The following is a 110,884-nucleotide window of genomic DNA, read 5'->3' on the forward strand; positions in this document are numbered from 1 at the left end:
AAGCGTACCGGCAAACGGTGCCTGGCCGTTGGAACCGATTGCTCTGCCGGTAAGATGTATACGGCGATGTCGATGGATGCCGAAATGCGCAAGCGCGGTATGAAATCCACGTTCCGTGCTACAGGTCAGACGGGCATTCTGGTCACGGGGCAGGGTGTACCGCTGGATGCCGTTATCGCGGATTTCATGGCAGGATCGGTCGAGTATCTGACACCGGACAATGATCCGGATCACTGGGATCACATCGAAGGGCAGGGTTCCCTGTTCCACGTGTCTTATTCGGGTGTGACCATGGCGCTGATCCATGGCGGGCAGCCCGATGCGCTGATCCTGTGCCACGAACCTACCCGGACCCATATGCGCGGACTGCCTGAGTATTCACTGCCGACGCTGGAGCAGTTGCGTGACACAGCACTGCCGCTGGCGCGCGTGGCAAACCCAGAGTGTCAGGTTGCAGGCGTGTCGATCAACACCCAGCACCTGAGCGAAGAAGATGCGCTTGCCTATATCACTAAGGTTGAGACCGAGATGGGCATCCCGGCGACCGATCCCTACCGCTTTGGAGCCGGTAAACTAGTGGATGCGCTGGCCACACTGTGATCTAAGCACTCTCGCTGGAGGCGGAGCAGTCCGTCGCCGGCGGGCGTATTTGTCAAAAAATAGAGGAGCAGGCGCGTGCAAATTGAAGTTTCTCGCGATGTGTTTCGATTGGCGCAGGTATTCACCATCTCGCGCGGCTCACGTACCGAGGCAAAAGTTTTGACGGTCCGTATCTCGGACGGTGTGCACCATGGTTGGGGCGAATGTGTGCCTTATGCCCGATATGACGAAACACTGGAGTCGGTCGAGGCCGAGATAGCCGGGCTACCCGATGTGTTTTCGCGCTATTCCCTGATGGACCTGTTGCCTGCTGGCGCGGCGCGGAATGCGGTGGATTGTGCACTTTGGGATCTGGAAGCGAAACGCACGGGCAAACGGGCATGGGAGCTTGCTGAAATCGCTGCGCCGGGGCCTGAAATAACAGCCTATACGCTGTCATTGGACACGCCCGAAGCGATGCGTGCTCAAGCGGCCGAGAACGCTTTCCGCCCCTTACTTAAGATTAAGCTGGGAACACCCGATGATATGCCGAGACTCGAGGCTGTCCGGGCTGGGGCGCCAAAGTCGAAGATCATTATTGACGCTAATGAAGGCTGGTCTGCCGAAGTCTATGCAGATCTTGCCCCGCATCTCGTGCGCCTGGGCGTGGCTCTGGTCGAACAGCCCTTACCAGCTGGTGAGGATGATGCCCTGATCGGGATGGATCGCCCAGTGCCGGTTTGTGCTGACGAATCCTGTCACGATCGGGCAAGCCTACCTGCACTCAAGGGCAAATATGATGTGGTGAACATCAAACTGGACAAGACCGGCGGTCTTTCCGAGGCGCTAGAATTGCGCAAGGCTGCATTGGCTGAGGGCTATGATGTTATGGTTGGCTGCATGGTCGGAAGCTCGCTTGCGATGGCCCCGGCAACACTGGTGGCGCAGGGGGCGATGGTTACAGACCTTGACGGGCCGCTTCTGTTGGCCGAAGACCGCGAAACACCGCTGATTTTTGACGATGCCGGAGTACACCCGCCCGAAGCGGCGCTCTGGGGGTAAGGAACGGGCGAAGCCCGGAAACAAAAGGAAATGACATGACCCGTACCGTCTATGTGAATGGCGAATACCTGCCTGAATCCGAAGCAAGTATTTCGATCTTTGACCGGGGTTTCCTGTTTGCGGATGCCGTGTACGAGGTGACTAGCGTGCTGGACGGCAAGCTGATCGACTTTGAAGGCCACGCCGTACGTCTGAAGCGCTCATTGGATGAACTCGATATCGTTCAGCCTTGCAGCATGGACGAATTGTTGGAAATCCACCGCAAACTGGTTGAATTGAACGGAATCGATGAGGGGTTGGTTTATCTGCAGGTCACTCGTGGCTCGGACGGGGATCGGGATTTTGTTTTCCCAGCCGCTGATACAAAGCCAAGCCTTGTTCTCTTTACCCAGAATAAACCGGGTCTTGCCGACAGTCCGGCAGCGCAGAAGGGTGCCAAGATCATCTCGATTGATGATATCCGCTGGGGCCGTCGTGACATCAAGACCGTGCAGCTGCTTTACCCTTCCATGGGCAAGATGATGGCCAAAAAGGCAGGTTGCGATGATGCGTGGCTGGTTGAAGATGGCTATGTGACCGAAGGCACCAGCAACAACGCCTATTTCGTCAAGAACGGTAAAATCGTCACCCGTCCGCTGTCGAACGACATTCTGCACGGCATCACCCGCAAGGCGGTTTTGCGCATGGCGGCCGAGGCACAGATGGAGATCGAAGAGCGCCTTTTCACCATCGACGAAGCAAAAGAAGCCGATGAGGCCTTCACCACTTCGGCCAGCGCATTCGTTATGCCGGTGGTTGAGATCGATGGCGTTGCGCTGGGCGATGGCACACCGGGTCCGATCGCCAAACGTCTGCGCGAGATCTATCTGGACGAAAGCCGCAAGGCGGCGATCTAGAAGAGGTAGTTATATCTAGTCTCGTTGTCAGCAATGGTATGAACTCAAATGCGACGCGCGGCGCAATTTGCCGTTATTCCTGCACCCTCGCAAAATATTGCGAGGGTGTTGTGGTTTCACGGGATGTTGGTGCCGTGAACAAACCGTCATGTTGGGTTTTTACGGATCACTGAGGTGTCACTGATTATGAACCCGTATTCGAATGATCAGCAAAATCCCCGGTGGAAGGTTTACACAGAGAAGGCGGTTTCTTCCGGCGTCGAGCGTCAGCTCTTCTTCGTCACATTCTCTTCAAACGCAACCTTGAATGCGGCCTGTTTTTCGGCGCTGGCATCGGTCTGATAGTTGGCCTTCCATTCATCCATGGACATGCCATAGAAAATCTCGCGCGCTTCGTCCTTACCCATTTCAATGCCTTTTGCATTAGCGGCTTCCTGATACCAGCGCGACAGGCAATTGCGGCAAAACCCGGTCAGATTCATCATGTCGATGTTCTGGACGTCTGTGCGGTCTTTCATCAGGTGCTGCTGTAAACGACGGAACGCAGCGGCCTGAAGTTCGATTTCGGTTTGCTTGTCCATATTCTGGCTCCGAGTAGGTGTTTTTACATTCTGAGGCTGAACTAGCAATCCGCAGGCTTCGATACAATGAATACAAAGGCCTTTGAATTGGCCGATCCGGTATTTAGGAGAGTTTCAGTGCCAACCATGGCACCAGGCAAAAAACCAGGGTCAGGATCTTGTAGTTCGCAAGATACCGGAAGTAAGCGCGTTTTATGTCAGCACGTTCCATCTGGAACATTCTACCATGCACATCTGCAATCCAGTTTTGCAAAGCCAAGACCATCATGGTGCTGAAGAGCAAAACACCGATGTTCAGAACCGTCATCCAACCGAAGACAGTCGTCAGGAATTCCTGCGTCATATTCGTCTCCTTTCGCCTAAAATATGGGTATTGGCCAAAGCGCTCCCAACATTATGGGGAACAAAAAACAATCTGCTACGTCACTGTGTCACAGCCTGCTTTCGACGAGCGCGTCTTGTAGTGCAACGGCCAGACGGTTGGCCCAATGGTGCTGCCCCTCGTGATCCGCAATCAGATCGTTGCGCAGCTCAATCAATGCATTGGGTCGACCGAATGCTGTGCAATGTTTGTCGATCGCATCACCGGGTAGAACGCCGGTATAGGGTTCATTTACACCGACGCACAGATCACTCTCGGCATTCAGTCGGTTGATTAACGGGCGTGAGAACCGCTCATCCGGAGTGTGCAGGACGCCGATATGCCAGGGTCGGGGATCGCGACCGCGTAGCTGGCGCGTAAAGGAGTGCATTGAGACGATAACCGCATGAGGCAGGCCTGCAAGCTGTGCCAGCGCATCGTGATAAGGACGATAGCACATATTCAGGCGCCGCTCCTTCTCAACTGGATCGGCGTGGCGATTGCCGGGGATGATCGAACCATCATAAAGCTTCATCAGAAGCGTCGGATCATCCTCACCGCGATTGGGGTCGATCACCAAGCGCGAAAAATTGGCTGCGATAACTGGGGCGTTCAGAATCTCGCCCAGATGCTTCGACACCTCGTAGGCGCCCACATCGTAAGCGATGTGCCGTTCCATGTCTTCGCGCGGCAGTCCCAGGTCCCCGTCATTGATATCGGGTGGGACCATGTTGGTTGCATGGTCGCAAGTTATTAGCCAACGCGACGGCCGATCCGCGCCGTGAACAAAAAACGGAGAATAAGTCATGAGCCTGTCATCTTGTTTGTCGCAGGTGTAGGACAGTTGCGTTGGAAAGGGAATTGCGCAATAAGCGGCCCAAGCAATGTTTGCGGTAACATTCGTGCGTTTAAGGAGAGCCTGATCAATGCGACGCCTGAGAAATGTGAAAATCGTGGCGACGCTGGGACCGGCGTCTAACGACTATGACACCATCCGCGCTCTGCACGAGGCAGGGGCCGATGTGTTTCGCCTGAACATGAGCCATGGCAGCCATGATGAAATCCGCGAACGGCATCGGATCATCCGGCAGATCGAAAAGGATCTGGACAGCCCGATTGCAATTTTGGCCGATCTTCAAGGGCCGAAGCTGCGCGTTGGTGTGTTTGCCAATGACGCAGAAGGGCTGGAAGAGGGCGCAGCGTTTCGTCTGGACCTTGATCCGGCAGCGGGGGATATCAACCGGGTCTGTCTACCGCACCCCGAGATTTTTGCTGCTTTGGAGCCGGGTGCGCGCCTGCTGGTCAATGATGGCAAGATTCGTCTGATCGTGCAGGATTGCGGTCAGGATTTTGCCCACTGCACAGTCGAAGTAGGTGGCACGATCTCAAACCGAAAAGGTGTGAACGTTCCGGACGTGGTTCTGCCGCTGGCGGCGCTGTCTGACAAGGATCGCGACGATCTGGAATTTGTCTGCCAGTTGGGCGTGGACTGGCTGGCGCTCAGTTTCGTGCAACGTGCCAAGGACGTTTTCGAAGCACGTGCGCTGGCAGATGGTCGCGCATCGATCCTGTCCAAGATCGAAAAGCCTGCCGCAGTGGAAGCCTTTGATGACATCCTTGATGCCTCGGACGGGATCATGGTTGCACGTGGTGATCTGGGCGTAGAATTGCCCGTTTCTGCTGTGCCGCCGATTCAGAAGCGTCTGGTGCGCAAATGTCGTACTGCAGCGAAGCCCGTGATTGTTGCAACACAGATGTTGGAAAGCATGATCGAAAGCCCGATGCCAACGCGGGCCGAGGTTTCGGACGTGGCAACCGCCATCTATGAAGGCACCGATGCAATCATGCTTAGCGCTGAATCCGCGGCTGGATCCTATCCGATCGAAGCGGTCCAGACCATGAATAAGGTCGCCATCGAGGTTGAAGCGGATCCAACCTACCACCAGATCATTGCGGCCTCACGAACTGCCAAGGGCACGACCATCGCGGACGGAATCGTGGCAGCCGCGCGCGAAATCGCGGAGAAGACGGACATCAAGGCCATCTGCTGTTTCACTCAAAGTGGTACAACCGCGTTGCTTACTGCACGCGAGCGTCCCGGTGTGCCGATAATTGCGATGACTCCGGCCACTGGCACCGCACGCAGGCTTTGCTTGAGCTGGGGCTGCCATTGTGTTCTGACCCCCGAGCAGGAACGGTTCAAGGGCGCGGTGGTCAGTGCGGCTCGCGCGGCTCGTTCGGGTGGCTTTGCGGCCGAGACTGATCAGATCGTGGTCACCGCTGGCGTGCCGTTTAATGTCCCTGGAACGACCAATATTTTGCGTATCGCTCCGTGTGATGAACGGCTGATTTACAACACCGATCCGGGTTAAGTTGCGACCCAATATCAACAATTTATTTTGATACCTTACGATCTGCCTAAAATTTAGGCTGAAATAAATTAGCAATTTCAACTAGATGATCGATTGTTGGTTGCATTTCAAAATTACTTCTCTGTTTTTCCGTGTTTTTGGGGATACTTGCCTCTAGGGCAGTCTACTCAAACAAGTTCCAGGTTCCGGCTGCTCTGCCGGGGGCACGGGCCCCGGTCAAACAAACCACAACGGAGGAACGACATGACAACGAAAATTGTCATTGGACTGGACGGGACAGAAACCGGAGAACGCGCGATCGCCTTCGCCAAAGACTTGGCCGGACGTATCGGAGAATGCGAGCTGCTGGTTGTTTATGTCATCGAATGGTCGCCTTTCACATTCCAGACACCGGAAGAAAATGCTATGCGCCACAAGAGGCGCGAGGAAGAGGTAGAGCTGGCTACATCGCGGATCATCGCGCCAGCGGTCGAGGCGCTAAAGGCAGCAGGATTCGAAGCCCAAGGTATCGTGCGTCACGGAGATGTCGCCGAAACACTGAACACGATCACGGTCGAAAACGGTGGATCACAGATCGTTGTTGGTCGGGCTTCGGCTGACGGGTTCAAGAAGCGCCTGTTTGGCAGCTCCACGCAGAACCTTGTCATGCATGCCGACGTTCCCGTCACGGTCGTGAATTGAGGGGAGAGTAGATGATGAGTATTCAAAACAAACTTGGTTTGGCTGCGCTTGCCGCTCTGGCTGCGAGTCCTGCCGCCGCTCAGGAAGCGGTTGGGCTGGACGACAAGATCAATCAGGCATTTGCAGACTTCACCGGGCCATTTGTAAGTTTTATTTTTGCACCTTTCCCCGGGACAGGTTTCCCCTGGATCGTGGGATGGCTGGTTGTAGCGGCGACTGTGTTCACACTGTATTTTGCCTTCGTGCAGTTGCGCTTTTTCAGCCATGCGATCAGCCTGGTGAAAGGCGACTACTCTGACCCGAACGATGCGGGTGAGGTCAGCCACTTTCAAGCGCTCGCTACAGCCTTGTCCGGTACGGTTGGGCTTGGCAACATCGCCGGTGTTGCGGTTGCCGTCGGCATCGGCGGGCCGGGTGCGACTTTCTGGATGATCGTCGCGGGTCTGTTGGGTATGGCGTCGAAATTCACCGAATGTACGCTGGGCGTGAAGTATCGCAACGAATACGAGGATGGCACCGTTTCCGGTGGTCCGATGTATTACATGTCCAAAGGGTTCAACGAACTGGGCCTGCCGGGTGGTAAGATCCTTGCGGTTCTTTTCTCGATCTTCTGTATCCTCGGTGCCTTGGGCGGGGGCAACATGTTCCAGGCCAACCAGGCGCACCAGCAGATCGCAGGCATCGTTGGAGACTATCCCGGTTGGATCACCGGTCTGGTGTTCGCGGGCATCGTGTTTGCAGTGATCGTGGGTGGCCTGAAATCTATCGCACGCGTGACCGAGAAAGTCGTGCCCTTTATGGGCGTGATGTATGTGGCTGCGGCGCTGGTAATCATCCTGATGAACGCGGATCAGATCGGGTGGGCCTTTGGCCAGATCTTCGCGGGTGCCTTCACTGGTCTCGGCGTGGCTGGCGGTATGGTCGGTGCGCTGATCCAGGGCTTCCGTCGTGCGGCGTTTTCGAACGAGGCAGGCGTCGGGTCTGCAGCGATTGCACACTCTGCTGTTCGGACCAAAGAGCCGATTACCGAGGGCTTTGTATCTCTGCTTGAGCCGTTCATCGATACGGTCGTGATCTGTACCATGACCGCGCTGGTGATCATCATCACCCAGCAATTGATCGTTGATCCGGAAACCGGCAATTACATGCTGAACGAAGCGGGTAACGCGATTGCAACTGTTGATGGTAACACCGGTGTCAGCCTGACCTCGGCAGCCTTCGGCAGCGCGTTCAGCTGGTTCCCGTTCATTCTGGCTATTGCCGTGGTGCTGTTTGCTTTCTCCACCATGATCAGCTGGTCCTACTATGGCCTCAAGGCCTGGACCTACCTGTTCGGTGAGGGCCACACGAAGGAACTGGTGTTCAAGGTCATCTTCTGCATCTTCGTTGTCATTGGCGCTGCGGCCAACCTTGGTCCGGTCATCGACTTCTCGGATGCGGCGATCTTTGCGATGGCGGTTGTGAACGTCTTCGCGCTCTACTTCCTGATGAAAGTGGTGCGCCAGGAGCTGGCGTCCTACGCAGAACGGTTGAAGAGCGGCGAAATCCGCAAATTCGAACATTAAACCATACCACCGGGGCGGCGCGCGTCGCCCCGGTACTCAGTCTGCCCGTGAAAATCGCAGATTCTGACCCAAACCCCCTTGCCAGTATGACCGAACTTGCGTAAACGGCGCTTCTGATCGCGTGACCGGCCGAGATGGCATGCCGAGTCGCGTCTGAAACCGAACCCGGAAAAGGAGACGGAAATGCCTAAGATGAAGACCAAGTCGAGCGCCAAGAAGCGCTTTAAGGTGACTGCGACCGGTAAGGTCCTTGCTGGCCAGGCCGGCAAACGTCACGGCATGATCAAGCGGACCAAGAAATTCATCCGCGATGCCCGTGGCAACACCACCCTGTCCGCCCCCGACGCCAAGATCGTCAAGGGCTACATGCCCTACGACCGCTAAGAGGAGATTTGAGAGATGTCCCGCGTTAAAGGTGGAACCGTAACCCACGCCCGTCACAAGAAGATCATCAAAGCCGCAAAAGGCTATTATGGTCGTCGCAAGAGCACATTCAAAGTTGCGTCTCAGGCCGTTGACAAGGCCAACCAGTATGCAACCCGCGACCGCAAGAATCGCAAGCGCAACTTCCGCGCGCTGTGGATCCAGCGTATCAATGCTGCTGTGCGTTCGCATGACGAAGCACTGACATATTCCCGCTTCATCAATGGCCTGAACCTGGCCGGTATCGAAGTGGACCGCAAAGTTCTGGCTGACCTGGCCGTGCACGAACCGGAAGCGTTCGGCGCGATCGTCGCCAAAGCTCAGGCAGCCCTGGCCGCCTGATCCTCGTCTCAGAGACAGTGAAATCAAAGCCGCTCCTGCAGGGAGCGGCTTTTTTGGTTTAACAAACCGGGTCGTAAGCCCAACCGCCTCACAAATTTTTATCGGAGAATGGGTCCGATGGCGTGTTTAGCCGAAGATGTCGCATGAATGCGCGGGCGATTCTAGGAACCGGCCTTTGATCCGAAATGACGAAGTGGCCACGATATCGCATGGGCGCTTCAAACGGGACAAAAGTCAGGTCCGGTGATCGATACATGTACACCGGAAAGGGATTGATCACAGCCAACCCAAGGCCCTCCCGAGCCATATCGGCTGCTGCGAATGAGGTCGAAACCTCGGCGACAATTCTGGGTTCCGCTCGTACCTGATGCAGTAATCGATCAAGCTGCCCGCGTCTGCCGTGGCGATATGTCAATGCAATCAGATCTTGTTCATGCAGATCTGCGGGGGCGAGCGCACTGCGTTGGGCAAGTGGATGTTCGGGTCGCATTACGCAAACTGCTGGCGATTCCCTGAACGGTATCAGTTTGATCCCCGCGCGGCTTTGCTCAATCCCGGTTACCGCCAAATCGAAGCGGTTTTCCAATACGCCCAATGTCACCATGTCTGAGGTCGTCACCTCCAGGTTCACAAAAAAACCCGGATTTCCACGTATGAAACTGGCGATGAGCGTGACGATATAGCGGTGGGCATAACTTGGAGGAGCGACAAGGCGTAACGTTTCCTGGACGGTTTCACCCGGTCCATCGATCCGGTCGAGAGCTTCGAACAAGGGATCGAGACGCATGTTCAATCGCACGGCCTCTTGCGTCGGGCGTAGTCTGCCCGCATCCCTTTCAAACAGTATTTTCCCAAGCCGGGATTCAAGACTGCCAACAGATCGGCTGACGGCTGATTGAGACAGGCCCAGTTGTCGTGCAGCGGCGGCAGTGGTTCCTGCCTGCATGAGGGCCCGCAAGGCTTGATACTCCGGTAGTGAGTGCCAGTTGCGTGTTTTCTTCATCGACTTGCGCCCTCATGAATCCGACTAGCTCTATGAGTAAAACTCATTGAATTTTTTTACAATCATGACGATAACGTCTGTTAGCGTGTATCGGATTGATACTTAATTCGGGTGATACGGCTTTGAACACCTTCCCACTCATTTTCGATGGGCACAATGATGTGTTGTCCAAGTTGGCTTCGACCGGTGGTGTTTCAGAAGCGGGCCAATTTCTGAGCGGCCTGGAAGGCGCAATCGATCTGGTCAAATCCAAAGAGGGTGGGTTTGGCGGCGGGTTCTTTGCCGTGTGGGTGCCGTCGCCAATGGATGTCGACGCCAAGATGGAAGAGATGGTCCAGCCCAGATATGACCTGCCGCTTCCCGATCAGATAGATGCTGAAGACGCCTTCCCGGCAGCACTGAGCCAGATTGCCATATTGTTGGAACTGGAAAGGCTGGGCGCGTTGAGTGTTGCACGCTCAGTCGCAGATATCCGGGATTGTCTGGCGCAGGGTCGGATGGCAGCGATATTTCATATCGAAGGTGCCGAAGCGATTGATGCCGATCTGCATTCGCTCGACGTTTTTCATGCTGCGGGGCTGCGCTCGCTTGGTCCGGTCTGGAGCAGGCCAAACATTTTCGGGCACGGTGTGCCGTTCAGATATCCATCAGGGCCAGACACCGGTCCGGGGTTGACCGATTATGGTCTGCGACTTGTCCAACGCTGCAACGCGCTTGGGATCATGCTGGACTTGTCTCATCTCAATGAGAAAGGTTTTTGGGACGTTGCGCGATATTCAGATGCGCCCCTGGTAGCAACGCATTCGAATGCGCACGCCATTTGCCCGCACGCTCGAAATCTGACAGACGATCAGCTTCGCACAATCGCAGAAAGCGACGGGATGGTCGGACTGAATTTTGCCGCCGCGTTTCTGCGCGAGGATGGGCGAATGCTTTCTGACGTGCCGCTGACACAGGTTCTGAAGCACCTAGATCACCTGATCGGGATCTTGGGTGAGGACCGGGTCGGGCTTGGGTCGGACTATGACGGGGCCGTGGTTCCAGACGATGTGACCGACGTAGCGATGCTGCCCCGATTGAGAGATGCCATGGAAACCCATGGATACGGCGAAGAGCTCATTAAGAAGCTCTGCCATGAAAACTGGTTGCGTGTACTTGAGAAGACTTGGGGATCGTAACCGTTAGTGAATAACTTGATGACAGAGAGGACAAAATGAACGCATTTAATAGATTGCTTACCGGTGCGGCGCTGGGATTGGCGCTGGCTGTGACCTCGACTTCGGCAATCGCGGAAACGCCGCCAAACATGTTGGTGATCGCGAACCGTATTGACGACATCACAACACTGGACCCCGCTGAAAGCTTTGAATTTGCCGGATCGGACGTCAGTCGGAATGTCTACCAAAAGCTCGTCAACTTCGACCCGCTTGATCTGGATGCTGGCTATCAGCCCGACGTCGCAGAAAGCTGGGATGTATCTAAGGATGGCAAGTCCATCACATTTAAGATCAGGGAAGGGCTGACCTTCCATTCCGGCAACCCGGTGACTGCTGAGGATGTACAGTTTTCGCTGCGCCGTGCGATCATTCTGAACAAAACTCCGGCCTTTATCCTTACCCAGTTTGGGTTCACGCCGGAAAACGTCGAGCAAACGATTGTTGCGGATGGCAACACTCTGACGATCACAACCGACAAGCCCTACGCGACATCCTTCGTTCTGAACTGTCTGACCGCGACCATCGGTGGCATCGTCGATAAGAAGACTGTGATGGAACACAACAAGGACGGAGATCTGGGCAACGAGTGGCTTAAGACCAACACGGCGGGCTCCGGTGCCTACAGCTTGGTGAGCTGGAAGCCCAATGAAAGCGTGACCCTACAGTCCAACCCTGATTTCTATCTGGGTGCCCCGGCGATGGAGCGCGTCGTTGTCCGTCACGTTCAAGAAAGCGCTAGCCAGCGCTTGCTGCTCGAGCGTGGTGATATCGACGTTGCCCGCAACCTGAACCCCGAAGACGTTGCAGGAGTATCATCAGTTGCTGGCGTCAAGATTTCAGACGAGTTGAAGGGCCGTCTGATGTATGTCTCACTAAACCAGAAGCACCCAGAGCTCAGCAAACCTCAGGTCCGTCAGGCCTTCAAATACCTGATCGACTATGAAGGGATGCGCGACAGTTTCCTGAAGGGTCAGTACACAATCCATCAGAACTTCCTGCCGCAAACCTATCTTGGTGCCTCCGATGAGAATCCCTTCAGCTTCAACGTCGAAAAAGCCAAAGCGTTGCTGGATGAAGCTGGTGTAAGTGGGCTTGAGATCGAAGTTGGCGTGCGCGAAGCGCAAGAGCGGATTGAGATCGCTCAGTCGCTGCAAAATGCGCTGGGTCAGGTTGGTATCACGATGAATATTACTGTCGGTACTGCCAAACAAATTCTGGCGCGGTATCGCGCACGGGAACTGGACGTCTATCTTGGCGCATGGGGTCCGGACTATCCTGATCCGCAAACCAACGCGGGGACGTTTGCCTATAATCCTGACAACTCGGATGCGGCCAATGCAACTGGTCTGTTGGCGTGGCGGAATTCGTGGGATACCGGCGGGCTGACAGAGAAAACAGATGCGGCTGTGGTTGAGAATGACACCGTGAAACGTGCCGGTATGTACAAGGAAATCCAGGCTGAATTCCGTGAGACATCACCATTTGTCGTGATGTTCCAGCAAATTGAGCAATCGGCATTGCGTGAAAACGTAACGGATTTCTCGACCGGTCAGGCGATCACATCGGCGTCGTATTGGCAGGTGACCAAGTAAATGGCTCTGGCCGAAAGACCATCTGAGGGGCGCCGCTCGGCGCCTCTTATCCATTGGATCAAGAGTATCCTGAAAACTCTTGGTACCATTGCAATCACGATGTTGGGTCTGCTGTTCGTGACCTTCATCATCGGCCGCGTCATGCCGATTGATCCGGTGCTGGCGATCGTAGGTGAGCGCGCCTCGCAATCGACTTATGATGCAGTCTACCAACAGCTTGGCCTCGATAAACCGCTGCTGGTGCAGTTTGGGTATTATCTTTGGGACGTCCTGCACGGAGACTTTGGCAACTCGCTGCTGAATGCGCGTCCGGTTTCCGAAGACATCGCACGTGTCTTCCCTGCCACGCTGGAATTGGCGACTTTGGGTGTGATGATTGGCATCTTTCTAGGTGTTCCACTGGGTGTGATTGCCGCCGTGAAGCGGGGGTCCTGGATCGATCAGATCGCCCGTGTGGTCGCGCTTGTTGGCTACTCAATGCCAATCTTCTGGCTGGGGCTTATGGGGCTTCTGGTCTTCTACGGAATTCTTGGCTGGGTTGGGGGACCGGGTCGGTTGGATATCTTCTACGAAGATATTGTGCCCGCGCGTACCGGTTTGATCTTGGTGGATAGTGCCATCGCCCAGGATTGGGACGTCTTCCGCAACGCGCTGTCTCACATCATCCTGCCCGCTGCTTTGCTGGGGTATTACTCACTGGCTTACATCAGCCGGATGACGCGATCCTTCATGTTGGAACAGTTGTCAGCTGAATATGTCATTACCGCCCGCGTCAAAGGCCTGTCAGAACGGCAGGTGATTTGGCGTCACGCCTTCAAGAATATTCGCGTACAACTCATTACGGTCATCGCACTGAGCTACGCCAATTTGCTTGAAGGCTCGGTTCTGACCGAGATCATCTTTAGCTGGCCGGGGATCGGCAGCTACATCACGACCGCTTTGCTGAGTGCCGACATGAATGCCGTCCTCGGAGGAACAGTCGTGGTCGGGCTGATCTTTATCTGCCTGAACATATTCTCCGACCTTCTCTACCGTTTCTTTGATCCGAGGTCGAAATGAGCGACATGACTTTGCGTCAGTGGCTGCTGACCGACGAACCCACATCCCGACGCCACGCCAGACTGGCCAGCCTGTACAAAGGCTGGCTGACACTGCGATCAAACTCGATGGCAATGGTTGGGTTGGCGATCCTAGTTATCCTCGTGCTGACTGCGGTTTTTGCTCCTATCATCGCACCGCAAGATCCTTTTGTTCAGGATTTGTCCAGCCGACTGCTCCCTATCGGCGCCGAAGGACATTTGCTGGGGACCGACAGCCTAGGGCGAGATATTCTTTCACGCTTGATTTATGGCGCGCGGATAACGCTGTACATTGTGGCGTTGGTGGCGCTTATCGCTCCGGTCGCGGGCCTTTTGGTCGGAACCGTCGCGGGATATGCTGGCGGATGGGCAGATGTGATCCTCATGCGCATCACCGATATCTTCCTCGCCTTTCCGCGACTTGTTCTGGCATTGGCTTTTGTAGCCGCGCTCGGGGCAGGGATCGAGAACGCGGTTTTGGCGATCTCGCTGACTGCATGGCCGCCATACGCGCGCATGGCGCGGGCAGAAACGCTTACGATCCGGTCGACCGACTATATCAATGCGATCCGGCTTCAAGGGGCTGGGCCACTGCGGATCATCACCCGGCACATCTGGCCACTTTGCATTTCATCGTTGATCGTAAGGGTCACACTCGACATGGCCGGGATCATTCTGGCCGCAGCCGGCCTTGGGTTTCTGGGACTAGGGGCGCAACCTCCAAGCCCGGAATGGGGCGCCATGATTTCCGAAGGGCGTAGGTTCATCCTTGATCACTGGTGGGTTGCCACGGTGCCAGGGCTTGCAATCTTCACAGTTTCGCTGGCCTTTAACCTGTTGGGGGACGGGCTAAGGGACGCGCTTGATCCAAAGGACGGTGGGCAATGAACTTACTCGACATCGAAGACCTGTGGGTTCGCTTCCCTACCCGTCAGGGCGTGTTTGATGCGGTCCGCGGAGTGTCATTCTCGTTGGGGCGTGAACGGCTGGGGATCGTTGGCGAAAGCGGGTCCGGTAAGTCGATGACAGGGAGGGCCATCCTGCGCCTGATCCGAAAGCCCGGTATCGTCGAAGCCAACCACATCGGTCTTGAGGGACGTGACCTGTTGCAGCTCACCGAGCGCGAGATGCGCAGCGTGCGCGGCAAGCAGATTTCCATGGTGATGCAGGACCCCAAGTTCTCTCTAAACCCGGTGGTCACGGTAGGCGAACAGTTGATGGAGGCGTATCTTCAGCACAATTCCGGCTCTAAATCGCGCGCCAAAAAAATGGCGATCGAAATGTTGGAGAATGTTTCGATCCGCAATCCCGAACGGGTAATGCGGGCATACCCGCATGAAGTGTCAGGAGGTATGGGGCAACGCATCATGATCGCGATGATGCTGATTCCGAACCCTAAGATCCTGATTGCGGATGAGCCGACCTCGGCGTTGGATGTCAGTGTTCAGCGGCAGGTGCTAAACATCATGGACGGATTGGTCAAAGAACGGGGCATGGGCCTGATCTTCATCAGTCATGACCTCAACCTGGTGTCCGAGTTTTGCGACCGTGTCCTCATCATGTACGCGGGACGGATTGTCGAAGTCTGCGAAGCAGATAAGCTGCACCAGGCGCAACACCCATACACTCAGGGGCTGCTGAATTCGCTCCCGCGTCTTGATGAGAAATGTGCGCATCTGAGTGTTCTGACCCGCGATCCCGCCTGGTCAGACGCGCCCAGCGTGAGGGGTTGAAATGACCGCATTAGAAATCAACGATCTGAACGTCTGGTTTGGTCACGCGCATGACCGCGTAGATGCGGTTAAGGGTGCTTGTCTTAGTGTTAACCAGGGTGAGAGCTTTGGTCTTGTGGGTGAAAGCGGCTCGGGCAAATCTACCATCCTCCGCGCGATAACCGGTCTGGCGCCTCAATGGTCTGGTACTATCCGAGTCGAAGGTGAAGCGTTGTCCGGGGCCAAGCGAGATCGCAGGTTTTTTAGAACCGTGCAGATGGTTTTTCAGGATCCATACGCCTCGCTTCACCCGCGGCACACCGTCGATCAGGTGCTCAGTGAAACTCTGCATCTGCACGGACTAGATAATATCGATCAAAGGGTCAAAGGTCTGCTGAACGATGTTGGGCTCGGGCAGCGCTTCCGGTTTCGGTATCCACATCAGTTATCCGGAGGGCAGCGTCAGAGGGTCGCTATCGCCAGAGCGTTGGCAGGCGAGCCGGACATCCTGCTGCTGGATGAACCCACATCAGCTCTGGATGTCAGCGTTCAGGCAGAAGTATTGAACTTGTTGACGGATTTGCGAAGACAACGCGGGCTGACATATTTGATGGTATCCCATGATCTTCCAGTTATCGCGCATATGTGCGATCAACTGGCAGTTATGCGAAATGGTGAGATCGTTGAGGTCATGTCCTCTGAAACGCTGCGTGTAGGCACACCTGAACACCCGTACTCGCAAGAATTGCTGCAGGCCTCGGTCGCCGTTTGACGAGATACGAACGCTGGTTGGCGTACATCTATCTGGCGAAGTGCTTTGAGCGTATTTGCGGCTGATTTCACACGACTTCTCGGAAACCTAAAGGGTCTTGATTGTCGTGTAGATTATGGCGGAGACGAAGGGATTCGAACCCTCGAGACCCTTCCGGGCCTACTCCCTTAGCAGGGGAGCGCCTTCGACCACTCGGCCACGTCTCCGCCGACGGGTATATCCTTGCAAGCGCCGGGAATACAAGGCGAAATTTCCATTTTGTGCCTTACTCCGACAAAATTGGTGAACCCGTTGAAATCACGGTAAAACACACCGACTTACGTGGATTATGGGCAAGAATTGGATTTGTTTTCTGAAGCAATTCCCAGCGACACACCACTCGACCACCAGGTTCGAAACTCCACAACGCATCGAATCCCCGTTCGGCATCGCCGTGTCTGACGTCAGCGCCCATGGGACAGATTAGGTTGATTTGATAAGAGAGGGTTTTTTGCCGACAGCGATATCGTCTCGGTCCATATGCGCCTGAAACCGGACGCGCAAGGTTTCATAACCGCAGCGGATTTTGCGCAGATGCACCCGGGCGTGCTGTTCGTTAACACGTCGCGGGCCGGGTTGATCACTCCAGGTGCCTTGCTTGGAGCGCTCAACGCCGGTCGCCCTGGCAGAGCCGCATTTGATGTGTTCGATACCGAACCACTAACCGACCCGAACGATCCGTTGTAGGCACATCCCAGGCTGATCGCGACGCCGCATATCGATTTTGTGACCGAAGATGAGTTCGACCTGCAGTTTGCTGACATCTTCGATCAGCTAAACGCTTATACAGAAGGCGCGCCGATCCATATGATCAACCCCGAGGTTTGAACCAACGCAGAATGAGATTTGCGGCGATGGGCGCACCGATGATCACCAACACGATCCTTGTCAGATGGTGAGTGATCACAAAGCCCAGATCCGCGCCTGAGACGATGGCCAGAACCGTCATTTCGGCCTGCCCGCCGGGTGCGAAGGCCAAAAACGCCTCGACCGGTTTGCCAAACCCCAACGTGGTGACAACAGCTGTGAAGGCCGCTGCCAGCACGGCCAGCACAACCACGTAAGCGCAGCCCGCGGCCACGACCTTGCGCAACTCTACCCAGGTAACACCGACAAACTTCACGCCAATTCCGCAACCAATGAAGAATTGTGCGGCCAAGATGGCCTCGCGCGGTGGTCGTGTATGGATGAAGTCCCCGAGAGACAAAGCAGCCGTCAGGATCATCGGCCCCAGGATCGATGCGCCGAACAGGCCAATACGCTCGCCACCCTTCCAGCCGATAAAGGCGGCCAGCACCATCAGGGCCAGTTCGTGCAGCGGCAGGTCGCGTGCGGGTTCTCCGATCGGGTTTGTCAGTTCGGCGCCATAAAACACGGTCAGAAACAGCGGGGCCAGCGTCACAATGATCAGCACGCGCGTGCCATGGATCAGCGACAAAGTGCGCGGGTTGGCTCCAGCTTCGGTCCCAAAGATGATCATGTCCTGCAAGCCGCCGGGCATGGCGGCATAGAATGCGGTTGTCCTATCGAAACCCCAGACCCGGCGGAAGAATGGTACGCCGATCAGCGCGATCAACAGGATGAAAAATGGGACCAGTGCAATCGACGCGGCCATTTTAGGCAATTCTGCAAATAGGGCAGGTGTAATTGATGCGCCCACCGCCACACCCAGAATGGTGCGCGCTGCCACTGACACCTGCCCGAACCCTTCCATCGGCGCATGCGCGAGGGCCGCAATCAGACAGGCGCTCATCGGGCCAAACAGAAAGGGCAGCGGCAGATTCAACGTCCAGAAAACTCCGGTGCCAATAAGTGCAAGGCCGAATGTTACAGCCCGCTTTGTCAGAAGAGGCAGTGTGTTGGTCTGCGTGGGCACGGAACGTTTTCCAGCGTTATTGACTCGTTGTGTATTCAACTGTATACAGCAGGATGCAATAAGACAAGTGAGCCTAATGTGACACTACAGGACGACCCCTTACAGCCCGGCCCGCAAGGCTATTCCGCGTACCAACGTCTTTTGGACGATATTCGCGAAGGCAATCTTCTGCCGGGTGAACGCCTGCGAGAAATAGAGTTGTCTGAACGATTGGGAGTTAGCCGCACCCCGGTGCGAGAGGCGATCCGTCAATTGGAGGCTGACGGATTGGTGACCCATGTTCCACGGCAGGGCGCAACAGTGCGCAGTCTGGATTATGCGGAGGTGATGGAGCTCTATGAAATGCGCGCGGTGCTTGAGGGGACAGCTGCCCGTTTGGCCGCCCGCGCTGCGTCAGGTGTCGAACTGGATGAGCTTGAGGTTCTGAATGATCGACTGGCGGAGGCAGGCACGGGCCCAGACGCTGTGCGGATCAACCGGATTTTTCATGCGACGCTGCTGGATGCAGCCAAGAACCGGTTTCTGGCAAAATCAATGTTATCCTTGCAAAAGGCTCTGCTGGTCCTCGGGCCGTCTCAACTGTTAGATGGTGACAGGGCCGAGGCTGCGGTGGCCGAGCATCGGCGCATTATGGCGGCTTTGAACGCTCGCGACGGTGCGGCTGCTGAGACGGAGATGCGTGCGCATATTCAGGCCGCACAACGGATGCGCATCCGTGCATTGCAGGAACGCGACCGCAGGAGAGACGAAACCCAGTAGGTAATCTCGATATGGCCGCTCAAAACGAAGCTTGCGGCATCGCTTTGGTTGAGAGTGTGAACGCAGCTCTCTGCGATGCGATGACAGTCGCCGAGGCAGGGGCCGGGCTTTTGATCCTCGAGACAGCACCGAAACGCTATCGTGGTGGCAATACGCGCTACACATTCTAATTTCTCGACGCGCACTCTGGACCGCTGGGGCCTCTGACCGAGGAATACAACGAGCACGAATTTCTGTTTGATCTGTTGAAGGCCACTGACGGGAAAACTAACGAGCATCTGGCCCGCCTGGCGATCTGCGTGTCCGAGGAATGCCTGTCGTGGGTTGAGGAGCGGGTTGTCCGGCTCCAACCTTCGCTGTCTGGAACCTTATCATTGTCCCGGAGCAATACGTTCTTCATGGGGGGCGTTAAGTCTCTGGAGAATGCAGATTACCGGACCGCGGTTGGTCTGGCGGTAGAAATTCTGTGTAAAGCCACTGTCCCGCAGTTGGAGCTGGCTGACGATAAAATCCAATGGGTGGATTACACCTAAGTTGGGGAATCCCACCGGATTTCGCCAAAGGCCGTGATCGCTCTTTGGGCGGTTCTCAGGCGGATACCAACTGGTTGATCCGCGTATGGGGCGAGCCTGCAAAGAACTTCCTGATCAAGGGAACGGCTCAATGCTGCGGCGTGGTATTGCCGACCTTCTGGGTCAGGGCGTGGAAAGTGTAGGAGACTCGGCCCAATGACACGCCGTTGCCATCGACAGGCGCGCGCCAATGTTCGCCGGAGGCATCGTCACCGCCTGGACAGCATGCCGATTTCCATCGTCGTAAACAAGCACGCCCAGCGGTTCTATGACCAGGTCGAGAATGTCTGGCCCAAGCATTGTGCGATCTGGGGATGTCTTGCCGCTGCACAGACGTGACACCGTACATTTTGCGGCTGAAAAGTTTCTCTGAGAACCGTTGATCAAATCCAATGATGTGGCTGTACCGAGCCTTGGATAAGAGATTTCAAAACGCGGGAAACGCAGGCAAATACCCCGATGCTTGCCAAATGCACCGGTTTGAGCGCATATTTGTCTAGATTTAATGGGTTGAATAACTAATCAGATTTAGCTCTCTGAGGCGACAGATATCGGGCGAGGGGTGATTTAACATCCCAGTGGGTACCTTTTGGGGGAGGGGGACTTGGGTTTGGCCTGGTTAAGATTGTTTTTTGTTTTCATGGTTCTGGCTGCATTACCGGCATCGGTTACTGCCTCTATCGGAAAGGTATTGAGTGCCAAGCAGGGTGCCGATGTAGTTCGCGCTGGCAAAAAGATACGTCTGCGTGAAGGGATGGAAGTTGTTTCCGGAGATACCATTTCTACCGACCGATCCGGCGTCGTACAGTTGTTGTTCGTAGATGATACCAAGATCGCAATCGGCCCGAATGCGCAAATGGTGCTGGATGTCTCAATGTTGCGCGGGAAAAAGAAAGCAAAATCTTTCGCGGTTCAGGCCTTGGGTGGCAGTTTTCGATTCATTTCGGGTAAAAGTAAGAAAAGAGCCTATTCCATACAAACCCCCACAGCGACCATGGCCGTTCGTGGCACAACCTTCGACATGTGGGTTGTCCCGGGTAAGCAAAGTGCCATGCTGGTATTGGAAGGTAAGGTCCGCATGTGCAGTCGATCGGGTAGGTGCCGCTCGACCGGGCGCCAGTGCAGCCTGTTCGCGACTTCACAGGGTGGAAATGTTGGTCGCCCCGTCGACCAGGAACAATATGAGTTGGCACTTAAGAATGGCTTTCCATTCGTTCAGTCGCAAAGGGATCTGCTGAGTCCGCTTCAGGTCGATTTTGGCGGATGCGCTAGGGAATCTGTTCCTCTTGCGATTCGGCAATCAGACATTCCGGTTCAACGAAGCGCGGCACCTCAAAGGGTCATCCAGACCCAAGTGGCGAGGGTGTCCAGAGCTGAAACTTCTGAACCGGAACCTGAACCTCCGGCACCGGAACCCCCAGCGCCAGAGCCTGAACCAGACGTCAGCTCAAATCGTTCTGGCCAAGGGGACGGTTCAAATCCTGCTGGTCGAACCGGACCTTCAGGCGGAACAGGGAACCCTGGCAAAGGCAAAGGTCCCGGGCATGGCAAGGGGAATAGTGGTAGCCCGGGTGATAGAGGCAACGCGTCCGCAGCCGCAAACAGGTAGGTGAAGACATCGCAAGCCTATTTTTCCCCCAGCGCCAAGGAGGCGAATGTGGCGGGTAAGATCAAAGCCAGAATTGGTCGACGACTGGGTTTTCGCCTGGCTGGTTTGGCGCTGATCGTGTTGGGTTGCTTTATAAGAATTCTGGACCCCTACCCCGTACGTATGTCTCGCCTGATCTACTTCGATGTGCTTCAGCGCATCTCGCCAAGGGAATACAACCCCGAATTACCGGTTAAGGTTCTGGATATAGACGAGCAGTCATTGGCTAACTGGGGTCAATGGCCCTGGCCGCGCACATTGTTGGCGCAGATGGTTCAAAATCTAGGTGAAAACGGCGCGGCGGCCATAGCATTTGATATGCTGTTTGCCGAGCCTGACAGGTATTCCCCCGCGCGATTGCTCAATGACCCGGCGCTTGCAGGGGTTCTGACCGTTGAGCGTCATGCGCAAAAAGCCGACTACGATGTCATGTTTGGGCTAGAGGTTGCTCGTTGGCCAGTCGTACTGGGCACCGCCGCCCGAACATCCCAGGAAGGTAGTCAGATCAGTTCCAAGGCCGGCATCGTCGAGATTGGAGAAAACCCGACGGCGGGTTTGGTCTCGGTGCCATACTGGACACCAATTGCACCACCTCTTGACCGCAGCGCCGCGGGAATTGGCGGTGTTAATGTTTCACCGATTGGGGGGATGGGCGTCGTGCGACGTGTCCCAGCCTTGTGGGGTGGGCCAGACGGGGCGCTGCCGGGGTTGGGCATCGAAGCTTTGAGAGTTGCTTTGGATGCCCCTTACATTCTGGTCGAGGGCTCTTCAGAGGAAGAAGGGATCGTACTTGCGGTCGAAATCGGAGATTTTCGACTGCCAACAACTGAAGATGGCGAGGTTTGGGTCAGGTATCGAAAAGATCAGCCAGATTTATATCTGTCGGCAGATGCAATCATGCAAAACCCTGATGATCCGGCGCTTCGATCAGAAATCGAGGGTCATATCATACTGGTGGGCACGTCTGCGGCCGGTTTGTTCGATATGCACCAGACAGCGTTGGGTGAGTCCGTACCAGGCGTTTCGATTCACGCGCAGATTATCGAACAGATTTTAGTTGGTGATTTGCTCAGCAGATCTGATGTGACCGCCGCGCTGGAACTGGTGGCATTTGTGATTCTTGGCATTGTTGTCACCGTGGTGATGTCCAACTTTGGAGCGGTTGCATCATTTGTCACAGGCGGCGTAGCGGCAATGGTGGTGATCCTTATCAGCTGGCTTTCATTTCAGAATCAATCGGTTTTGTTTGATGCGACCTTCCCTTTGGCCGGAGGAATGGCAAATTTCGGGTTGTTGGCAGGCTACCTGTTTATCTCAACTGAACGGGAAAAGCGGGTGATCCGTCAAACCTTTTCGCATTACGTAGCGCCCGAGATCCTCGATGAGATGGAGGCCAATGGGCATCAACTGCAATTGGGTGGAGAAACTCAGGAGATCACAGTGATGTTCTCGGATATTCGAGGATTTACCCCCTTGTCCGAATCGGTATCCGCCACAGATTTGGTGGCTTTGCTAAACGCGCTTTTTTCTGAAATCGGGGACCAGATTCTTGTCGAACGCGGAACCATCGATAAGTTTATCGGCGATGCGGTCATGGCCTTCTGGAATGCGCCACTGCCGGTCGATGATCATCCGTGTCGCGCTGCATTGGCCGCATTGAAAATGCGGGTGGCGTTAGAGAATTTTAACTCTTCCTCCATTATGCGCGATCGTCCTCCGATTGCCCTCGCCACCGGGTGCGCGACCGGAGCCGCCTGTGTCGGCAATATCGGTTCGCGGCGTCGTTTCAACTATACGGTTATCGGGGATGTGGTGAATGTGGCGGCGCGGATCGAGCAGAATTGCCGACATGTTGATTACGACATACTTGTCTCGCACTCGATACAGCAGGCCACAAACTCTGATCTGGCACTGCTTGAGGCGGGGTTTGTTGACCTGAAAGGCAAAAGTGAACCAGAACCAGTTTACGTACTGGTCGGTGATAGGCAACTGGCGGGCAGCGCAGAGTTTAAAGCGTTGGAAGCTGCACATTTTAGGCTATTGGAAGCCGTTCGATCGCGGGCGTCACAGTTTGACGTTGCGAACCTAAGCAAAGAATGTGCGGCGCTCGCTGCGACAATCGAGCCGGGTCTGACATCATTCTATGGCACATTACCCGGGCGTACTGCGGATTTTCGATCGGAGATGGTGCATGCGCAACCGGTATTCAGTCATCATAATGGCCTGCGCGAAAGCGCCACATAGAATCATCACCCGATTACTTTGGAGAAAGAACGAGGCGCAGCTGATTTTCAACTGCGCCCCGCCAGAAAGATCAATCTCGCCCCCTCGAATACTATCTAAAACAAAAACGGGCTAAAACTTTCGATATATTCGAGACCGACCTTCCATCCTCATTGGAATAAACTCATATTTAGACAATCCAACAGAAGATACAGTGAAGAAGTTCACATTACCTTGAAGTTGTATATATTTTTCCCTTATCGCCAATCGAAGAAACCTGGACCAGCTTGTTTCAGAAGAGATGCTGCCATGGACTGGCCCAGTTCGATCCCGTCATCGACCGATGCGGTTACCTCATCGTTGATGGCCTCGGACCCATCCGGGCGCAGAACTTCGCCGCGCAGATGCAACCGGCCATCTCGGATTTCAGCCAATCCAGCTATCGGAGTTTCACATGAACCGTCCAGCCCGGCCAGCAAGCTGCGCTCTGCGGCGAGCCGCTGGCTGGTTTCAACGTGATGAATTGCGGCCAGCATTTCTGCAGCGCGCGTGTCATCGCTGCGTCTTTCAATGCCGATCGTGCCCTGAGCAATAGCAGGTAGCATGTCGACCGTGGAAATGGCGGTCGCTGGGACGTCCTTCATGTCCAATCGGCGCAAACCGGCCATAGCCAGAAAGGTGCAATCGGCCACGCCATCGGCCAGTTTCTTCAACCGGGTTTGAACATTGCCGCGAAACTCAACCACGTTCAGATCGGGCCGACGGTTCAGCAATTGCGCCCGGCGGCGCAGCGAAGACGTCCCGACAACAGCGCCTTCGGGCAGTTCGTGAATCGAGCTCAATGACGGCGAGATAAACGCATCGCGCACATCCTCGCGTGGCAGGAATGTATCCAGCGCCAGCCCGTCAGGCTGTTCCACCGGCATGTCCTTGGTCGAATGCACGGCGATGTCGATCTCGCCTTTTAGCATCGCCTCTTCGATTTCCTTGGTGAACAGACCCTTGTTGCCAATCTCTTTCAGCGGTCGGTCCGCGTCGATCATGGCGCGGTTGTCACCGGTCGTCTTAATCACCACGATCTCGAACGCGTCCTCAGGCAGGTCGAAAGCGGCACCAAGCCTCTGACGGGTTTCATAGGCCTGCGCCAGTGCCAGCGGGGATCCACGGGTACCGATTTTCAGAGGCGATGCGGGGGTAGGCAATATCAGACTCATGTGCACAGCTTTAGTCGCGTCACATTGCCCTGACAATGGGGGCAGAGCTTGACAAATTGCCACTGAGGGCCGACCCGTTGCACCAAACCGGAATACTGGGGGCACGAATGGCCGAGACAAAGAAAGTACTGCGGGCGCTGGCGGGTGAGGTTCAGGAAGTGCCGCCGATCTGGATGATGCGGCAGGCCGGGCGGTATCTGCCCGAATATCGCGCCACGCGTGCACAGGCCGGTGATTTCCTGTCCTTGTGCTATAATCCCGAGCTGGCCGCCGAGGTTACCCTTCAACCCATCCGCCGTTACGGATTTGATGCTGCGATCCTGTTTGCCGATATCTTGCTGGTGCCACAGGCGCTGGGCGCGGATTTATGGTTTGTCACTGGTGAGGGGCCGCGTCTGTCCACGATCACGCAGCAATCGGAATTCGATGCGCTGAAGCCGATTGATGCGATCCATGAAACTCTGTCTCCGGTTTATGAGACCGTGCGTATTCTTTCGCGTGAGCTTCCTTCTGAAACCGCATTGATCGGATTTGCAGGCGCGCCCTGGACAGTGGCGACCTATATGATCGCCGGACGGGGCACCCCGGATCAGGGGCCAGCCCATACGCTGCGTGAAGAAAACACTGCGCTGTTCGAGTCGCTTTTGGATCGGATCACTGCTGCGACGATTGAATACCTGTCAGCTCAGATCGAGGCCGGGGCCGAGGTTGTCAAAATCTTTGATAGTTGGGCAGGATCATTGAAAGGCGAAGCGTTTCAGAAATACGCTGTTGAACCCTGCCGCGTGATTACCGCAGCCATAAAGGCCCGTCACCCGGGCATACCCGTCATCGGGTTCCCGCGCGAAGCGGATCAGGGCTACATCGGGTTCGCCAAAGCCACCGGAGTGGATTGCGTCGCACTGGACAATTCTGTGTCGCCCGAATGGGCTGCTGCGAATGTACAAGTCGATGGGTGTGTGCAGGGCAATCTAGCCTCATTGCATATGGTCACGGGTGGTCAGGCGCTGGTTGATGAGACACGTCGAATTGTTAAGGCCTTTTCGAAAGGGCCACACATCTTCAATCTGGGTCATGGTATTACACCGGATGCCGATCCCGAGAACGTTCAATTGATGATCGATACGGTGCGCGGGCGGTAAGTTGGGCTAAGGGGCCAGCCCCCTCTTGGCCTTCGGCCAATTCACCCCCGAGATATTTTTAGCCAGATGAAGCGGGCGGGAGATCGTTCAGAATTTCATCTGTGTGCTCTCCGCGTTTTGGGCTAGATCGAGGGTGCCAATCGTAGGTTGAGAATCTTGGTGCCGCTGCGGCTTGACGTGTTTCGTCGTGGTCGATCCATGTTTGGCGGGCCGTGTTCATGGGGTGATCTAGCGCTTCTTGCGGGCTTAGGACCGGGGCAACGCAGGCGTCTGTATCTTGGAACAGCGCCGCCCATTCATCGCGAGGTTTCTGGGCAAATATTTTGCTCAGGCGTTCCGTCAGGCCCGGCCACGCAGCTTGGTCATATTGCCGAGCGAATTCTGCATCATCGCCAAGCCCGAGGATATCCAGAAAGCAGCCGTAAAACTTTGGCTCCAGACATTGAACTGAGATGAAGCCACCGTCTGCGCACGTGTAAGTGCGGCTCCAATGTGGGCCGTCCAGCAGGCTTTCACCCCGAGTGTAGGACAGGTTGCCAGTCTGGCGCAGGCTCATCAGAAGATTCATCATATGGGCTGAACCATCGTAGATGGCAGCGTCCACCACCGTGCCTTTTCCTGTGCTTTGGGCATTCAGAAGCCCGGCTAGCAGACCTGCGATCAGATACAGTGCGCCACCGCCGATATCTCCGACGAGCGTTGCAGGTGTTAAGGGTGGTTGGCCAGGTGGGGAAGCGTAAGACAACGCCCCCGAAAGCGCGATATAGTTAAGATCATGGCCTGCAGTGTTGGACAAAGGGCTTTGCTGTCCCCAACCAGTCATTCGGCCATAGACCAGTTTCGGGTTGATCTGATGACAATCCTCAGGGCCCAGCCCAAGCTTTTCCATCACGCTAGGGCGAAAGCCTTCGATCAGCGCATCAGCGGTTGCGATCAGACGTTTCGCTGTCCCTAATTCCTGTGGGTCCTTGAGATCCAGCGCAATGGATCGCTTGCCTCGGTCCAGAAGGGAACGCTCAGGCATTCCCGGTGTGATCGCAGATCCTTTACGGTGAATAGTGATGACGTCCGCACCCATATCCGCCAGCAGCATGGCTGCGAAAGGGCCCGGGCCAAGCCCTTCGACTTCGATGATACGAATTCCGTTCAGCATGGTCCCTCCTGCGACGCAGGGTTTCTGCGTGGCGCAGCGAATGCAAGCGAAGAGTTTGTTTTGCCCCTGCAATTGGGTTGCTTGCATCGACAATTCAGGGCTAGGTCTATGTCGGTCTGCCGTAGGTATGAAAGAGGTTCTCAGATGCAGCTAAGCGATACACGCGAAATTCAGGCGTCACCCGCCGAAGTTTATTCTGCCCTGCTGGATCCTGAAGTGCTGAAAGCCTGCATCAGTGGTGCACAAGGGATTACTGGCGATCCGACTGAAGGATACCATGCGACCGTGGTGCAAAAGGTCGGCCCCGTGAAGGCGACCTTCAAAGGGACCGTTACCATGTCTGATATGGTTGAACCGGAACGTCTGACCATCGCGGGTGAGGGCAAGGGTGGGGCCGCAGGCTTTGCCAAGGGCAGTGCAAATGTAAGTTTTGGGCCAAGCGAGTCTGGCGGCACGCTTCTGATCTACGACGTTGATGCCAAAGTGGGGGGCAAGCTAGCGCAGTTGGGAAGCCGCCTGATTGATGGATTTGCCAAGAAGATGGCGGATCAGTTTTTTGCCAATCTGCAAGAGCACTTTGAAGGGCCACCGCCGGAAGACGATGACGCCGAGGAAGAAACTAAAAAGGGTTGGCTAGGCCGTTTGACAGGGCGAGATTAAGCCCCTGCATACATGCGCATGAGCATGCGCGGAATTGGACTGTTCCAAGATGGTCCCCCGCGATAGGTTGCAGGGCCAGAACGAGGGAACGCATGACCACCATTTTGTCCATCCGCAATTTGCGGAAATCCTATGCCGATGGTTTTGAGGCGTTGAAAGGCGTGTCTCTGGACATTGAAGAAGGTGAGATTCTTGCGCTGTTGGGTCCGAATGGTGCTGGTAAAACAACGCTGATTTCCACTGTTTGCGGCATTACTACTCCGACATCAGGATCGGTTACCGTGGGGGGGCATGACATCCAGACCGAGTTTCGCGCGGCGCGAAAGATGATAGGACTGGTGCCGCAGGAGATCGCGCTGGAGCCGTTCGAGAAGGTTTGGAATACTGTTCGCTTCTCACGAGGGCTGTTCGGCCACGGGTCTGACAATGCCCGGATCGAAGAGATTTTGCGCAAGCTGTCCCTTTGGGACAAGCGCCGCAATTCAATCAAGGAGTTATCTGGCGGCATGAAGCGCCGCGTATTGATTGCCAAGGCTCTGGCGCATGAGCCACGGGTGCTGTTTCTGGATGAACCCACCGCTGGCGTCGATGTCGAATTGCGCAAGGACATGTGGGAGATCGTGGCCGAGCTGAAACAGGCTGGTGTCACCATCATCCTCACCACTCATTACATCGAAGAGGCCGAGGCGATTGCGGACCGTATCGGCGTCATCGATAAAGGTGAGCTTTTGCTGGTCCAGGATAAGGACACATTGATGGCGCAGATGGGTAAGAAACAGATCGAGGTCATGCTTACCGAACCTGTATCGGCCATTCCTGATAGCTTGTCCGAGCATAACCTGACTTTGAATGGGGCAGGGGATGCGTTGATCTATACCTACGATACCCATGCTGAGCGTACCGGGATCACCACTCTTCTTAATGATGTGGCGCAGGCTGGTCTGGTGTTGCGCGACGTTCAGACCCGTCAGTCGAGCCTTGAAGAGATATTTGTGAACCTCGTATCCGGAGAGCCCGCATGAATTGGTCTGCAATTGCCGCCATCTACCGGTTCGAAATGGCCCGGTTCTTCCGTACGCTCGCTCAAAGCTTTTTGTCGCCAGTGCTGTCGACCTCGCTTTACTTCGTGGTGTTTGGCACCGCGATCGGCAGTCGCATTCAAGAGATTGAGGGCGTTTCTTACGGCGCTTTCATTGTGCCGGGTCTCATCATGTTGTCTGTGGTGATGCTGTCGATCTCGAACGCATCTTTCGGCATATATTTCCCGAAGTTTCTGGGCACGATTTATGAGCTATTGTCGGCGCCGATCAATTTCATTGAGATTGTGATCGGATATGTGGGGGCAGCCGCAACCAAGGCGTTGTTCGTCGGCCTTGTCATTCTGGCCACCGCGACCTTCTTCGTCGATATACGCATAGAACACCCCTTTGCCATGGCGGCTTTCCTGATCCTGTCCTGTCTCAGCTTTTCGTTGCTGGGCTTTATCGTGGGTATCTGGGCCGGGAATTTTGAGCAGATGTCGTTGGTCCCTCAACTTGTCGTGACGCCCCTGATCTTTCTGGGCGGAACGTTCTACTCGATCTCGATGCTGCCGCCTCTCTGGCAAACGATCACGCTGTTTAACCCTGTGGTCTATCTGATTTCAGGCTTTCGCTGGTCGTTCTATGGAATCGCCGATGTACCCATTTTCTGGAGCCTTCTGGCCATACTTGCCTTCACCGGAATCTGCCTTGCAATCATCGGCTGGATCTTCAAAACCGGCTGGCGCATCCGCAGCTAGGGCGTTGCATTTTTGCCCATCAGGTGTGTGAAATTGGTTCACGTCGCGTTTATGGCGCTTCGGGTCTCTTGTTTACAGCCTCGGCGCCCTCTACATCGGCTTCCATGAAACTCAGCCTGCCCTTCCTGAAAAAGCAGCCCATGGTGGCCGTTGTTCGTCTGTCCGGTGCCGTCGGAATGGCAGGGCGCGGGTCGATGAATGCCACCGCCTTGGCGCCGGTACTGGAAAAAGCTTTTCGCAAAGGTAAGCCTGCTGCCGTAGCACTTGAGGTCAATTCACCGGGTGGATCGCCTGTTCAAAGCTCGTTGATTGGCGCGCGTATCCGGCGGCTGGCGGAAGAGCTTGATATTCCGGTCTATGCCTTCGTCGAAGATGTGGCCGCTTCAGGCGGATATTGGCTGGCAGCGTCGGCAGATGAGATTTGGGCTGATGACAGTTCGGTTTTGGGATCAATAGGCGTAATCTCATCTGGGTTCGGCGCGCATGTATTTCTGGCACGCCAGGGTTTTGAAAGACGTGTGCACACAGCGGGTCAGTCGAAATCGATGCTCGATCCGTTTGCCCCCGAAAAGAAAGACGACGTTGCACGGCTCAAAGTGCTGCTGGGCGATATCCACGAGAATTTCATTGATCACGTAAAGTCTCGCCGAGACGGCAAGCTGGATACCAGTGCTGATCTGTTCAATGGCGAGGTTTGGCTGGCGCGGCGTGCGCAAGAGTTGGGATTGATCGACGGGATTGCGCATCTGAAGCCCAAAATGCAGGAGAAGTTTGGCGATAAGGTCAAATTCCGCCGTTACGGGCTGCGCAAACCGATCTGGTCCCGTTTTGGGGCGACGATTGCGCAGGATGCCTTTGCCGGGCTTGAGGAGCGTGCTGCCTATGCGCGTTTCGGGTTGTGACGTGATCATCAAAATAGTCACACTGTTTCTGGTTGCCATGGGTGTTCTGGCGATGTTCGGAAAGCTCCGCTTTCCGGGTCAGAAACGGTTGGGTTCTGCAAAATGTTCACGTTGTGGGCGGTTTCAGATCGGTAAAGGCCCCTGTCCTTGTGAAACAGGAGGCCGTGGATGAGCGCGTGGCTGTTCTCTGGCCTTGGATTGCTGATCTTGCTGTTGGCAGGTGATGCGCTGGTCCGCGGGGCCGTGAACCTCAGCCTGCGATTGGGTGTGCCTGCGCTGATTGTCAGCCTTACGATCGTTGCCTTTGGCACCTCGGCACCTGAATTGTTGATCGCGATCAGTGCGATCAAAGAAAATGCTCCGGGGATAGCGCTGGGCAATGTTGTGGGGTCGAACACGGCGAATATTCTGTTGGTCCTAGGGCTTCCGGCGCTTTTGGCGACGTTGCACACAAGCGAATGTGACAGCAGAAAAAACTATATCTTCATGCTGCTCGCTTCGGTTCTGTTTATCGGGCTGGCATTTTGCGGGGTCTTTAATCTGCTCAGTGGGGCGATCTTGCTGGCAGCTTTGGCTCTGGTTCTCGCCAATGCCTTTCGCGAGGCGCATGCCCACCGCAAGGCCTGTGGTGAAGCCTGTGCTGATGACGACGAGTTGGACGGTCTGGAGGAAGCAGACCCCGACATGCCTTATTGGAAGGTAGCGGTTTATTTGGTCTTGGGCCTGATCGGTCTGCCAATGGGTGCCCATTTGTTGGTCGACAATGCAACCATCATCGCCCAGAGCTATGGCGTGAGCGAAACTGTGATCGGCTTGACCTTGATCGCGGTTGGCACATCCTTGCCGGAACTGGCGACTACGGTCATGGCGGCATTGCGTCGGCAGGCAGATGTGGCATTGGGCAATGTCATCGGATCGAACATGTTCAATCTGCTGGCCATTGTCGGTATCGCAACCCTGTTTGGGCGTATCCCGGTTGATCCTGAGTTTCTGCGCTTTGATCTCTGGGTGATGCTGGGTGCGTCGCTTTTGCTGGTCCCGTTTGTTTTCTTCAAAAAGGACATCACCCGGGTCTGGGGTTTGGTCCTGACGCTACTTTATGTGATCTATGTGGTTAGCCTTCTGGCCTGATCAGACCTGGGGAGAGAGCCCATGACCCAAGCACTGGTGACCGGAGCGGGAAAACGTCTTGGCCGCGCCATGGCACTATACCTGGCGCGGCGCGGGATGGATGTGGCTGTGCATTACGCAAGCTCGGAACGGGAAGCGCTGGACACAGTGAATGAAGTGCAAGCGCTGGGGCGAAAGTCAGTCGCTCTGCAGGCAGATCTGCTTGACGAAGCTCAGGTCAGTTCGTTGCTGCCCCGCTCGGTCGACGCGCTTTGCGGGCCGATAACTTGCCTCGTCAACAATGCCTCGATCTTTGAATATGACAATATTCATTCCGCTACGCGCAACAGTTGGGATCGCCACCTCGACAGCAATCTGCGCGCGCCATTTGTTCTGACGCAGGCCATGGCCGCACAGGGATTGCAGCCGACATTGGATGAACAGGGTGAGCCCCAGGCAGTGGGTCTGATTGTGAACATGGTGGACATGCGCGTTCGTAAACTGACGCCCGAGTTCATGTCGTATACGATCGCCAAGATGGGTTTATGGACCCTAACCCAAACCGCAGCTCAGGCATTGACACCTGCGATCCGCGTAAACGCAATCGGCCCGGGACCGACGATGCAGGGTCATCGACAAAGCGAAAAGCACTTTAACGCTCAACGCCGGAACACGATTCTTAAACGCGGCGCGAATCCTTCAGAAATCACTGCCGCGCTTGGCTATTTTCTGGATGCGCATTCGGTCACCGGTCAGCTTTTGTGCGTGGATGGCGGGCAGCATCTGGGCTGGCAGACGCCGGATGTACTGGGCGTAGAATAGGTAAAACTGCGGTAAGTTTTGCACCGCTCTCATTTACGTTACATGCACGTTACAAAAATGTCTTAATTTTCATACACTTGTCTCACATCAGAAAAAGTATCGTTTGAAAACAAATAGTTAAAATACTGCCTATTTTTTGTGCAGATTAACGAATAGGCAATGATTCAAGGGAAAATCACGATGCCCCAAAAGTTATCTGCATACTTATCCACAGAAGTCGTGGATTTGTTTTCTCTTGATCTAAGGGGCTCAAGATTGCAGCCATGGTCAGAGAATCATATCTCAGAGCCATGACAGCCAGCACCGACCCCGATTCATCAACACAAGCCACCGGCTATGCCTGCATTCAGCGCTATGTGAAAACGCTGGACAGCTCGCCGGGTGTTTACCGGATGCTGGATGCGGACAGTCGTGTCCTGTATGTCGGCAAGGCGCGGAATCTGAAGGCGCGGGTGTCGAACTATACGCGCCCGGGTCATTCGGGTCGGATCGAGAAGATGATTGCAGCGACTGCCTCGATGATGTTCCTGACCACGCGGACAGAGACCGAGGCACTGCTGCTGGAACAAAACCTGATCAAGCAGCTCAAGCCAAAATACAATGTGCTGCTGCGGGACGACAAAAGCTTTCCCAATATTTTGGTCGCCAAGGATCATGCCTTTCCGCAGATCAAGAAGCATCGCGGGGCCAAGAAGGAAAAAGGCGCCTATTTCGGGCCATTCGCCAGTGCTGGAGCCGTAAACCGGACGCTGAACCAGTTGCAGAAAGCATTCCTGCTGCGGAATTGTTCTGACTCAATGTTTGATAGCCGCACGCGGCCTTGCTTGCTCTACCAGATCAAGCGTTGTTCTGGGCCATGTGTTGGGCTGATTTCCGATGCGGACTATCGTGAAAGCGTAAAGGACGCCGAACGGTTTCTATCTGGCAGATCCACCAAGGTGCAGGAAGATTTGGCCGATCAGATGATGGCCGCGTCCGAGGCGATGGAATTCGAGCGCGCCGCTGGTCTGCGCGACCGAATCCGGGCGTTGACGCAGGTGCAGACCAGCCAGGGCATCAACCCGCGCGGTGTGGCTGAGGCGGATGTGATCGGCCTGTATATGGACGGCGGGCAGGCCTGCGTACAGGTGTTCTTTATCCGCGCCAATCAAAACTGGGGGAATAAGGACTTCTATCCGCGCGTTGGTGCGGACGTGTCTCCGGCAGAGGTGATGGAGGCGTTCCTGGGGCAATTCTACGACAATAAGGAACCGCCGCGTCAGTTGATCCTGTCTGATGCAATCGAAAACGCCGATCTGATGCAACAGGCGCTAACCGAAAAAGCCGGCCGTAAGGTTGAAATCAATGTGCCCCAGCGTGGCGAGAAACAGGAATTGGTGGCTGGTGCCTTACGCAATGCGCGTGAATCACTGGCCCGACGGATGTCAGAAAGTGCCACGCAGGCCAAATTGCTGCGGGGTGTGGCCGAGGCATTTGATCTGGACGCACCGCCGAACCGGATCGAGGTTTACGATAACTCTCACATACAAGGAACTAACGCAGTAGGGGGCATGATCGTCGCAGGTCCTGAAGGGTTCATGAAGAACGCTTACCGCAAGTTCAACATTCGTGGCGACGATCTGACCCCGGGTGATGATTTCGGCATGATGAAAGAGGTCCTGACCCGCCGTTTCACTCGCTTGCAAAAAGAAGACCCGGATCGCGATAAGGGGCTATGGCCTGACCTGCTGTTGATAGATGGCGGAGCCGGACAGGTGAGTGCTGTGCACGAGATCATGCAGGCGCATGGGGTCGAAGATATTCCAATGATCGGTGTCGCCAAAGGCGTGGATCGCGACCATGGCAAAGAAGAGTTCCATCGCATCGGCCAACGCCCCTTTGCCTTGAAACGCAATGATCCCGTATTGTACTTCATCCAGCGCCTAAGGGACGAGGCCCACCGCTTTGCCATCGGGACGCACCGTGCGAAACGGGCCAAAGCGGTTGGTGCTACGCCCTTGGATGAAATTCCCGGCGTCGGAGCTGCACGCAAACGTGCTCTGTTGGCTCATTTTGGCAGCGCCAAAGCTGTAAGCCGAGCCAATTTGGCAGACCTAAAAGCTGTCGAAGGTATCTCAGCCGGGCTGGCGCAGAAAGTCTATGATTTCTTCCACGACAAAGGTTAGGCTTTTCGCCCGCGCCAGAGAATATAAAGGCCGGAGGCCACGATCAGGGCGCTGCCAATCCACATTGTTTGATCCAATTGCTCTTTGAATAAGAACACACCCAGACCGATCCCGAACAGAAGCCGAGAATACCTAAAGGGTGTTACAGCTGAAACTTCGCCCGTCCGCATTGCTTTCATGAGTGACGCATAGGCGATCGTCCCAATCACTACTGCGGTCGCAATGTAGGCACCAGTACTGCCCGTCAAGGCTACCATCGGCGCGCCCTCGTAGAATCGATAGGCGATACCAGCAACCACGACCGAGAGGAACCCGTAGAACCCCAGCACGTCTGCACCCAGTGTCGCGGGCGCGGCGCGGCTCGCCAGATCGCGACCCGCAAATCCCAACATCCCGAACACCGCCAGAAGTGACAGCATCGTAAAACTATCGCCTGTTGGTCGGATGATGATGACGACACCGACCAGACCAATTGCAATCGCGCTCCAGCGTCGCCAGCCGACGGTTTCCCCAAAGAAAAGCGCCGCACTAGCAACCACGACCAGCGGCGTGGCCTGCAAAATCACTGTCGCAGATGAGAGTGGCGTCAGAGCGATTGCCAGCAAATAGAACATCCGTCCGAGGATCTCGAAAAAGACGCGAATTTTCATGGGCCGAGACAAGACATCGGGATGGAATAACCGCCCGCCGCGTAAGGTTGTGACGAATGCAAAAATCATTGATCCGCCCGTCCCAAACAGAAGCAAAACCTGCCAGATCGGCAAGTCAGCCGATGCGCCTTTTAGCAGCGCGTCTTCGATCGCGAACAAAGCCATGGCGGCGATCATCCAGGCGCTACCGATCAGGTTCGACCGGGGGTCGGTTTGGATCTGCGGTGTCATGTGGGGTTCAGGTACTTTCAGGTCGGACCATCCGCCAATCTGACTTCAATGTCTTGCGATGCCAAGATGAATCTGAAGACTTCTCTACTGTTGCGACTCTGTGACGTGCCACGTGCCAAACGCTTGTGTGCTGTGAGTTTTTCGCGACCTCATCTTTTATGTCTCGGGTCGGCGATGTAGGGTCCAAGCCATGAAATGGAACCTGCCGAATATTCTGACCGTCCTGCGCCTCGTGGCTGCGCCGGGTCTTGCCGTGATGTTTCTGTATTTCACGCGCCCCTATGCGGATTGGTTTGCGCTGATCCTGTTCCTGACTGCGGCCATCACTGATTGGTTCGACGGCTATCTTGCGCGGGCTTGGAAACAGGAAACCAAAATCGGGGCCATGCTGGACCCAATCGCCGATAAGGCGATGGTTGTGATCGCGTTGATGATCCTGGTGGGCTACTCGACCGAGCACTGGACGCCATGGCTGGTGCTGCCCGCAACGGTGATCCTCTTTCGCGAAGTCTTTGTTTCAGGTCTGCGGGAATATCTGGGTGATGTGGCCGGGACGCTAAAGGTCACAAAACTAGCCAAGTGGAAAACCACGGCGCAGATGGTGGCAATCGCGATCCTGTTTTCGCAGGGCATATTCGAACACCACTTCGTGATGGCCACGTTCGGCATGGACGCCACGACCATCGATCAGGTGTTGACCGGGCAGGTAGAGGATCTGGGCCACATGCGCTGGCATCTTGAAGGCATGTTCTGGTCTGGCCGTATTGGTCTGTGGCTGCTGTGGATCGCTGCGACGCTGACATTGATCACCGGCTATGACTACCTACGTAAAGCCATGCCCCACCTGAAGGAGAGCTAAGCAATGGACGTGCTGTATTTTGCCTGGGTGCGTGAACGCATCGGTCTGCCGAAAGAAAAGGTTGAGACGCAGGCCGCAACGGTGTCTGATCTGGTCGCCGAGCTTAGCGCGCGAGAGGACCGCTATGCGGCGGCCTTTGCCGATCTGTCTGCGCTGCGGGTGGCTCTGGATCAGGAATTGTCAGATTTTGACGCGTCACTGGCGGGAGTGCGCGAGGTCGCGTTTTTCCCACCCATGACCGGTGGTTAAATTGCGCATCTCGGTTCAGGAAGAAGAGTTCGATCTGGGTGCCGAGGCCAGTGCTTTTGCCGCCGGAGATGACGCCAATGGGGCCATCGTGACCTTCACAGGCGTCGTCCGTGATCTTGCTTCGGGCGATCTGGACGTGATGGAGATCGAGCACTACCCCGGAATGACCCAGCGCGCCTTGACCAAGATCGCCGAAGAGGCGCAGAAACGCTGGTCTTTGGGGGATGTGCTGGTGATCCACCGCCATGGGCGGCTTGCGCCGGGCGACCGGATCATGATGGTGGCCACCGCTGCACGGCACCGCAAGGATGCGTTCGAGGCGGCGGAATACCTGATGGACTACCTGAAATCCCGCGCTCCATTCTGGAAAAAGGAAATCACCTCGGACGGGGCCGAATGGGTCGCGGCCAAGGATGAGGACGAGGACGCGCTGACTCGGTGGTAAAGACTGGGTCCGGCACCCGTTGCCGGATGCCGAGATTGGGTTGATCGACTTAACTGCTTTGTTCCGTGTTGCAGGTCCGAGCAGCTTCGATCGCTTTCAGAGTGCCATCAAGGCTTACGGTGAATCCGGTTTCTTTTTCCGGGAAAACCGTCATCTCATATTTCTTCATGACGTCTTCGACAAATTGCGGATTGTTGGCCAGAATGTAGCCCCCTGTGTATCCTTCAGCGAGGTGCTTTGTCTTCTTGCGCGCTTCGGCCGAGTAAACGTTGCCGTCCAGCGATAGGATGATTTCCTCCTTTTTGCCTTTCAAGCCGATGTCGTTTTGTGTGAAGACGCCGAGATAACCCATCTCCTGATCTTTTGTCAGTCCCATCTGAACGACGTTGCTGTTACCGTCGACACGCTCGATCAGGCAGGACCCACGGGTTTCATCCACATAGATGGTCCAACCGGACTCTTCACCCCATTTTGTAAAGGTGTCATTCTCTGACGGGATCACATCGCTTGAGGCGACTGCAGCGGTCGTCACAAACATCCCAAGGATTGCGGCGGTCTTAAAAGTTGGTTTGAAAAACATAGTACACTCCAGTTTCTTGGATCGTGAACAGTTCAGTGCGCAGGCAAAAACACACCAATTCATATTATTGAATAAGTTGTGGAAATGAAGACAGTGCTCGCCTATCGGCCAAAATACGCCGATCTAAGCGTAGAAACAGGATTAGCTTTCTAGGTTGCCAAGATCAGTCTGCGTTGTTGATCCTACCACGCAGCTCTTCAGCCTCTTGCCGCGCGGCACGCAATCCCTCCATCGCTGCACTCAGTTCGGCTTCGGTCTGCGTTAGCTGGTTGGTCAGCTCCGCTTCGCGTTGCTGCAGATAGGTGATTGCTTGATCGCGCGTTTCCTCGGCCTCGTGCAACTCCTGGCTCATGCGATCCAGATCAGCCACGTCGCTTTGACGGACGCGCGACAGTCGATGTGCCAGCCAGTTCGCAAACCAGCCCATGCAGAAGGCAGCAAACAGGATGATAGCGGTGGCGATAACGAATTCGATTCTGTTCACTTTATTGGTCCTCTGAGCCTGCATCCTGGGCTTCGGCGTCCGGTGATTCTGCTTCTACGGCTTCAAGCCCGGTCTCAGTATCTGGCACAGGTTCAGGCCGGATCAGATGAAACTTGATGCGGCGGTTTATTTCACGGCCTTCTTCGGTGTCATTGTCCGCAATTGGCTGCGTCTCGCCATATCCGACCGCTGAAAAGCTTGAGGTGGGGACACGCCGACCACGTAGTTCGTTCAGGATAGATTGCGCACGCGCCTGGCTGAGTTGCTGGTTCATTTCCTCGCGACCCTGACTGTCGGTATGGCCCTGTATTTCCAATCGTATCGGGCCGCATTCGCGCAGGATGTCCGCGATCTGATTCAACGCATCGCGCGAGTCGGAGGCGACTGTCGCCGACCCTGGTTCGAAGGCGATTTTACTATTGCTTTGAACTTCGGCGATCTGTTCTTCGCAAACCTCCGGATCTGGCAGCGCATCTTGAGGCGCTGGCGGTTCAACATAGGTGATCGACAGGTTGAAATCCTGAGCGTCGCCCAGCTTGTCCGATAGCAATCCAGCGATCCGCGCCTTTGCATCGGGATCGTGGCTGACCCCTGTCAGCGAAACGTCGTCTGGCGTTACAGTCAATGCTCCGTTGTGTAGATGAGATAAGGCATCGAGCCCGGCCAGAACCCGAACGGGCCAATCGGTTGGCAGGTCCTGAACCACACGGGTGGCGGTGTAAACCTGCGTTGATCCAAAGGCGGCGCGGGCGAAACTGTCGGTCATGTCGCGTAAGGTCTCGTCACTGACACGGCCACGCAACTGCACCAGACCTTCAGGGCTGAGGGTGGCGTTGAATTCAATCGGTCCAGCGGGATCGTCGGGCTCGGGTTCAGGCAGTACTGCATGAAGGGCGAATACGTCGGGAAGCGCGTTTTCCAATTCCCCCACAACACGATCAAACAAGATGGGGCTGGTATCTTGGGCCGCTACCAACGTGATGTCGGCATCCGACATGGTGACCGACCCCTGTCCAATCTCGGCCAGTGCCAAGATGCTTAGCTGTGCAGCATTAGACCAGCGAGGCGAAGGAACCCCCAGCCCGATTGTACAGGAATATTGCCCGGTCAAACCAGCCTCGCGCGCGGTGGCGACGATCAGCTCCCGCGCGTCTTCACTCTGAGCAGAGCAGGCATCAAACTGTCCGCCGTTTTCATCTATCAGATAGCGGAGCGTAAACGGCGTGATAACGGGGCGGGGCGCCGAGATGGAAAGGCCGATTCGCAGTCCGGGCGGTGCGGCACGGCTCAGGTCTTGTTCCAGCCTGTCTTTCTCCTGCTGGCTATCGGCGATGGCGGTGATACGTACCAATCCAGGGCTGGCGGAAATCTTGGCACGGGGCAGGCCAGAAAGTGCCACGATCGCATAATCTATGGCTTGATCCCATCCCTTGGGTTCGGCGTAGTCCGCGCTTTCCATCAGATCAGAAACGGATGAGTTCTGATCAAGTCGCTGCAACCTGTCGATCAGGTCGTCGCGATCCAAGCTCGCGGGCACGAGGCCGATGATTGTTATGCCGCTGTCATTGCGCAATATCTCGGCCGAAAAACGGGGCGGGGTCAGGTCGGCGGTGGGCGCGACCTCCATCTCATCGATTACACGCGAGGTATCAACTTCGGTTCCGGCGGCGGTCAGTGCGTTGAACCGGGTAGCTTCATCCGGGGCAGTACCAGTCAATACAACACGCAACCCATCGGATTGGACCTCGGCCCAGTCATGGCCCTTGAGATTCAAAGCCCGACGTACTGCAAACTCCGATGCATCTTCTATCTTTGTCACTGCATAGCTCGCCGCCACCAGAGACAGCACGGCGGTCACCGCAAAGATCAACGCAACGGCAAGAGCGTAAGGCATGCGCATAGGTGGGATCGAAACTCCTCGGGCGGTTGGTTCCGGACTCATACAGAGCCCATCACGGAGGTGCAATCAGAGCAAAAGGGCGACGCAGAGGAAGATCAGCGGAATCAAGCCGGTGTCGCGATTGGCCCGAAACAGTTGCAGCAATTTGGCGTTGTCTTCCGTGTCTAACCCCCTCAATTGCCAGGCAAGGTGCCATCCCATCGCCCAAGGCCCGCTTAGCGCTACGACCAATGCAAGGACCGACGCCTCCGGCAATGCCGCATCGATAATCGCAAGTCCCATCAGACTGACCGTTCCTATCAGAAAATATTTGAGCCAACGCGCGGTATCGGTTCCGAACAGTCGGGCAGTGGATTTGATTCCGATCAGTTCGTCGTCCTCTGCATCCTGATGGGCATAGATCGTGTCATAAAACAGGGTCCAGGCAATGCCTGACAGATAGAGCATGATGGCGGGCCGGCCGACCGTTCCGGTATGTGCTGCCCATGCCAGCAATGCGCCCCAGTTAAAGGCCAGCCCCAGAAAAATCTGTGGCCACCAAGTAAACCGTTTCGCAAATGGATAGATCGTGACGGGAAGCAACGATAAAACACCCATTGCAATGGCGGCCTGGTTGAAAGTCAGAAGAATCGCCAGTGCCAACAAGCATTGCAACACCATCCAGAACACTGCCTGACGCACACTGACCTGACCCGATGGTATTGGGCGCGAGCGGGTGCGCTCGACCTTCCCGTCGAACTCCCGATCGGTGATGTCATTCCACGTACAGCCCGCGCCGCGCATCAGGAAGGCTCCGATGGCGCAACCGATGGCGATCCAAAGATCCTCCCATCGGGGTTGCCCGTCGCTGAGGATGGCCAGTGCCAGACCCCACCAGCAGGGAATCAGCAACAACCATGTGCCAATAGGCCGATCAGCCCGGCTGAGCCGCAGGTAAGGGCGCGCAAAGGTGGGTGCGTACGTGTCGACCCAGTTGCCGGTCGCGGCATCGGCGACCTGACCGTCTGGTGTTGGGGCATTGCCTTGCATATGTAGGGTCTCATGACTGCGAAGATCAGATTGTATGTAGAGCACCCTTTAGGTCCGGGGCAATCGGTTCCTTTGACGCGCGAACAGGCCCATTACCTGTTCGGTGTCATGCGCTTGTCGGTTGGCAGGCAGGTTGCCCTGTTCAACGGGCAGGATGGAGAGTGGCTGTCCGATGTCGCCGAGGCGAGCAAACGTGGCGGCCTACTGTCCTGTGCAGAGCAAACGAAGCCGCTGCAACTGCCGCCCGATCTGTGGCTGCTCTTCGCGCCGATTAAAAAGGCGCGGACCGATTTCATCGTTGAAAAAGCAGCTGAAATGGGCGCTGCGCGGATTATGCCGGTACAGACAGGGTTCACCAATTCCGAGCGTATTCGGCAGGATCGGCTGCAAGCGCATGCGGTGGAAGCAGCGGAACAATGTGGCGGGACCTTCGTGCCAGAGGTCACTGAATTGCAGCGACTGGACCGCGTGCTTGATGCATGGCCTGAAGATCGTCAGTTGATGTTCTGTGACGAGGCCGAGGTTGGCTCGGCCCTGCGATTGGCCGAAAACGAACCAGGTCAGCCATGGGCCATCCTCATTGGCCCAGAGGGTGGTTTTTCCGACCACGAACGCAAGCGACTGAAGGCGTTGCCCTATGCTCATGTGGTCAGCCTCGGCCCCCGTATCCTGCGTGCCGATACGGCCGCTGTTGCTGCGATGACCATGTGGCAGCAGGCACTGGGGGATTGGTCTTGATGTGGCGGCCGGCACAGGAAACGGACCTGCCGGATATTGACGCATTTCTATCCCAGCACATCCAGACATCCATGTTTCCGTTGGCTAATCTGCGAGATTTCGGTCTGCGTAAATTGCATCCCCGGTCGTTGAAAGCCTGGGTGCTTGGCGATCCGTTTCGCGCTGTCTTTGCCATCACCAACGAAGGTATGATCCTGTCACAATGTCCGAACTGTTCGGATGATGAGCTTGCTGAGGCCATAAGCCTGATCCGAGGGCACGCTCTGTTTGGCATTGCCTCGGAAGCCACGCAGGCGCGGTGCCTCATGCAGCTTGGTGGCTGGGAAGACCGGCCCGCGACGCTTAACAGTGATGAGCCGGGGTTTTCGCTGGAGCTGGATCAGCTTCGCATTCCAGACGTTTCAGGCGCCCGTCTGGTTCCTCTGGATGAAGTCGACAGGGCAATCACCGAGAACTGGCGGCACGACTATCTGATCGAGGCCATGGATTTTGCTCCCGACAGGGCAAAAACACAGGCAGGCGAAGATTTCGAAGCTTATTGCACGCGCGATTCCCACCGGGTTCTTCTGGTCAACGATCGGCCCGTCGCCATGACAGGCTTCAATGCGCGCCTGCCCGAGATCGTACAGATCGGAGGGGTCTACACGCCACCCGAATTGCGTGGCCGTGGTTATGCGCGTCTCGCTGTTGCCTTGCATCTGTCCGAGGCGCGGGACGCTGGAGTTTCACGTTCAGTTCTGTTTGCCGCTTCCGATTCCGCCGCGCGTGCTTATATGGCTATTGGGTTCCAACCAGCGGGCTATTTCTCGCTGATCTTGTTCACAAACCCGGAGGACACAGCATGAGTTTCATCCGACCAGAAGCCAAACTGGCCATGTGGCGCTGGCGCGAAGTGCTGGTTGCTGGATTTGTCCTGCTGCTGGGCCTGAGCTGGATCAACGGACCCGGTGGATTGCTGGGCTGGTTGGGTTGGATTTTGGTGGTCGTTTCGATTGCACTGGCCGTAATCGGATTACAGCGTGCGCGCTTTCGCACCGGTGCAGGTGGTCCGGGTGTTGTGACCATCGATGAAGGCCAGATCACCTATCTTGGCCCTTTAGATGGCGGGATCGTTGCTGCGCGCGAAATCGAACGACTTGCGCTGGACCCAACCGCGCGCCCAGCTCTTTGGGTTCTGGACCAGCCGGGGCAACCGACTCTTCACATTCCGGTGAACGCCGAAGGGGCTGAGGCTCTGTTTGATGTGTTTTCGAACCTGCCAGGGTTGAAAACTGAACAAATGCTGTCGGAACTCAACGGTGGATCAGCGCATCCTGTTGTGATTTGGGAACGGACGCCCTCGCGCCCGGCTCATCTCAGGCTGCATTGACACTGGCGCGGTTTGCGCTCAGGACTGACCTTCAAGACAGACATATCAGGATCGGAGCACGGGTAACATGTCCATCCCCCAGTCCGGCGGCGGACCGATCGAACGCCATGAGCAACTGGCCGAATATCTGGAATCGGGCTGCAAGCCCAAGGATGATTGGCGCATTGGCACCGAGCATGAGAAGTTCGGATATTGTAAAGACACGCTGAAACCGCTGCCGTTTGAAGGCAAACGGTCCATCGTGGCTGTGCTGGAAGGGTTGCGTGATCGTCATGGTTGGGCCGAGGTGCGCGAAGCCGGGCATCTGATCGGGCTTGAGAAGGATGGTGCGAACGTCAGCTTGGAGCCGGGTGGCGCGTTGGAGCTGTCGGGTGCTCCGCTTGAGACGATCCACGAGACCTGCGATGAGGTGAATATCCACCTGCGTGAGGTGAAGGATATAGCTGATGAGATCGGCGTAGGATTTATCGGTCTGGGTGCGGCTCCTATCTGGACCCATGACGAGATGCCGCTGATGCCCAAAGGCCGTTACCGGCTGATGAACGACTATATGGAGAAAGTCGGCACCATGGGCCGCGCCATGATGCGGCGCACCTGCACGGTTCAGGTCAATATCGACTTTGGGTCCGAGGCGGACATGGTGCAGAAACTGCGCGTCGCACTGGCCCTGCAGCCGGTGGCGACGGCGCTGTTTGCGAATTCTCCGTTCTTCGAGGGCAAGGTGAACGGCCAGAAAAGCTGGCGCAGTTATATCTGGCGCCATCTGGATGATGCGCGAACCGGTATGCTGCCCTTTGTGTTCGAAGAGGGTTTCGGGTTCGAACGCTATGTACAATATGCGCTCGATGTACCGATGTATTTCGTCTATCGCGACGGGCAATATATCAACGCGCTGGGCATGTCATTCCGCGACTTCCTGCAGGGCAAACTGCCTGCACTGCCCGGTGAGACGCCGACTCTGTCCGATTGGGCAGATCACCTGACCACGGCCTTCCCCGAGGCGCGGATTAAGAAATTCATGGAGATGCGCGGTGCCGATGGTGGCCCATGGCGCAGGCTTTGTGCGCTGCCGGCCTTCTGGGTCGGTCTGACCTATGACCAAACCGCGCTGGATGCCGCTTGGGATCTGGCCAAAGGCTGGGATGCCGAAACGCGCGAAGCGCTGCGGGTTGAGGCTGCCAAGGATGGTCTGCAAGCGCAGGTTGGCAACATCAACATGCATGATCTGGCGCGCGAAGTGGTCTCGATTGCCGAGGCCGGTCTGGCGTCGCGCGCGCGCCCCGGCGCAGGTGGTCTGGTGCAGGACGAGACGCATTTCCTGAACGCGCTAAAGGACAGCATCGATACGGGCAAGGTTCCCGCTGATGAGTTGCTGGATCACTACAATGGCGACTGGAATGGCGATCTGACCCGGATTTATCCCGAATACAGCTATTGATCCCCACCGTCCCGCTTGCATTCGCGGGGCGGGGCCGATAGCAGGTTGGCGACCAAATTCAGAGGGCGTCATGGACGATCTTAAGGCAAAATATCTGGGCCAAATCGCCGAAGCTGGCGATGAAAACGCGCTTGAGGCGATCCGCGTCGCTGCCGTGGGCAAAAAAGGCGAGGTCGCGCTGAAGATGCGCGAGCTGGGCAAGATGACGCCCGAGGAACGCCAGGTTGCTGGCCCAGCGCTGAACGCCCTGAAGGATGAGATCAACTCGGCCCTGTCGGCCAAGAAAGCAGCGCTTGCTGATGCGGCGCTGGATGAGCGTCTGCGCACCGAATGGCTGGACGTCACCCTGCCGACCCGCGCGCGCCGTCAGGGTTCGATCCACCCGGTCAGCCAGGCGACCGAGGAATTGACCGCGATCTTTGCCGAACTGGGCTTCTCGGTGGCCGAAGGGCCGCGGATCGAGACCGACTGGCACAACTTTGATGCCCTGAACATCCCCGGCCACCACCCCGCGCGGGCTGAGATGGACACGTTCTACATGCACCGCGCCGAGGGTGATAACCGTCCGCCGCACGTGCTGCGCACCCATACCTCTCCGGTTCAGATTCGCTCGATGGAGCTGCAGGGCGCGCCGATCCGCGTGATCTGCCCGGGCGGCGTCTACCGCGCCGATTATGACCAGACCCACACGCCGATGTTCCATCAGGTCGAGGGGCTGGCCATCGACAAGGACATCTCGATGGCCAACCTAAAATGGGTTCTGGAAGAGTTCGTGAAAGCGTTCTTCGAGGTCGACGATGTCGAACTGCGCTTCCGCGCCTCGCACTTCCCCTTTACCGAGCCGTCGGCCGAGGTCGATATCCGCTGTTCCTGGGATAACGGTCAGCTGAAGATCGGCGAGGGCGACGACTGGATGGAGATTCTGGGCTCGGGCATGGTCCACCCCAAGGTAATCGCCGCCGGTGGCATCGACCCCGAGGTCTATCAGGGCTTTGCCTTTGGTATCGGCATCGACCGTCTGGCGATGCTGAAGTACGGCATTCCGGATTTGCGGGCGTTTTTTGATTCAGATTTGCGGTGGTTGCGGCACTACGGATTTGCAGCGCTGGATATGCCGAACCTGCATGGTGGTTTGTCGCGGTAGGTAGATCATTGGACGACTGGCTGACGTTATATCGTGATTGGTGGAAGCTTAGGGTTTCCAAACAGCCGCTTCATTGGTTCATATGTTTGTTCTTCGCGGTGTTTATTCCACCAACACTTGTATCTTGGGTGTGGGAAAGTTCATCGACAGCAGTCTTGATTGCTTTTGTAGTCTCAGCAATTTTGTTTCTGCCGGGACTACTCGTTGCTGGGCTCGAATTTTTGCTGCCCGGTGCTTTTCAAGTGCGAGATCGACTGCAAAGAGACAAAACCTTAGACCTAATCCAAAAACGGAATTCTAGTTTTTGGAATTGGTGGTAAGACTTGTACCTGTTCAGCATTTATCTCGCTAAGTATTATGACTGGTCCTATTCGTTTTCCAGCCGTCACCGTCGGTGGGTTGGACTTGCGATACTCTTCGCGTGGTATTGGGTATTTGTTGGAATTGTTAGTTTACTTCCAGGTTGGGTTGCTGGCTTAGCTTTACTCATATCCGCGCCATTCTCGGGCCTGTTCATGATTGCGCATCATCGCGTTTGGGAAAAAAGAGATGAAAGCACGCGTGATCAACAATCTCAGTTTTGGAAAACCAAGAAACTCATTGATCGATTCGAGAGGTAAGTGCGGAGCAAAGGCCGATAGGCCGCCGCGCTATCGCCAGACCGCCCGCACGGGCTGGCGATTTGTCTCCGTTAACGCTCCGTTTGAGCGTTTCGCGGATTTGGCTGGCATAAAGTGCTCGGCACAGCCCGAGGATCGCCACCCCCGCGGTCTGGCGATAGCGCGGCTTTGTAGCTTGATCCGGTGTAGGGTGGGGTTTCACCCCACAGTGGGGCGGTTGGTGGGGTGAAACCCCACCCTACACCAATATGTTATGTGACAGCGCGGCAGACGTCGCTAGGCTCCGGCCTATGATCTATCGACTGCTTTTTCTTCTGCTGACCGCGACTCCGGCCTTTGCGATGGGGCCATGGAAATCTGACTGCCATGGCGATACCGCTTGTGAGGTCGGCGACCGTTCGTACCATGTGCTGGAACCTGAAGACTGGGATGGCGAAGCGCCTTTGCCGGTGCTGATGCATTTCCATGGCTGGGCGCGGCAGGGCGATGTGGTGGTGAACCATGAACGCATCGCCGGCGCGACGAAGCTACGGAATGTGTTGCTCGTGGCCCCGAACGGGCTGGGCAAAAGCTGGAACTTTTGGACCTCCGACACCCAGGATGTGCCATTCGCCGATCAGGTGCTTGAGGATGTGGCCAAACGCTATCCCATTGATCCCGCGCACATATATGTCTCGGGCTATTCCTTTGGCGGCGCGATGGCGTGGCGTTATGTGTGCCAGTCGGGCAATGATATCGCCGCCCTGCTGGCTGTTGCGGGCTCGATCCGCCAGACCGAGGACTGCCCTGAGGCTCCGCGTGAGGTGCGCCACGTGCATGGGCTGGACGATACGGTGATGGATTTCCCTTTCGGGCCGGACGGGGACACGACTTATCCGGTGGCGCTGTGGAAGGCCAAGTTCGACTGTAACGGCGCGACTCCGCGCGGGGATTGGAGCGTAAAGCCGTTTCTGACGCTCAGCCGTATGGAATGGACCGATTGCGCGCAGGGGCAGGTCACGTTGGACACCCATCCCGGTGGGCATTTTATCCCCCATGGCTGGATCGGTTGGCAGCTGGATGAGCTTTTGGGCCGAAAGCCAACCTATCCGTAATCGTTGACATTGCAACGGCGGCGCGATCACTTGCCAGAGCACAATCATAGGAGACGACCCGTGAAACCGCTTCTGCTGGGCGCAATGATCCTTGCCGCCACTTTCGTTCAGGCAAAGGACACATACCCGCCGGTTGAATTGCTGTTGCAGACCGATACCTCGATCATCGGCGAGCCACTGGAATATCCGACAGGGCAGGCTGAAATCACTATGGCGATCGTCACCATGCGACCGGGACAGCAGACAGGCGACCATCGACATGATGCGCCGTTGGCGGCCTATGTCCTTGAGGGCGAGATCACCGTTGACTATGGCGATGACGGTACGCGTGTCTACAGAACCGGGGATGCCTTTGTCGAAGCCTTCCGCTCGACCCATACCGGGGTGAATACGGGTAGCGGGATCGCGCGTATTCTGGCTGTATTTGCCGGGTCGGACGCTGTTTCGAACACGGTTGCCGAAGACTAGGCCAACGGCCTCTTTCCCCTGTGTACAATATCCGCTACATGCGGTCTGACCCGAGATTTACTGGCGGATGACGACCGATGAAATTCACTCTTTCCTGGCTGAAAGACCACCTCGATACTGACGCTTCGGTGGTTGAGATTGCCGAGGCGCTGACCGACCTCGGACTTGAGGTCGAAGATATCGTCAATCCGGCGGACCGGCTGGCGGGCTTTACGCTGGGCCATGTGAAACATGCCGAGAAACACCCCGACGCCGACAAGCTTCGAGTTTGTACGGTTGAGACCGACGAGGGCGACCTGCAGATCATCTGTGGCGCACCCAACGCGCGCGAAGGCATCACTGTCGTCGTGTGTAAGCCGGGCATGTATATCCCCGGTCTGGATATCACCATCAGCGTTGGCAAGATTCGAGGTGTCGAAAGCTTTGGCATGATGGCGTCCGAACGCGAGCTGGAGCTGTCGGACGAGCATGACGGAATTATCGAGCTGCCTTCGGGCGAGATCGGTGACAAGTTTATCGACTGGCTGGCCGAGAACGAGCCGTCGAAGGTTGACCCGATGATCGAGATTGCGATCACGCCAAACCGCCCGGATGCGCTGGGTGTTGAGGGGATTGCGCGCGATCTGGCTGCTCGTGGTTTGGGCACGCTGAAGGTGCGCGACTATGTGCCGGTGCCAGGTGATTTCGAAAGCCCGATCAAGTTGTCGATCGACGAGGATACGCTGGACGGCGCACCGCATTTCACCGGTCGGCTTATCAAGGGTGTTAAGAACGGTCCTAGCCCGCAATGGCTGCAGGATCAGCTAAAGGCGATTGGTCTGCGTCCGATCTCGGCTCTGGTGGATATCACCAACTATATGACCTTCGATCACAACCGCCCGCTGCACGTATTCGATGCCGACAAGGTGCAGGGTAACCTACGCGTTCACCGTGCCAAAGGCGGCGAGAAGTTGGTTGCTCTGGATGAGAAGGAATACACACTACAGCCCGGCATGATGGTGATTTCGGACGACAAAGGCCCGGAATCAATCGCCGGTATCATGGGCGGTGAGGAAACCGGCTGCACCGAGGAGACGGTGAACGTCTTCCTTGAAAGCGCGTTCTGGGATCATGTGCAGATCGCCCTGACGGGCCGTGCGCTGAAAATCAATTCGGATGCGCGCTATCGCTTCGAACGTGGGGTCGACCCGGAATACACCCGCGAAGGGTTGGAGCACGCGACGCAGATGATCCTGGATATCTGCGGCGGTGAAGCCTCGAACGTGGTTGAGGCGGGCAATGCGCCGAACCACGCGCGGGCCTACAAGCTGGATGCGGCGCGAGTGCAGTCTCTGGTCGGGATGGAAATCCCGGAAAGCGAGCAGCGGCAAACCCTGACCCGTTTGGGCTTCCGTCTGGATGGAGAGATGGCGCACGTGCCCAGCTGGCGACCAGACATCATGGGGGAAGCTGATCTGGTGGAAGAGGTCGCGCGGATTGCTTCACTGACCAAGCTGCAGGGTATTCCTCTGCCACGCACCACGGCGGGTATCCCCAAACCGGTCATGACGCCGACGCAGCGCCGCCAGTCGATGGCGCGACGGACTTGTGCCGCACTGGGGTATAATGAATGTGTATCCTACACCTTCATAGATCAGGCCTCGGCTGCGCTGTTTGGCGGTGGCGACGCTGCAACCATGCTGGAAAACCCAATCTCGTCCGAGATGAGCCATATGCGCCCTGATCTGTTGCCTGGTCTGCTGCAGGCGGCGGCGCGTAATCAGGCGCGGGGTTACGCAGATCTGGCTCTGTTCGAGGTCGGTCCGGTGTTCCACGATGGCGAGCCGGGGGATCAGCAGACGCAAATCACCGGCCTGTTGGTTGGGCGCAGCGGCCCCAGGGATGTGCACGGTGCGTCCCGCCCGGTTGACCTGTTTGATGCGAAGGCCGACGCCGAGGCGGTGCTGGCCGCAATTGGCGCGCCAGCTAAGGTACAAATTCTGCGTGGTGGCGATGCCTGGTGGCACCCGGGTCGTCACGGCAAGATTTGCCTTGGCCCGAAAAAGGTTCTGGGTGTTTTTGGTGAGTTGCACCCTCGCGTCTTGCAGGCCATGGACATCAAGGGTCCGGCAATGGCGTTCACCATTTGGCCAGATCAGGTTCCGATGCCGCGTAAATCCGGAGCAACCCGTTCCGCCTTGGAACTGCGTGACCTGCAGGCGGTTGAGCGTGACTTTGCGTTTGTCGTTGATGCCAATATCGAGGCGTTAACGCTGGTGAATGCAGCTGCAGGGGCCGACAAGGCACTGATTGAAGACGTTCGGGTGTTTGACGAGTTCATCGGGGGTAGCCTTGGTGAAGGGAAGAAATCCCTGGCCATTACCGTTCGGCTGCAGCCATCTGACTCGACCCTCAAGGAAAAGGACATCGAAGAGGTCAGTGCAAAGATCGTCGAGAAAGTGGCGAAAGCGACTGGTGGCGTGCTGCGCGGCTGAGGATGTTTCCACCCAGGGTGGGACATATATGATATCACGAAGGGGCGGGCGCGCCCCTTTTTTGCGGGAGGAATAGGTCATGTTAAAAGTTTATCTTTCGGGTGAGATTCACACGGATTGGCGGGAACAGATTATCGCAGGTGCCGGGGGGCTGGACATAGAGTTTAGCAGCCCAGTGACAGATCATGATGCGTCGGATGATTGTGGCGTCGCGATTTTGGGGGCAGAGCCAAACAAGTATTGGCATGACCACAAGGGTGCGATGGTGAACGCGATCCGAACCCGCAAGGGGATTTCAGACGCTGATGTGGTCGTTGTACGCTTCGGGGACAAATACAAGCAATGGAATGCAGCCTTTGATGCCGGCTACGCGGCGGCCTTGGGCAAATCGATCATCGTGTTACATGGAGCCGATCATCAACACGCTTTGAAAGAGGTGGACGCGGCCGCGCTTGCGGTGGCGGAAGAGCCCGCGCAGGTTGTCGAGATTCTGCGTTACGTCGAGACAGGCCGATTGCCAGGCTGAACGGCCCAAGGGCGTGCGGCTCTTTGGCGCCGCCGCCCTGTGATTCAAGTTAATCTCGAGGCGGGATGGTCAGGCCCTTCTGAACTGCAGGCCTTTCCAGAAAACGGTCGAGATAGGCCGCTACATTGCTGTAGTTGTCCCAACCGAGGACCTCTTTGACGCCATAATAGTCGAGACCACGCAGCCAGGGTGCGATGGCTATGTCAGCGATCGAATAATCTCCGGCGATCCAATCCTGGCCGTTCAGCTGTGTTTCGAGGACGTTCAGCAAGCGTTTGCCCTCGGTCACATAGCGTTCGCGGGGGCGGGGGTCTTCGATCTCGCTGCCAGCGAATTTGTGGAAATACCCCAGCTGACCGAACATCGGCCCAACGCCGCCCATCTGGAACATCAGCCATTGGGTGACTAAATGTTTGTCCGCCTTGCTCTGCCCCAGCAGCATGCCGCTTTTCTCGGCCAGATACAGCAGGATCGCTCCGCTTTCGAAAAGCCCCATCGGGACCCCATCGGGCCCGTTCGGATCAATGAGAGCCGGGATCTTGTTATTGGGATTTAGCGACAGAAATTCGGGACTTTTGACATCCGCATCTGCCAGCGTAACTAGATGTGCCTCGTAGGGAAGTCCGGTTTCCTCCAGCATGATCGACGCTTTGACCCCGTTGGGCGTTGCATAGGAATAAAGTTGGATGCGATCAGGAAATTGCGGTGGCCATTTGGCCATGATCGGGAATGAGGTGGTGTCCAGCATGATATGCTCCTGCAACAGGGTTATAGGTCTCAATGTGGTGGCATGAGCGCAGATTGTCAGGTGTTTGAGTGTGCAGGACCGGACAGTGACTGTTTGCTGGGGAACAGCAGGGGGAAAACTCGGAAATCCCGCACCTAGACCTGAGCGCAAAATTAGCCCAGACTTTTTAGCAATCCCGCGCCAAAGGCGCGGGTTTGCTGTTGGCGCAAAGGAGAAACGTGTGGAAGATGTCGTAACACAGGTGGGCGCATTTGGTCCGCTGATCATGAGCGCGATCAAAGCGTTGATCGTTCTGGTATTGGGTTGGATCGTCGCCGGAGCCATAAGTGGTCTGGTGCGGCGGCGGATCAACGCGACACCGCATATCGACCCGACTTTGGGGAATTTTGTTGCGAGCCTGGTGAAATGGGTGCTGTTGGCGATAGTCTTTGTCGCCGTACTGGGCATTTTCGGTATCGAGGCGACCAGCATTGTGGCCATTCTGGGTGCCGCATCTTTGGCCATCGGTTTGGCGCTGCAGGGAACACTCAGTGATTTAGCCGCAGGCGTGATGCTGGTCGTGTTCCGGCCTTATAAGTTGGGCCAGTATGTCGATATTGGTGGCACTGCAGGTACGGTGAAAGACCTGAACCTGTTCACGACCGAGCTTGTGACGCCGGATAACGTACAGATCATCGTGCCAAACGGTCAGGCTTGGGGTTCGGTGATCACAAACTACTCCGCCCATGACACGCGCCGGGTCGATCTGGTGTTCGGCATCGACTATGGCGACAGCGCGGATGAGGCGATGAACATCATTCAGGATGTGGCCAAGGCCGACAGTCGTATCATGGCTGATCCTGAGCCTTGGGTGCGGGTGACAAACCTTGGAGATAGCTCGGTTGATCTGACCGCTCGCCTGTGGTGTGCGGCGGCTGACTATTGGGATGTGAAGTTTGAACTTACCAAAGCGATCAAAGAAGCGTTTGACGCCAAGGGCGTATCCATCCCGTATCCGCATTCAGTGGAGATACACAAAGAGGCGTAAGCCTCCCGCCCGTCGCTCGGGCATTGAATTGCCCTCCTCCGGTTGGGCCGCGCACCGCGCCAAAGCGCGGTGTACTTTTTTTGTGTGACCGTTGGTTCAAAAACAATAGCGCCGCGCTTTTGGCGCGGTGCCAGGCCCAAGTCTGTAAAGCGTCCTTTGGAAAAGGACGCTTTCAGAGGCGGGAGTACTCTTAGTTCAGCAGAGTTGCCGGATCGACAGAGTCGATGTTGAGGGCAGTACCTACCGCTTCGTAAGTCAGCTTGCCGGCGTGGACGTTCAGGCCTGCCAGCAGGTGTGCGTCGTCCTTGCAGGCCTGCTTCCAGCCCTTGCTTGCCAGCGACAGCATGAACGGCATTGTTGCGTTGCCCAGTGCTATGGTCGAGGTCCGGGCAACCGCACCGGGCATGTTGGCGACGCAGTAGTGCATGATGCCGTCAACTTCGTAAACCGGATCGGCGTGGGTGGTGGCTTTCGAGGTTTCGAAGCAGCCGCCCTGATCGATCGCAACGTCTACCAGAGCCGCGCCGGGCTTCATGGTCGACAGTTGTGCGCGCGAGATCAGCTTCGGAGCTGCCGCACCCGGGATCAGAACCGCACCGATGACCAGATCGGCATCCTGGATCAGTTCAGCGGTGGCACCAGCTGTCGAATATTGGTTCTTGAACGTTCCGCCGAACACATCGTCCAGATAGCGCAGACGCGGCAACGAGCGGTCCAGCACGGTTACATCTGCGCCCATGCCCGCTGCGATCTTGGCAGCGTGGGTACCAACCACACCGCCACCAATGACGATCACCTTGGCAGGACCAACACCCGGAACGCCGCCCATCAGAACGCCACGGCCACCGTTGGCCTTCTGCAAAGTCCAGGACCCGACTTGCGGTGCCAAACGACCGGCAACTTCCGACATTGGGGCCAGCAGAGGCAGGCCGCCGTTCGCGTCGGTGACAGTCTCATAGGCGATCGCAGTACAGCCGGATTCCAGCAGGTCGTGGGTCTGGTCTGGGTCGGGTGCAAGGTGCAGATAGGTGAACAGCAACTGACCTTCGCGCAGCATTTTACGCTCGACCGCCTGAGGTTCCTTGACCTTGACGATCATGTCGACGGTGGCGAACACCTCTTCTGCAGTGTCGACGATGCGAGCTCCTGCCGCGACGTAGGCATCATTGTCAAAGCCCGAGCCCATCCCGGCACCCGTTTCGATGATGACTTCGTGACCACGGGCCACAGCCTCGCCAGCCGCGTTCGGGGTCATCCCGACGCGGAACTCCTGGGGTTTGATTTCCTTGGGGCAGCCGATTTTCATGTGAGACTCCATTCATAAACTGCCTAAATTATGGGCATTATGCTGTGCAATTTTTGTGAAACCCTGCTTGCCAAATGGTAGAATTGTAGGAAATTATCCGAAGATAGTTAAATACTACGCAATGGATGTGCGCCGATGATGATAGATGCGACCGATCGAAAGATTCTGGCAGCCCTTCAGCGCAAAGGCCGGATGTCTAATTCAGAGCTATCCGAACAGGCCAACCTGTCACCCTCGGCGTGCCACCGCCGTGTTCAACGGCTTGAGGCAGAAGGTTATATCAAAGATTACGTTGCATTGCTGGATGCACGTAAAATGAATGTGCCAACAACTGTGTTTGTCGAGATTACTTTGCAGGGACAAGCGGAAGAGGTGCTTGAATCCTTCGAAAAGGCAGTCGCCCGAATTCCCGATGTACTAGAATGTCATCTGATGGCCGGAACAGCGGATTATATTTTGAAGGTGGTTGCTGAAAATACCGAAGATTTCGCGCGGATACATCGGCAGTACCTTTCTCGCTTGCCCGGCGTGGCGCAGATGCAAAGCTCTTTTGCTTTGCGCACGGTTTTCAAAACGACGGCCCTGCCAGTTTGAACTCTTCCGCACCCGATGGCGGCGTTTCGTCCTGACCGCTTGTATCTGCCTTCAGACCGGTTCAAAATCTATAGTTCTGACCATAAGTGAAACATTGGCAATGCGCGCTGACATCCGATGGTTACACTGGCCCTGTATGGTCCGAACCCGAAGACGATAAGGAGCAGACCTTGGTTTACGAACATGACAGCACCCCTAAAGATTGGCTGGAAGCCGAACTGGAAGATTCGCTGGATGAAGATTTCGAGATCGAATTCAGCGAACCAATGCTTTCGGTCGAGGTGCGTAAGATCTACAAGGATCAGCATCCCGATATGCTGGATCGCAAGGTCTATTTTCGTAACCTTTTGCGTCTGCAGGCCGAACTTATCAGGGTACAGGATTGGGTGGTTCACACCGGGGCCAAGGTTTGCATCCTGTTCGAAGGCCGCGACAGTGCTGGCAAGGGTGGGGTGATCAAACGCATAACACAGCGCTTGAACCCGCGGGTCGCTCGCGTGGTCGCCTTGCCTGCGCCTAGCAGACGGGAACAAAGCCAGTGGTATTTTCAGCGCTATGTGCCCCATTTGCCTGCGGCGGGTGAGATCGTGTTCTTCGATCGGTCCTGGTACAACCGAGCGGGTGTGGAACGCGTGATGGGGTTTGCCAACGAAGATCAGGTTGAACAGTTTTTTCAGGACGTTCCCGAATTCGAGCGGATGCTGGTGCGGTCGGGGATTATTCTGCTTAAGTACTGGTTCTCGATTACAGACGAAGAACAGCAACTGCGATTCCTGATGCGCATTCACGACCCAATGAAGCAGTGGAAGCTGTCGCCCATGGATCTGGAATCCCGCATCCGGTGGGAGGCATACACCAAGGCCAAAGAGGATATGTTCTTTCGCACCAACATTTCCGAGGCGCCGTGGTATATCGTTGAAGGCAATGACAAAAAGCGCGAACGGCTTAATTGTATCGAGCACCTGCTAACCAAGATCCCTTATGAGGATGTGCCGCAAGAAAAGGTCAATTTGCCGGATCGGCGCTATAATCCCGAATACGAACGGCGCATTTTGCCGGATGAGCTACACGTGCCAAAGATTTATTGAATTGGCAGTCATGTGGTGCGGGAGAGCGATCCCCCGCACCTGAACGGTTTGATTAGCCCCAATCAAATCCGCAGTTCATTTCGAAAACGAACATGCCACACATGTCGTCATTCATGTCTTCGACTGTGGTTTCAACAGTTTCAATCATGTCGTCAGCGACGTCGGTGTCGAACACAAGATCGAAATCATCCATTTCCGGAGTCGTATCGGCCTGTTGCACCGGAGACCATTCGAACTGGTCAAAATGGGCCTGCAGTGCGTTAACAAACGCTTCGATCCCGGCAAGGAAAGCCTGAACGTCAAAGCAGTCCGCGCCTGGTTCACCATTGTCAACGACAACTTCAGGTGTTTCAGGCTCTGGTTCTTCGACCTCGGTGACATCGGTATCCGGCACTTCAGGTTCCGGGTCTTCAACTTCAGTCACATCGGTATCAGGCGTTTCCGGCTCTTCGGTTTCGGTGACGTCAGTTTCCGGAGTCTCCTCGACTTGGTCGTCGGTCTCAGTGACGTCAGTGTCCGGAGTTTCGTCCGTTGGTTCTTCGGTTTCGGTGACGTCCTCGTCCGGGGTCTCCTCAGCCGGTTCATCGGTTTCAGGAACTTCCGCCACCGGAGTTTCGTCAACTGGTTCCTCAGTCTCTGTGACGTCGGTATCCGGCACTTCAGGTTCGGTCGGAGTGGTAACTTCCTCTTCCGGTTCCGCAACCTCTTCAACCGGAGGGTTCACTGGCGGGGTGGTGCCGCCGTTATCAAGATCGACCTCGCCTTGTGTCGCAGCAAAGTTCTGCGTCACCATGACTGCATCGAACCCCTGCATGTCGCCTTCTTCGATCCCGATGCCGATATACTTAAAATCGGGGTTCAGAATGTTGGCTCGGTGGCCGGGGCTGTTCATCAGGTTCTGGTGCAATTGCGCGACATCATCGCTGATGCCCGGTGCGCCGCGCTCGGATTGCCAAGCGATGTTTTCTCCGGTGCGCCAGCTGCCGGACAGGTCAAACCCTGCGGCTTGCATCCGTTGGGTTGCAGATGAGCCTCCCTGCCCGGTGTGGCTGAACCGGTCGGTGTCAAGCATCCAGGTGCTGTGGTCCTCGGATGATTCATTCAGGTTGCGTTCAAGTTCTAGGGGATCAAGACCGCGGGATGTGCGCTCTTGGTTGATCAGCGCCAGCATTTCGCGCTCAACCGTACTTGCTGTCGACATCAGTGCCTCCGTTTTTGGTTATGTCTGAGTGGACGGCCTCACTTACAGACGATCAAAGAACGCTGAACAGGGTAGGTACGGGGTTGGGTGATTTTCGGCGGCAGAATGCAACCGAGCGGCGATTCGCTGCGCTGTAAAATGCCGACATAGGCGATTGCATCAAAATCGGCAGGTTGCCGCGAGGGTAAAGCCGGGAATGGGCGAGAATATCCGCCCTAAAAAACGACAAACCCCCGGGCGGGGCCTCGGGGGTCGTCAAATAGTGTCATCCAAAGCTGGACGAGTCGCGGTAGGCTCTTAGAGCAAACCTTCGCGCTGTGCTTTCTTACGTGCCAGTTTACGGGCACGGCGGATCGCTTCAGCTTTCTCGCGCGCTTTTTTCTCGGACGGTTTCTCGAAATGTTGCTTCAGCTTCATTTCACGGAACACGCCTTCGCGCTGCAGCTTTTTCTTCAGGGCACGAAGCGCCTGATCGACGTTATTGTCGCGAACACTAACCTGCATGTGGTTGTCACCACCTTTCTAGATAGAGTTGCAAGGAAATTGCAGGAAGTGGCCGTATAGCAAAGCGCGCCTAACTTGTCTAGTACTGGACCCGCAGCCTCGGAGAGCCGAAATGACCGCTACCTATGAAGATACCAAAGAACAACTTCTGAACGCGATTCTCGACCATGTGCCTTTTGACGGTTGGTCGGAAACAAGCTTTCGCGCAGCGATTTCCGATTGCGGTCTGGATGCCGGACTGGCCCGCGCCATCTGCCCGCGCGGCGCTGTCGATCTGGCACTGGCCTTCCATGCGCGCGGTGATGCGGCAATGCTGGATCGTATCAATACTGAGGATCTAAGCGGGCTGAAGTTTCGTGACAAGGTCGCCGCCGCTGTCCGCTTTCGTTTACAGGCAGTCGAAGACAAAGAGGCCGTGCGCCGGGGTGTGACTCTATTCGCGCTGCCGATCTATGCCGCAGATGGGGCCAAGGCGGTCTGGGGCACCTGTGACCAGATCTGGACAGCGCTTGGCGATACTTCGGATGACGTGAACTGGTACACCAAACGTGCCACTCTGTCGGGCGTCTATTCTTCAACACTGTTGTATTGGCTGGGCGATGACAGTCCGGATTATCAGGCGACATGGGAATTCCTCGATCGCCGGATCGAGGGCGTGATGCAGTTCGAAAAGCTCAAGGCGCAGGTGAATGACAATCCGCTGCTGAAGCCGTTTCTGGCTGTGCCCAACTGGCTTGCGGGTCAGGTGAAGGCTCCGGTGAAGATGCCAGACAACTTGCCCGGTTCGCTGTCATCGGGGAAATAGTCGCAACGTTTCCACTTGTTGCTGGGCCTCTGCGCTACTGACTGCTAGGCAAGAGGCAAAGGAGATATGACCATGACCCAGACGATGCGCGCTGTTGAGATTACCGAAGCGGGTGGCCCGGACGTTCTGCAATTGACCGAACGCCCGATGCCGGAACCGGCGGAGGGTCAGGTGGTTCTGAAAGTAGCCTATGCCGGGGTGAACCGTCCTGATGCACTGCAACGGGCGGGGGCCTATGATCCGCCTCCGGGTGCGAGCGATCTGCCGGGTTTGGAAGCCTCAGGAGAGGTTGTCGCGATTGGCACGGGTGTTGAGGGGCTGGCGACTGGCGATCAGGTCTGCGCCCTGCTGCCAGGCGGCGGTTATGCCGAATATGTAGCCACTCCCGCCGCGCATTGCTTGCCTGTTCCTACGAGCATGGGTTTGAAAGAAGCTGCCTGCTTGCCAGAGACCTTCTTTACCGTCTGGTCCAATGTATTTACGCGGGGTGGCCTGAAAGCGGGGGAACGTTTTCTGGTCCATGGTGGTTCAAGCGGGATTGGCACGACCGCGATCCAGTTGGCCAATGCATTTGGCGCTCGGGTTTTTGCCACGGCCGGATCGGCTGAGAAATGTGCGGCTTGTGTCGAATTGGGGGCTGAGAAGGCGATCAATTATCGCGATGAAGACTTCGTGGCTGCGATGCGTGCGGAGGGTGGCGCAAACCTAATCCTCGATATGGTGGGCGGCGATTACATCCCGCGCAACGTCAAAGCGCTGGCCGAAGATGGTCGTTTGGTTCAAATCGCATTCCTGCAAGGTCCGGTGGTCGAACTGAACTTTGCGCTGATGATGGTCAAGCGTCTAACCCTGACCGGCAGTACTCTGCGTCCGCAAAGCGATCTGGCGAAGGCACGCATTGCGCAAGACTTGCGTGAAGCCGTCTGGCCCTTGCTTGAGGCCGGGAAGGTTGCGCCTGTGATGGATTCCGAATTCGATTTGGCTGAAGCCGCCGCTGCGCACGCGCGGATGGAAGGATCGGGCCATATCGGCAAGATCGTTCTTAAAGTCTCCGGCTAAGCTGACGCCGCGCGGTCAGGCGACCGCCCGGCGATACAGATGCCAAGTGGCGTGACCCAGAATGGGCATCACTACGATCAAGCCCAGCAGAATCGGTATGGCGCCCAATATCAGAAGCGTCGCCACGATCGCACCCCAAGTCAGGATCACGCCCGGGTTTTGACGCAAGACCCGAACCGAGGTCACCACGGCCACTGGAACGCCCACTTTGCGATCAAGCAGTAATGGAAAGCTGACCACGCTCAGCGCCAACGCGACCAGTGCGAACAGGAAGCCGATGGCGGTGCCGATGATGATCATGCTCCAGCCAGCTCCGGTGGTGAATACCTCGGTGATAAAGGCTGTTGCCGAGGCTGGGGGCTCTGGCCCAAGTGTCTGCGCGTAGATTCCTTGCGCTACCATCAGCCAGATCAACAACAGCATGACCAGATAAAAGCCCAGTGCCAATATCGCGCCGAAGGAAGGCGAGCGGAACACGCCAAACGCATCCAGCCAATGGACGTCTCCGCCCTGTTCCCGCTTGCGACTGATCTCATAAAGCCCAACCGCGGCGACAGGTCCGATCAGGGCAAAGCCCATGACCAGCGGGGCCAGCAAAGGCACCATGTCTTTGTTGAGCCCAATACCGAACATCAGCAGGCCTGCGATCGGATAGATCAGAACGATAAAGATCGCATCGGCTCGAGTTTCGAGAAAATCGTTATATCCGGCTTTCAGGCATTCGCGCAGATCCTGCAGGGTCAGCGTGTGCACTGTTGGCAGGGTGCGGACATCCGCGCTGCCGATTTCGGATACTGATTCCGACACATGATCGCTGGTCGCCCGCAGATTACGGGCGACCCAGGTAATTGGGTTACCGATTGTCTTGTCCATGTTCATCCCCTTCTCTGGCGTGGGTGCGCCGCGGGATGCATCCGGTAAGGCAAATTCGTGTGACCGGATCAGCCGGCAACGTCTGCCCATTTACAACGTCCACCCGCATTATAGCACATATTGCAAAATCTTGCCCGAACATGCTTGAGGGATAACAAAGATTGCCCTGTCGAACAGGCATGTTAGCTTTGTTTCAACAGGCAACGGAGGGTATCATGCAGCAAACAGCGCGCACTGTCGTCATTCACGAACACGGCGGGCCAGAGGCCCTGCGGATTGAGGATCGTCCGCTTGGGGATCCGGGGCCGGGAGAAGTACGCATTCGCCACCATGCCTGCGGATTGAATTTCATTGATGTGTATCAGCGCACCGGTCTCTATCCGCTTGAATTGCCTCACGCATTGGGGATGGAGGCAGCCGGCGTGATTGAGGCTGTGGGCGAAGGTGTCACGCACCTTTCCACTGGCCAACGCGCGGCCTACGCTGCAGGCCCGTCCGGGGCCTATTCCGAAGCGCGTGTGATGCCTGCCGCACAGGTATGTCCGCTGCCCGAAAGTATCTCGTTCCGTACCGCTGCGGCCATGATGCTGAAAGGCATGACGGTCGAGTACCTGTTTCACCGCACAACGCCTTTGCGTCGGGGGGACACCGTTTTGTTTCACGCCGCCGCTGGAGGCGTCGGCCTGATTGCCTGCCAATGGGCGAAATCCGAAGGCATCAAGCTGATTGGCACCGCGGGAACGGACGAAAAATGTAGCCTGGCGCAGTTCAACGGCGCGTCGCATTGCATCAACTACCGAACAGAGAACTTTGTCGAGCGAGTCGCCGAGATCACTGGAGGCAAAGGGGTTGATGTAGTGATGGATTCCATCGGCGCAGACACGTTCGAAGGGTCGCTGGATTGCCTTAAACCCTTGGGTATGATGATTTCATTTGGCAATGCATCGGGACCAGTACCACCGGTTGACTTAGGCATGCTTGCGCAACGAGGATCTTTGAAGATCACCCGCCCAACCCTGTTCACCCATATCTCGGATCACGCTACTTGTCAGGCAATGGCGCGGCGTCTGTTTGGCAAAGTGGATGGGCGCGAGGTTAAGATCCACGTCGATCAGGAGTTTCCGCTGGATCAAGTTGCCGATGCACATCGCGCATTGGAAGCGCGTCAGACCACCGGCAGTACAATCCTGGTGCCCTAACAGGAGAGGCCCGGCAATGACTGCCGTACCCGTACATTTGTTTAGAACCGGTACGCGACACGCAACTGGAGCGTCGTGGCATCAACATCGACGCCCGATGAATTGAAATCATCAAACTCATGATACAAAAGTTCGCCGCCTACGCTGATGTTGGGGGCGACGATCTGTTCATAGCCAGCACCAATAAACCAGCCATTGTCGCTGCCCAGAGTGTTTGTGTCCGCGTCGGCATAACCAGCGGTTCCGTATAGCAGACCCTGTGGGTTCACCTTGTAGCCAGCGCGTGCTTTGATGCGCCAGACCTTCTCGACTGTGGCGGCGCTACCCAGGTCGATGTCGCTCCAGTCATAGTCAAAGCCACCGCCAAAAACCCAGTCGCCCAGATCATAGTCATATCCAAGGATGATACCGCCAATCGCACCATCCCCGTCTACGCCTGAGATGTTGGTGTCGATATCCGCATAGCCGATCTGTGCACCGCCGTAAAAGCCGGTCCAGCTGCCCGAGGATTGTGCCATCGCTGAACCCGCCGCTAGCGTCACGACAGAGGTGAAAAGTGCAAGTTTACCCGTCATCTTCTGTTTCCTTTCGCTCGAGATCTGCTGACCGGTCATCGGTTGGCAGCCTTATGCCTGGCACTACGAACCAGCCCAAAAGCCGGATCAGTGATGCTTTATCTATTCCGAACCATCCTGGTGGCTAGCCGGTGTCCCCGGCGCGGGCCCAATTGATCTGGGCGCTTGTCTTTGATTCTAAATAGGCCGCGGCACGGCGCCTTCAAACGAAGATCGGCGGCAGATACGATCTGCCGCCGATATACAAAGGTCTTGTCAGCGAATTATTGCTGCAGTTCAGCCGGGTCTTTGTCGGCGATGTCTTCCCAGTTTGCGCTGGCTTGCTCAACAAAGCCCGGAATGTCGCCTTCCCAACGCTCCTGAATGTCCTGAGACAGGTTCAGGTACAGCTTGTTGTCGACGATTTTCCAGTAGTTAGGGTCACCATCGAACTTGAAGCCCATTGCGGTGCCAAATGCGCAGTAGCCACCGTAAGCGGGCAGGTATGCCTCAGGGTTGGCTTCAAAGGCGGCTTTGTTCTCTTCCGATGCGAAACGGTACAGCGCGTCGTTGTGCAGGGTGGAAATGCGGTAGTCGCCCTTGGTGGCTTCACCAACGGTGAAATAGGCAACTGGGTCATAGCCCTGCATTGCCAAGCCGGTTGAGCTTGCATTGATTTCAACACCTGCCGCCATGGCCGAGCTTGCAATGGCAACAGACAGCGCGACTCCGCTGATTATGGATTTGAACTTGTTCATGACTTCACCTTTCGTGAATAGGCTCGCTTAAGAGCACGGTAATTTTGCCCGGGCGATCCGGATTTGATTGTCGCGACGCCGGTAATTGGCCGTCACAAAATCCCAGTTGGGGAATGGTCTGTTCACGTTCAAAGCAATCAATTGTGATTGTGCGGTCACAAAGACCTGTTGTTCATTCCTGCACGTCAGGCACGAGCGCCAGAACAAAGGCAACCACTTTCTCAGCGGGCATCTCACAGGGGCGCAGCAGCGCACCGCTCTTGCGGGTGAGATAAAGGTTTAAGCTGATATAGTCCGGTCCGCCCAGTTGATAGGCCACGAGCTTGTGTGATTTCCCACCTGCCATGATCTGATGCGAAACCAAATATCTACGCGGGCCAGCGGCCCCCGTGAATGTGCCGATGGGCAGATCATCGATCGCCTTCAGGAAAGCGATGGACGCCGTCACGATTTTCCGATTTTTGGCTCGGTGCCCGCCTTAATCCGCGCGAGGTTGGCGCTGTGCCGCCAGTAGACCAGTAATGTCAGAGCAATCCCGAGGAAAAACGTACTGCCATCAGTCAGGACCATAATCCATGTTGTGGACAGAGCGGCGGCGGCCAGCGCCCCAACAGAAGAAATGCGCCAGATCAGCGCCGCAACCAGCCATGTCAAACAACAGGCGACACCCACGCGCCAGTCAAGCGCGAGCCAAAGGCCCAGAAAGGTTGCTACGCCTTTGCCGCCTTTGAAGCCCAGCCAGACCGGGAAGCAATGACCAAGAAATGCGGCAAGCGCTGCGATTTGCGCAGCATCTTCACCGGCCAATACGCGCGCCAGCAAAACGGCAGCGGCGCCTTTGGCCGCATCAAACAGCAATGTCAGCGCCGCCGCTCCCTTGTTCCCGGTGCGCAGGACGTTGGTTGCCCCGATATTGCCCGACCCGATTTGCCGCAGGTTTCCCAGACCCATCACGCGCGCGACGATCATGCCAAATGGTATGGACCCAAGCAGGTATCCTAACGCGGCCCACAGGATGAGCTGAGTCATTGTGCTATCGATCAAGGGCATCAGGCTCTCCGGTACACTTCTTGTCCAGCGACATAGGTTGCGGTGACCTTACCCTGCATCCGCTGGCCGTCAAACGGTGTGTTCTGCGATTTCGATTTCAGCGTAAAGCGGTCCAGAACAAAGGGAACATCCGGGTCGAACAGGACCAGATCAGCGGGCGCGCCTTGGGATAGGCGACCACTCTCCAAGCTCAGCCGTTTGGCCGGGTTCAGGGCCATGGCGCGGAACAGGGTCGGCAAGTCCAGCTGTTCGGAATGGTATAGGCGCAGCGCCGCAGGCAGCAGCGTTTCCAGCGCCACCGCGCCCGAGGCCGCCTCTTCAAACGGCAGGCGCTTGCTTTCCTCATCCTGCGGGGTGTGCATGGAGCTGATCGTGTCTATCAGACCGGTTCGCACTGCTTCGATCACGGCTTGCCGGTCATCTTCGGATCGCAGTGGGGGCTTGATTTTGAAGAAGGTGCGATAATCGGACACGTCCAATTCGTTCAGTGTCAAATGGTGGATCGACGTGCCTGCCGTGATGTCCAGCCCGTTGCGCTTGGCGCGTTTCAGTGCGGGCAGGGCGCGGGCCGTGGTGATCTGATCGGCGTGATAGGCGGCTCCGGTCATTTCAAGCAAGGCGATGTCACGATCCAGTCCCATCCGCTCAGCCATAGGCGATACGGCGGGCAAGCCTCGCAGAGCGGCGAACTTGCCGCTGGTGGCTGCAGTCCCAGCGCTGAGCCCCGGCTCCTGCGGATGCGCAAGGACCAGTGCGCCGCAGGACTTAGTGTAAGTCAGAGCACGAGAAAACACCTTGGTGTTGGTCACGACATGATCGCAATCGGTAAACGCCACGGCGCCTGCGTCCTGCAGGAACCCGATCTCGGTCATCTCACGCCCTTTGCGTCCTTTGGTCAGGGCGGCCATCGGCAGGACGTTGACCGGAGCGTCCGCTTGCGCGCGGCGGGTGGCAAACTCCAGCGTCTCGGGTGTGTCGACGGCAGGTAGGGTATCAGGGCGCGTGACGATGGTTGTCACACCCCCTGCGGCTGCTGCAAGACCTGCAGATTTATAGCTTTCCTTGTGCCGTTCACCGGGCTCGCACACCTTGACGCCAATGTCGACAATGCCGGGTGCAAGGCATTGCCCACCGCAATCGACCACCTGAGTGTCAGCGTCTGGGGCCGCGCCTTCACCAAGCGCCGCGATCCGACCGTCGGCAACCTTCAGCCAGCCGATGCTATCTGTGTCCGCTTCGGGGTTGATCAGGCGGGCATTGGTGAAAATCAGATTGCTCATGCCATGGCCCTTTCGATCGCGGCTTTGGTGGCGGCGGGGTCCGCCTGGTATTTGATAAGGTGTTTGTCGCCGCCTTTGGTGACGATCTGGACAAAGCTGCCAATCGTGTTGACCGCCTGAATCTGGTTCAGCGCCACCTTGCGCGAACCGGGACCGGTCAGAGTGGCGTCTGTCATTTCCCACGTGGCGACCAGTTCTTCCGAGGCCAAATACCACGCGCGGATCCCGATGGCAGCCAACCCGGCAGGCGCGCCGGTCCAGACGTAGGGATTGCCGATCAACCATAGCACGACCATCGCGACCGCCATTGCAAAGGCGGCGAGCCATGCATTGGTGCGGACATAAGCGCCCTTGTCCGAGGAGAATGTCACAGGATCAGCCACAAGGCACCTCCGATGGCGATCAGAATCAGCAAGGCAATGACCGCTGATCCGATGCGGCTTGGTTTGGTATCCGCTGGCGGGCTTTGCGGGGCCGAGTATGGCTTTGCGCTTTCCGTCTCGATCACGTCGCCGGTCCAGTTCGTGGCCTCTTCTGTGAACAGGCCAATCAGATGCAGGCGTGGATCGGGTGAAAGGGTTACTGATCGATCGCCGAAAGCCGCGCTGCGCAGGACCATCACCCAGCCTTCGATGGCCTCCAATTTCGTGCGGTCTAACTGGTCTACCGAGACACCGCAGCCTTCGCTGAGATAGCCATAAAGCCCAAGGTCTTCGAGGTCGGATACCGGAAAAATGTCGATCTGTGCGCGGTCCAGCCCTTCGACACCAAGTACCTGATCAACAGCCCCCGGTTCGCGCAGGAATTTCGCTTCTTCCGGGCGCATATCCAGCGAGAACAGGCGGATCACGCCGCGCTCATGGGGGGTGATGATCAGATCGTTCATGCGGCTTCTCGCACGTTGCGCGCCAGCAGGTCCATGGCGGCCATGCGGACGGCAACGCCCATCTCGACCTGTTCCTGAATGACGGACCGGTTGATGTCATCGGCCAGAGTGCCATCGATCTCGACCCCTCGGTTCATGGGGCCGGGGTGCATGACGATGGCGTCGGACTTTGCAAGCGCGAGTTTCGCGGCATCCAGCCCATAGCGGTGGTAGTATTCGCGCTCTGAGGGGATGAAACCGCCGTCCATGCGTTCTTTCTGAAGGCGCAGCATCATGACTACGTCGACGTCTTTCAGGCCTTCGTTCATGTCGTCATAGATTTCGGCCCCGAATTCGGCGAACTGAGACGGTACCAGCGTCGGCGGGCCGATCAGGCGGATACGGTTTTCCATCTTGCCCAGCAGGATCAGGTTCGACCGTGCGACGCGCGAATGCGCCACGTCTCCGCAGATCGCAATGTTCAGCCGGTGCAGACGGCCCTTGGCCCGGCGGATGGTCAGCGCGTCCAGAAGGGCCTGTGTCGGGTGCTCATGCCGCCCGTCGCCCGCGTTCAACACGGCGCAGTTTACCTTCTGCGCCAGCAGGTCCACCGCGCCGGAATGAGGATGCCGTACTACAAGCAGATCGGGATGCATCGCGTTCAACGTCATCGCCGTATCGATCAGTGTCTCACCCTTTTTGATCGAACTGGCCTGCATAGCCATGTTCATCACGTCAGCCCCCAACCGCTTGCCCGCCAGTTCAAAACTGGCCTGCGTGCGGGTTGAGTTCTCGAAGAACATGTTGATCTGGGTCAGGCCTGACAGCACATCGGAATGCTTCGTCGATTGCCGGTTCAGATCGACATAGGTTTCGGCCAGATCGAGGATAGCGGTGATATCGGATTGCGACAGATGCTCGATGCCAAGAAGGTGACGATGGGCGAAACGCATTGGGCGGGCTCCTGTCTGACAATCGGACCGCTTATAGGAAGCCATGCAGGCCAAGGCAACCTAAGGTTCCGACCCTTCAAGCAGTTTCTCGCATCCGCCTTCGGGCAGGCATTGTTCGCCGGGTTTGCACCACTTGCCATAGCCGCAATCGATAGCCTTGATCGGCACGCAGCCCTGATGAGCCGAGCATTTAAAGCCGGGTCGGCATTGCGAACCGGTTTCTTCACACAGAAACCAGCCGGGGCGTGAGCATCCGCCGCCCGGCAAGCAGGATGAGCCGGCTCCGCAGGTCCGGCCATCCGAGCAGGTTGTGGATGGAGTTGGGATCAAATCCGGTCTGCTGCGCTCGCATTCCCCGCGCCCGTTGCAGAAGCTGCCACCTGGGCAATCCAGACGCGAGGTGCACTTGTTCGCCCCCGCCGGGGCGCAACGGGTTCCTCCTGCCACGCAGCGCTCGAACGGGCCGCAGGTGCGTCCGCCTCCACAATAGGTGTGCCCGGGCGGGATACAGCGGCCATCAAAGCTGCAGCGCTGGCCTGCGGGGCAGCAACTGCGTCCGCATTGCAGCTGTCCGGGGCGGCATTGAGTATTCCGGTCAAACAGCTGTGCGCTCGCCGAACCGCCAGAGGTTGCCAGCAAAAGAGCAATCAGAAGGAATCGCAGAAATGACAGCATGACCCTGCCATGGTCGGTGCGACCCTGTGCCATGGCAAGGTCTATTCGCTTTCCCTCGGTCAAAAGCTGGTTAGATTGAGGGTTATGGAATCGGGCTTGGACCATCATACCGCGCGGGCGCTGCTGGAATGGCAGATCGAGCTGGGCGCAACCGAAGCGATCGGCGATGCGCCGGTGGATCGTTATGCGTTGCCGGACAAGGTGTCCAAGGCGAAGAAACCCGCTGCGGCTGAACCTGCGAAAAAGCCTGAACCCGTCGATGCCGCAGCTGTTGCGAAACAGGCGGCAAAGACCGCCGGATCGCTCGTCGATTTGCGTGCGGCGATGGAGGCGTTTGATCTTTGCGACCTCAAACGCGGCGCGCGACAATTAGTGTTTGCCGACGGCACACCGGGCGCACGGGTAATGATCATCGGCGAGGCGCCCGGCCGTGATGAGGATCGCGAAGGCAAGCCCTTTGTCGGGCGCGCTGGGCAATTGCTGGACCGGATGCTGGCCGCGATTGATCTGGATCGGCGCGAGAATGTCTACATTACCAACGTGCTGCCGTGGCGCCCTCCGCAAAACCGCGATCCCAAGCCGGAAGAAATAGGCATGATGAAGCCGTTTCTGGAACAGCATGTGGCCTTGGCCAAACCCGAGGTTCTGGTGGTGATGGGCAATATCAGCTGTCAGGCCGTGCTGGGCAAACGAGGTATCACACGGCTGCGCGGGAAATGGGATCAGGCGCTGAACCTGCCGGTCATCCCGATGTTCCACCCGGCCTACCTGCTGCGTCAACCGCAGATGAAGCGACAGGCCTGGGCCGATCTGCTGGACCTGCAAGCGCGGCTGAGGGGCGGGTCATGAGGGTGCTGGCGTTCTCTGACCTGCACATGGCGCGCAACCGCGCCTCCGACTTGGTGGCCGCCAGTGCCGAGGCTGACCTGGTCATTGGGGCCGGCGACTTTTGCAACGCGCGGCGGGGATTAGATGAAGCGATGCAGATGCTTTCGGGCATTGCGGCTCCGCTGGTTCTGGTGCCGGGCAATGCGGAAAGCGCCGAGGAACTGACAGAAACCGCGCCTGATGGTGCGCATGTTCTGCACGGGACAGGCATGACACTTGACGGTCTGCGCCTGTTTGGGCTGGGCTATGGCGTGCCGGTCACACCTTTTGGCGATTGGTCTTGCGACCTGACCGAGCCTGAGGCCGCAGAACTGCTGGATCGGTGCGAGGCCGCAGATATCCTGATCGTGCATTCTCCACCCAAAGGGCATGGCGATACTACCTCGCAAGGCCAATCGGTTGGCTCAGTCGCCGTTCGAGACGCAGTCGAACGGCTTCAACCCAAATTAGTCTTTTGCGGGCATATCCATGACAGCTGGGGTTACCGAGGCACCATCGGCCGTACACAGATAGCCAATCTGGGGCCCAAAGTGCATTGGTTCGAGGTGAGTTTATGATCGACACGGTAACGCTGCTGGCTTTTATCCCGGCAGCGCTGGCGCTGAATTTCACACCCGGCGCGGATATGATGTTCTGTTTTGGTCAAGGCCTGCGCGCAGGTCCGCGCCCTGCGATTGCCGCAAGTGCCGGGGTCTCTGCAGGCGGTATGGTGCACGTTCTGATTGCCGGTCTCGGCCTTGGCGCGGCGGTCGCAACTTTGCCGTGGCTGTTCGATGTGATCCGCTGGGCCGGAGTGGGTTATCTGCTTTTTCTCGCATGGGGTGCGATCAAGAATGGTGCAGTCGCCGCCGACGCACCGAACAGACCCACCCGTTACGCGTTTCGGGACGGGATGCTAGTCAACCTGACCAATCCCAAAGTCATTCTGTTCGTGCTCGCCTTCATCCCGCAATTTATCGATCCAGGGAAGGGTTCGGTATTGGCGCAGTTCCTGATCTATGGCGCAATTCTTGGTGTCGGCGGGTTTGTAGTGAATGGGCTGGTCGGCATTTTTGCTGGCGGCGCAGGTCGGATGCTAATCGGCAATCCGCGTGCCTCGCGTATTCTAGGTTGGGTGTCAGGGGGGATCTTCACCGCTTTGGCCCTCCGGCTTGCTATTATGGAAAGGGCCTGACACCGCATGTCACGCATTGACGAAAGCAAGAAGTTCATTCCCGTCCGGATCGCTGTCCTGACTGTTTCTGACACGCGGTCTCTGGACGAGGATCGCTCGGGCCAGACGTTGGTGGATCGGATCGAAAAAGCGGGCCACTCAGTGGCGGATCGCAGGATTATACAAGATGAGCGCGCTGAGATAGCAAAACAATTGCGTGCTTGGATCGCTGATCCCGAGATCGACGTTGTGATCTCGACCGGCGGCACAGGTCTGACGGGTCGCGATGTGACAGTCGAGGCACATCGGGATGTTTATGAAAAAGAGATTGAGGCGTTTGGCACCGTGTTCACCATCGTGTCTATGGAAAAGATAGGTACTTCTGCCGTGCAGTCCCGCGCCACAGGCGGTGTGGCGGGCGGAACCTATCTGTTTGCGCTGCCGGGCAGCCCGGGCGCGTGTAAAGACGCGTGGGATGCGATTTTGGAGAAACAGTTCGATTATCGCCACCGCCCCTGCAATTTCGTGGAAATAATGCCCAGATTGGACGAACATCTGCGACGGAAGTAGACTGGTCCTGCGTTTAACGCATCATAACCGCTTTGTGGCTTGGCATTTTTTGCGACCCGGCTACCTTTGCGGAAGGCAGCATGTGCGACCATAGGTGAGTGACCGATGCGATTTCTGCGGCAAAGCCTTGTAGGTGTGTTCCTGGCGTTTCTGACGCTGGGCCTGTTGATCGTGGCTGTACAGATGATCTCGGGCGCGGTGCAGGATGTGCTGACGCGGGACAATCAGACCCCCGAGGCGCGGGAACGCATATTCGCCGTCAGTGTCCGCGCCGCCGAACCAGAAACCGTTACGCCCTATCTGGAGGCATTTGGTCAGATCCAAAGTCGCCGTCGGCTGGAGCTGCGCGCAGCCTTGGGTGGACGCGTTGTGTCGCTGGCGGATGATTTCGAAGATGGTGGCACCGTGACGGCTGGTGAGTTGCTGGTTGAGTTGGATCCAGCTGATATGCAGTCAGCCTTAGACCGCGCCAAATCCGATCTTCTGGATGCCCAGTTTGAAGAACGAGATGCAGAACGCTCGCTTCTGCTGGCGCAGGATGAATTGAAATCAGCCGAAGCGCAGGCCGAGCTACGCGACCGGGCTCTTCAGCGTCAACAAGACCTACAGACACGAGGCGTTGGCGCGGCAGCCAGTGTTGAAGAGGCGGAACTGGCTGCAACATCTGCTCATCAGGCAGTTCTGGCGCGCAGGATTGCGTTGGCGCAGGCTGAGTCTCGGGTCGATCAGGCCACCACACTGTTTGCCCGCGCCCGCATCGCGCTGGAAGGAGCCGAGCGTGATCTGGAAGACATGACGATCCACGCCGGATTTGACGGGACGTTGACTGAGGTCACTTTGGTTGAAGGCCGGTTGGTCGCGGCCAATGAAAAGCTGGCTGAACTTGTGGACCCTAACGCGCTTGAGGTCGCGTTCCGGGTCTCGACCGCGCAATATGTGCGATTGTTGGACGCTCAAGGCGGCTTGATTTCCGCACCAGTCACCGTATCGCTAGAGGTCACTGGGACCGATCTGATCGCCAAGGGCCAAATCAGCCGCGACAGCGGGGCTGCGGGTGAAGGGCAGACCGGGCGTCTGATCTATGCCCGCCTTGATGACGCGCCAGGTTTCAAACCAGGGGATTTCGTCACCGTTTCGGTTGAGGAACAACCGCTGGAGAATGTTGTGCGTCTGCCGTCCTCTGTTCTGGATGCAGCGGGCAACGTGCTGGTGCTTGGTCCGGACGATCGGTTAGAGCCTTTGGCCGTACAACTGATCCGTCGTCAAGGAGATGAAGTATTGCTGCGCGGTGAAGGTCTGGAGGGTCGAGAAGTAGTGATCGGACGGACGCCTCTGTTGGGTTCGGGCGTTCGCGTCCGGCCTCTGCGGGTTGAAGCCAGCACCGAAGTTGATCCCGGCATGGTCGAACTCTCCGACGAAAAGCGGGCTCAACTTGTCGCACAGGTCGAGGCCAGCGATGGGATGTCACAGGCGGATAAGGCCCAGGTATTGGGTCAACTGAGCGAGGCAAAGGTACCTGCCGCTCTTGTACGCCGTCTTGATGACAATCGGGCCGGGGGTTAGGCGCCATGATCCGCGAAATTCCCAGCGCGGCAGGCGGTATCCTGAGTTATTTTACCAGGCATCGGACAGCGGCCAATCTGTTGCTGCTGGTCATGTTGGTGTTGGGCATCGCGGCGATCCCCAACATGCGGGCGCAGTTCTTTCCTGATGTGATTCTTGAACGCGTCGATGTGAATGTCGAATGGGAGGGCGCCGGCCCCGAGGATGTCGACAATGGCATAATCCAACTGCTCGAACCTGCGCTATTGGCTGTCGAGGGTGTGGCCAGTACCGAATCAACCTCGCGCGAAGGATCGGCACAGGTCCGGCTGGAATTTGAACCAAACTGGGATATGTCCCGCGCAGTCGAAGAGGTTCGGACGGCCGTCGACAGTGTCACCAACCTGCCCGAAGACGCCGAGGAGCCGACAATTCGGCGCGGGGCCTGGCGTGATCGTGTCACAGATGTGGTCATCACTGGCCCCATCGAGGCCGAGCAATTGGCTAAGTTCACCGATGAACTGATCAGCCGCCTCTTTGCCGCCGGGGTCACGCGCACTACGATCCGCGGCTTGGCCGCACCGCGCGTGGTGGTCGAGGTGCCCACAGTACAGCTGATCGCCAATGACATTTCACTCTCGGATATCGCGGCGGCCATCGCTGCCGAGGTCACGGCTAACCCTGCAGGCGATGTCTCGGGCGCCAACGCGCGCATCCGAACGGGGGTAGAAAAACGCACCCCGGAAGAAATTGAGGGCATCGCCCTACGCAATTTCGCAGACGGCTCAAAGCTTGTTGTAGGGGATGTGGCTGAAATCAGGGTCGAGGGCGTTACGCGCAATCGCAGCTATTTCGTGGGTGAAAATCCTGCAATGTCGATCCGCGTAGATCGTTCCAATCTTGGCGACGCCATTGGCATCCAGCGCGATGTTGAGGATGTAGTGGCCCAGATGCAGGCGAGCCTGCCCGAAGGCATCACGATTGAGCTGATCCGCACACGGGCGCAAGCCATCACCGACCGTCTGGATATTCTGGTGGACAACGGTCTGTTGGGCCTGGGACTGGTGGTGTGCCTGCTCTTCCTGTTCCTCAACGCGAGGATCGCTTTTTGGGTGGCCGCCGGCATTCCGGTTGCGATGTCAGCGGCTATTGCTCTGATGTATCTGGGCGGGCTGTCACTGAACATGGTGTCTCTGTTTGGTCTCATCATCACGCTGGGCATCGTGGTCGATGACGCCATTGTGGTGGGCGAACATGCCGATTTTCGTGCTCGCCGGCTGGGCGAAGCGCCGATGGTCGCTGCCGAACGCGCAGCCCGGCGCATGGCGATGCCGGTGTTTGCCGCAACCGTCACAACCGTCATCGCATTCTTTGGACTAACCGCGATCGGTGGCCGGTTCGGAGAGTTGATCCGCGACATTCCGTTCACCGTCATTGCGGTCCTGATTGCCTCATTGATCGAGTGTTTTCTGATTCTGCCGAACCACATGGCCCATGCCATCGCACATTCGGCCAAGGAACATTGGTATGACTGGCCAAACCGGGTCGTAAACAGGGGATTCCGCTGGGTGCGGGATCATTTGTTCCGCCCGCTGGTCGCGTGGGTGATCTGGGCGCGCTACGTGGTGGTTGCGTTGATGGTTGTCGTTCTGGCCAGCCAGATCGCTCTGTTTATCCGGGGGGATGTGAACTGGCGTTTCTTCAATGCGCCAGAACGCGGCTCGGTCACCGGCAATTTCATCATGGTTGAAGGTGCCACACGTGCCGAGACGCTTGAAATGATGCACATGGTCCAGCGGGCCACCGAAGAACTGGGCCAGATCTACGAAGAGCGTCATGGCCGCAATCCCATCGATTATGTTCTGGCAGAAGTAGGTGGATCGGCCGGATGGGGGTTGCGTGCGGCGGATGGGAAGGACAGCGATCTGCTGGGCGGTATCTCGATCGAGTTGATTGATGCCGACCTGCGCCCCTATTCCAGTTTTGAGTTTGTGGGTGAGCTACAGGACTTTGTCCCCCGCCATCCGAAGGTCGAATTGCTCAGTTTCCGCGGCTGGCGCTCAGGCCCCGGTGGCGATGCAATTGACGTGCAATTCTACGGCGCCGATGTGAACACGTTGAAATCCGCGTCCGAAGATTTGCAGGCGGCGCTGTCGAAATACACTGAAGTTTCGGCGCTTGAGGATAATCTGGCGTATGACAAGGAAGAGTTCATTCTGGATCTGACGGCACAGGGCCAGGCGCTGGGTTTCCGCATCGAAACACTTGGCCGCGTATTGCGAAACCGACTGAACGGGATCGAGGCCGCTACTTTCCCGGATGGACCGCGCAGCACCGAGATTCGGATCGAACTGCCTGAGGGCGAACTGACAGCTGATTTTTTGGAACGCACGCTGATGCGGACGCCCGATGGTGTCTACGTTCCGCTGGCCGATATTGTCTCGGTCGAGCGAAAGTCGGGGTTCTCGACGGTCCGGCGCGAAAATGGCCTGCGCGTGATCTCGGTGAACGGCGACATTTCCGAGGATGATCCGGCGCAAGCTGCCGAGATTGCTCGGGCGATGCAGGAGGAAATCCTGCCCAACATTGCCTCCGAACGTCAGGTTGAATGGCGCATGGCAGGTCTGAGCGAACAGGAGGATGAGTTCCTTTCGGAGGCGCGCACCGGGCTAATCCTGTGTCTGACCGGGATTTATCTGGTTCTGGCATGGGTCTTTGCCAGCTGGACGCGGCCATTGGTGGTCATGGCGATCATACCCTTCGGCCTCGTGGGCGCGATTTGGGGGCATTACCTTTGGGATGTGCCGCTGAGCATGTTCACCGTTGTCGGTCTGCTGGGTATGACCGGGATCATCATCAACGACTCGATTGTGTTGGTGACCACGATCGATGGGTATCAACAGGAACGTGGGTTGGTACCGTCGATTGTCGAAGGCACCGCAGATCGGCTGCGACCGGTGATGCTGACCACCTTGACCACTGTGCTGGGCCTGACGCCTTTGATGTACGAAAGCTCACAACAGGCACAGTTCTTGAAGCCTACCGTGATCACTCTGGTCTACGGGCTGGGCTTCGGGATGGTGCTGATCCTGTTGCTGGTACCCGCTCTGCTGGCGATCCTGAACGATGTCTCACGTCCGATGACTGCAATGCGGCGTGCCTTACGAGCGCCGGATCGAGTGGTGCGCACAGCCGTTCGCGCAACAGGCGCAGCGCTGGCGGTTTGGTTAGGGGTATCAATGATCTGGCCTGCCGTTACGGGTGAACCGATGGTGCTGCTTTCAGACTTCTACCCAACCCCGGATGGGCCAATTGTGTTGCAATTGGGCTTTGGCGTCTTTGCCGCCGGAGCGACGGTGATCCTGTTGTTGGGAGTGCTGCTGTCGAGCTTGTTATACGCACGATTGTCAGGTCGCGCCGAGGCTTGATCGCAAGACCGCAAGCTGCAGCAAGTCGGGTACGCGGCTACTCATGGGAAGGTCACGGGCTTTGATCTGATCGACGGGGAACCACTGCGCGTCCCGCGCGTCATCTGCAGCAACAGGCGTACCCGAAGTGTAGCGACACGCGACACCAACCAACAGATAATGCGCCCGGATCAGCCCTTCGCCGTCGCGCAGAAGCAAATCCAGATTATCGAGATACTCTATCGGTTCGGCAATCACGCTCGTCTCTTCCCGCAGCTCACGGGCGGCGGCGGCCAAAACAGTTTCACCCCATTCCACATGGCCACCGGGAAAACCCCACAACCCTGCGTCGGGTTGCTTGTTGCGCTGAACCAACAGCACCTGATTTTCATGAACAACTACGGCCAACGCGCCAATCTTAGGAGTTTGACTCATCCGATCAGCCTGCGCTGCATCCCTGTATGTCTACAGCGTGGTTCGCCCCGAGCACAGTGATTCGCACTTCAGACCGATCCAGCGCAAACGGCCCACCCGAGGCGCTGATGACCTCGGAACTGGTGATTAAGGTTTTGCCCTGGCGATGTGTTTCGGGTTGCGAAGCCCAGAGCATCGGGTTTCCCGGTTCGATTATGGCGAATTCGGACCCGCCTGCAGAGGGCATGGTGATATGCGCTTCGATCCGCATTCCATCCGAAGTGGGTGTCAGGTGGCAGGTTGCGTTCACCACGCCAGCCTCACGCTCGGAAAACGGGCGCTGGGCAAGGGCTGCTGCTATAGCCGGATGGCGACCGGCCTTTGCATCCAGTGTGTGGTCAAAATCCAGCTTACCCGGTACACAGACATCTTTGCAGACACCCAAATCCATCTCACCGCGCAAACGAACGGGTTTTGCAGGGTTCTTAGGTGTGATCTCAACGGGAAGTACCAGTTGATCCTCATACCCGACCGAGCGCAGCCCATTTTGATCGAACACATGCGGTGCGGGCCACGTGATCGCGATATCCGCTATGTTGCCAGAGCCTGTCCAATTGAACTGCGGCGGAATGCCCGCATCACCCGGCGCACGCCAATAGGTTTTCCAGCCTTCCTTCAGCGTCAGATGCAAAGCGCCTTGATAGGTGCCCTTGGCGGTCCGGCCACCGTCCAGAACCTCAAGCTGCACCAGGCTACCAACCCCTTGAGCCATCGCAGGCAAGCCAAAGCAAAGAGTGGCCGTCAGACCGGCTGCGGCGGATTTCGAAAGCAGTTTCATGTGCAGAACATGCGCATTCTGAGCTTAAATGCCAAGTCACGTTCCGGTCACTTAGGTGAAATGCCCAGAAATCCCAGCTGGTCCCTTGCCATTCCCCGGCATGCGGGTTCATTCTGGTGTCATCCTATGGCGCAAGAGAAGTTTGCTGATGGACCTTACGGGAAAACTGTTGATTGCTATGCCCGGCATGGGCGACCCACGATTCGAACATTCGGTCGTCTATATCTGCAGCCATGGCGAAGATGGCGCGATGGGTTTGATTGTCAACAAGCCTTCAGATTTGCGGATCAAGACCTTGCTGGAACAGCTCAACATCCCGTGCCGCATTCCGGTTATCGGGGAGCGTCTGGTTCAATTCGGCGGCCCGGTCGAGATGTCGCGTGGCTTTGTGCTGCACAGCGCGGACTACGATGCGAATCTGCATTCGATGCAAATTGCGGAAGATTTCAGCATGACCGCAACGCTCGATGTGCTTGAAGATCTGGCATCAGGCAAGGGGCCGCTGAATTCGATGCTGACTCTGGGCTATTCTGGTTGGGGGCCGGATCAGCTTGAGGATGAGATCGCCATGAATGGCTGGTTGACGACCGAAGCGTCCTCGAAACTTGTTTTCGATGTTCCGGATGACGAGAAATGGGAGGCCGCTTTGGCCACGCTGGGAGTTGACCCTCTGACGCTCTCTGCCAGCGCAGGCCGCGCCTAATCGCGGGGGGCCGCCGCGCGGCGAAGGCGGTCGTTGATGGCTGCACCCAACCCATGATCTGGGATCGGTGAAACAGCAATCGGTCGGCCTGTTGCATTCAGCTTGTGTAGCGCCGCGAACAGGTTGGCGGCGGCTTCGGCAAGATCGCTGCTATCTGAAAGGTTCAGATCACAGGTGACATCTCCGAATCCCAGCAAAACTTCGGCGCCTTGTGTGGCTTGTGCGTTCAGGCGAACGGGCGCATCCGGCGCGTAGTGGGATTGCAATTGCCCCGGCGCAGTCAGCAGATCACCCAGCTGGTGATGATGCAATTCCGTTTGCAAAATCTCTTCGATTCGTTCCAGCGCCACACCACCTGGCCGCAGCAGAGCAGGGGCTCCGGCCAGACCGACAATGGTGGATTCAAGCCCAACCCCGCAGGGCCCATCGTCCAGAATGGCAGCGATGCGCCCCTCCAACCCAGTTCGGACATGGGCCGCTGTGGTCGGGCTGATCTGCCCAGACGGGTTAGCCGAGGGGGCCGCCACTGGGCCATCAAATGAGGCCAGCAAGGCGCGTGCGGTGCGATGGGCGGGCACCCGAACGGCCAAAGTATCCAGCCCCGCCGTGACGAGTGATGAAATCCCGTGATCATCCTGCAAGGGGAGAACCATTGTGAGTGGACCGGGCCAGAAGGCTTGCGCCAATTGCTCGGCCTGATCGGTCCATTCAACAAACCTTTTTGCAATTTCGGTTGAGGCTACATGGGCGATCAAGGGGTTGAAGCTGGGCCGTCCCTTGGCCTCATAGATTGCGGCCACGGCTTCGCCGTTCCGCGCATCGCCGCCTAGACCATAGACAGTCTCGGTCGGGAAGGCGACCAACAGCCCCTGCCGCAACAGGTCGGCGGCCTTGGCGATGCCGTCGGCTTCTGCTGATAAGTCTTGAGTGCCGAGAAGGGTCATAGGTCGTGACGCCGCGTTTTGGTTGCTTGCAGTTCAGGTCACGGTAGGTAATCGTGCCAGCCCAGATGAATACCGGCGTGGGGCCGGGATTCCAACCCCACGCTGACAAACTGCCAGACTCAGAGGGAAACCATGCCCTATCGTGCCCCGATCTCAGACTATGAATTCCTGTTTCGCAACGTGATCGGTTTTGACCAGATCGCCGCGACCGAGAAATTCTCGGAGGCCAGCGATGACGTTGTCAGCGCCATTCTGACCGAGGCCGGGAGAATGTGCGAAGAGATCATGGCCCCGCTGCAGCGACCAGGTGATCTGGAACCCGCCCGGTTGGAGAACGGAGTATTGCGAACGTCTCCGGGCTATGCAGAAGGCTGGAATGCAATTGCCGAAGGCGGTTGGATCGGGATGAGCGGCGACCCCGAATATGGCGGCATGGGCCTGCCGATGACCATGACCACGGCTGTGAACGAGATGATGAGCGCGGCCTGCCTGTCGTTGCAACTAGCACCCCTGATGACTCAGGGCCAGATCGAGGCGCTGGAGCACCACGCGAGCGACGAGTTGAAGGCGCTCTATCTGCCCAAGATGATGGCGGGCGAATGGTCGGGCACCATGAACCTTACCGAACCACAGGCCGGATCGGATGTGGGCGCGCTGACTTCGAAGGCCGAGGATAATGGCGATGGCACATATTCGGTGACCGGCCAGAAGATCTATATCTCTTGGGGCGACAACGACTTTGCCAAGAATGTTTGCCATCTGGTTCTGGCCCGTCTGCCGGACGGTGTGCCGGGGACGAAGGGGATTTCGCTGTTTCTGGTGCCGAAATACATCCTCGATGAAAATGGCAATCCTGGCGTTGCCAACGATTTGAAAGTCGTCTCGCTGGAACACAAGATGGGCCTGCACGGGTCCCCCACCTGCGTGATGCAGTATGACGGTGCCAGAGGCTGGCTGGTCGGCAAAGAACATGGCGGGATGGCCGCGATGTTCACCATGATGAACAACGCACGTCTGGGCGTTGGTGGTGAGGGCGTCGGTGTGGCCGAAGGGGCCTATCAGCACGCGCTTGCCTATGCGTTGGAACGCAAGCAAGGCAAGACGCCCTCGGGTACGATCATCGATCACGCGGATGTACGGCGGATGCTGATGTCAATGCGCGCGGATGTATTTGCCGCGCGAGCAATCATGCTGGCCAATGCAGCTGCGATCGACATGGCGCAGGCCACGGGTGAGGCCGATTGGGCTGCAAGGGCCGCTTTGCTGACGCCAATCTGCAAGGCCTTCGGGACGGAAACCGGGATGCGCGTGTCCGAGACCGGCGTTCAAGTCCATGGTGGCATGGGCTTCATCGAAGAAACCGGCGCGGCGCAATACTACCGCGATGTCCGCGTGACCGCGATCTATGAGGGCACCAATGGCATTCAAGCCATGGACCTTGTGGCACGCAAGATGATGGATGGGGGTGAGGCGGCTTCGAACCTGCTGGATGAGATTGAGGATCAGGCCGAGAAAGCCCGCGCCACGATGCCCGAGCTTGCCGGTCCTGTGTGGGAGGCATCTGAGTCACTGCGTGAAGCCACCGAGTGGATCGTCGCGCAATCAGACATGAATAACCGCTTTGCCGGGGCGTCAGCCTATCTCAAGGCCTTTGCGCGGGTGCTGGGCGGGCATTACCACCTGTCGGCGGCTTTGGCCGACCCCGACGGACCGCGCGCAAAACTGGCGCGCTACTACATCAACGCGCTGTTGCCCGAGCATTCAGGCTTGCTGGCACAGGCGCAGAACGGGGCTGATGACCTTTATGCGCTCAGCGCAGAGGAGTTGGCGGTTTGATGGATGGCGAGGGGCCTCAGGTGATGCGTTATCCGTGGGCTGAACCGCCTGCACCCGGCGAATGGGTCGAGGTTGCAGAAGGTGTTCTGTGGATCAGGCTGCCTTTGCCCATGGCGCTGGATCATGTGAATGTATATGCGCTGGATGATGGCGACGGCTGGACAATCGTCGACACCGGGCTTTCTTCGAAGAAAACACGTGCCATCTGGCAGACCCTGATCGAAGGGCCTCTGGCCGGAAAGCCCGTCCACCGGGTTGTGGTCACGCATCATCATCCTGACCACGTCGGCAATGCGGGCTGGTTCCAGTCCGAACATGGCGCCGAGCTTGTGACCAGCCGCACCGCTTGGTTGTTCGCCCGCATGCTGACGCTGGATGTGCAGGAGAACTGGCCGAAGGAAACGCTCGATTACTACCGCAGCGCCGGGATGGATGCGGATGTGCTGGCGGGCCGGATGGCTGAACGTCCCTTCAACTTTGCCGACACCGTCTACCCCATGCCGCTGGGCTTTACCCGTGTTAAACAAGGCGACGTGATCCGCATGGGCGGGCGCGACTGGGATGTTCATATGGGCAACGGCCACGCGCCCGAACACTGTACCTTTTGGAGCCGCGACGACAATCTGGTGTTGACCGGAGATCAGATTCTCAGCTCGATTAGCTCGAATTTGGGTGTCTATGCGACCGAGCCGATGGCAGACCCGGTTGCTGATTGGCTGGAAGCCTGCGAACGCCTGCAACCTTTGGCCCGTCCCGATCATCTGGTTCTGGGCGGGCACAAGCTACCCTTCACCGGGTTGCCGATCCGGATGCGTCAGCTTATCGACAACCATCACGGCGCGCTCGAACGTTTGCTAAGCGATCTAGACCAGCCCAAGACCGCAGCCGAGTGCTTTGCCCCGTTGTTCAAACGTCAGATCAAAGGCGACGAATACGGCCTCGCGCTGGTCGAGGCGGTTGCACATACGAACCATCTCTACCACATTGGAGCCGTCACCCGGACGCGCCGCGCGGACGGGGCGTGGGAATATCAGCGCAAAGGGTAAAGCAATGGACAAGATCGAAACATCGGCCGAAGCGGCGGAATCCGCAGCATTACCCCGTTGCTATGAGGTGCATGCCAACCCGGAAGAGGCATCGGGTAACAAAGATTTGCCCAAGCCGTTGCAAAAGCCGGTCGAAACCAAGAGCCCTGCTCAATGGGCCTATGAGCGGCTGATCATGTATATCCAGAATTTCGAAAAGACGTTGGATGGCGATCACGAGGTTGCCATGGGCTTTACCGGGGGCGACGCGGGTGTCATGCGGATCGAGGGCATGGGCTACTTTGATCCCGATATCATCACCTTTTATGGCTCGGACGGCGGCGGTGCCAAAACCCAGCTGGTTCAGCATGTCAGCCAGTTGAATGTGATGCTGCGCGCATTGCCCAAGACGGTCGAAGACAAACCGGCCAATCGCATCGGATTCCGGCTGGCGGCTGATCTGGAAGACAGCTAACGCGCACCCTTGCAATTCACGCTTTCGCAGCCTTGAATGAGTTCACCATTCAGGAGGGCGCCGCGTGACCAATTTCTCAGCCGTAACAACCGCCTATCGCGGCGCTTGGGCCCAGCGGCGTGTCTTTGTGCCTGTCTATGTTGCCGTGCGGTTGTTGCTGGTTGCATTGATCGCCCCCGGCGTTGCCATTGCCGTCAATCTGGCCGTTTCACTGTCGGATCAATCCGCATTGACAGACCAGGACATTGCTATGTTCTTGCTGTCGCCTGCAGGGTTCATCGCGGCGGTTGCGGTGCTCAGCCTGTTCCTGCTTGCTGAAGTCTTTGTTTTCTCTGTCATGGCAGGATCGCTGCGAATGGGTGAGAACGACCCGTGGCGCGCGGGCAGCGCTTCGATCCGCCTGATCTTGACGCGCGTACCTGCGCTTTTCGGATTTGCTGCGCGGTTTATTCTGAGGGTGCTCTTATTGGCTTTGCCGTTTGTAGTTGTGGCCGGTGTGATCGCGTGGTGGACGCTCACGGAATACGACATCAACTATTACCTCACCTTCCATCCGCCTTCGTTCTGGGTGGCGGTGGTTCTGATCGGCTTTGTGGTGCTCTGCCTGGCCTGGGTTCTGATCCGCAGGCTTTCGGCCTGGGCGCTGGCTCTGCATCTTGTGTTGTTTGAAGATTGCGAACCTGCCGAAGCCTTCGCGATTAGTACTGATCGGATGGAGGGTAAACGCGGCCGCCTTAAGATTGAACTGGCCCTGTGGCTTGCGATCCGTCTGTTCATTGCGGCGCTCATCGCGGGTGCCGCCGGGGTGCTGTTTGATCTGGTGCCGTTGCAAGAAAGCGCGAACCTGCGTTTTGCGCTGATTTTCAGTTTTATTGTCGCGGGCTTGTGGTCATTGGCAGGGCTTGTGCTCGCTGCAATAGCACTGGGTGCACTGGCGGTATTGTTGGATGGGTTCTTCGAAACGCAAGCCAACGAGGTTCCCCACCCGGAGCCGGGCAACCTACGCGCGCCGCTCTATGCGGTTGTGGGTGGCGCAACTATTGCTTTGCTGATCGGCCTATGGTCCGGGCAGGAATTGCTCGAGCGTATTCAAGCGCCCGACCATGCCGATGTCATTGGCCATCGGGGCGCGGCGGCGATACGGCCGGAAAACACCATGGCTGCGGTGTTGAAGGCGATCGAAGATGGCGCCGACTGGGTCGAGATCGATGTTCAGGAAACAGCAGACGGTGTGGTTATCATCGCGCATGACAGTGATTTCATGAAATTGGCCGGTGTGCCGCTCAAGGTCTGGGATGCGACGATGGAGGATGTGGCCGAGATCGATATCGGCAGTTGGTTCGGCCCGGAATACGCCTCGGAACGGACGCCGACGCTGTATGATGTACTTGAGGCTGCCAAAGGTAAGTCCAAAGTCATTATCGAGCTGAAATACTACGGCCATGACGTCGATCTGGAAAACCGCGTCGCTGCGATTGTCGAAGAACTTGAGATGCAGGACGATATCGCCACCATGTCCCTGAAGTATCCTGCGGTGCAGAAAATGAAAGCGCTGCGCCCGGGTTGGCGCGCAGGAGTATTGGCCGCCACCGCGATTGGCAATTTGTCGGGGCTTGAGGGCGATTTTGTAGCTGTGAACGCAGCAACGGTGTCTCCGGGTCTGATCCGATCGGTCCACGATGCGGGCAAGGATATCTATGTCTGGACGGTGAACGACCCATTGCAAATGTCGGCCATGGCCTCGATGGGGATCGACGGGCTGATTACCGACCGTCCCGCGATGGCCCGCGAAGTGTTGCGCGTCCGCGCTGAAATGGGGCCGGGGGAGCGGTTGATGTTGTGGCTGGCAACGACCTTTGGCCTGTCGATCGAAACCTCTGAGATGCGCGATGCAAACCCATAGACTCGCCGCCCTTTTGGCCTGCTGCGTGCTTCCCGCCAATGCGCAGGACTTGATGCGCAGCGTTGAAATGCCCGCGCACAGGGCGTTGGTCGAGTCAATGGAAGGCGCTGAGTTGACCCCGTTTGAAACCGATGGCTGCTCGGGTGGATTATCGTCAAGTTGGCGACTAGTCGCTGAGACCTTCCCCAAGTTCAGCTTGCTGTACGAAGAGCATCCTCCATGGGAGTATTGCTGCGTCATACATGATCGCGCCTATCATAACGCGGGTGGTGCGTCACAGGCCGAAGCCAGTTTTGATGCGCGTCTTGCTGCTGATGAAGGACTGCGCCTTTGCGTCGAAGCCCACGGTGATACCCATGCCGAGGACTATGCTGCGCGCTATGATATGACGCCGGATCAGATTCGCTCGGTCCATTCGATTACATCCGAGGCAATGTTCCTTGCGGTACGCTTTGGTGGTGGTCCGTGCAGCGGTCTGCCCTGGCGCTGGGGGTTTGGTTATCCCGGCTGCACGATCTTTGGTCCAACTGCGCGCGAATGACGTCGTGACAGGCCCTGATTTTTACATTATTCAGCATTCCAAACACGCGAATTGGGATTCTTTGAAACATGGCTGAACATAAGCACGGCGAGATGGACATCACCGTTCAAACCAAAACCTTCGACGGGTTCATCAAATTCACCACCTGGTTTGTGGTGGCATGTATCTTCCTTTGTATTTTCCTGGCGGTATTTGCGGCCTGATCATTTTCTGCGGCGTACCACCCATGTTCAGGATTTTGATAGCCTGTCTGCTTGCGGTGACAGTTGCTGGGTGCGCTGGTTCACAGCGCCCGCAGGCAGAGTCCTTTGAAATCGTATCCCGGTCTTATCGTGATCCGGGGCCATCGACACTGACGCTCTATACAATGATCAGCACGCGCACCGGGTCGGGGGCGCATACGTCGCTGATGATCAGTGGTAGCGAGAGGGTGATTTTTGATCCTGCGGGATCCTTCCGTGCCGACGTAGTACCGATTAAGAATGATGTGCTTTACGGCATTACGCCAAATGTCGAGCGTGCCTATCGCAGCAGTCACGCGCGCGAGACGCATTATGCCCGTATCCAAACTATCCAAGTGACGCCACAACAGGCGGAAATCGCGCTTCAACTGGCCAAACAGATGGGCCCAGTTGCCGGGGCATTCTGCGCGAATTCAACGGCACAGCTTTTGCAGCAGGTTCCAGGGTTCGAGCAGATAAGCACCACATTCTACCCGGTGAAACTGTCCGACCAGTTTGGCCAGATACCGGGTGTTGTCACGACGGAGTATCGCGAAAATGACTCGGCCGATCTGCAGCAGGGTCTAGCCGAAAATAACGCGCGCCTGAACCAGATTGAAGCAGCCTCAAGCAACTAGGTAGAGCAAACCATAAAGCGTGGCGGCGCCCGTAAAAATCGCCGCCAGAACGTTCTTTGTGACGTACCCGACTGTTAACGCAACAGCAGCAGCTGACATGCGCGGCAAATCAGGCTGGCCGTCGGTGGCGGATGGCCAGACCACAAGTGGCGCGATCAGGGCAGGAATAATCGCGACTGCCGTATAGCGCAGGTGGCGCAGCAGCCAGGGCGGCATCGGGCGATCCCCAACCAGACCGATAAATGTGAATCTTAGAAGGTAGCTGCCAATCGCAAGGCCGATGATTATGATCCAGATGGTGGTGCTATCGATCTGCGTCATGACTTATTCCGTTCCAGCATCAGTTCGATCTGTGCACCGGCGACCATTCCTGCGGCACCTGCGATTAGAAGGCCTAGATTGAATGGCACAGCAACCGTCAGCAAGGCCACCACGATCGCAACCAATGCCGCAACCACATGGGCCAACGTGCGCATCATTGGCCCGATCATGGCCAGAAAGGTGATTGGCAAAGCGAAATCCAAGGCCCAACTTTCTGGTATCTGCGTTCCCAGAACCGCGCCCAGATACGTGCCCAAGACCCAAAGCGGCGTAATCGGTGTGACCGAGCCAAAGAAATAGATCATGCGCTGTGGCACGGTCATATCGGGTTCTTTTTCAAACCGGATCATCGAGCAAGCATAGGATTGATCGACGATCAGATAGGCCGCGCAGGCGCGCTGCCACAGTGGCGCTGCGCCCAGATAGGGAGTTAGCGAGGCCGAATACATTGCAACCCTCAAATTCACCGCCAGCGCAGAAATCAGGACGATCACGGTGGGCGTATTGTCCTGCAGCAATTGCAATGCGGTGAATTGCGCAGCACCCGCAAACACGGTGGCGGAAAAGGCCATGGTCTGAATGATGTTCAACCCCGCCTCGGTTGCAAAGACTCCGAACAGCAGGCCGAACGGCATGGCGACGAAGACGAATGGTGCCCCGTCGCGAAAACCTTTCCAGAAGTATGACTTGGGTGTGGCAGAGGCCATGGCTAAATCCTATGGTGTTGCGTGCAGCAGTAGCCGTCTTGGGAAGGGGTTGCAATTGGCCAAGGAATTCGACCTGTCAGACTACCTTATTGCCCCTGATCCGGGCGCGGCGCGACTGACCCGTGCGGTGGAAGGCGTAGATCAGAATGGAGAGGTCAGCCAGATCTCGGTAGTCGAGGAGCGCCCGTTGACGATCTTTCTAAATTCGCAGGAAATCGTGACCGCGATGACCATCGGAGACTACCCCGAATATCTCGCACTGGGGTTTTTGCGTAATCAGGGCATGCTGCTGGCCGATGATCAGATCACGCGGGTCGATTACGACGATGATCTGGAAACCGTTGTCGTGCGCACCGCGCGTGAGACTTCGTATGAGGACAAGCTGAAGAAGAAGACGCGGACAAGTGGCTGCGCAGTGGGTACCGTTTTTGGCGACATGATGGAGGGGTTGGAGGACGTGCTTTTGCCGCAGGTCTCGGTGCGCACCTCGTGGCTCTATGATCTGGCAGCCAAGATCAATCGCACGCCGTCGCTGTATCTTGAGGCCGGGGCGATCCATGGCACCGTGCTGTGCTGTGAGAGCCGCCCTCTGGTCTATATGGAGGATGTGGGCCGCCACAACGCCGTCGACAAGATCGCGGGTTGGATGTTGTCCGAGGGAGAGGGCGCCGAAGACAAGATCCTCTATACAACCGGTCGCCTGACCTCGGAGATGGTGATCAAAACGGCAATGATGGGGATCCCGGTTCTCGCTTCGCGGTCGGGCTTCACCGCCTGGGGCGTTGAAATTGCGCGAGAGGTCGGCCTTACGCTGATCGGTCGCATGCGCGGGCAGCGGTTTGTATGTTTGTCTGGCGAAGATCGTTTGGTACGTGACGTTGATCCGACATCCGTGGCTGCCGAAGACACGAAGCATCGCAGGAAAAGTGCCAATGGCTGAACGGACACCAAAACTGTTCGGCGTTATTTTGGCAGGTGGCCTGGCGACCCGAATGGGGGGAGGCGACAAGGGGTTGTTGCAGATCGGTGGGGTTAGCCTGCTGGATCGTGTGATCAATAGGTTCTCGCCTCAGGTCGAGGCTCTGGCTCTGAATGCCAACGGGGACGCCTTGCGATTTAATGAACTGGGGTTGCCCGTGATTGCGGATTCGATCGATGGCTTTGCGGGACCACTTGCCGGTGTTCTCGCTGGACTTGATTGGGCTGCAGAACAGGGTGCCCAGTCCATTGTGACAGTCGCCGCTGATACACCGTTCTTTCCGCGAGATCTGGTGGCGCAACTGGTGCGGGCTTCCGAAGGGCAAAAGCACCCTCTTGTTCTGGCAACCACTCCGCGAACTGGCGAAGAGGCCTTGAAATCGGGCGGGTCCAGGCGAGTGAACAGGCACCCGACATTTGGTCTCTGGCCTGTTGCGTTGCGCGATGATCTGCGGGCGGCACTTGAGGGTGGTTTGCGCAAGGTTGTCCTTTGGACTGACCAGCATGACGGGCGAGAAGCGCTGTTTTCGGCCCAGCCGTTTGATCCCTTCTTCAACGTCAACACACCCGATGATCTGGTACGCGCTGAAACCCTGTTGGAGCTGGCATGAGACTCTACGGCGTCATCGGTTGGAAAAACGCGGGCAAAACCGGGCTGGTAGAGCGGCTGGTGGACGAAATCACTGGACGTGGGTTTACCGTCTCTACCATTAAACATGCCCACCACAGTGTCGATGTCGACCAGCCGGGAACAGACAGTTACCGGCATCGCTTGGCTGGGGCGTCCGAAGTGCTTTTGGCATCGGGTCAGCGTGTTGCTCTGATGCAGGAATTGCGCGGAGCACCAGAGCCAAAACTGGATATCTTGTTGGCACGCTTGTCTCCGGTTGATCTGGTGCTGATTGAAGGGTTCAAGCGTGAACACCACCCCAAAGTGGAGGCATTTCGTACAGCGCCTGGAAACCCGCTGATCGCGACGGAAGATGACTCGATCCGTGCGGTTGCCAGTGATACGCCATTGAAGCTGGATCGCCCTGTTTTTGATTTGAACGATACGGCGGCAATTGCTGATTTCATTCTTGGGGAGGTCGGACTATGAGCAAGCCGGACATATCGCCTCCACCCCTGCGCAATGATTGCTTTGCCTTGCCCGCCGGGGTGAACTGGACGCCGGTCGACGACGCACTGGCATTGCTCCGGGACAGATTGACCGTGGTAACAGGGGTCGAAAGCGCGCCGCTGATGCAGGCCGCCGGTCGCATTCTGGCAGAAGATGTGCAGGCCAAACGGTCAAACCCACCACAGCCCAACACCGCTGTTGATGGATACGGATTTGCCGGACCAGTGGCGGATGGCCCTTGTGTCTTGCCCTTGGTTGAAGGTCGCGCAGCGGCCGGTGTTCCGTTTGGCGGTAAGGTTCCCTCGGGCCATGCCGTACGCGTGTTGACCGGGGCTGCGCTTCCGGAGGGTGTTGATACGGTTATTCTGGAAGAGGATGTGACCCTCGATCAGGGTCACATTGCGTTCCGAGGTCCATTGAAAAAAGGTGCAAACGCACGAAAGGCTGGCGAAGACGTGGTCGAAGGTGCGCTGGCCTTGCCTGCAGGGCGACGGCTGACACCCGCTGATTTGGCACTTTTGTCGGCAATTGGGTTGGCCGAAGTGTCGGTGTACAAAGTGCTGCGCGTCGGGGTGCTGTCGACCGGGGACGAATTGGTCGAGCCCGGTGACATTGCCGCACCAGGGCAAATCTACGACGCCAACCGTCCGATGCTGTTATCGCTGGTCGAACGAATGGGGTTTGAACCGGTTGATCTTGGCAGCGCCGAGGACAGCCGGGAGGCGTTGGAGCATCGTCTGAATCATGCCGCTCGGCAGGTGGATGTGATCCTGACCAGCGGTGGGGCCTCTGCCGGGGATGAAGATCACGTCTCAGCCCTGTTGCAAGAGGCTGGGGCGATGCAGGAATGGCGCATCGCACTGAAACCCGGTCGGCCTTTGGCGTTGGGCATGTGGGATCAAACGCCGGTGTTCGGCCTGCCCGGCAATCCGGTGGCCGCAATGGTCTGCACGTTGGTATTCGCCCGCCCCGCGCTGACCTTAATGGCCGGAGCTGGTTGGCAGGAACCGCAAGGTTTCGACGTGCCTGCTGCATTTGAAAAGCGCAAGAAACCGGGCCGCCGCGAATATCTGCGCGCCCGCATCCGTGAAGGACGGGCCGAGGTGTTTCATTCAGAAGGGTCCGGCCGGATAAGCGGGCTGAGCTGGGCCGAAGGGCTGGTTGAAATCGAGGACGGTGCCCGCGATATCCAGCCGGGTGATCCAGTACGATTTATCCCCTACGGAAGCTTTGGGCTCTAATCAGTCGAACGTCCCTGCAACCCGTCCCAGCAGCATAAAAGCGCGCGCGGTACGCGTCTCACCCAATGCGTTCAGTTCGGCGTCGCTGGCGTCGGGTTCGAACTCAACGATCATGTGATCGAAGCGCCGTAGGAAATGGTGTGCCGCATCGCGAAAGATCGGATCCTGTTTCATGCGCGCCGCCGTCAGCGCCAGCGAAGACCGGTCCCGGATACCGCCCAACGCAGCCACCGAACGCCCGCGGGCGCCTTGCGCAAACTGCCGCCAGATCTCGGGCCGGGCCATATCGGGGCGCAGGTCATCCATATAGATGCCTTCCTGACTAAGCAGGGTCAGAACATCCTGTGAGGCCTGAACAAGTTGCGATGCCTTGCGATCCTTCAACGCAAGACGCAGCGCGTCGAATCCCGCCTCATCGCTCTGCGTTTCGGGGAAGTTCAGGGCACGGATGAAGATATTGGTTGGCAACGGGGCCGCTATCTCATCCGCAGGCGTGCCAAGTTCCAAGGTGGTTTGATTTGCAGGTTCGGATGCAGGCTTGCTGGCGCGCGCAGGTTCGCTGCGATTGGTTGAGAATGTCGCTAATGCGCTCTCGGTCTTTTTGGCACTTTCGGCGATTTCATCCAGTTTCTTGCCGACCGTCGGTTCATAGGTGCTGGTCGCGCGCTGTTGTTGCACCACATAGCTGTTGCGGATTGCGTCGATAGCGGTTTGCAGACGCGCGCTTTCTTCGCGCATAACGCGACTGGCGCGCATCGTCAACGCTGCAACCCAGATCATCGCCACTGGCATAAACACCGCCAGAAATGTGACGATAAATCCGCCTTCCTGTGCCCCGGGTAGCACCAGAAATACTACTGACACCACCAGCCAGATCAGGCTGAGCACAACAGCCGCGATCTCGATCTCGGTAATCGAGGGATGCGCGGGCCGATCGTAGATTCCCAGCGAGGTCGGTTTCTCGGGTTCTTGCTCGGGCTCAGACCCTGACATGATAAATGCTCCGGTCAGGCGTATTCGATACTCAGAACTTCGTAAGAGCGTACACCGCCGGGGGTGCGAACCTCGACACTGTCGCCTTCATCTTTGCCGATCAGGGCGCGGGCGATCGGGGATTTGATGTTCAGGAGGCCATTTTCAATATTGGCTTCATACTCACCGACGATCTGCCAGGTCTTTTCTTCGTCGGTATCTTCATCAACCAATGTCACCTTGGCGCCAAACTTGATCGCACCCGACAGCTTGGCGGGATCGATGACGTCGGCAAGCGACAGGATGCCCTCAAGCTCTTTGATGCGGCCCTCGATAAAGCCCTGCTTTTCGCGAGCGGAATGGTATTCCGCGTTCTCTTTCAGGTCACCGAGTTCGCGGGCTGAGGCAATCGCCTCGATGATCGCCGGGCGCTCGACGGATTTCAGGTTTTTTAGCTCTGCCTCGAGCGCGGCATTGCCCGAAGGCGTCATGGGGATCTTTTCCATAGTCTTGTCGTCCACGCATAAATGTTACGCCCCGCCGCACAAAAGCGTCGGGGCGAAGGATGGGTTGGCAATTACCTGACCCAAATGGAGCGTGAATTGCAAGAGGGGAGGCGCGGGTTGTCAGTAAACTCGCAACTTAGCGCCGCCGTTTAGGAGGTTGATTGCGCCGGTGGCGCTGCCCCAACAGCTCTCCGCGTCGCCAACGGCTGGCATCGTGCCCAAGCCACAACATCTCAATCATACTGAACCACCTCGAATTCGATGCCGTTGTCGTCGCGGAAATAGAAGCGCCGCCCGGGCTCATAATCAGCGTGGTTGTGAGGTTTGAACCCTGCTTTGCGGACCTTTTCTTCGGTGGCGTCGATATCTTCGACCAGCACGCCCACATGGTTCAATCCGCCCACGATATCATAGCTGCTTTCACTTAATGGCTTCGGATCATCGGGGGCGTAGAGTGCCAGATAGGTGTGAGCGCTGCCCACATGCACTGTGTAGCCACCGGCAATGGCCGGGCCTTCCCAGCGTGTTTTCCAGTCAAAGACTTTCTGCATCCACGCCGCAGATGCCTTTGGGTCGCGGACCGTGAAGTTGGTATGTTCCAGAGTCGCCATCATAGGATCTCCTTCCTGATTTAAGGCTTGTCCCGACTCACCGTAATTTCTAAACCTAACTTTAGGTCAAGGGATATTTTTGGAGAATGTTATGGCTGTTTCCGAAGGATTGGCGATTGGTGCTTTGGCTCGACGGACAGGGTTAGCTGTGTCGGCGATCCGGTACTATGAGGCGCAGGGTTTGATATCTCCGTGGCGAAACGCGGGTGGGCAGCGGCGGTATCAGCGCGCAGATATCCGGCGGCTAAGCTTTGTGATGATCGCCCAGCAGTTCGGCCTGACCCTGCCGGAAATACGGGAAGTGCTTTTGGAACTGCCCGGTAATCGAACACCGACGCCGCAGGACTGGAAAAACATCAGCGAAGGATTGCGCACTCGGCTGGATCAGCGAATCGATACGCTGATGCGGTTGCGCGACAATCTGGACGGCTGTATCGGCTGCGGCTGTCTCAGCTTGCCTAAATGTAAGCTTTACAACCCCGATGACAGGGCAAAATCCCATGGTAGCGGTCCCAGATACCTGATGGGCGATGCGCCAGAGGCTTGATGTGTCGAATAGCGTCATTGTTACGCCGTGTTTCGATTGACCAAAGTCTTTCCGACCATGTAATCAGCCGTGAAACAATATTGCGCCGACCAAGCGGTGAAAGCGCCAATTCGGAAAGTTAGCTAAGGAGCCCGCGATGGCCGAGATTGAACGCGAAGCGATGGAATACGACGTGGTGATCGTGGGTGCAGGCCCCGCGGGCCTGTCGGCGGCCATCCGTCTGAAACAGCTGGATGCCGACCTGAATGTCGTGGTTCTGGAGAAAGGTTCGGAAGTGGGTGCACATATCCTTTCGGGTGCTGTGCTGGATCCTTGTGGTCTGGACGCGATGATCCCGGACTGGAAAGAAAAAGGCGCGCCGTTGAACGTGCCTGTGCACGAAGACAACTTCTACATGCTGGGTGAGGCGGGTCAGATCCGTATCCCCAACTTCCCGATGCCGCCGCTGATGAACAACCACGGCAACTACATCGTCTCGATGGGCAATGTCTGCCGCTGGATGGCCGAACAGGCCGAGGAACTGGGCGTCGAAATATTCCCCGGCATGGCCTGTTCCGAGCTGGTCTACGGTGAAAACGGTGAAGTCAAAGGCGTCGTGGCCGGTGTTTTTGGCCTAGAGGCCGACGGTTCTTACGGTCCTAACACTGAGCCGGGTATGGAGTTGCACGGTAAATACGTCTTCCTGTCGGAAGGCGTGCGCGGTTCACTGTCCAAGGAAGTCATCGCCAAATACGACCTGTCTGCCGGTAAAGAGCCGCAGAAATACGGCGTCGGCATGAAAGAGATCTGGGAGATCGACCCGGCCAAGCACAAAGAAGGCAGCGTCACGCACACCATGGGCTGGCCACTGGGCAGCAACGCGGGTGGCGGGTCGTTCATCTATCACCTTGAAAACAATCAGGTCTATGTCGGTTTTGTGGTTCACCTGAACTACAAGAACCCACACCTGTACCCCTACATGGAATTCCAGCGCTTCAAGCATCACCCGATGGTGGCCGAGCTGCTGAAAGGCGGCAAGCGCGTTGCTTACGGCGCGCGCGCGATCACCGAAGGCGGCTATCAGTCGATGCCGAAACTGGTGGCTCCGGGTGTGGCGCTGCTGGGCTGTTCGGCGGGCATGGTCAACGTGCCTCGCATCAAGGGCAACCACAACGCCATGCTGTCGGGTAAAGCAGCGGCTGAGGCCGCTTATGACGCCATCAAGGCCGAGCGTTCGGGCGATGAGTTGACCGCCTATGAGGCTGACGTTCGTGAAGGCGCAATTGGCGCCGACCTGAAGAAGGTGCGGAACGTCAAGCCGTTGTGGTCGAAATACGGCCTAACCGCCAGCCTGGTGCTGGGTGGCATGGACATGTGGACCAACACGCTGGGCTTTTCGCTGCTGGGCACGCTGGGCCACGGTAAGAACGACGCGGAATCGACGGAAGATGCCAGCAAGCATCAACCGATCGACTATCCGAAACCAGACGGTACACTTTCCTTTGATCGCCTGACGAACGTATCGTTTGCGGCCACCAATCACGAGGAAAGCCAGCCTTGCCATCTGAAACTGGCCGACCCGGAAATACCGGTGAAGGTCAACCTGCCTAAATTCGATGAACCGGCGCAGCGTTATTGCCCCGCAGGCGTCTATGAAATGGTCGAGGATGAAAACGGTCCGCGATTCGTCATCAACTTCCAGAACTGTGTTCACTGTAAGACCTGCGACATCAAGGATCCCAGCCAGAACATCACTTGGACAACGCCGCAAGGCGGCGACGGACCGAACTACCCCAATATGTAGGCAAGAACATGGGCGTTGGCAGGGTCGTGAAGGCTCTGCCATTGCCCTTCGCCCACCAAAGCCCTAGCTTGTCCTTCAGTCAACGACAGTAAGGCAGGCAATCGGTGGTTTCCCTGGTAAAACGTACGGCATTGGCCGTCATTCTCAGCTCAGCAATAACGCTCCCGGCGGTAGCCGATACCGGGTCGGGGTCGTATCTGGCGGGGCGGCAGGCGATTTATCAAAGCGACTATCCAGCCGCCGAGCGGTATTATTCGCAGGCGCTTCAAGCAGATCCTAAAAACGCAAAACTGTTAGAAAACGTTGTTGTAGCGCGGTTGGCTCTGGGTGAAATCGAGCGTGCCTTGCCGGTTGCGAATGCCATCGAAGAACAGGATTTACCCAGTCAGGCTGCCCGGATGGTGATCGCGGCGAATTTGCTTGCAAGCGGAGAGCTGGATGAATTTCTGGCCCGAGACCCTGAGACACAGGGGGTTGGTCCTTTGGTCGATGGTCTGTTGATCGCATGGACACACATGGCGCAGGGTGCCATGTCCAAGGCGATGGAAGAATTTGATGCGGTTTCTACGCAGGAAGGGCTTAAAGAATTTGCGCTCTACCATAAGGCTATGGCCTTGGCATCGGTCGGGGATTTCGAAGGGTCCGAAGCGATTTTTGAGGCCGACAACGGTGCTGTTGCCCGCTTCTCGCGCCGCGCGGCGTTGTCGCGAACCGAAGTTTTGTCGCAACTCGACCGCAACGAAGATGCGCTTCAATTCCTTGATGATGTGTTCGCTGCAGGAAGTGACCCGACCATTGAAGGGTATGTAAGTCGCCTGACTAACGGCGAAACGTTGCCGTTTACACATGTGCGATCTGCACAGGACGGCATGGCCGAAGTGTTCTATTCAGTGGGTGCGGCACTGAGCGCCGAGGCCGCGCCCGACTATGTACTCCTCTATATTAGGGCCGCGACGTTCCTGCGCTCAGACCACATCGACGCGATCCTGCTGAGCGCAGAGCTGCTGGACGGGCTGGAGCAATATGATCTCGCTGTTGATGTCTATCGGCAGGTACCACCGACAAGCAGCGACTATCACGCTGCCGAGTTGGGGCGCGCCGAAGTGCTCAGCCGTTCCGATCGCAAAGATGCAGCCGCCGAAGTGTTGCAAAACCTCGCAGCGCAGAGCCCCGATTTGCCGGGCGTACATGTGGCTTTGGCAGATCTCCGGCGACAGCAGGAAAATTATACAGCAGCAGTCACGTCATATGACAAGGCCATTGCTCTGACCGAAGAAGGCGCGGGCAGCAACTGGTTCCTGCACTATGCACGCGGGATATCCCATGAACGTCTCAAGAACTGGGAGATGGCCGAGGCCGATTTCCGACGCGCGCTTGAGTTAAACCCGGATCAACCGCAGGTGCTGAACTATCTGGGGTATTCTTTAGTTGAACGAAAAGAGAAGCTGGATGAAGCGCTTGAGATGATTGAACGCGCCGTCGCTGCGCGACCGGACAGCGGCTATATTGTCGACAGTTTAGGGTGGGTGTTGTTCCGCCTGGGCCGGTATGATGAGGCGGTTGATCACATGGAGCGAGCCGTTGAGCTGATGCCTGTCGATCCGGTGGTGAATGATCATCTGGGCGATGTCTATTGGGCTGTAGGTCGTGCTCGCGAGGCGGAGTTTCAGTGGAAACGTGCCCTGTCCTTCATCGACCCCGAAGACACCGATGGAGAGGCCGATCCTGAGCGTATTCGTCGTAAGATTGAGGTAGGGCTGGATACTGTCTTGCACGAAGAGGGCGCTGAGCCATTGAAAGTTGCCAATGAAGGCTGAGGCATTCGCCCCCGCCAAAATCAACCTGACCCTACATGTAACCGGCCAGCGAGACGATGGCTATCATATGCTGGATTCATTGGTTGCCTTCGCAGATGTCGGGGATCGACTTACCTTTTCTTCGGGACCCAACCTGGCATTGTCGGTAGCGGGCGAGTTCTCGAGCGGTGTGCCAATCGACCATAGCAATCTGGTCTGGCAGGCTGCGGAGGCGGCTGGCTGGACCGGCAGCATTCTTCTAGACAAGCAACTGCCCCATGGCGGCGGTATCGGAGGCGGGTCTTCAGACGCAGCCGCGGTCCTGCGCACGGCGACGGCTCAGGGGTCCATAAACGCCAATGATATTGCGTTGTCGCTGGGGGCAGATGTCCCGGCATGCCTATACGCTGCTGCGGCGCGAATGCGAGGTATCGGTGAGCAGATCGAACCGATTAACTTGCCGCCATTGCCAGCTCTTCTTGTTAATCCGGGGATCGCAGTTCCAACCGGGCCTGTGTTTTCTGCGCTTCAATGTCGAGAGAACGCGCCGATGCCAGCGAGAATTCCTACGTTCAAAACGCCAGTAGATTGTGCGGCGTGGCTACGGAATCAGCGCAATGACCTTGAAGCGCCAGCGATGACGGTAGCCCCGGGAATTGCAGCTGTCCTTGATGCACTGAGCGATACACGCGACGTGTTACTGACCCGCATGTCAGGTTCAGGCTCTACCTGTATGGCGCTTTATCCGACCCTGAAAGCGGCCCATTTCGCCGCCTACGAGATCGGAGTCGCCCAACCCAACTGGTGGTGCCGCGCGACGATGCTTAGTTGAGGCGCGAAACAACGTAGTCCGCCAGATCGCCTAGCAATGTGCGGATTTCGTGGTCAGGAACGGCTTCCAATGACGCCTTCGCCTTGGCTGCCCAGCCGAACGCATCTGCGCGGGTAGCTTCCAGCGTGCGGTATTTGGCCATCAGCGATAGGGCGTAGTCCAGATCGCCTTCTTCCTGACGTCCGCGCCCTATCGTGCGTACCCAGAAAGCATGTTCATCAGCGGTGGCTTGCGCCACAGCTTTAATGACGGGCAGTGTTAGCTTTCGCTCGCGGAAGTCATCACCGACATTCTTGCCGGTGACCGCGCTATCACCTTGATAATCCAAAAGATCATCAGCGATCTGGAAGGCAACCCCAAGCGCATCACCATAATCGTAAAGCGCTTTGACTTGAGCATCGTTTGCGCCGGCAATGACACCACCAACCTCGGTTGCAGCCGAGAAAAGCGCGGCAGTCTTCCCACGCACGACTTGCAGATAGACACCCTCATCCGTGCCCAGATCGGTGGCTGCTGTCATCTGCAGCACTTCACCTTCCGCGATTGTGGCCGACGCGTTAGCCAGAATATCCAGAACCCGTAGCGAGCCCGTTTCAACCATCAGCTGGAAACTGCGGGAAAACAGATAGTCGCCAACCAGAACGCTGGATTTATTGTCCCATAGCAAGTTTGCGGTGGGCCGCCCACGCCGCTGCCCGCTTTCGTCCACGACGTCGTCATGCAAAAGGGTCGCGGTGTGGATGAATTCGACAGTCGCGGCCAGCTTAACGTGATGGTCGCCGGAATAGCCAAATAACTGTGCAGCAGCCAGCGTCAGCATTGGGCGCAGGCGTTTGCCACCTGCCTCAACCAGATGTGCAGTCACTTCGGGGATACGTGGGGCATGTTCCGACGCCATTCGGGTCCGAATCAGCGTGTTCACCGCTGCCATTTCACCCGCCAACATCTCAGACAGACGCTCATGCGGTTTCGAGATCGTGCTGACGCTCATCACACTCCTGATACAAGGCTCGACATCCCAGTCACCTTGCCCTTACATCCATCCCCATGAAAGAACTATTGCGCAGCACCGATCCGACAGTCCTGGCTTTTGCAACGGCTCTCCTTGAGGGCGAGGATATAGACTGCTTTCAGATGGACGTAAATATGAGCATCCTCGAAGGGGGCATAGGAATCTTCCCTCGTCGCTTGATGGTGCGCGCTGATGATCTGACCCGCGCCGAGCGCGTTATGCTTGATAACGAGATACCGCTGGGGCGATGAGCTTGTTTTCCGACAATGAGCTGACGCTGAATGAATTTCTGGGTGGTCGTGTGCGATTATGGCAACCAAAGACTGGGTATCGCGCGGGTGTTGATCCTGTCTTGCTGGCCGCTTCGGTTCCTGCCCTCAAGGGTCAGTCGGTGTTAGAGCTCGGATGCGGCGCGGGAGCCGCTATTTTGTGTTTGTTGGCACGTGTTCCGCAATTGCAGGCGACAGGGGTCGAACTGCAACCCGCTTATGCGGAACTGGCGCGTCGAAATGCCACTCAGAACGCAATGGACCTGTCGGTGGTCGAGGCTGATCTGAGCGCGCTACCCAGAGACCTGAAACAAGCACAGTTTGATCATGTCATCGCTAATCCGCCTTATTACAAGCCGGGTGCACATAGCCCATCGACCGATCCGGGACGGCAAATTGCTTTAGGTGAAAACACCCCACTAACAGAGTGGATAGATGTCGCGGCCCGGCGGTTAGCACCACGAGGATACTTGCACATGATCCAGAAAGCGGATCGCTTGCCAGACATACTGGCTGCATGCAGTGGCCGTTTGGGGTCGGCCGAAGTGTTGCCTCTTTCTGCACGCGTGGGCCGCCTGGCCGAGTTGGTGATTCTACGAGCTCGTAAGGGAGGTCGCGCCAGCTTTCGGTTACAATCTCCGCTGATTATGCATCAGGGGGATCGGCACCTTAAAGATGGTGAAAGTTATACCCCCGAGGTTTCGGCGGTGCTGCGCGATGGCGCCGCACTGGCCGGATTCGCTTCAGATCGGCAATGACCAGCCGAATTTGTCGGATTTATTACAGATTCTGTGCGTCTGCAGCGTGACAGTCTGGAAATGATGTGATCAACTTCTTACGTCATACTTACCAAACCAGAGAAGGAGGACCGCCATGAGCGTGAGCGCGCATCTGACGGAGTTGAAGAAAAAACACGAAATTCTCGGTCTTGAAGTAGAAGAAGCTCAACGCTCACCTGGTATTGACGATCTCCATATTGCACAGCTCAAGAAGCAGAAACTGAAGCTGAAAGAAGAGATCGAGCGCCTGTCGGCCTAAGCCTTCAGGCTGGCGCGGGCAGCGATTGCAGCGCCACCGGTGACAAGCAAGGCCGCGATCGCCAATCCCCACGACAGGGCGGCGATCCCGGCCAGAACCAATACAAGCGTCGATAGCAATGGTGCCGCGTATGAGGCGGTGCCGAGGATTTGAATGTCCCCGCGTTTAACTCCGATATCCCAAACATAGAACGCCAGCCCGACCGGGCCCAAACCCAAGGCGAGGGTTGAGGCCCAGCCTATTGCGCCCTTCGGCCAGACTGTTTCTTCAATTGCAAAATGCAGCGCCCAAGAGGCTATTGCTGTGATGATGCAGAACACCGCAACCGAACTTGTCGGTACATCGCCCAACCTTCGCGACAGAACCGAATAGCCTGACCAGGTCAGCGCACACAAAAGGGCCAGCCCATAACCGGGCAGATGTTGCGCCTGAAACCCTGCACTGCTGCCACCAGTAATGATCACTGCAGCCCCGGCAAAGCCTAGGCTAGCGCCGATCAGGTGGCCAGGTTTCAGGTGTTCGCCGGGGAGCAGGCCGGACAGCAAAACAATGAGCAAAGGCCAGAGATAAGCAATCAGCCCCGCCTCAGCGGCGGGTGCCATGCGCAGGGCTGAGAAATACAGAACGTGATATCCGAAAAGCCCAATTGCACCGAACAGATACGTGGTCCATGCGATCTGGCCCAACTGCTTCAGACCGCCATTTGCTATAGTCCAGATCAAGCCCAAAGTTCCACCGATCGTAAAACAAATTGCGTTCAGCAACAGAGGTGGAGTGGGGGCCGAGCCCACGGTAAACAAGGCCAGCAGGGACCACAGCAAGACGGCGACAAAGCCGATTGCGGTCGCACGGGAACGAGTCATGGGCGTCCAAGTTCCTTTTCTGGGATGATCTCAAAGTCGTCCCACATATGCGCGGTTTTTTCGATCTCTGCAAAGAACCATTCTCGGAAAGCAGCGATTTGTGGGCGGTCTTTGGCTTCGGGCAGGCAAATGAATCGGAACCGCGCTTCGGTCTGCACCGCCACTTTGAACGGGGCGACAAGTCGGCCTTCGCTCACATCCTTGATGATTAAAGGCCGCCGCCCCAGTGCAACCCCCAACCCGGCGCAGGCTGCATCTATCGCGTGATCAGGTTGAGAAAAATGGGTGCCAGTTGCAGGTGAATACGACATACCAACGGCGCGGAACCAGGACGGCCAATCGCAACCAGGGGCGACCTTGAAGAGGGAATCATCAAATATCAGCGGTGCGTCACGCAGCGATTCCGGTGTCTGGAACCTCTCATGCAGTTCAGGTGTCATGATCGGCGTCACCCAATCTGGTCTGGCGGCGTAAGAAGCCAAGTCTGCGTCGTCAGATATTCCAAATCGGATCGCCGCGTCCACATCATCGCGCCGCAAGTCGATAACCTTTAGTGATGCGGATAGCCGCAGTTCGATGTCCGGATGTAGTCGTGCAAACTCGAACAAGCGGGGGGCCAACCACTTCGCGGTCAAGGCTGGTCCGGCAGTGAGAGTCAGCGTCCCGATGCGCTGAAACCTTCGTGTTGCAGCCCATGCTGTCTGTAGTGTCGTAAATCCCTCTGCTGCGCCGGGTGCTAAAATGCGCCCTGCCTCGGTTAGTTCAACGGCGCGGTTCAGGCGGCGAAACAGCGGTTGCCCGAGGTGCTCCTCAAGCGATTTGATCTGAAAGGACAGTGCAGCGGGGGTGACGTGTAGCTCTTCCGCGGCCTTGGCAAAAGACATGTGCCGCGCGGCGGCATCAAAGGCACGCAATGCGGTCAATGGTGGCAGGCGGTCGCTCATTCAGTTAAAATTTCCTTAACTGATTATACGAAAAAGCTCGTTTGTAGACCAGAGAAATATGCCTCATCATCGGAGTAAGTCAAATGAAACTGATCTGAGAAAGAGGCAAACATGATTGAGATGACAACCCATCCTTCGGTTCAGCGCGCCTTTCAAAAGGCGCATTGCGAGCGCGGCAAAGCGGTCAGGAGCATCTGGCGAATGATTTTTGGTTCCCGCTGACTGCAGCGCGCGCGGACTTACGGGATAAAAGAAGGGCCGGTCCTTGATGGACCGGCCCGTTTTCGTTCCAATGCCGTTGGTTCAGACGAAGAACTGTGCACCGTTGGCCGAAATGGTCGAGCCATTGATGAACTGCGAATCGTCCGAGGCAAGAAAGGCGACGCAACGCGCAATCTCTTCCGGCTCACCCAGGCGACCTGCGGGGATCTGGCCAATGATCGATTCGCGCACTTTTTCCGGCACTGCCATGACCATCTCGGTCGCGATATAGCCGGGGCAGATTGCATTGGCGGTGATACCGGCCCGCGCGCCTTCCTGTGCCAGCGATTTTACAATACCCAGATCGCCTGCTTTTGTTGCGGCATAGTTCACCTGGGCGAACTGACCTTTCTGGCCGTTGATTGAGCTGATCACGATGATCCGGCCAAATTTACGCTCGCGCATGCCCGGCCAAACAGGGTGAACAGTGTTGAAGACACCCGTCAGGTTCGTGTCGATCACCTGATGCCATTGCTCAGGCGTCATCTTGTGGAACGGCGCATCGCGGGTGATACCTGCGTTGGCGACCACAATGTCGATCGGGCCGACCTCGGCCTCGACTTTTTCGATGCCCGCTTTGGATTCGTCGTAATCCGCAACATTCCATTTATAGGTGTTGATACCGGTTTCTTTGGTGAACTTTGCGGCGGCTTCGTCATTGCCTGCATAAGTGGCGGCAACATTATATCCTTCGGCCTTCAACGCCTTGGAAATTGCTGCGCCGATGCCGCGGGAACCGCCGGTTACGAGTGCTGTACGTGCCATTTAGGACTCCTCCAAATTTAGTCGTCTTGGTAATTCTGTTACTCTGAGAGTTAAGGTTGCGCAATATCGTTTCGCGATCGAATTAATCTTTCTGTCCGGCGATATTGTCGCAGTTTAGGGATATGATCCGATTGTAACAAAAAAGGGCGCCCTGTGGACGCCCTTTTGTAATTAGTTTTCAGCGCAATTAGTCGCGCTCCACGCACAATGCGACGCCCATACCGCCACCAATGCAAAGGGTCGCAAGACCCTTCTTCGCGTCGCGGCGTTTCATTTCGAACAGCAGGGTGTTCAGAACCCGACAGCCCGAGGCACCGATTGGATGACCGATGGCAATTGCACCGCCGTTCACATTTACGATCGACGGATCCCAACCCATGTCTTTGTTCACGGCGCAGGCCTGTGCAGCAAATGCTTCGTTGGCCTCGACCAGATCCAGATCGTCAACCGACCAGCCCGCTTTTTCCAGCGCTTTGCGCGAAGCGTAGATCGGGCCGACACCCATGATTGACGGGTCCAGCCCGGCGGTCGCGTATGAGGCGATACGGGCCAGAGGCTCAATTCCGCGCTTTTCGGCGTTCTCGGCCGACATCAGCAGGGTGGCTGCGGCACCATCGTTCAGGCCCGAAGCATTTGCCGCCGTGACCGAGCCATCCTTGGTGAAAGCTGGGCGCAGTTTGGCCATCGCCTCCATGGTCGCGCCATGGCGGATGTATTCGTCCTTGTCCATCACGATGTCGCCCTTGCGGGTCTTGATGGTGAAGGGCACGATCTCGTCGGCGAATTTTCCAGCGTTTTGGGCTGCTTCGGCCTTGTTCTGCGAAGCAACAGCGAATTCATCCTGCATGTCGCGGCTGATCTGCCATTTCTCGGCCACGTTTTCGGCGGTCTGACCCATGTGATAGCCGTTGAAGGCATCCCACAAACCATCGCGGATCATAGTGTCGATGTATTTCATGTCACCCATCTTGTGACCGGCGCGTAGGGCGGCGGCGTGAGGTGATAGGGTCATGTTCTCTTGTCCACCTGCAGCCACGATCTCGGCGTCGCCCAACTGGATGTGCTGAGCGCCCAGAGCGACAGCGCGCAGACCCGAACCGCAAACCTGATTGATGCCCCATGCCGCGCTTTCCTGCGGCAGACCTGCATTGATATGCGCCTGACGGGCGGGGTTCTGCCCTTGTGCGGCGGTCAGGACCTGACCCATGATGGTTTCGCTTACCTCACCCTTGTCGACCCCGGCGCGCTCGACAACGGCCTCCAGGACGGCAGCGCCCAAATCATGTGCGGGGGTGTTCGCAAACGAACCGCTAAAGCTACCGACGCCCGTACGTGCGGCGGATGCGATTACTACGTTGGTCATACAGTCAATCCTTTACCGTCATGGTCTTGTGGGAAATCTGACGGCGCAGGTCGTGGAGAGGCTTTCTCCGGATACAAGAGCGCCTCGGGTTCCCCGCTCCAGCACCTTCTGCAATACCGCAATGCTGCATCTGCAGCAACGGGCAGCTTGTCTCAGAGTTGACTGCCGTGTATCTTTGCGTGGCTTCTTTCTATCAACTGCCTGTTTTCGAGGATTTTTCTTTGATCCAAGGTGGGGAGACCGAAGGTGCGCCGTACAAGAAGCCCTGCAGGCAATCGACCCCATTTTCGATCAGAAAAGCAGCATCTTCAGCGATCTCGACCGATTCGGCGGTGACGAGAATTTCAAATTCACGTGCTACGGCGATCAGCGCGCGCACCAGCGCTTGATTGTCAGAGTTGTTACTGACGCCACGTATGAACTGCCCGTCGATCTTGGCGGCGTCGAAAAGAAACTCGCGAAAATGGCGAAAGCTGAAGTTGCTGGCTCCGAAGTCATCCAGCGCGAAGGCGATCCCGCGGGCTTGTTGCTGATCCATGAAGTCAACCACCAGCTCGGGCACCTGCATGGCTGACGCTTCAGAGATTTCTAGAATCAACCTCTCGCCCAGGCTTGCGTCTTTTTTCAGGAACCTATCCAGTACACGCGACCAGTTGGAATAACCGATGGATCGGGCGGACATGTTGATGGACAAGCGAATGCCGGGATTTCTGATCAGGGTGCGCAATCCCATCTCGAGCGCTATGCAATCCAGATCACGACCGATGGGCGTGTTTTCGACCTGTGGCATGAACTCGCGCGCGGGTATGACGCGACCGGTTTCATCCAATACGCGGATGAACCCTTCGTAAAAAGCGATCCCTTGCGGGGGGTGGGCCTGAATAACGGGTTGAAACGCCAGCCTGCATTGCTTGTGCTTTACCGCTTCAGTGGCCATCTGAACGACGGATTGGTCCCGAGAGGTGACGGCGGCGCTCAACGGGTTGTTTGACCCTTCAGGCAGGTCCGCGCGCTTCCTGTTTCCCATACTCTACCATTCCTCTGATCCCGACGTTTACGGTCCGGACAACAGTTTCAGGCAAGACAGGTAAAACCGGAGTTAACGAGCGTGTATTTATCTGCAGGTGCTGGGCAGGTGATCAGTGTGTGGACTGCCAGGCATGCCGCAGCGAAGCCGCCGCGCCAACCAGTGCTCCGAACAGTCCAAGCGCGGCCATAACAAATCCGAGTCCCAAAATAGTCGGGACAGCTCCGTTGAGCGCGGCGGCCATGGTGGTGACAAGACCCAGCAAACCAGCAACGGTAGAAATTCTCAGCAATTTTGACATGCGGGTCTCCGGAGAATGCTTACTTAAATCACCTTTCGGATATGGAGCAGCTGTGCCAAAAATCAAGCAGAGAAAAGGTCTTTTTGAGACTTAGGCCCGCTTTGGCGCGGTGGCGGACGCCTGCGGGTCGAATTGCTCAAACCCCGGTGTTCCGCAATCTTCCGGATGGCGGACAAGATGTTTGGCCTTGATCTGCTCGGAATTGTCTCGGCTACCATCATGGCTGTAGCCCGGAGGCGCAAAACAATAAGCTAATCGCTGGCGCAATGTCAGCCCAGGCTGTGTGGAATCCCTCCAAATTCCGACCCATTCATGAAACGCCACGCGCAGTGGATTGAAGGTGCCGATATTGTGTACGAGGCCATAGTCGACCTTGTCACCCTCTTGCTCGGGAACGAACGTGCCGAACAGCTTATCCCAGATGATGAACACACCGGCATAATTGCAATCTAGATAGCGTGCATTGCGTCCGTGATGGGCGCGGTGGTGGCTGGGGGTGTTCATCACGGCCTCGAACCGGCGGGGCAATTTGCCAATCGCTTCGGTGTGAATCCAGAATTGATAGATGAGGTTCAGGCCGCCGACAAACAGCACCATTGCGGGATGAAAGCCCAGCAGGATCAGCGGCGCACGCACCACCATCATGAAGGTGAGAGTATAGGTCCAGGTCTGACGCAACGCAGTGGTCAAATTATAGTGCTGCGAGCTGTGGTGGTTCACGTGGCTGGCCCAGACCCAGCGGATACGGTGCCCGAACCGGTGCACCCAATAATAGCGCAGATCATCCAGCACAAAGCAGAGGATGATGACCGGGATCGAAGTGCCCAGGTTCAGCGGCGTGATTTGCCACAGCCACATGAAAAACGCATACGCGATGAAGCCCAGCAAAAAGCCTGAGGCAATGTTGCCCGCCCCCATGATCAACGAAGTCACGGCATCGCGCGTCTCATACCGCCCGCCCTGACCTTTGACGGCGATCCATAGAAATTCCGCCAGAATGGCGGCGATGAAAAACGGTACGGCCCATTGCACCGCGTCGGGAAAGCTTACGTGATCAGTCATGCGGGTTCCATCAGATGTTGCCAGTGGCGGCACTCGGTTTCGTCGAGATGGATGAGTACGCGCGGAGTGCTGAAATCGTGAAATTGAACCTCAAACCCATCGGGATGGTCGATCCTGTCGAAATCCAGCAGATGCCGGGCTACGGTGTCAGCCCCGAAGGACCACAGCAACCCGGCGCCTGTCTCGGTTCGTACAAGGGCGGCATGACCGTCATGGGCGACCGTGACATCAATGACTGTGTCATCAGGGAAGTGTCGAAGCCATTGGATTTGTGCGGTTTCAGGCGTCAGTAGGCGCAAACGAGATCTGCCCGTCAGATGCAACAATAGCGTGATCCCGGCAATGCCGCCGACGACAAGTCCCAACAGAATTTCCAGCGGCATTCGATCCTCCTGCGGACAAACTGCAAGAGGTCGAATTGCCTGTCAAAGGTGGCGTGGCGTCAGCCGTGCTTCAGGCCGTCCAGAACTTCGTGTTGCACCACCCGTTCGACAAAGGGCACCAAACCCTCGGGGCCCGATGTGCGATCTTTTAGATGGATGCAGATATCGGGACGGCGCGCGGCAATGATGCCGACCATTTCACCGCGTATATTGTCGTCCAGACCGGCACCCATGATGGCGCAGGCGATGCGGGGTTCGGTGTCCAGTTGTCGCCGGACCTCATTCTGATCATGTGCGCCCAGCCATTGGATAGGTAAATGATCCAACTGCTGTGCAACGTCACCGATTACATTCGGCAAACGGCCGATCAGTAATACTACTGGCTTCATATGGCCTCCATTTTGCTGATCACAAACGAAAACCGGCCCAACGGGGCCGGTTTCAGTCTAACACAAAATGAAGCGGGCGGCTTTAGCTATTGGCCTCTACCAGAGCCGAAATGATTGACTTCGCGCTTTCCGAGTTCCATTCCGCATCGCCGATCAGGCGCGCAATTTCCTGCCCTTCGGGGTTCAGAATGACGGTAATCGGCAGGGCGATGACACCGAATTCGCGTGCGGCGGCAGAGTTAGGGTCCTGATGGCGTGGCAGGTTGTCGATGCCGTTCTCGTCAAAGAACTTCTTGATCCCTGCAGGCGTGTTACGGCCAGTGGCCAATGTCAGCACTTGGAACTTGTCGCCGCCAAATTCTTCCTGAAGCTCAGCAATCTGCGGCATTTCCTTGCGGCAGGGGGCACACCATGTGGCCCAGAAGTTCACCAACACGTATTTGCCGGCATAATCTTCCAGCGTGCCGACACCGCCATCATCTTCCAACTGGAACTCGATCGTTTTGGCCTCTTTCGGTTCCTTGTGCAAGATCAACCGCTTCAGGGTTCCGTCACGCAGCGGACCAAGCGTCTCGGCATCCGTTGCCAAAGCGGCGTTTGCACCCAGCGCAAGGGCCATATAAAGGGGGATCAGACGAAATAGGCGCATATCAACTCCGGGTTTTCTTACATGACCGATCAATCTTCGAACCAGATGTGGGGCGGCCGCTTTGCCGCCGGTCCAGACGCGATCATGGAGGCAATCAATGCCTCGATCGGGTTCGATCAGCGGATGGCAGCCCAGGACATTGCAGGCTCGCGCGCCCATGCCGCCATGCTGGCTGCCACAGGCGTTATAACTGATAGTGATGCGCAGGCTATTCGGGAAGGGCTGCTCACCGTTTTGTCAGAAATCAAGAACGGTACGTTTCAGTTTTCGACCGCGCTGGAAGACATTCATATGAATGTCGAGGCGCGGTTGAAAGAGGTGATCGGAGAGCCAGCAGGCCGATTACACACGGGTCGCAGCCGGAATGATCAGGTCGCGACCGATTTCAAACTCTGGGTCCGCGATCAGCTGGACGCGGCAGAAACCGGTCTTCTGGCCTTGATCCGCGCGCTTTTGGCGCAGGCCGAGGCTGGTGCCGATTGGGTCATGCCAGGCTTTACCCATCTGCAAACCGCGCAGCCAGTGACTTGGGGCCACCATATGATGGCCTATGTCGAGATGTTTGGCCGCGACCTGTCCCGCGTCCGCGATGCGCGTGCGCGGATGAACGAATCCCCCTTGGGCGCTGCTGCGCTAGCGGGGACCTCTTTCCCAATCGATCGACATATGACCGCTGAAGCACTGGGCTTTGATCGCCCCGCAGCCAACTCGCTGGATGCTGTCAGCGACCGCGATTTCGCGCTGGAGTTCCTGTCGACCGCTTCGATCTGTGCGGTCCACCTGTCGCGCTTCGCCGAGGAACTGGTAATCTGGTCTTCGGCCCAATTCCGTTTTGTCACTTTGTCCGACCGGTTCTCGACCGGCTCGTCAATCATGCCGCAGAAAAAGAACCCCGATGCCGCGGAATTGATCCGCGCGAAAGTGGGTCGCATTTACGGCGCCAATACAGCGTTGATGATGGTGATGAAGGGCTTGCCGCTGGCCTATTCCAAGGACATGCAGGAAGACAAGGAACAGGTCTTTGATGCCGCCGACAACTGGATGCTGGCGCTTGCCGCAATGGAAGGGATGGTCAAGGACATGACCGCCAACCGCGACAGCCTTGCAGCTGCTGCAGGGTCCGGTTTCTCAACTGCAACCGATCTGGCCGACTGGCTTGTCCGTGTGCTAGGCCTGCCGTTCCGCGATGCGCACCACGTAACCGGTTCGCTGGTTGCCATGGCCGAGAGCAAAGACTGCGAACTGCCTGACTTGACGCTTGAGGACATGCAGTCGGTTCATGCTGACATCATTGATGATGTCTATTCTGTTCTTACGGTCGAAAATTCGGTAAACTCGCGCCAGTCCTATGGAGGCACCGCACCGGATCAGGTGCGAGCCCAGATCAAGCGATGGAAGGCGCTAGTGTAATGCATATACGACGCGTGGTGCTGTTGATTGCGGTTGCAGCGGCTCTGGCTGGCTGCGGCGCTGACGGCGAACCCATCCAACCCACCATGAGCGCAAGTGTTGGCGTTGGCAGCAGCGGCACTTATGGCGGTGTCGGGGTTGGCGTGCGTCGCGGTGGTCTGGGCGTATTTCTGGGGCTCTGAGGCATTGCCATTTGTATTTGTCATCCCCATGTGAGCAGAACAACCAGCTGCACGCTGCTCCTCTGGACGTAAGGTGGCGACATGAAATTCTTTGGCCTGATCTTGGCACTTGTCGTTCTTGCAGCTTGCGACCCGGCATACAAACCACAACCCAAACCTGAGCCCGAAGCCCGCTCGACAGGAATTTCGGTATCTGGATATGCGCGGATCGGTGCATCGAAGACCTTCTAGATAGCGATGGGATTTCTGCAGATGGCTGGAATCATTTGATCCACATGCCTCTTTTGGTCTAAGCGCGCGGTATGGATCATTTTCTCTACCGCGACGGCGCGCTTTTCGCCGAGGATGTGCCAATCTCCGAAATCGCTGCAGCGGTCGGGACCCCGTTTTATGTTTATTCGACGGCTACTTTGCTGCGGCATTTCAAGCTGTTCGATGACGCGCTTGAGGGCACCGACCACCTTGTCTGCTACGCGATGAAAGCGGCCAGCAATCAGGCAATCCTGAAGACGCTGGCTCAGGCAGGTGCGGGGATGGATGTGGTTTCTGGCGGAGAATACCGGCGTGCCAAGGCTGCAGGCGTGCCCGGCGAAAAGATCGTCTTCTCGGGCGTTGGCAAAACTGCAGATGAGATTCGCACGGCACTGATTGGTGGGATTCGGCAATTCAACGTCGAATCCGAGCCTGAAATGCAGGTGATCAATGCGGTCGCGCTAGAATTGGGCGTGAATGCGCCGATCACCGTTCGGGTGAACCCGGATGTCGATGCCAAGACCCATGCCAAGATTGCTACTGGAAAGTCCGAGAATAAGTTTGGCATCCCGATCTCGCGCGCCTCCGAGGTTTATGCGTTGGCTGCAAGCCTGCCGGGCCTCGAAGTGATCGGGATCGACGTCCATATCGGCTCGCAACTGACCGAATTGGAGCCGTTTGAGCTGGCCTATAACAAGGTCGCGGAACTCACTGAGCGTTTGCGCTCCGAAGGGCACAATATTCGGCGCCTTGATCTTGGGGGTGGATTGGGCATTCCCTATACGCGTTCCAATGACGCGCCGCCCTTGCCAGTTGAATATGGCGCGATGATCAAGAAAACGCTGGGCCATCTGGGCTGTGAGATCGAGATCGAGCCCGGCCGACTGATTGCGGGTAATGCGGGTCTGATGGTGTCCAGGGTTATTTACGTCAAATCCGGTGAAGACCGCGATTTCCTGATCCTTGACGGGGCGATGAACGACCTGATCCGCCCCGCTATGTATGAAGCGCATCATGATATAGTCGCCGTCGACGAACCCGCCGCCGGGGTCGAACAAAGGCCCTATGACATTGTCGGTCCTGTTTGCGAATCCGGCGATACATTTGCCAAGCAGCGCAATATGCCTCCCCTGAAATCGGGTGATCTTATCGCTTTCCGCAGCGCGGGGGCCTATGGCGCGGTGATGTCCAGCGAGTACAATACGCGCCCCCTGATCCCTGAAGTTCTGGTGAACGGGGATCAATTTGCCGTAATTCGTGAACGCCCAAGCTTTGACGAAATCATAAACCGCGATACCATACCAGAGTGGCTCTGACGCGATAGGCGCGCGGGCCGGATCAGGAGGCCCGCCTTGCGCGAGAACCAGACCCTGCCGATTCCAAGACTGTCCCTGTGGCTGACGCATGGGGGCATGCTGGCCGAGCAGGTGATGCGCGCCTTCTGGCCCTTCTATTCAATTCTCATGGCGTTGCTCGCAGCACTGATGCTTGGGCTGCAGGATCTTGTGCGCATCGAAACCGTCTGGATTTCTGCGGCTGTTGGATTGATTGCGTTGATTGCGACCGCGATCTTGGGAATCCGGCGGTTCCACCTGCCAACCCGTGCCGAGGCGCTGGTTCGGCTGGACGAAACCCTGTCCGGTCGCCCGATTCAGGCGCTGATGGACGATCAGGCGATCGGTGCGATGGATGCGGATTCGGTAGCACTTTGGCAAGCACACCAGGCGCGCATGGCAGACCGTGCTTCAAAGGCCGATCCGGTGAAACCCGACCTACGGTTGGCCTCTCGTGACCCTTATGCTCTGCGGTACGCCGCGCTGCTGGCTTTGGTCGTTGCTGGACTGTTCGGATCGTTCTGGCGGATTGGCTCGGTGGCGGATATGACGCCAGGGACCGCGCAGGCCGGGCAGGGACCAACGTGGGAAGGCTGGGTTGAACCGCCACGTTATACGGGCTTGCCGACGCTTTACCTTGCTGATCAAACTGATCCAACACTTACGGTGCCCAAAGGCAGCCGCATCACGCTGCGGTTCTACGGGGAGATTGGTGCACACAGCTTGACCGAGACGACGACGCCGCTTGGAACCGAGGCCGCAACCGAGGCAGAGCAGGACTTTGTTGCCGATCGCTCGGGCCAGTTGCGGATCGAAGGTCCGGCTGGACGCGATTGGGCGCTGGACATACTCGCGGACACTAAACCACAGATCGAGGTGGCGGGCGCTGCTGAGGCCGAAGCTGGCGGACAGATGAAACTACCGTTCGCGGCGTCCGACGACTATGGCATCATTTCAGGCACGGCTCGGATCGAGTTGAATCTGCCTGCTGTGAATCGTGAATTTGGCCTGGCGACTGAACCGGAGCCGCGCGAGATCATCACGGTCGAGCTTCCGATGCCGATCACCGGCGACAGGACGGATTTTACCGAAGACCTGATCGAGGATTTCTCGCAGCACCCCTGGGCGCATTTGCCGGTGAAAATTACCCTCTTGGCCGTTGATGCGGCAGATCAGGAATCGGTGGCCGAGCCTTATTTGGCCGATCTGCCTGCCCGGCGTTTCTTTGATCCACTGGCTGCCGCGGTCGCTGAACAACGGCGCGATTTACTCTGGTCGCGCGACAATTCACTGCGCGTCGCACAATTGTTGCGTGCCGTCTCGCATCTGCCCGAAGATTTGTTCCGCTCGGACACCGCCTACTTGCGCCTGAGGGTGATCTTGCGTCGGTTGGAAACCTTTGATCGGCACGGTGCGCTAAACCTCAAACAGCAGGAAGAGATCGCGCAGGCGCTATGGGATCTCGCTGTTCTGATCGAGGACGGAACACTGGCTGACGCTTTGGAGCGGATGCGCCGCGCGCAAGAGCGTTTGACCGAAGCAATGCAGAACGGTGCCAGCGATGAGGAAATCGCTGAGTTGATGCAAGAGCTGCGCGAAGCAACGCAGGATTATATGCGACAGCTTCAGCGTCTCGCCCAAGAAAACGGCGAAGATGGTCAGAACCAACAAGGCCAGAACGGCGAAACGCTGCAGATGACGCAAGATGACCTGCAGCGGATGATGGATC

121 protein-coding genes, 1 tRNA gene and 1 pseudogene (2 of these 123 only partly in view) are annotated in these 110,884 nt (G+C 57.0%); 78 read left to right on the plus strand and 45 right to left on the minus strand.

All coding sequences use genetic code 11. The features are described from left to right. The 3 genes from dgcN to AC2FI7_RS11785 form a co-directional block, all read left to right on the plus strand. A protein-coding gene (gene dgcN, locus AC2FI7_RS11775) for an N-acetyltransferase DgcN (RefSeq protein WP_010443543.1) crosses the window boundary here: on the plus strand, positions 1–600 show its 3' portion. The gene continues 402 nt to the left of window position 1, outside the view; only the last 600 of its 1,002 coding nucleotides appear in the window; its start codon lies off the left edge, out of view; it ends in the stop codon at positions 598–600. A 75-nt stretch (positions 601–675) separates the two neighbouring features. Beyond that, positions 676–1,641, plus strand: coding sequence for an N-acetyl-D-Glu racemase DgcA (gene dgcA / locus AC2FI7_RS11780; protein ID WP_010443544.1), 966 nt, complete (start codon positions 676–678; stop codon positions 1,639–1,641). A 35-nt stretch (positions 1,642–1,676) separates the two neighbouring features. Further along, positions 1,677–2,537 carry a D-amino-acid transaminase gene (locus AC2FI7_RS11785; protein ID WP_010443545.1) on the plus strand — a complete coding sequence of 287 codons (861 nt, stop codon included), beginning with the start codon at positions 1,677–1,679 and terminating at the stop codon, positions 2,535–2,537. Positions 2,538–2,803: 266 nt separating this feature from the next. Here the strand turns inward: AC2FI7_RS11785 and AC2FI7_RS11790 are convergent, their stop codons facing one another. The 3 genes from AC2FI7_RS11790 to AC2FI7_RS11800 all read right to left on the minus strand — a co-directional run bounded on the left by AC2FI7_RS11790 (position 2,804) and on the right by AC2FI7_RS11800 (position 4,287). Then, the gene (locus AC2FI7_RS11790) at positions 2,804–3,118 is read right to left on the minus strand and encodes a DUF1244 domain-containing protein (RefSeq protein ID WP_010443546.1); all 315 of its coding nucleotides are present in this window, start codon (positions 3,116–3,118) and stop codon (positions 2,804–2,806) included. Positions 3,119–3,221: 103 nt separating this feature from the next. Next, entirely contained in the window at positions 3,222–3,461 is a 240-nt protein-coding gene (locus AC2FI7_RS11795) for a DUF6868 family protein (protein ID WP_010443547.1), read from the minus strand. 88 nt (positions 3,462–3,549) lie between these two features. Further along, on the minus strand, positions 3,550–4,287 hold the full coding sequence (locus AC2FI7_RS11800; RefSeq protein ID WP_010443548.1) for an N-formylglutamate amidohydrolase: 738 nt from the start codon (positions 4,285–4,287) through the stop codon (positions 3,550–3,552). 118 nt (positions 4,288–4,405) lie between these two features. On the opposite strand from AC2FI7_RS11800, the gene pyk reads away from it, so the two are divergent. From pyk to rplT, 5 genes are all read left to right on the plus strand, one after another. After that, complete coding sequence (gene pyk / locus AC2FI7_RS11805; protein WP_010443549.1) at positions 4,406–5,851, plus strand: pyruvate kinase; 1,446 nt, start codon at positions 4,406–4,408, stop codon at positions 5,849–5,851. A gap of 243 nt (positions 5,852–6,094) precedes the next feature. Further along, a complete protein-coding gene (locus AC2FI7_RS11810; protein ID WP_010443550.1) occupies positions 6,095–6,532 on the plus strand; it encodes a universal stress protein in 438 nt (145 codons plus the stop codon). 14 nt (positions 6,533–6,546) lie between these two features. Continuing rightward, entirely contained in the window at positions 6,547–8,097 is a 1,551-nt protein-coding gene (locus AC2FI7_RS11815) for an alanine/glycine:cation symporter family protein (RefSeq protein WP_010443551.1), read from the plus strand. A 183-nt stretch (positions 8,098–8,280) separates the two neighbouring features. Continuing rightward, entirely contained in the window at positions 8,281–8,481 is a 201-nt protein-coding gene (rpmI, locus tag AC2FI7_RS11820; protein WP_010443552.1) for a 50S ribosomal protein L35, read from the plus strand. 15 nt (positions 8,482–8,496) lie between these two features. Continuing rightward, the gene (gene rplT / locus AC2FI7_RS11825; protein ID WP_010443553.1) at positions 8,497–8,862 is read left to right on the plus strand and encodes a 50S ribosomal protein L20; all 366 of its coding nucleotides are present in this window, start codon (positions 8,497–8,499) and stop codon (positions 8,860–8,862) included. Between the two features lie 88 nt (positions 8,863–8,950). Here rplT and AC2FI7_RS11830 read toward each other — a convergent pair whose 3' ends face one another. Then, entirely contained in the window at positions 8,951–9,865 is a 915-nt protein-coding gene (locus tag AC2FI7_RS11830) for a LysR family transcriptional regulator (RefSeq protein ID WP_010443554.1), read from the minus strand. Between the two features lie 122 nt (positions 9,866–9,987). Between AC2FI7_RS11830 and AC2FI7_RS11835 the strand changes: the two genes are divergently transcribed. Genes AC2FI7_RS11835 through AC2FI7_RS11860 form a run of 6 tightly spaced genes read left to right on the plus strand, consistent with a single transcriptional unit; the run spans position 9,988 to position 16,237 of the window. Further along, positions 9,988–11,043 carry a dipeptidase gene (locus tag AC2FI7_RS11835; protein WP_010443555.1) on the plus strand — a complete coding sequence of 352 codons (1,056 nt, stop codon included), beginning with the start codon at positions 9,988–9,990 and terminating at the stop codon, positions 11,041–11,043. Between the two features lie 35 nt (positions 11,044–11,078). Further along, positions 11,079–12,674: an ABC transporter substrate-binding protein gene (locus tag AC2FI7_RS11840; protein ID WP_010443556.1), complete on the plus strand. Its 1,596-nt coding sequence runs from the start codon at positions 11,079–11,081 to the stop codon at positions 12,672–12,674. Continuing rightward, on the plus strand, positions 12,675–13,733 hold the full coding sequence (locus AC2FI7_RS11845) for an ABC transporter permease (RefSeq protein WP_010443557.1): 1,059 nt from the start codon (positions 12,675–12,677) through the stop codon (positions 13,731–13,733). After that, positions 13,730–14,641, plus strand: coding sequence for an ABC transporter permease (locus AC2FI7_RS11850; RefSeq protein ID WP_010443558.1), 912 nt, complete (start codon positions 13,730–13,732; stop codon positions 14,639–14,641). Before AC2FI7_RS11845 ends, AC2FI7_RS11850 begins: the two co-directional genes overlap by 4 nt. Continuing rightward, entirely contained in the window at positions 14,638–15,486 is an 849-nt protein-coding gene (locus AC2FI7_RS11855; protein ID WP_010443559.1) for an ABC transporter ATP-binding protein, read from the plus strand. The genes AC2FI7_RS11850 and AC2FI7_RS11855 overlap by 4 nt, the downstream gene beginning before the upstream one ends. Position 15,487: 1 nt before the next feature. Then, a complete protein-coding gene (locus AC2FI7_RS11860) occupies positions 15,488–16,237 on the plus strand; it encodes an ABC transporter ATP-binding protein (RefSeq protein ID WP_010443560.1) in 750 nt (249 codons plus the stop codon). A gap of 116 nt (positions 16,238–16,353) precedes the next feature. Here the strand turns inward: AC2FI7_RS11860 and AC2FI7_RS11865 are convergent. After that, positions 16,354–16,443, minus strand: a tRNA-Ser gene (locus tag AC2FI7_RS11865). A gap of 292 nt (positions 16,444–16,735) precedes the next feature. Here AC2FI7_RS11865 and AC2FI7_RS11870 point away from each other — a divergent pair. Then, a pseudogene (locus tag AC2FI7_RS11870) lies at positions 16,736–16,963 on the plus strand (NAD(P)-dependent oxidoreductase); the annotation flags it as partial. A 124-nt stretch (positions 16,964–17,087) separates the two neighbouring features. Here AC2FI7_RS11870 and AC2FI7_RS11875 read toward each other — a convergent pair. After that, positions 17,088–18,152, minus strand: a complete 1,065-nt coding sequence (locus AC2FI7_RS11875) for an AbrB family transcriptional regulator (RefSeq protein ID WP_010443561.1) — start codon at positions 18,150–18,152, stop codon at positions 17,088–17,090. A 78-nt stretch (positions 18,153–18,230) separates the two neighbouring features. On the opposite strand from AC2FI7_RS11875, the gene AC2FI7_RS11880 reads away from it, so the two are divergent. The 7 genes from AC2FI7_RS11880 to AC2FI7_RS11910 all read left to right on the plus strand — a co-directional run bounded on the left by AC2FI7_RS11880 (position 18,231) and on the right by AC2FI7_RS11910 (position 23,375). Next, entirely contained in the window at positions 18,231–18,911 is a 681-nt protein-coding gene (locus AC2FI7_RS11880) for a GntR family transcriptional regulator (protein WP_010443562.1), read from the plus strand. Between the two features lie 11 nt (positions 18,912–18,922). After that, positions 18,923–19,081, plus strand: coding sequence for a hypothetical protein (locus AC2FI7_RS11885; protein WP_010443563.1), 159 nt, complete (start codon positions 18,923–18,925; stop codon positions 19,079–19,081). 75 nt (positions 19,082–19,156) lie between these two features. Further along, the gene (locus tag AC2FI7_RS11890) at positions 19,157–19,444 is read left to right on the plus strand and encodes a hypothetical protein (protein ID WP_050806489.1); all 288 of its coding nucleotides are present in this window, start codon (positions 19,157–19,159) and stop codon (positions 19,442–19,444) included. Then, complete coding sequence (locus AC2FI7_RS11895) at positions 19,426–19,626, plus strand: hypothetical protein (protein WP_139056638.1); 201 nt, start codon at positions 19,426–19,428, stop codon at positions 19,624–19,626. Before AC2FI7_RS11890 ends, AC2FI7_RS11895 begins: the two co-directional genes overlap by 19 nt. A 13-nt stretch (positions 19,627–19,639) precedes the next feature. Continuing rightward, complete coding sequence (locus AC2FI7_RS11900) at positions 19,640–19,822, plus strand: hypothetical protein (RefSeq protein ID WP_010443565.1); 183 nt, start codon at positions 19,640–19,642, stop codon at positions 19,820–19,822. Positions 19,823–20,093: 271 nt separating this feature from the next. Then, on the plus strand, positions 20,094–21,092 hold the full coding sequence (locus AC2FI7_RS11905; RefSeq protein ID WP_496833405.1) for a FecR family protein: 999 nt from the start codon (positions 20,094–20,096) through the stop codon (positions 21,090–21,092). 48 nt (positions 21,093–21,140) lie between these two features. After that, a complete protein-coding gene (locus tag AC2FI7_RS11910; protein WP_496816069.1) occupies positions 21,141–23,375 on the plus strand; it encodes a CHASE2 domain-containing protein in 2,235 nt (744 codons plus the stop codon). Between the two features lie 236 nt (positions 23,376–23,611). Here the strand turns inward: AC2FI7_RS11910 and hemC are convergent, their stop codons facing one another. Further along, a complete protein-coding gene (hemC, locus tag AC2FI7_RS11915; protein ID WP_496816070.1) occupies positions 23,612–24,568 on the minus strand; it encodes a hydroxymethylbilane synthase in 957 nt (318 codons plus the stop codon). 107 nt (positions 24,569–24,675) lie between these two features. On the opposite strand from hemC, the gene hemE reads away from it, so the two are divergent. Beyond that, entirely contained in the window at positions 24,676–25,710 is a 1,035-nt protein-coding gene (gene hemE, locus AC2FI7_RS11920; protein WP_496816071.1) for a uroporphyrinogen decarboxylase, read from the plus strand. Between the two features lie 58 nt (positions 25,711–25,768). Here the strand turns inward: hemE and AC2FI7_RS11925 are convergent, their stop codons facing one another. Beyond that, positions 25,769–26,863, minus strand: coding sequence for a CaiB/BaiF CoA transferase family protein (locus AC2FI7_RS11925; protein WP_010443570.1), 1,095 nt, complete (start codon positions 26,861–26,863; stop codon positions 25,769–25,771). Between the two features lie 144 nt (positions 26,864–27,007). Here AC2FI7_RS11925 and AC2FI7_RS11930 point away from each other — a divergent pair, with 144 nt between their 5' ends. The 7 genes from AC2FI7_RS11930 to uvrC all read left to right on the plus strand — a co-directional run bounded on the left by AC2FI7_RS11930 (position 27,008) and on the right by uvrC (position 34,302). Then, positions 27,008–27,523: an SRPBCC family protein gene (locus AC2FI7_RS11930; protein WP_010443571.1), complete on the plus strand. Its 516-nt coding sequence runs from the start codon at positions 27,008–27,010 to the stop codon at positions 27,521–27,523. Positions 27,524–27,615: 92 nt separating this feature from the next. Then, positions 27,616–28,545, plus strand: coding sequence for an ABC transporter ATP-binding protein (locus AC2FI7_RS11935; protein WP_496816072.1), 930 nt, complete (start codon positions 27,616–27,618; stop codon positions 28,543–28,545). Next, complete coding sequence (locus AC2FI7_RS11940) at positions 28,542–29,303, plus strand: ABC transporter permease (RefSeq protein ID WP_010443573.1); 762 nt, start codon at positions 28,542–28,544, stop codon at positions 29,301–29,303. The genes AC2FI7_RS11935 and AC2FI7_RS11940 overlap by 4 nt, the downstream gene beginning before the upstream one ends. Positions 29,304–29,407: 104 nt before the next feature. Further along, positions 29,408–30,205 (plus strand): S49 family peptidase, encoded by a 798-nt coding sequence (locus AC2FI7_RS11945; protein WP_496816073.1) that lies wholly within the window; start codon positions 29,408–29,410, stop codon positions 30,203–30,205. Positions 30,206–30,373: 168 nt separating this feature from the next. Further along, on the plus strand, positions 30,374–31,336 hold the full coding sequence (locus tag AC2FI7_RS11950) for a calcium/sodium antiporter (RefSeq protein WP_496816074.1): 963 nt from the start codon (positions 30,374–30,376) through the stop codon (positions 31,334–31,336). A gap of 21 nt (positions 31,337–31,357) precedes the next feature. Beyond that, positions 31,358–32,137 carry an SDR family oxidoreductase gene (locus AC2FI7_RS11955; protein WP_496816075.1) on the plus strand — a complete coding sequence of 260 codons (780 nt, stop codon included), beginning with the start codon at positions 31,358–31,360 and terminating at the stop codon, positions 32,135–32,137. Between the two features lie 290 nt (positions 32,138–32,427). Continuing rightward, positions 32,428–34,302, plus strand: coding sequence for an excinuclease ABC subunit UvrC (uvrC, locus tag AC2FI7_RS11960; protein ID WP_010443578.1), 1,875 nt, complete (start codon positions 32,428–32,430; stop codon positions 34,300–34,302). On the opposite strand, the gene AC2FI7_RS11965 is transcribed toward uvrC, so the two are convergent. Then, entirely contained in the window at positions 34,299–35,183 is an 885-nt protein-coding gene (locus AC2FI7_RS11965; RefSeq protein WP_496816076.1) for a DMT family transporter, read from the minus strand. The two genes, uvrC and AC2FI7_RS11965, sit on opposite strands and share 4 nt — an antisense overlap. A 190-nt stretch (positions 35,184–35,373) precedes the next feature. On the opposite strand from AC2FI7_RS11965, the gene pgsA reads away from it, so the two are divergent. The 3 genes from pgsA to AC2FI7_RS11980 are packed head-to-tail and all read left to right on the plus strand — an operon-like array spanning position 35,374 to position 36,736. After that, positions 35,374–36,042, plus strand: coding sequence for a CDP-diacylglycerol--glycerol-3-phosphate 3-phosphatidyltransferase (gene pgsA, locus AC2FI7_RS11970; protein WP_010443580.1), 669 nt, complete (start codon positions 35,374–35,376; stop codon positions 36,040–36,042). A gap of 3 nt (positions 36,043–36,045) precedes the next feature. Further along, positions 36,046–36,291: a molybdopterin converting factor subunit 1 gene (gene moaD / locus AC2FI7_RS11975; RefSeq protein WP_010443581.1), complete on the plus strand. Its 246-nt coding sequence runs from the start codon at positions 36,046–36,048 to the stop codon at positions 36,289–36,291. 1 nt (position 36,292) lies between these two features. Then, positions 36,293–36,736, plus strand: coding sequence for a molybdenum cofactor biosynthesis protein MoaE (locus AC2FI7_RS11980; protein WP_010443582.1), 444 nt, complete (start codon positions 36,293–36,295; stop codon positions 36,734–36,736). A gap of 49 nt (positions 36,737–36,785) precedes the next feature. Here the strand turns inward: AC2FI7_RS11980 and AC2FI7_RS11985 are convergent, their stop codons facing one another. The 4 genes from AC2FI7_RS11985 to ubiA form a co-directional block, all read right to left on the minus strand. Continuing rightward, positions 36,786–37,316, minus strand: coding sequence for a hypothetical protein (locus AC2FI7_RS11985; protein WP_010443583.1), 531 nt, complete (start codon positions 37,314–37,316; stop codon positions 36,786–36,788). A 163-nt stretch (positions 37,317–37,479) separates the two neighbouring features. Then, the gene (locus AC2FI7_RS11990) at positions 37,480–37,800 is read right to left on the minus strand and encodes a hypothetical protein (RefSeq protein WP_010443584.1); all 321 of its coding nucleotides are present in this window, start codon (positions 37,798–37,800) and stop codon (positions 37,480–37,482) included. Between the two features lies 1 nt (position 37,801). Then, on the minus strand, positions 37,802–39,700 hold the full coding sequence (locus AC2FI7_RS11995) for an OmpA family protein (RefSeq protein ID WP_496816117.1): 1,899 nt from the start codon (positions 39,698–39,700) through the stop codon (positions 37,802–37,804). A gap of 66 nt (positions 39,701–39,766) precedes the next feature. Further along, complete coding sequence (gene ubiA / locus AC2FI7_RS12000) at positions 39,767–40,729, minus strand: 4-hydroxybenzoate octaprenyltransferase (protein ID WP_010443586.1); 963 nt, start codon at positions 40,727–40,729, stop codon at positions 39,767–39,769. Between the two features lie 12 nt (positions 40,730–40,741). Here ubiA and AC2FI7_RS12005 point away from each other — a divergent pair, with 12 nt between their 5' ends. The 9 genes from AC2FI7_RS12005 (at position 40,742) to AC2FI7_RS12045 (ending at position 50,600) form a co-directional block, all read left to right on the plus strand. Next, positions 40,742–41,467, plus strand: coding sequence for a 16S rRNA (uracil(1498)-N(3))-methyltransferase (locus AC2FI7_RS12005; RefSeq protein ID WP_010443587.1), 726 nt, complete (start codon positions 40,742–40,744; stop codon positions 41,465–41,467). Further along, on the plus strand, positions 41,467–42,312 hold the full coding sequence (locus tag AC2FI7_RS12010; protein ID WP_496816077.1) for a GNAT family N-acetyltransferase: 846 nt from the start codon (positions 41,467–41,469) through the stop codon (positions 42,310–42,312). Before AC2FI7_RS12005 ends, AC2FI7_RS12010 begins: the two co-directional genes overlap by 1 nt. Further along, complete coding sequence (locus AC2FI7_RS12015) at positions 42,309–42,836, plus strand: hypothetical protein (RefSeq protein ID WP_010443589.1); 528 nt, start codon at positions 42,309–42,311, stop codon at positions 42,834–42,836. The genes AC2FI7_RS12010 and AC2FI7_RS12015 overlap by 4 nt, the downstream gene beginning before the upstream one ends. Positions 42,837–42,903: 67 nt before the next feature. Further along, positions 42,904–44,274 carry a glutamate--cysteine ligase gene (locus AC2FI7_RS12020; protein ID WP_010443590.1) on the plus strand — a complete coding sequence of 457 codons (1,371 nt, stop codon included), beginning with the start codon at positions 42,904–42,906 and terminating at the stop codon, positions 44,272–44,274. 70 nt (positions 44,275–44,344) lie between these two features. Further along, positions 44,345–45,418 carry a phenylalanine--tRNA ligase subunit alpha gene (gene pheS / locus AC2FI7_RS12025; RefSeq protein WP_010443591.1) on the plus strand — a complete coding sequence of 358 codons (1,074 nt, stop codon included), beginning with the start codon at positions 44,345–44,347 and terminating at the stop codon, positions 45,416–45,418. 910 nt (positions 45,419–46,328) lie between these two features. Beyond that, on the plus strand, positions 46,329–47,132 hold the full coding sequence (locus AC2FI7_RS12030) for a CE1 family esterase (protein ID WP_496816078.1): 804 nt from the start codon (positions 46,329–46,331) through the stop codon (positions 47,130–47,132). Positions 47,133–47,192: 60 nt separating this feature from the next. Further along, the gene (locus AC2FI7_RS12035) at positions 47,193–47,600 is read left to right on the plus strand and encodes a cupin domain-containing protein (protein WP_480456117.1); all 408 of its coding nucleotides are present in this window, start codon (positions 47,193–47,195) and stop codon (positions 47,598–47,600) included. A 77-nt stretch (positions 47,601–47,677) separates the two neighbouring features. Further along, positions 47,678–50,074 carry a phenylalanine--tRNA ligase subunit beta gene (pheT, locus tag AC2FI7_RS12040; protein WP_496833408.1) on the plus strand — a complete coding sequence of 799 codons (2,397 nt, stop codon included), beginning with the start codon at positions 47,678–47,680 and terminating at the stop codon, positions 50,072–50,074. Between the two features lie 79 nt (positions 50,075–50,153). Next, positions 50,154–50,600: a YtoQ family protein gene (locus AC2FI7_RS12045; protein WP_496816080.1), complete on the plus strand. Its 447-nt coding sequence runs from the start codon at positions 50,154–50,156 to the stop codon at positions 50,598–50,600. 49 nt (positions 50,601–50,649) lie between these two features. On the opposite strand, the gene AC2FI7_RS12050 is transcribed toward AC2FI7_RS12045, so the two are convergent. Beyond that, positions 50,650–51,348 (minus strand): glutathione S-transferase family protein, encoded by a 699-nt coding sequence (locus AC2FI7_RS12050; RefSeq protein ID WP_010443596.1) that lies wholly within the window; start codon positions 51,346–51,348, stop codon positions 50,650–50,652. A 220-nt stretch (positions 51,349–51,568) separates the two neighbouring features. Between AC2FI7_RS12050 and AC2FI7_RS12055 the strand changes: the two genes are divergently transcribed. Continuing rightward, positions 51,569–52,375, plus strand: a complete 807-nt coding sequence (locus AC2FI7_RS12055; RefSeq protein ID WP_010443597.1) for a mechanosensitive ion channel family protein — start codon at positions 51,569–51,571, stop codon at positions 52,373–52,375. Positions 52,376–52,565: 190 nt separating this feature from the next. On the opposite strand, the gene ald is transcribed toward AC2FI7_RS12055, so the two are convergent. Then, positions 52,566–53,681 carry an alanine dehydrogenase gene (gene ald / locus AC2FI7_RS12060; RefSeq protein ID WP_010443598.1) on the minus strand — a complete coding sequence of 372 codons (1,116 nt, stop codon included), beginning with the start codon at positions 53,679–53,681 and terminating at the stop codon, positions 52,566–52,568. Positions 53,682–53,816: 135 nt separating this feature from the next. On the opposite strand from ald, the gene AC2FI7_RS12065 reads away from it, so the two are divergent. Together AC2FI7_RS12065 and ppk2 are read left to right on the plus strand one after the other, a co-directional pair. Then, positions 53,817–54,275 (plus strand): Lrp/AsnC family transcriptional regulator, encoded by a 459-nt coding sequence (locus AC2FI7_RS12065; RefSeq protein ID WP_010443599.1) that lies wholly within the window; start codon positions 53,817–53,819, stop codon positions 54,273–54,275. Between the two features lie 170 nt (positions 54,276–54,445). Then, on the plus strand, positions 54,446–55,363 hold the full coding sequence (gene ppk2, locus AC2FI7_RS12070; protein ID WP_029622264.1) for a polyphosphate kinase 2: 918 nt from the start codon (positions 54,446–54,448) through the stop codon (positions 55,361–55,363). 52 nt (positions 55,364–55,415) lie between these two features. Here the strand turns inward: ppk2 and AC2FI7_RS12075 are convergent, their stop codons facing one another. After that, positions 55,416–56,564 carry a CAP domain-containing protein gene (locus tag AC2FI7_RS12075; RefSeq protein ID WP_010443601.1) on the minus strand — a complete coding sequence of 383 codons (1,149 nt, stop codon included), beginning with the start codon at positions 56,562–56,564 and terminating at the stop codon, positions 55,416–55,418. Positions 56,565–56,861: 297 nt separating this feature from the next. After that, a complete protein-coding gene (rpsU, locus tag AC2FI7_RS12080; protein WP_005614280.1) occupies positions 56,862–57,068 on the minus strand; it encodes a 30S ribosomal protein S21 in 207 nt (68 codons plus the stop codon). 112 nt (positions 57,069–57,180) lie between these two features. On the opposite strand from rpsU, the gene AC2FI7_RS12085 reads away from it, so the two are divergent. Beyond that, complete coding sequence (locus AC2FI7_RS12085; protein WP_496816081.1) at positions 57,181–57,873, plus strand: COQ9 family protein; 693 nt, start codon at positions 57,181–57,183, stop codon at positions 57,871–57,873. A 72-nt stretch (positions 57,874–57,945) separates the two neighbouring features. Beyond that, positions 57,946–58,932: an NAD(P)H-quinone oxidoreductase gene (locus AC2FI7_RS12090; RefSeq protein WP_010443603.1), complete on the plus strand. Its 987-nt coding sequence runs from the start codon at positions 57,946–57,948 to the stop codon at positions 58,930–58,932. A gap of 15 nt (positions 58,933–58,947) precedes the next feature. On the opposite strand, the gene AC2FI7_RS12095 is transcribed toward AC2FI7_RS12090, so the two are convergent. Continuing rightward, positions 58,948–59,805 carry a DUF2189 domain-containing protein gene (locus AC2FI7_RS12095; RefSeq protein ID WP_029622266.1) on the minus strand — a complete coding sequence of 286 codons (858 nt, stop codon included), beginning with the start codon at positions 59,803–59,805 and terminating at the stop codon, positions 58,948–58,950. Between the two features lie 215 nt (positions 59,806–60,020). Between AC2FI7_RS12095 and AC2FI7_RS12100 the strand changes: the two genes are divergently transcribed. Continuing rightward, the gene (locus tag AC2FI7_RS12100) at positions 60,021–61,004 is read left to right on the plus strand and encodes a quinone oxidoreductase family protein (protein ID WP_010443605.1); all 984 of its coding nucleotides are present in this window, start codon (positions 60,021–60,023) and stop codon (positions 61,002–61,004) included. Between the two features lie 41 nt (positions 61,005–61,045). On the opposite strand, the gene AC2FI7_RS12105 is transcribed toward AC2FI7_RS12100, so the two are convergent. The 8 genes from AC2FI7_RS12105 to AC2FI7_RS12140 all read right to left on the minus strand — a co-directional run bounded on the left by AC2FI7_RS12105 (position 61,046) and on the right by AC2FI7_RS12140 (position 66,464). Beyond that, a complete protein-coding gene (locus AC2FI7_RS12105) occupies positions 61,046–61,579 on the minus strand; it encodes an outer membrane protein (protein WP_496816082.1) in 534 nt (177 codons plus the stop codon). 263 nt (positions 61,580–61,842) lie between these two features. Next, on the minus strand, positions 61,843–62,316 hold the full coding sequence (locus AC2FI7_RS12110) for a YHS domain-containing (seleno)protein (RefSeq protein ID WP_010443607.1): 474 nt from the start codon (positions 62,314–62,316) through the stop codon (positions 61,843–61,845). 172 nt (positions 62,317–62,488) lie between these two features. Continuing rightward, a complete protein-coding gene (locus AC2FI7_RS12115) occupies positions 62,489–62,764 on the minus strand; it encodes a hypothetical protein (protein ID WP_010443608.1) in 276 nt (91 codons plus the stop codon). Further along, positions 62,761–63,366, minus strand: coding sequence for a glycerol-3-phosphate 1-O-acyltransferase PlsY (gene plsY, locus AC2FI7_RS12120; RefSeq protein ID WP_010443609.1), 606 nt, complete (start codon positions 63,364–63,366; stop codon positions 62,761–62,763). The genes AC2FI7_RS12115 and plsY overlap by 4 nt, the downstream gene beginning before the upstream one ends. Further along, positions 63,366–64,646: a dihydroorotase gene (pyrC, locus tag AC2FI7_RS12125; RefSeq protein WP_010443610.1), complete on the minus strand. Its 1,281-nt coding sequence runs from the start codon at positions 64,644–64,646 to the stop codon at positions 63,366–63,368. Before pyrC ends, plsY begins: the two co-directional genes overlap by 1 nt. After that, complete coding sequence (locus tag AC2FI7_RS12130) at positions 64,643–65,029, minus strand: hypothetical protein (protein WP_010443611.1); 387 nt, start codon at positions 65,027–65,029, stop codon at positions 64,643–64,645. Before AC2FI7_RS12130 ends, pyrC begins: the two co-directional genes overlap by 4 nt. After that, the gene (locus AC2FI7_RS12135) at positions 65,014–65,532 is read right to left on the minus strand and encodes a hypothetical protein (protein WP_496816083.1); all 519 of its coding nucleotides are present in this window, start codon (positions 65,530–65,532) and stop codon (positions 65,014–65,016) included. Before AC2FI7_RS12135 ends, AC2FI7_RS12130 begins: the two co-directional genes overlap by 16 nt. Then, complete coding sequence (locus AC2FI7_RS12140; protein WP_010443613.1) at positions 65,529–66,464, minus strand: aspartate carbamoyltransferase catalytic subunit; 936 nt, start codon at positions 66,462–66,464, stop codon at positions 65,529–65,531. The genes AC2FI7_RS12135 and AC2FI7_RS12140 overlap by 4 nt, the downstream gene beginning before the upstream one ends. Before the next feature lie 759 nt (positions 66,465–67,223). On the opposite strand from AC2FI7_RS12140, the gene AC2FI7_RS12145 reads away from it, so the two are divergent. The 6 genes from AC2FI7_RS12145 to AC2FI7_RS12170 all read left to right on the plus strand — a co-directional run bounded on the left by AC2FI7_RS12145 (position 67,224) and on the right by AC2FI7_RS12170 (position 74,720). Beyond that, positions 67,224–67,988: a uracil-DNA glycosylase gene (locus AC2FI7_RS12145; protein WP_010443615.1), complete on the plus strand. Its 765-nt coding sequence runs from the start codon at positions 67,224–67,226 to the stop codon at positions 67,986–67,988. After that, complete coding sequence (locus AC2FI7_RS12150; protein WP_010443616.1) at positions 67,985–68,584, plus strand: metallophosphoesterase family protein; 600 nt, start codon at positions 67,985–67,987, stop codon at positions 68,582–68,584. The genes AC2FI7_RS12145 and AC2FI7_RS12150 overlap by 4 nt, the downstream gene beginning before the upstream one ends. Continuing rightward, positions 68,581–69,201: a LysE family translocator gene (locus AC2FI7_RS12155; protein ID WP_010443617.1), complete on the plus strand. Its 621-nt coding sequence runs from the start codon at positions 68,581–68,583 to the stop codon at positions 69,199–69,201. The genes AC2FI7_RS12150 and AC2FI7_RS12155 overlap by 4 nt, the downstream gene beginning before the upstream one ends. A gap of 6 nt (positions 69,202–69,207) precedes the next feature. Then, entirely contained in the window at positions 69,208–69,750 is a 543-nt protein-coding gene (gene moaB / locus AC2FI7_RS12160; protein ID WP_010443618.1) for a molybdenum cofactor biosynthesis protein B, read from the plus strand. A gap of 105 nt (positions 69,751–69,855) precedes the next feature. After that, positions 69,856–71,313, plus strand: coding sequence for an efflux RND transporter periplasmic adaptor subunit (locus AC2FI7_RS12165; RefSeq protein WP_496816084.1), 1,458 nt, complete (start codon positions 69,856–69,858; stop codon positions 71,311–71,313). Between the two features lie 5 nt (positions 71,314–71,318). Beyond that, the gene (locus AC2FI7_RS12170) at positions 71,319–74,720 is read left to right on the plus strand and encodes an efflux RND transporter permease subunit (RefSeq protein WP_496816085.1); all 3,402 of its coding nucleotides are present in this window, start codon (positions 71,319–71,321) and stop codon (positions 74,718–74,720) included. On the opposite strand, the gene AC2FI7_RS12175 is transcribed toward AC2FI7_RS12170, so the two are convergent. Together AC2FI7_RS12175 and AC2FI7_RS12180 are read right to left on the minus strand one after the other, a co-directional pair. Next, positions 74,700–75,134, minus strand: a complete 435-nt coding sequence (locus AC2FI7_RS12175) for an NUDIX hydrolase (RefSeq protein ID WP_010443621.1) — start codon at positions 75,132–75,134, stop codon at positions 74,700–74,702. The two genes, AC2FI7_RS12170 and AC2FI7_RS12175, sit on opposite strands and share 21 nt — an antisense overlap. A 4-nt stretch (positions 75,135–75,138) precedes the next feature. Continuing rightward, positions 75,139–75,951 (minus strand): protein-disulfide reductase DsbD domain-containing protein, encoded by an 813-nt coding sequence (locus AC2FI7_RS12180; protein WP_010443622.1) that lies wholly within the window; start codon positions 75,949–75,951, stop codon positions 75,139–75,141. Between the two features lie 148 nt (positions 75,952–76,099). On the opposite strand from AC2FI7_RS12180, the gene AC2FI7_RS12185 reads away from it, so the two are divergent. Further along, complete coding sequence (locus AC2FI7_RS12185; protein WP_010443623.1) at positions 76,100–76,654, plus strand: YqgE/AlgH family protein; 555 nt, start codon at positions 76,100–76,102, stop codon at positions 76,652–76,654. On the opposite strand, the gene AC2FI7_RS12190 is transcribed toward AC2FI7_RS12185, so the two are convergent. Beyond that, positions 76,651–77,598, minus strand: a complete 948-nt coding sequence (locus AC2FI7_RS12190; protein WP_010443624.1) for an L-threonylcarbamoyladenylate synthase — start codon at positions 77,596–77,598, stop codon at positions 76,651–76,653. The two genes, AC2FI7_RS12185 and AC2FI7_RS12190, sit on opposite strands and share 4 nt — an antisense overlap. A gap of 132 nt (positions 77,599–77,730) precedes the next feature. Here AC2FI7_RS12190 and AC2FI7_RS12195 point away from each other — a divergent pair, with 132 nt between their 5' ends. From AC2FI7_RS12195 to AC2FI7_RS12225, 7 genes are all read left to right on the plus strand, one after another. Beyond that, a complete protein-coding gene (locus AC2FI7_RS12195) occupies positions 77,731–79,434 on the plus strand; it encodes an acyl-CoA dehydrogenase family protein (RefSeq protein ID WP_496816086.1) in 1,704 nt (567 codons plus the stop codon). Continuing rightward, positions 79,434–80,480: an MBL fold metallo-hydrolase gene (locus AC2FI7_RS12200; RefSeq protein WP_496816118.1), complete on the plus strand. Its 1,047-nt coding sequence runs from the start codon at positions 79,434–79,436 to the stop codon at positions 80,478–80,480. The genes AC2FI7_RS12195 and AC2FI7_RS12200 overlap by 1 nt, the downstream gene beginning before the upstream one ends. A gap of 4 nt (positions 80,481–80,484) precedes the next feature. After that, positions 80,485–80,934, plus strand: coding sequence for a DUF6173 family protein (locus AC2FI7_RS12205; protein ID WP_010443627.1), 450 nt, complete (start codon positions 80,485–80,487; stop codon positions 80,932–80,934). Positions 80,935–80,998: 64 nt separating this feature from the next. Beyond that, entirely contained in the window at positions 80,999–82,837 is a 1,839-nt protein-coding gene (locus AC2FI7_RS12210) for a glycerophosphodiester phosphodiesterase family protein (RefSeq protein ID WP_496816087.1), read from the plus strand. Then, positions 82,824–83,378 (plus strand): hypothetical protein, encoded by a 555-nt coding sequence (locus AC2FI7_RS12215; protein WP_010443629.1) that lies wholly within the window; start codon positions 82,824–82,826, stop codon positions 83,376–83,378. Before AC2FI7_RS12210 ends, AC2FI7_RS12215 begins: the two co-directional genes overlap by 14 nt. A 68-nt stretch (positions 83,379–83,446) precedes the next feature. Further along, complete coding sequence (locus tag AC2FI7_RS12220; RefSeq protein ID WP_010443630.1) at positions 83,447–83,581, plus strand: aa3-type cytochrome c oxidase subunit IV; 135 nt, start codon at positions 83,447–83,449, stop codon at positions 83,579–83,581. A gap of 23 nt (positions 83,582–83,604) precedes the next feature. Further along, the gene (locus AC2FI7_RS12225; RefSeq protein ID WP_010443631.1) at positions 83,605–84,237 is read left to right on the plus strand and encodes a hypothetical protein; all 633 of its coding nucleotides are present in this window, start codon (positions 83,605–83,607) and stop codon (positions 84,235–84,237) included. Here AC2FI7_RS12225 and AC2FI7_RS12230 read toward each other — a convergent pair. Further along, a complete protein-coding gene (locus AC2FI7_RS12230) occupies positions 84,226–84,558 on the minus strand; it encodes an AzlD domain-containing protein (protein WP_010443632.1) in 333 nt (110 codons plus the stop codon). The genes AC2FI7_RS12225 and AC2FI7_RS12230 overlap by 12 nt on opposite strands. Beyond that, complete coding sequence (locus AC2FI7_RS12235; protein WP_319546115.1) at positions 84,555–85,265, minus strand: AzlC family ABC transporter permease; 711 nt, start codon at positions 85,263–85,265, stop codon at positions 84,555–84,557. Before AC2FI7_RS12235 ends, AC2FI7_RS12230 begins: the two co-directional genes overlap by 4 nt. Between AC2FI7_RS12235 and AC2FI7_RS12240 the strand changes: the two genes are divergently transcribed. From AC2FI7_RS12240 to AC2FI7_RS12255, 4 genes are read left to right on the plus strand one after another with little or no spacing between them, the layout of a single operon-like run. After that, entirely contained in the window at positions 85,264–86,205 is a 942-nt protein-coding gene (locus tag AC2FI7_RS12240; RefSeq protein ID WP_238528856.1) for a formate dehydrogenase accessory sulfurtransferase FdhD, read from the plus strand. The two genes, AC2FI7_RS12235 and AC2FI7_RS12240, sit on opposite strands and share 2 nt — an antisense overlap. After that, positions 86,198–86,854 carry a molybdenum cofactor guanylyltransferase MobA gene (gene mobA, locus AC2FI7_RS12245; protein WP_010443635.1) on the plus strand — a complete coding sequence of 219 codons (657 nt, stop codon included), beginning with the start codon at positions 86,198–86,200 and terminating at the stop codon, positions 86,852–86,854. Before AC2FI7_RS12240 ends, mobA begins: the two co-directional genes overlap by 8 nt. After that, positions 86,851–87,342, plus strand: coding sequence for a molybdopterin-guanine dinucleotide biosynthesis protein B (gene mobB, locus AC2FI7_RS12250; protein WP_010443636.1), 492 nt, complete (start codon positions 86,851–86,853; stop codon positions 87,340–87,342). The genes mobA and mobB overlap by 4 nt, the downstream gene beginning before the upstream one ends. After that, positions 87,339–88,604 carry a molybdopterin-binding protein gene (locus tag AC2FI7_RS12255; protein WP_010443637.1) on the plus strand — a complete coding sequence of 422 codons (1,266 nt, stop codon included), beginning with the start codon at positions 87,339–87,341 and terminating at the stop codon, positions 88,602–88,604. The genes mobB and AC2FI7_RS12255 overlap by 4 nt, the downstream gene beginning before the upstream one ends. On the opposite strand, the gene AC2FI7_RS12260 is transcribed toward AC2FI7_RS12255, so the two are convergent. The 3 genes from AC2FI7_RS12260 to AC2FI7_RS12270 form a co-directional block, all read right to left on the minus strand. After that, positions 88,605–89,597: a hypothetical protein gene (locus tag AC2FI7_RS12260; protein ID WP_496816088.1), complete on the minus strand. Its 993-nt coding sequence runs from the start codon at positions 89,595–89,597 to the stop codon at positions 88,605–88,607. Between the two features lie 14 nt (positions 89,598–89,611). After that, entirely contained in the window at positions 89,612–90,082 is a 471-nt protein-coding gene (gene greA, locus AC2FI7_RS12265; protein ID WP_010443639.1) for a transcription elongation factor GreA, read from the minus strand. A 233-nt stretch (positions 90,083–90,315) separates the two neighbouring features. Further along, positions 90,316–90,696, minus strand: coding sequence for a VOC family protein (locus AC2FI7_RS12270; RefSeq protein WP_010443640.1), 381 nt, complete (start codon positions 90,694–90,696; stop codon positions 90,316–90,318). Between the two features lie 88 nt (positions 90,697–90,784). Between AC2FI7_RS12270 and soxR the strand changes: the two genes are divergently transcribed. The 4 genes from soxR to AC2FI7_RS12290 all read left to right on the plus strand — a co-directional run bounded on the left by soxR (position 90,785) and on the right by AC2FI7_RS12290 (position 95,651). Next, positions 90,785–91,240, plus strand: coding sequence for a redox-sensitive transcriptional activator SoxR (gene soxR / locus AC2FI7_RS12275; RefSeq protein WP_010443641.1), 456 nt, complete (start codon positions 90,785–90,787; stop codon positions 91,238–91,240). Between the two features lie 136 nt (positions 91,241–91,376). Beyond that, the gene (locus tag AC2FI7_RS12280) at positions 91,377–93,023 is read left to right on the plus strand and encodes an electron transfer flavoprotein-ubiquinone oxidoreductase (RefSeq protein ID WP_010443642.1); all 1,647 of its coding nucleotides are present in this window, start codon (positions 91,377–91,379) and stop codon (positions 93,021–93,023) included. Between the two features lie 104 nt (positions 93,024–93,127). Further along, positions 93,128–94,840 (plus strand): tetratricopeptide repeat protein, encoded by a 1,713-nt coding sequence (locus AC2FI7_RS12285; RefSeq protein ID WP_010443643.1) that lies wholly within the window; start codon positions 93,128–93,130, stop codon positions 94,838–94,840. Further along, complete coding sequence (locus AC2FI7_RS12290) at positions 94,830–95,651, plus strand: 4-(cytidine 5'-diphospho)-2-C-methyl-D-erythritol kinase (RefSeq protein ID WP_010443644.1); 822 nt, start codon at positions 94,830–94,832, stop codon at positions 95,649–95,651. Before AC2FI7_RS12285 ends, AC2FI7_RS12290 begins: the two co-directional genes overlap by 11 nt. On the opposite strand, the gene AC2FI7_RS12295 is transcribed toward AC2FI7_RS12290, so the two are convergent. Next, positions 95,644–96,642, minus strand: coding sequence for a polyprenyl synthetase family protein (locus tag AC2FI7_RS12295; RefSeq protein WP_010443645.1), 999 nt, complete (start codon positions 96,640–96,642; stop codon positions 95,644–95,646). The genes AC2FI7_RS12290 and AC2FI7_RS12295 overlap by 8 nt on opposite strands. Positions 96,643–96,698: 56 nt before the next feature. On the opposite strand from AC2FI7_RS12295, the gene AC2FI7_RS12300 reads away from it, so the two are divergent. From AC2FI7_RS12300 to AC2FI7_RS12310, 3 genes are all read left to right on the plus strand, one after another. Next, entirely contained in the window at positions 96,699–96,914 is a 216-nt protein-coding gene (locus AC2FI7_RS12300) for a putative signal transducing protein (RefSeq protein ID WP_010443646.1), read from the plus strand. Beyond that, the gene (locus tag AC2FI7_RS12305; protein WP_010443647.1) at positions 96,911–97,690 is read left to right on the plus strand and encodes a tRNA1(Val) (adenine(37)-N6)-methyltransferase; all 780 of its coding nucleotides are present in this window, start codon (positions 96,911–96,913) and stop codon (positions 97,688–97,690) included. Before AC2FI7_RS12300 ends, AC2FI7_RS12305 begins: the two co-directional genes overlap by 4 nt. 115 nt (positions 97,691–97,805) lie before the next feature. Continuing rightward, positions 97,806–97,970 (plus strand): YdcH family protein, encoded by a 165-nt coding sequence (locus tag AC2FI7_RS12310; RefSeq protein ID WP_010443648.1) that lies wholly within the window; start codon positions 97,806–97,808, stop codon positions 97,968–97,970. Here the strand turns inward: AC2FI7_RS12310 and yddG are convergent. The 10 genes from yddG to AC2FI7_RS12360 all read right to left on the minus strand — a co-directional run bounded on the left by yddG (position 97,967) and on the right by AC2FI7_RS12360 (position 105,977). Further along, a complete protein-coding gene (yddG, locus tag AC2FI7_RS12315) occupies positions 97,967–98,833 on the minus strand; it encodes an aromatic amino acid exporter YddG (RefSeq protein ID WP_010443649.1) in 867 nt (288 codons plus the stop codon). The genes AC2FI7_RS12310 and yddG overlap by 4 nt on opposite strands. Then, positions 98,830–99,777: a transcriptional regulator GcvA gene (locus tag AC2FI7_RS12320; RefSeq protein WP_010443650.1), complete on the minus strand. Its 948-nt coding sequence runs from the start codon at positions 99,775–99,777 to the stop codon at positions 98,830–98,832. The genes yddG and AC2FI7_RS12320 overlap by 4 nt, the downstream gene beginning before the upstream one ends. 303 nt (positions 99,778–100,080) lie before the next feature. Then, positions 100,081–100,803 carry an acetoacetyl-CoA reductase gene (phbB, locus tag AC2FI7_RS12325; RefSeq protein ID WP_496816089.1) on the minus strand — a complete coding sequence of 241 codons (723 nt, stop codon included), beginning with the start codon at positions 100,801–100,803 and terminating at the stop codon, positions 100,081–100,083. A 187-nt stretch (positions 100,804–100,990) separates the two neighbouring features. Next, positions 100,991–102,166 (minus strand): acetyl-CoA C-acetyltransferase, encoded by a 1,176-nt coding sequence (locus AC2FI7_RS12330; protein ID WP_170771978.1) that lies wholly within the window; start codon positions 102,164–102,166, stop codon positions 100,991–100,993. 193 nt (positions 102,167–102,359) lie between these two features. Next, a complete protein-coding gene (locus tag AC2FI7_RS12335) occupies positions 102,360–103,193 on the minus strand; it encodes an EAL domain-containing protein (protein WP_496816090.1) in 834 nt (277 codons plus the stop codon). Positions 103,194–103,305: 112 nt separating this feature from the next. Further along, positions 103,306–103,494 carry a hypothetical protein gene (locus AC2FI7_RS12340; RefSeq protein ID WP_496816091.1) on the minus strand — a complete coding sequence of 63 codons (189 nt, stop codon included), beginning with the start codon at positions 103,492–103,494 and terminating at the stop codon, positions 103,306–103,308. A gap of 90 nt (positions 103,495–103,584) precedes the next feature. Further along, positions 103,585–104,556, minus strand: coding sequence for a sterol desaturase family protein (locus AC2FI7_RS12345; protein ID WP_496816092.1), 972 nt, complete (start codon positions 104,554–104,556; stop codon positions 103,585–103,587). After that, on the minus strand, positions 104,553–104,939 hold the full coding sequence (locus tag AC2FI7_RS12350) for a hypothetical protein (RefSeq protein ID WP_029622271.1): 387 nt from the start codon (positions 104,937–104,939) through the stop codon (positions 104,553–104,555). The genes AC2FI7_RS12345 and AC2FI7_RS12350 overlap by 4 nt, the downstream gene beginning before the upstream one ends. A 59-nt stretch (positions 104,940–104,998) precedes the next feature. Beyond that, positions 104,999–105,328 carry a hypothetical protein gene (locus AC2FI7_RS12355; protein ID WP_010443662.1) on the minus strand — a complete coding sequence of 110 codons (330 nt, stop codon included), beginning with the start codon at positions 105,326–105,328 and terminating at the stop codon, positions 104,999–105,001. Positions 105,329–105,410: 82 nt separating this feature from the next. Next, complete coding sequence (locus tag AC2FI7_RS12360) at positions 105,411–105,977, minus strand: TlpA disulfide reductase family protein (RefSeq protein WP_010443664.1); 567 nt, start codon at positions 105,975–105,977, stop codon at positions 105,411–105,413. Between the two features lie 21 nt (positions 105,978–105,998). Here AC2FI7_RS12360 and argH point away from each other — a divergent pair, with 21 nt between their 5' ends. From argH to AC2FI7_RS12385, 5 genes are all read left to right on the plus strand, one after another. Next, positions 105,999–107,387 carry an argininosuccinate lyase gene (gene argH, locus AC2FI7_RS12365; RefSeq protein WP_010443666.1) on the plus strand — a complete coding sequence of 463 codons (1,389 nt, stop codon included), beginning with the start codon at positions 105,999–106,001 and terminating at the stop codon, positions 107,385–107,387. Then, positions 107,387–107,569 (plus strand): hypothetical protein, encoded by a 183-nt coding sequence (locus AC2FI7_RS12370; RefSeq protein ID WP_010443668.1) that lies wholly within the window; start codon positions 107,387–107,389, stop codon positions 107,567–107,569. The genes argH and AC2FI7_RS12370 overlap by 1 nt, the downstream gene beginning before the upstream one ends. Positions 107,570–107,650: 81 nt before the next feature. Further along, a complete protein-coding gene (locus AC2FI7_RS12375) occupies positions 107,651–107,800 on the plus strand; it encodes a hypothetical protein (protein ID WP_010443671.1) in 150 nt (49 codons plus the stop codon). Positions 107,801–107,871: 71 nt separating this feature from the next. Further along, entirely contained in the window at positions 107,872–109,137 is a 1,266-nt protein-coding gene (gene lysA / locus AC2FI7_RS12380) for a diaminopimelate decarboxylase (RefSeq protein ID WP_010443672.1), read from the plus strand. 96 nt (positions 109,138–109,233) lie between these two features. Beyond that, on the plus strand, positions 109,234–110,884 hold the 5' portion of the coding sequence (locus AC2FI7_RS12385) for a TIGR02302 family protein (RefSeq protein ID WP_238528858.1). Its footprint extends 836 nt past the window's final position; 1,651 of the gene's 2,487 nt are visible here — the first part of the coding sequence; its start codon is at positions 109,234–109,236; the stop codon falls past the right edge of the window.

The sequence above is a fragment of the Ruegeria sp. YTSA064 genome, from assembly GCF_059610325.1.

Bases quoted from the DNA above. Each gene is read 5' to 3' on its own strand.
- AC2FI7_RS12105 (WP_496816082.1), bottom strand. From the start codon at position 61,579: ATGACGGGTAAACTTGCACTTTTCACCTCTGTCGTGACGCTAGCGGCG.
- AC2FI7_RS12155 (WP_010443617.1), top strand. From the start codon at position 68,581: ATGATCGACACGGTAACGCTGCTGGCTTTTATCCCGGCAGCGCTGGCG.
- AC2FI7_RS12150 (WP_010443616.1), top strand. From the start codon at position 67,985: ATGAGGGTGCTGGCGTTCTCTGACCTGCACATGGCGCGCAACCGCGCC.
- phbB (WP_496816089.1), bottom strand. From the start codon at position 100,803: ATGGCACGTACAGCACTCGTAACCGGCGGTTCCCGCGGCATCGGCGCA.
- AC2FI7_RS12045 (WP_496816080.1), top strand. From the start codon at position 50,154: ATGTTAAAAGTTTATCTTTCGGGTGAGATTCACACGGATTGGCGGGAA.
- AC2FI7_RS12050 (WP_010443596.1), bottom strand. From the start codon at position 51,348: ATGCTGGACACCACCTCATTCCCGATCATGGCCAAATGGCCACCGCAA.
- AC2FI7_RS12135 (WP_496816083.1), bottom strand. From the start codon at position 65,532: ATGAACGATCTGATCATCACCCCCCATGAGCGCGGCGTGATCCGCCTG.
- AC2FI7_RS12100 (WP_010443605.1), top strand. From the start codon at position 60,021: ATGCAGCAAACAGCGCGCACTGTCGTCATTCACGAACACGGCGGGCCA.
- AC2FI7_RS11995 (WP_496816117.1), bottom strand. From the start codon at position 39,700: ATGCGCATGCCTTACGCTCTTGCCGTTGCGTTGATCTTTGCGGTGACC.
- AC2FI7_RS12370 (WP_010443668.1), top strand. From the start codon at position 107,387: ATGCATATACGACGCGTGGTGCTGTTGATTGCGGTTGCAGCGGCTCTG.
- AC2FI7_RS12300 (WP_010443646.1), top strand. From the start codon at position 96,699: ATGAAAGAACTATTGCGCAGCACCGATCCGACAGTCCTGGCTTTTGCA.
- AC2FI7_RS11955 (WP_496816075.1), top strand. From the start codon at position 31,358: ATGACCCAAGCACTGGTGACCGGAGCGGGAAAACGTCTTGGCCGCGCC.
- moaB (WP_010443618.1), top strand. From the start codon at position 69,208: ATGTCACGCATTGACGAAAGCAAGAAGTTCATTCCCGTCCGGATCGCT.
- AC2FI7_RS12005 (WP_010443587.1), top strand. From the start codon at position 40,742: ATGACTGCGAAGATCAGATTGTATGTAGAGCACCCTTTAGGTCCGGGG.
- uvrC (WP_010443578.1), top strand. From the start codon at position 32,428: ATGACAGCCAGCACCGACCCCGATTCATCAACACAAGCCACCGGCTAT.
- AC2FI7_RS12075 (WP_010443601.1), bottom strand. From the start codon at position 56,564: ATGTCGACAGCAAGTACGGTTGAGCGCGAAATGCTGGCGCTGATCAAC.
- AC2FI7_RS12085 (WP_496816081.1), top strand. From the start codon at position 57,181: ATGACCGCTACCTATGAAGATACCAAAGAACAACTTCTGAACGCGATT.
- AC2FI7_RS12140 (WP_010443613.1), bottom strand. From the start codon at position 66,464: ATGCGTTTCGCCCATCGTCACCTTCTTGGCATCGAGCATCTGTCGCAA.
- moaD (WP_010443581.1), top strand. From the start codon at position 36,046: ATGGACGTGCTGTATTTTGCCTGGGTGCGTGAACGCATCGGTCTGCCG.
- ald (WP_010443598.1), bottom strand. From the start codon at position 53,681: ATGAAAATCGGCTGCCCCAAGGAAATCAAACCCCAGGAGTTCCGCGTC.
- AC2FI7_RS12215 (WP_010443629.1), top strand. From the start codon at position 82,824: ATGCAAACCCATAGACTCGCCGCCCTTTTGGCCTGCTGCGTGCTTCCC.
- AC2FI7_RS12030 (WP_496816078.1), top strand. From the start codon at position 46,329: ATGATCTATCGACTGCTTTTTCTTCTGCTGACCGCGACTCCGGCCTTT.
- AC2FI7_RS11925 (WP_010443570.1), bottom strand. From the start codon at position 26,863: ATGCTGAACGGAATTCGTATCATCGAAGTCGAAGGGCTTGGCCCGGGC.
- AC2FI7_RS12110 (WP_010443607.1), bottom strand. From the start codon at position 62,316: ATGAACAAGTTCAAATCCATAATCAGCGGAGTCGCGCTGTCTGTTGCC.
- AC2FI7_RS12345 (WP_496816092.1), bottom strand. From the start codon at position 104,556: ATGACTGATCACGTAAGCTTTCCCGACGCGGTGCAATGGGCCGTACCG.
- soxR (WP_010443641.1), top strand. From the start codon at position 90,785: ATGGCTGTTTCCGAAGGATTGGCGATTGGTGCTTTGGCTCGACGGACA.
- AC2FI7_RS12340 (WP_496816091.1), bottom strand. From the start codon at position 103,494: ATGTCAAAATTGCTGAGAATTTCTACCGTTGCTGGTTTGCTGGGTCTT.
- AC2FI7_RS12260 (WP_496816088.1), bottom strand. From the start codon at position 89,597: ATGTCAGGGTCTGAGCCCGAGCAAGAACCCGAGAAACCGACCTCGCTG.
- AC2FI7_RS11795 (WP_010443547.1), bottom strand. From the start codon at position 3,461: ATGACGCAGGAATTCCTGACGACTGTCTTCGGTTGGATGACGGTTCTG.
- AC2FI7_RS12205 (WP_010443627.1), top strand. From the start codon at position 80,485: ATGGACAAGATCGAAACATCGGCCGAAGCGGCGGAATCCGCAGCATTA.
- AC2FI7_RS12175 (WP_010443621.1), bottom strand. From the start codon at position 75,134: ATGAGTCAAACTCCTAAGATTGGCGCGTTGGCCGTAGTTGTTCATGAA.
- AC2FI7_RS12320 (WP_010443650.1), bottom strand. From the start codon at position 99,777: ATGAGCGACCGCCTGCCACCATTGACCGCATTGCGTGCCTTTGATGCC.
- AC2FI7_RS11855 (WP_010443559.1), top strand. From the start codon at position 14,638: ATGAACTTACTCGACATCGAAGACCTGTGGGTTCGCTTCCCTACCCGT.
- AC2FI7_RS12335 (WP_496816090.1), bottom strand. From the start codon at position 103,193: ATGGGAAACAGGAAGCGCGCGGACCTGCCTGAAGGGTCAAACAACCCG.
- AC2FI7_RS12145 (WP_010443615.1), top strand. From the start codon at position 67,224: ATGGAATCGGGCTTGGACCATCATACCGCGCGGGCGCTGCTGGAATGG.
- pheS (WP_010443591.1), top strand. From the start codon at position 44,345: ATGGACGATCTTAAGGCAAAATATCTGGGCCAAATCGCCGAAGCTGGC.
- AC2FI7_RS11850 (WP_010443558.1), top strand. From the start codon at position 13,730: ATGAGCGACATGACTTTGCGTCAGTGGCTGCTGACCGACGAACCCACA.
- AC2FI7_RS12190 (WP_010443624.1), bottom strand. From the start codon at position 77,598: ATGACCCTTCTCGGCACTCAAGACTTATCAGCAGAAGCCGACGGCATC.
- hemC (WP_496816070.1), bottom strand. From the start codon at position 24,568: ATGAGTCTGATATTGCCTACCCCCGCATCGCCTCTGAAAATCGGTACC.
- AC2FI7_RS11945 (WP_496816073.1), top strand. From the start codon at position 29,408: ATGAAACTCAGCCTGCCCTTCCTGAAAAAGCAGCCCATGGTGGCCGTT.
- rplT (WP_010443553.1), top strand. From the start codon at position 8,497: ATGTCCCGCGTTAAAGGTGGAACCGTAACCCACGCCCGTCACAAGAAG.
- AC2FI7_RS12255 (WP_010443637.1), top strand. From the start codon at position 87,339: ATGAGCAAGCCGGACATATCGCCTCCACCCCTGCGCAATGATTGCTTT.
- AC2FI7_RS12240 (WP_238528856.1), top strand. From the start codon at position 85,264: ATGGCTAAATCCTATGGTGTTGCGTGCAGCAGTAGCCGTCTTGGGAAG.
- AC2FI7_RS12095 (WP_029622266.1), bottom strand. From the start codon at position 59,805: ATGGACAAGACAATCGGTAACCCAATTACCTGGGTCGCCCGTAATCTG.
- AC2FI7_RS12015 (WP_010443589.1), top strand. From the start codon at position 42,309: ATGAGTTTCATCCGACCAGAAGCCAAACTGGCCATGTGGCGCTGGCGC.
- AC2FI7_RS12360 (WP_010443664.1), bottom strand. From the start codon at position 105,977: ATGCGCCTATTTCGTCTGATCCCCCTTTATATGGCCCTTGCGCTGGGT.
- AC2FI7_RS12170 (WP_496816085.1), top strand. From the start codon at position 71,319: ATGATCCGCGAAATTCCCAGCGCGGCAGGCGGTATCCTGAGTTATTTT.
- AC2FI7_RS12355 (WP_010443662.1), bottom strand. From the start codon at position 105,328: ATGAAGCCAGTAGTATTACTGATCGGCCGTTTGCCGAATGTAATCGGT.
- AC2FI7_RS12220 (WP_010443630.1), top strand. From the start codon at position 83,447: ATGGCTGAACATAAGCACGGCGAGATGGACATCACCGTTCAAACCAAA.
- lysA (WP_010443672.1), top strand. From the start codon at position 107,872: ATGGATCATTTTCTCTACCGCGACGGCGCGCTTTTCGCCGAGGATGTG.
- AC2FI7_RS11845 (WP_010443557.1), top strand. From the start codon at position 12,675: ATGGCTCTGGCCGAAAGACCATCTGAGGGGCGCCGCTCGGCGCCTCTT.
- AC2FI7_RS11935 (WP_496816072.1), top strand. From the start codon at position 27,616: ATGACCACCATTTTGTCCATCCGCAATTTGCGGAAATCCTATGCCGAT.
- AC2FI7_RS12200 (WP_496816118.1), top strand. From the start codon at position 79,434: ATGGATGGCGAGGGGCCTCAGGTGATGCGTTATCCGTGGGCTGAACCG.
- AC2FI7_RS12185 (WP_010443623.1), top strand. From the start codon at position 76,100: ATGGACCTTACGGGAAAACTGTTGATTGCTATGCCCGGCATGGGCGAC.
- greA (WP_010443639.1), bottom strand. From the start codon at position 90,082: ATGGAAAAGATCCCCATGACGCCTTCGGGCAATGCCGCGCTCGAGGCA.
- AC2FI7_RS11965 (WP_496816076.1), bottom strand. From the start codon at position 35,183: ATGACACCGCAGATCCAAACCGACCCCCGGTCGAACCTGATCGGTAGC.
- AC2FI7_RS12195 (WP_496816086.1), top strand. From the start codon at position 77,731: ATGCCCTATCGTGCCCCGATCTCAGACTATGAATTCCTGTTTCGCAAC.
- AC2FI7_RS11860 (WP_010443560.1), top strand. From the start codon at position 15,488: ATGACCGCATTAGAAATCAACGATCTGAACGTCTGGTTTGGTCACGCG.
- rpmI (WP_010443552.1), top strand. From the start codon at position 8,281: ATGCCTAAGATGAAGACCAAGTCGAGCGCCAAGAAGCGCTTTAAGGTG.
- mobB (WP_010443636.1), top strand. From the start codon at position 86,851: ATGAGACTCTACGGCGTCATCGGTTGGAAAAACGCGGGCAAAACCGGG.
- AC2FI7_RS11800 (WP_010443548.1), bottom strand. From the start codon at position 4,287: ATGACTTATTCTCCGTTTTTTGTTCACGGCGCGGATCGGCCGTCGCGT.
- AC2FI7_RS12310 (WP_010443648.1), top strand. From the start codon at position 97,806: ATGAGCGTGAGCGCGCATCTGACGGAGTTGAAGAAAAAACACGAAATT.
- pyk (WP_010443549.1), top strand. From the start codon at position 4,406: ATGCGACGCCTGAGAAATGTGAAAATCGTGGCGACGCTGGGACCGGCG.
- AC2FI7_RS11830 (WP_010443554.1), bottom strand. From the start codon at position 9,865: ATGAAGAAAACACGCAACTGGCACTCACTACCGGAGTATCAAGCCTTG.
- AC2FI7_RS11930 (WP_010443571.1), top strand. From the start codon at position 27,008: ATGCAGCTAAGCGATACACGCGAAATTCAGGCGTCACCCGCCGAAGTT.
- pgsA (WP_010443580.1), top strand. From the start codon at position 35,374: ATGAAATGGAACCTGCCGAATATTCTGACCGTCCTGCGCCTCGTGGCT.
- AC2FI7_RS12090 (WP_010443603.1), top strand. From the start codon at position 57,946: ATGACCCAGACGATGCGCGCTGTTGAGATTACCGAAGCGGGTGGCCCG.
- AC2FI7_RS12330 (WP_170771978.1), bottom strand. From the start codon at position 102,166: ATGACCAACGTAGTAATCGCATCCGCCGCACGTACGGGCGTCGGTAGC.
- AC2FI7_RS11785 (WP_010443545.1), top strand. From the start codon at position 1,677: ATGACCCGTACCGTCTATGTGAATGGCGAATACCTGCCTGAATCCGAA.
- pheT (WP_496833408.1), top strand. From the start codon at position 47,678: ATGAAATTCACTCTTTCCTGGCTGAAAGACCACCTCGATACTGACGCT.
- AC2FI7_RS12235 (WP_319546115.1), bottom strand. From the start codon at position 85,265: ATGGCCTCTGCCACACCCAAGTCATACTTCTGGAAAGGTTTTCGCGAC.
- AC2FI7_RS11810 (WP_010443550.1), top strand. From the start codon at position 6,095: ATGACAACGAAAATTGTCATTGGACTGGACGGGACAGAAACCGGAGAA.
- AC2FI7_RS12295 (WP_010443645.1), bottom strand. From the start codon at position 96,642: ATGAGCGTCAGCACGATCTCGAAACCGCATGAGCGTCTGTCTGAGATG.
- AC2FI7_RS12180 (WP_010443622.1), bottom strand. From the start codon at position 75,951: ATGAAACTGCTTTCGAAATCCGCCGCAGCCGGTCTGACGGCCACTCTT.
- hemE (WP_496816071.1), top strand. From the start codon at position 24,676: ATGGCCGAGACAAAGAAAGTACTGCGGGCGCTGGCGGGTGAGGTTCAG.
- pyrC (WP_010443610.1), bottom strand. From the start codon at position 64,646: ATGAGCAATCTGATTTTCACCAATGCCCGCCTGATCAACCCCGAAGCG.
- AC2FI7_RS12010 (WP_496816077.1), top strand. From the start codon at position 41,467: ATGTGGCGGCCGGCACAGGAAACGGACCTGCCGGATATTGACGCATTT.
- plsY (WP_010443609.1), bottom strand. From the start codon at position 63,366: ATGCCCTTGATCGATAGCACAATGACTCAGCTCATCCTGTGGGCCGCG.
- AC2FI7_RS11885 (WP_010443563.1), top strand. From the start codon at position 18,923: ATGGCCGCTCAAAACGAAGCTTGCGGCATCGCTTTGGTTGAGAGTGTG.
- argH (WP_010443666.1), top strand. From the start codon at position 105,999: ATGACCGATCAATCTTCGAACCAGATGTGGGGCGGCCGCTTTGCCGCC.
- AC2FI7_RS11815 (WP_010443551.1), top strand. From the start codon at position 6,547: ATGAGTATTCAAAACAAACTTGGTTTGGCTGCGCTTGCCGCTCTGGCT.
- ubiA (WP_010443586.1), bottom strand. From the start codon at position 40,729: ATGCAAGGCAATGCCCCAACACCAGACGGTCAGGTCGCCGATGCCGCG.
- AC2FI7_RS12270 (WP_010443640.1), bottom strand. From the start codon at position 90,696: ATGATGGCGACTCTGGAACATACCAACTTCACGGTCCGCGACCCAAAG.
- AC2FI7_RS11790 (WP_010443546.1), bottom strand. From the start codon at position 3,118: ATGGACAAGCAAACCGAAATCGAACTTCAGGCCGCTGCGTTCCGTCGT.
- AC2FI7_RS12350 (WP_029622271.1), bottom strand. From the start codon at position 104,939: ATGCCGCTGGAAATTCTGTTGGGACTTGTCGTCGGCGGCATTGCCGGG.
- rpsU (WP_005614280.1), bottom strand. From the start codon at position 57,068: ATGCAGGTTAGTGTTCGCGACAATAACGTCGATCAGGCGCTTCGTGCC.
- AC2FI7_RS11900 (WP_010443565.1), top strand. From the start codon at position 19,640: ATGACACGCCGTTGCCATCGACAGGCGCGCGCCAATGTTCGCCGGAGG.
- AC2FI7_RS12305 (WP_010443647.1), top strand. From the start codon at position 96,911: ATGAGCTTGTTTTCCGACAATGAGCTGACGCTGAATGAATTTCTGGGT.
- AC2FI7_RS11895 (WP_139056638.1), top strand. From the start codon at position 19,426: ATGGGTGGATTACACCTAAGTTGGGGAATCCCACCGGATTTCGCCAAA.
- AC2FI7_RS12165 (WP_496816084.1), top strand. From the start codon at position 69,856: ATGCGATTTCTGCGGCAAAGCCTTGTAGGTGTGTTCCTGGCGTTTCTG.
- AC2FI7_RS12280 (WP_010443642.1), top strand. From the start codon at position 91,377: ATGGCCGAGATTGAACGCGAAGCGATGGAATACGACGTGGTGATCGTG.
- AC2FI7_RS11940 (WP_010443573.1), top strand. From the start codon at position 28,542: ATGAATTGGTCTGCAATTGCCGCCATCTACCGGTTCGAAATGGCCCGG.
- AC2FI7_RS12375 (WP_010443671.1), top strand. From the start codon at position 107,651: ATGAAATTCTTTGGCCTGATCTTGGCACTTGTCGTTCTTGCAGCTTGC.
- AC2FI7_RS11985 (WP_010443583.1), bottom strand. From the start codon at position 37,316: ATGTTTTTCAAACCAACTTTTAAGACCGCCGCAATCCTTGGGATGTTT.
- mobA (WP_010443635.1), top strand. From the start codon at position 86,198: ATGGCTGAACGGACACCAAAACTGTTCGGCGTTATTTTGGCAGGTGGC.
- AC2FI7_RS12065 (WP_010443599.1), top strand. From the start codon at position 53,817: ATGATGATAGATGCGACCGATCGAAAGATTCTGGCAGCCCTTCAGCGC.
- AC2FI7_RS12225 (WP_010443631.1), top strand. From the start codon at position 83,605: ATGTTCAGGATTTTGATAGCCTGTCTGCTTGCGGTGACAGTTGCTGGG.
- AC2FI7_RS12020 (WP_010443590.1), top strand. From the start codon at position 42,904: ATGTCCATCCCCCAGTCCGGCGGCGGACCGATCGAACGCCATGAGCAA.
- AC2FI7_RS11840 (WP_010443556.1), top strand. From the start codon at position 11,079: ATGAACGCATTTAATAGATTGCTTACCGGTGCGGCGCTGGGATTGGCG.
- yddG (WP_010443649.1), bottom strand. From the start codon at position 98,833: ATGACTCGTTCCCGTGCGACCGCAATCGGCTTTGTCGCCGTCTTGCTG.
- AC2FI7_RS12230 (WP_010443632.1), bottom strand. From the start codon at position 84,558: ATGACGCAGATCGATAGCACCACCATCTGGATCATAATCATCGGCCTT.
- AC2FI7_RS11950 (WP_496816074.1), top strand. From the start codon at position 30,374: ATGAGCGCGTGGCTGTTCTCTGGCCTTGGATTGCTGATCTTGCTGTTG.
- AC2FI7_RS12290 (WP_010443644.1), top strand. From the start codon at position 94,830: ATGAAGGCTGAGGCATTCGCCCCCGCCAAAATCAACCTGACCCTACAT.